Origin of the sequence: Sphingomonas psychrolutea (genome assembly GCF_014636175.1) — a bacterium.
Lineage (GTDB): Bacteria > Pseudomonadota > Alphaproteobacteria > Sphingomonadales > Sphingomonadaceae > Sphingomonas > Sphingomonas psychrolutea.
The window spans coordinates 225455-324835 of sequence record NZ_BMDW01000001.1 but is presented as its reverse complement, the minus strand read 5'-3'; the positions used below and the strand labels follow the sequence as shown (position 1 = coordinate 324835).

Annotated in this window: 92 protein-coding genes and 1 tRNA gene (1 of these 93 running past the window's edge); 37 read left to right on the top strand and 56 right to left on the bottom strand. The window is 64.6% G+C overall.

Translation table 11 applies throughout. From position 1 onward, the window contains the following. Window positions 1–140 precede the first annotated feature (140 nt). Window positions 141–1883 (bottom strand): ABC transporter ATP-binding protein, encoded by a 1743-nt coding sequence (locus IEV62_RS01545; RefSeq protein ID WP_188445001.1) that lies wholly within the window; start codon window positions 1881–1883, stop codon window positions 141–143. A 274-nt stretch (window positions 1884–2157) separates the two neighbouring features. Here IEV62_RS01545 and IEV62_RS01540 point away from each other — a divergent pair, with 274 nt between their 5' ends. From IEV62_RS01540 to IEV62_RS01520, 5 genes are all read left to right on the top strand, one after another. After that, window positions 2158–3360 (top strand): efflux RND transporter periplasmic adaptor subunit, encoded by a 1203-nt coding sequence (locus IEV62_RS01540; protein WP_188445000.1) that lies wholly within the window; start codon window positions 2158–2160, stop codon window positions 3358–3360. Between the two features lie 13 nt (window positions 3361–3373). After that, complete coding sequence (locus IEV62_RS01535) at window positions 3374–6583, top strand: efflux RND transporter permease subunit (protein WP_188444999.1); 3210 nt, start codon at window positions 3374–3376, stop codon at window positions 6581–6583. After that, window positions 6580–8052, top strand: coding sequence for an efflux transporter outer membrane subunit (locus tag IEV62_RS01530; RefSeq protein ID WP_188444998.1), 1473 nt, complete (start codon window positions 6580–6582; stop codon window positions 8050–8052). Before IEV62_RS01535 ends, IEV62_RS01530 begins: the two co-directional genes overlap by 4 nt. Next, window positions 8049–8876 (top strand): HpcH/HpaI aldolase/citrate lyase family protein, encoded by an 828-nt coding sequence (locus tag IEV62_RS01525; RefSeq protein ID WP_188444997.1) that lies wholly within the window; start codon window positions 8049–8051, stop codon window positions 8874–8876. The genes IEV62_RS01530 and IEV62_RS01525 overlap by 4 nt, the downstream gene beginning before the upstream one ends. Window positions 8877–9041: 165 nt before the next feature. Further along, window positions 9042–9299 carry a DUF6894 family protein gene (locus IEV62_RS01520; RefSeq protein ID WP_188444996.1) on the top strand — a complete coding sequence of 86 codons (258 nt, stop codon included), beginning with the start codon at window positions 9042–9044 and terminating at the stop codon, window positions 9297–9299. Here the strand turns inward: IEV62_RS01520 and IEV62_RS01515 are convergent. From IEV62_RS01515 to IEV62_RS01505, 3 genes are read right to left on the bottom strand one after another with little or no spacing between them, the layout of a single operon-like run. Further along, the gene (locus IEV62_RS01515; protein WP_188444995.1) at window positions 9296–10165 is read right to left on the bottom strand and encodes an S-methyl-5'-thioadenosine phosphorylase; all 870 of its coding nucleotides are present in this window, start codon (window positions 10163–10165) and stop codon (window positions 9296–9298) included. The two genes, IEV62_RS01520 and IEV62_RS01515, sit on opposite strands and share 4 nt — an antisense overlap. Further along, window positions 10162–10512, bottom strand: a complete 351-nt coding sequence (locus IEV62_RS01510; protein ID WP_188444994.1) for a hypothetical protein — start codon at window positions 10510–10512, stop codon at window positions 10162–10164. Before IEV62_RS01510 ends, IEV62_RS01515 begins: the two co-directional genes overlap by 4 nt. A 3-nt stretch (window positions 10513–10515) precedes the next feature. Continuing rightward, complete coding sequence (locus tag IEV62_RS01505) at window positions 10516–11139, bottom strand: DNA-3-methyladenine glycosylase family protein (RefSeq protein WP_188445023.1); 624 nt, start codon at window positions 11137–11139, stop codon at window positions 10516–10518. A gap of 72 nt (window positions 11140–11211) precedes the next feature. Here IEV62_RS01505 and IEV62_RS01500 point away from each other — a divergent pair, with 72 nt between their 5' ends. Further along, window positions 11212–11529 (top strand): 2Fe-2S iron-sulfur cluster-binding protein, encoded by a 318-nt coding sequence (locus IEV62_RS01500; protein ID WP_188444993.1) that lies wholly within the window; start codon window positions 11212–11214, stop codon window positions 11527–11529. 84 nt (window positions 11530–11613) lie between these two features. Here IEV62_RS01500 and IEV62_RS01495 read toward each other — a convergent pair whose 3' ends face one another. The 4 genes from IEV62_RS01495 to IEV62_RS01480 are packed head-to-tail and all read right to left on the bottom strand — an operon-like array spanning window position 11614 to window position 15345. Next, window positions 11614–12186: a YkgJ family cysteine cluster protein gene (locus IEV62_RS01495; protein WP_188445022.1), complete on the bottom strand. Its 573-nt coding sequence runs from the start codon at window positions 12184–12186 to the stop codon at window positions 11614–11616. Beyond that, window positions 12186–12953, bottom strand: coding sequence for a hypothetical protein (locus tag IEV62_RS01490; RefSeq protein WP_188444992.1), 768 nt, complete (start codon window positions 12951–12953; stop codon window positions 12186–12188). Before IEV62_RS01490 ends, IEV62_RS01495 begins: the two co-directional genes overlap by 1 nt. A gap of 32 nt (window positions 12954–12985) precedes the next feature. Further along, on the bottom strand, window positions 12986–13729 hold the full coding sequence (gene rlmB, locus IEV62_RS01485; protein ID WP_188444991.1) for a 23S rRNA (guanosine(2251)-2'-O)-methyltransferase RlmB: 744 nt from the start codon (window positions 13727–13729) through the stop codon (window positions 12986–12988). Continuing rightward, window positions 13729–15345 carry a M20/M25/M40 family metallo-hydrolase gene (locus tag IEV62_RS01480; RefSeq protein ID WP_188444990.1) on the bottom strand — a complete coding sequence of 539 codons (1617 nt, stop codon included), beginning with the start codon at window positions 15343–15345 and terminating at the stop codon, window positions 13729–13731. The genes rlmB and IEV62_RS01480 overlap by 1 nt, the downstream gene beginning before the upstream one ends. Window positions 15346–15513: 168 nt before the next feature. On the opposite strand from IEV62_RS01480, the gene IEV62_RS01475 reads away from it, so the two are divergent. Then, a tRNA-Tyr gene (locus IEV62_RS01475) sits at window positions 15514–15600 on the top strand. A 26-nt stretch (window positions 15601–15626) separates the two neighbouring features. Here IEV62_RS01475 and IEV62_RS01470 read toward each other — a convergent pair. The 6 genes from IEV62_RS01470 to IEV62_RS01445 form a co-directional block, all read right to left on the bottom strand. Next, complete coding sequence (locus IEV62_RS01470) at window positions 15627–16664, bottom strand: DUF2332 domain-containing protein (protein ID WP_188444989.1); 1038 nt, start codon at window positions 16662–16664, stop codon at window positions 15627–15629. 75 nt (window positions 16665–16739) lie between these two features. Further along, window positions 16740–18593, bottom strand: a complete 1854-nt coding sequence (locus IEV62_RS01465) for a methyl-accepting chemotaxis protein (RefSeq protein ID WP_308510388.1) — start codon at window positions 18591–18593, stop codon at window positions 16740–16742. A gap of 60 nt (window positions 18594–18653) precedes the next feature. Then, window positions 18654–21152, bottom strand: coding sequence for a TonB-dependent receptor domain-containing protein (locus IEV62_RS01460; RefSeq protein ID WP_229732745.1), 2499 nt, complete (start codon window positions 21150–21152; stop codon window positions 18654–18656). Window positions 21153–21483: 331 nt separating this feature from the next. Next, complete coding sequence (locus tag IEV62_RS01455) at window positions 21484–23997, bottom strand: TonB-dependent receptor domain-containing protein (protein ID WP_188444988.1); 2514 nt, start codon at window positions 23995–23997, stop codon at window positions 21484–21486. Between the two features lie 357 nt (window positions 23998–24354). Continuing rightward, the gene (locus IEV62_RS01450) at window positions 24355–24738 is read right to left on the bottom strand and encodes a VOC family protein (RefSeq protein ID WP_188444987.1); all 384 of its coding nucleotides are present in this window, start codon (window positions 24736–24738) and stop codon (window positions 24355–24357) included. 12 nt (window positions 24739–24750) lie between these two features. Further along, on the bottom strand, window positions 24751–27495 hold the full coding sequence (locus IEV62_RS01445; RefSeq protein WP_188444986.1) for a [protein-PII] uridylyltransferase: 2745 nt from the start codon (window positions 27493–27495) through the stop codon (window positions 24751–24753). Between the two features lie 75 nt (window positions 27496–27570). Here IEV62_RS01445 and IEV62_RS01440 point away from each other — a divergent pair, with 75 nt between their 5' ends. Together IEV62_RS01440 and IEV62_RS01435 are read left to right on the top strand one after the other, a co-directional pair. Beyond that, window positions 27571–28494: an ion channel gene (locus IEV62_RS01440; protein ID WP_188444985.1), complete on the top strand. Its 924-nt coding sequence runs from the start codon at window positions 27571–27573 to the stop codon at window positions 28492–28494. 31 nt (window positions 28495–28525) lie between these two features. Beyond that, complete coding sequence (locus IEV62_RS01435; RefSeq protein ID WP_188444984.1) at window positions 28526–29233, top strand: GNAT family N-acetyltransferase; 708 nt, start codon at window positions 28526–28528, stop codon at window positions 29231–29233. Here IEV62_RS01435 and mutS read toward each other — a convergent pair. Continuing rightward, window positions 29194–31776 carry a DNA mismatch repair protein MutS gene (mutS, locus tag IEV62_RS01430; RefSeq protein WP_188445019.1) on the bottom strand — a complete coding sequence of 861 codons (2583 nt, stop codon included), beginning with the start codon at window positions 31774–31776 and terminating at the stop codon, window positions 29194–29196. The genes IEV62_RS01435 and mutS overlap by 40 nt on opposite strands. A 174-nt stretch (window positions 31777–31950) precedes the next feature. Between mutS and IEV62_RS01425 the strand changes: the two genes are divergently transcribed. The 6 genes from IEV62_RS01425 to IEV62_RS01400 all read left to right on the top strand — a co-directional run bounded on the left by IEV62_RS01425 (window position 31951) and on the right by IEV62_RS01400 (window position 38736). Continuing rightward, complete coding sequence (locus tag IEV62_RS01425; RefSeq protein WP_188444983.1) at window positions 31951–32325, top strand: winged helix-turn-helix transcriptional regulator; 375 nt, start codon at window positions 31951–31953, stop codon at window positions 32323–32325. 54 nt (window positions 32326–32379) lie between these two features. Next, entirely contained in the window at window positions 32380–34638 is a 2259-nt protein-coding gene (locus IEV62_RS01420; protein WP_188444982.1) for an NADP-dependent malic enzyme, read from the top strand. 68 nt (window positions 34639–34706) lie between these two features. Further along, on the top strand, window positions 34707–36287 hold the full coding sequence (locus IEV62_RS01415) for a PAS domain-containing sensor histidine kinase (RefSeq protein ID WP_188444981.1): 1581 nt from the start codon (window positions 34707–34709) through the stop codon (window positions 36285–36287). Window positions 36288–36298: 11 nt separating this feature from the next. Continuing rightward, entirely contained in the window at window positions 36299–36646 is a 348-nt protein-coding gene (locus IEV62_RS01410; protein WP_188444980.1) for a response regulator, read from the top strand. Window positions 36647–36775: 129 nt separating this feature from the next. Next, window positions 36776–38071, top strand: a complete 1296-nt coding sequence (locus IEV62_RS01405) for a glycoside hydrolase family 130 protein (RefSeq protein ID WP_188444979.1) — start codon at window positions 36776–36778, stop codon at window positions 38069–38071. Between the two features lie 44 nt (window positions 38072–38115). Then, a complete protein-coding gene (locus IEV62_RS01400) occupies window positions 38116–38736 on the top strand; it encodes a retropepsin-like aspartic protease family protein (protein WP_188444978.1) in 621 nt (206 codons plus the stop codon). 148 nt (window positions 38737–38884) lie between these two features. Here IEV62_RS01400 and IEV62_RS01395 read toward each other — a convergent pair whose 3' ends face one another. Continuing rightward, window positions 38885–39673: an SDR family oxidoreductase gene (locus IEV62_RS01395; RefSeq protein WP_188444977.1), complete on the bottom strand. Its 789-nt coding sequence runs from the start codon at window positions 39671–39673 to the stop codon at window positions 38885–38887. A 163-nt stretch (window positions 39674–39836) separates the two neighbouring features. Then, on the bottom strand, window positions 39837–40982 hold the full coding sequence (locus IEV62_RS01390; RefSeq protein WP_188444976.1) for an acyl-CoA dehydrogenase family protein: 1146 nt from the start codon (window positions 40980–40982) through the stop codon (window positions 39837–39839). Between the two features lie 148 nt (window positions 40983–41130). On the opposite strand from IEV62_RS01390, the gene IEV62_RS01385 reads away from it, so the two are divergent. After that, complete coding sequence (locus tag IEV62_RS01385; protein WP_188444975.1) at window positions 41131–41964, top strand: SDR family NAD(P)-dependent oxidoreductase; 834 nt, start codon at window positions 41131–41133, stop codon at window positions 41962–41964. Continuing rightward, a complete protein-coding gene (locus tag IEV62_RS01380) occupies window positions 41961–43403 on the top strand; it encodes an MFS transporter (RefSeq protein ID WP_188444974.1) in 1443 nt (480 codons plus the stop codon). The genes IEV62_RS01385 and IEV62_RS01380 overlap by 4 nt, the downstream gene beginning before the upstream one ends. Here the strand turns inward: IEV62_RS01380 and IEV62_RS01375 are convergent. Continuing rightward, window positions 43387–43836, bottom strand: coding sequence for a hypothetical protein (locus IEV62_RS01375; RefSeq protein ID WP_188444973.1), 450 nt, complete (start codon window positions 43834–43836; stop codon window positions 43387–43389). The two genes, IEV62_RS01380 and IEV62_RS01375, sit on opposite strands and share 17 nt — an antisense overlap. Window positions 43837–44040: 204 nt before the next feature. On the opposite strand from IEV62_RS01375, the gene IEV62_RS01370 reads away from it, so the two are divergent. Beyond that, entirely contained in the window at window positions 44041–44589 is a 549-nt protein-coding gene (locus IEV62_RS01370; protein ID WP_188444972.1) for a CHAP domain-containing protein, read from the top strand. Between the two features lie 99 nt (window positions 44590–44688). Here IEV62_RS01370 and msrB read toward each other — a convergent pair whose 3' ends face one another. Then, window positions 44689–45180, bottom strand: coding sequence for a peptide-methionine (R)-S-oxide reductase MsrB (gene msrB, locus IEV62_RS01365; protein ID WP_188444971.1), 492 nt, complete (start codon window positions 45178–45180; stop codon window positions 44689–44691). A 120-nt stretch (window positions 45181–45300) separates the two neighbouring features. Between msrB and IEV62_RS01360 the strand changes: the two genes are divergently transcribed. Both IEV62_RS01360 and IEV62_RS01355 read left to right on the top strand, forming a co-directional pair. Beyond that, on the top strand, window positions 45301–45585 hold the full coding sequence (locus IEV62_RS01360) for a hypothetical protein (RefSeq protein WP_188444970.1): 285 nt from the start codon (window positions 45301–45303) through the stop codon (window positions 45583–45585). Between the two features lie 85 nt (window positions 45586–45670). Continuing rightward, complete coding sequence (locus IEV62_RS01355) at window positions 45671–46489, top strand: hypothetical protein (protein ID WP_188444969.1); 819 nt, start codon at window positions 45671–45673, stop codon at window positions 46487–46489. Here the strand turns inward: IEV62_RS01355 and IEV62_RS01350 are convergent. From IEV62_RS01350 to IEV62_RS01340, 3 genes are read right to left on the bottom strand one after another with little or no spacing between them, the layout of a single operon-like run. Further along, window positions 46476–47717 (bottom strand): cytochrome P450, encoded by a 1242-nt coding sequence (locus IEV62_RS01350; RefSeq protein WP_188444968.1) that lies wholly within the window; start codon window positions 47715–47717, stop codon window positions 46476–46478. The genes IEV62_RS01355 and IEV62_RS01350 overlap by 14 nt on opposite strands. Window positions 47718–47753: 36 nt before the next feature. Beyond that, window positions 47754–49010 (bottom strand): ABC transporter permease, encoded by a 1257-nt coding sequence (locus tag IEV62_RS01345; RefSeq protein ID WP_188444967.1) that lies wholly within the window; start codon window positions 49008–49010, stop codon window positions 47754–47756. Beyond that, window positions 49007–49939 (bottom strand): ABC transporter ATP-binding protein, encoded by a 933-nt coding sequence (locus IEV62_RS01340; RefSeq protein ID WP_188444966.1) that lies wholly within the window; start codon window positions 49937–49939, stop codon window positions 49007–49009. Before IEV62_RS01340 ends, IEV62_RS01345 begins: the two co-directional genes overlap by 4 nt. Before the next feature lie 21 nt (window positions 49940–49960). Between IEV62_RS01340 and queG the strand changes: the two genes are divergently transcribed. Beyond that, window positions 49961–51142, top strand: coding sequence for a tRNA epoxyqueuosine(34) reductase QueG (gene queG, locus IEV62_RS01335; protein WP_188444965.1), 1182 nt, complete (start codon window positions 49961–49963; stop codon window positions 51140–51142). 150 nt (window positions 51143–51292) lie between these two features. On the opposite strand, the gene IEV62_RS01330 is transcribed toward queG, so the two are convergent. Continuing rightward, window positions 51293–51673 carry a hypothetical protein gene (locus IEV62_RS01330; RefSeq protein WP_188444964.1) on the bottom strand — a complete coding sequence of 127 codons (381 nt, stop codon included), beginning with the start codon at window positions 51671–51673 and terminating at the stop codon, window positions 51293–51295. Next, complete coding sequence (locus IEV62_RS01325) at window positions 51670–52350, bottom strand: EI24 domain-containing protein (protein WP_188444963.1); 681 nt, start codon at window positions 52348–52350, stop codon at window positions 51670–51672. The genes IEV62_RS01330 and IEV62_RS01325 overlap by 4 nt, the downstream gene beginning before the upstream one ends. Before the next feature lie 256 nt (window positions 52351–52606). On the opposite strand from IEV62_RS01325, the gene IEV62_RS01320 reads away from it, so the two are divergent. Continuing rightward, window positions 52607–53605: an adenosine kinase gene (locus IEV62_RS01320; protein ID WP_188444962.1), complete on the top strand. Its 999-nt coding sequence runs from the start codon at window positions 52607–52609 to the stop codon at window positions 53603–53605. Between the two features lie 124 nt (window positions 53606–53729). Here IEV62_RS01320 and IEV62_RS01315 read toward each other — a convergent pair whose 3' ends face one another. From IEV62_RS01315 to hisB, 8 genes are all read right to left on the bottom strand, one after another. Beyond that, window positions 53730–55289: an amino acid permease gene (locus IEV62_RS01315; protein WP_229732744.1), complete on the bottom strand. Its 1560-nt coding sequence runs from the start codon at window positions 55287–55289 to the stop codon at window positions 53730–53732. 89 nt (window positions 55290–55378) lie between these two features. Next, the gene (locus tag IEV62_RS01310; protein ID WP_188444961.1) at window positions 55379–55756 is read right to left on the bottom strand and encodes a histidine triad nucleotide-binding protein; all 378 of its coding nucleotides are present in this window, start codon (window positions 55754–55756) and stop codon (window positions 55379–55381) included. A gap of 10 nt (window positions 55757–55766) precedes the next feature. Continuing rightward, window positions 55767–56087: a phosphoribosyl-ATP diphosphatase gene (locus tag IEV62_RS01305; protein ID WP_188444960.1), complete on the bottom strand. Its 321-nt coding sequence runs from the start codon at window positions 56085–56087 to the stop codon at window positions 55767–55769. A 31-nt stretch (window positions 56088–56118) separates the two neighbouring features. Further along, window positions 56119–56304: a hypothetical protein gene (locus IEV62_RS01300; protein WP_188444959.1), complete on the bottom strand. Its 186-nt coding sequence runs from the start codon at window positions 56302–56304 to the stop codon at window positions 56119–56121. A gap of 171 nt (window positions 56305–56475) precedes the next feature. Continuing rightward, on the bottom strand, window positions 56476–57246 hold the full coding sequence (gene hisF / locus IEV62_RS01295; RefSeq protein WP_188444958.1) for an imidazole glycerol phosphate synthase subunit HisF: 771 nt from the start codon (window positions 57244–57246) through the stop codon (window positions 56476–56478). Between the two features lie 199 nt (window positions 57247–57445). Further along, window positions 57446–58180: a 1-(5-phosphoribosyl)-5-[(5-phosphoribosylamino)methylideneamino]imidazole-4-carboxamide isomerase gene (hisA, locus tag IEV62_RS01290; RefSeq protein ID WP_188444957.1), complete on the bottom strand. Its 735-nt coding sequence runs from the start codon at window positions 58178–58180 to the stop codon at window positions 57446–57448. A gap of 151 nt (window positions 58181–58331) precedes the next feature. Then, the gene (gene hisH / locus IEV62_RS01285; protein ID WP_188444956.1) at window positions 58332–58937 is read right to left on the bottom strand and encodes an imidazole glycerol phosphate synthase subunit HisH; all 606 of its coding nucleotides are present in this window, start codon (window positions 58935–58937) and stop codon (window positions 58332–58334) included. Window positions 58938–59055: 118 nt separating this feature from the next. Continuing rightward, window positions 59056–59655, bottom strand: coding sequence for an imidazoleglycerol-phosphate dehydratase HisB (gene hisB / locus IEV62_RS01280; RefSeq protein WP_188444955.1), 600 nt, complete (start codon window positions 59653–59655; stop codon window positions 59056–59058). Between the two features lie 71 nt (window positions 59656–59726). Here hisB and IEV62_RS01275 point away from each other — a divergent pair, with 71 nt between their 5' ends. The 5 genes from IEV62_RS01275 (at window position 59727) to gmk (ending at window position 63394) form a co-directional block, all read left to right on the top strand. Next, entirely contained in the window at window positions 59727–60209 is a 483-nt protein-coding gene (locus IEV62_RS01275; protein WP_188444954.1) for an SspB family protein, read from the top strand. Between the two features lie 248 nt (window positions 60210–60457). Then, complete coding sequence (locus IEV62_RS01270) at window positions 60458–60775, top strand: YciI family protein (protein ID WP_188444953.1); 318 nt, start codon at window positions 60458–60460, stop codon at window positions 60773–60775. A 245-nt stretch (window positions 60776–61020) separates the two neighbouring features. Further along, complete coding sequence (gene fumC / locus IEV62_RS01265) at window positions 61021–62406, top strand: class II fumarate hydratase (protein ID WP_188444952.1); 1386 nt, start codon at window positions 61021–61023, stop codon at window positions 62404–62406. Window positions 62407–62467: 61 nt separating this feature from the next. Next, entirely contained in the window at window positions 62468–62689 is a 222-nt protein-coding gene (locus tag IEV62_RS01260) for a hypothetical protein (protein ID WP_188444951.1), read from the top strand. 48 nt (window positions 62690–62737) lie between these two features. Continuing rightward, on the top strand, window positions 62738–63394 hold the full coding sequence (gene gmk / locus IEV62_RS01255) for a guanylate kinase (protein WP_188444950.1): 657 nt from the start codon (window positions 62738–62740) through the stop codon (window positions 63392–63394). On the opposite strand, the gene IEV62_RS01250 is transcribed toward gmk, so the two are convergent. From IEV62_RS01250 to IEV62_RS01220, 7 genes are read right to left on the bottom strand one after another with little or no spacing between them, the layout of a single operon-like run. Then, entirely contained in the window at window positions 63369–64076 is a 708-nt protein-coding gene (locus IEV62_RS01250; protein ID WP_188444949.1) for an ATP12 family chaperone protein, read from the bottom strand. The genes gmk and IEV62_RS01250 overlap by 26 nt on opposite strands. Next, entirely contained in the window at window positions 64073–64297 is a 225-nt protein-coding gene (locus IEV62_RS01245; RefSeq protein ID WP_188444948.1) for a hypothetical protein, read from the bottom strand. The genes IEV62_RS01250 and IEV62_RS01245 overlap by 4 nt, the downstream gene beginning before the upstream one ends. 12 nt (window positions 64298–64309) lie before the next feature. After that, window positions 64310–64966: an HAD-IA family hydrolase gene (locus IEV62_RS01240; protein ID WP_188444947.1), complete on the bottom strand. Its 657-nt coding sequence runs from the start codon at window positions 64964–64966 to the stop codon at window positions 64310–64312. Continuing rightward, window positions 64963–65562 carry an FMN-binding negative transcriptional regulator gene (locus IEV62_RS01235; protein WP_188444946.1) on the bottom strand — a complete coding sequence of 200 codons (600 nt, stop codon included), beginning with the start codon at window positions 65560–65562 and terminating at the stop codon, window positions 64963–64965. Before IEV62_RS01235 ends, IEV62_RS01240 begins: the two co-directional genes overlap by 4 nt. Window positions 65563–65568: 6 nt before the next feature. After that, window positions 65569–66678: an RluA family pseudouridine synthase gene (locus IEV62_RS01230; RefSeq protein ID WP_188444945.1), complete on the bottom strand. Its 1110-nt coding sequence runs from the start codon at window positions 66676–66678 to the stop codon at window positions 65569–65571. Further along, window positions 66675–67049: a fluoride efflux transporter CrcB gene (gene crcB / locus IEV62_RS01225; RefSeq protein WP_188444944.1), complete on the bottom strand. Its 375-nt coding sequence runs from the start codon at window positions 67047–67049 to the stop codon at window positions 66675–66677. Before crcB ends, IEV62_RS01230 begins: the two co-directional genes overlap by 4 nt. A gap of 56 nt (window positions 67050–67105) precedes the next feature. Beyond that, window positions 67106–67882 (bottom strand): hypothetical protein, encoded by a 777-nt coding sequence (locus IEV62_RS01220; protein ID WP_188444943.1) that lies wholly within the window; start codon window positions 67880–67882, stop codon window positions 67106–67108. A gap of 120 nt (window positions 67883–68002) precedes the next feature. Here IEV62_RS01220 and IEV62_RS01215 point away from each other — a divergent pair, with 120 nt between their 5' ends. Continuing rightward, on the top strand, window positions 68003–68233 hold the full coding sequence (locus IEV62_RS01215) for a hypothetical protein (protein ID WP_188444942.1): 231 nt from the start codon (window positions 68003–68005) through the stop codon (window positions 68231–68233). Between the two features lie 45 nt (window positions 68234–68278). On the opposite strand, the gene IEV62_RS01210 is transcribed toward IEV62_RS01215, so the two are convergent. The 7 genes from IEV62_RS01210 to IEV62_RS01180 form a co-directional block, all read right to left on the bottom strand. Next, a complete protein-coding gene (locus IEV62_RS01210) occupies window positions 68279–68818 on the bottom strand; it encodes a glycine zipper 2TM domain-containing protein (protein WP_188444941.1) in 540 nt (179 codons plus the stop codon). A 115-nt stretch (window positions 68819–68933) separates the two neighbouring features. Further along, window positions 68934–69362 (bottom strand): OsmC family protein, encoded by a 429-nt coding sequence (locus IEV62_RS01205; RefSeq protein ID WP_188444940.1) that lies wholly within the window; start codon window positions 69360–69362, stop codon window positions 68934–68936. Between the two features lie 78 nt (window positions 69363–69440). Beyond that, on the bottom strand, window positions 69441–69761 hold the full coding sequence (locus IEV62_RS01200) for a glycine zipper 2TM domain-containing protein (RefSeq protein ID WP_188444939.1): 321 nt from the start codon (window positions 69759–69761) through the stop codon (window positions 69441–69443). 726 nt (window positions 69762–70487) lie between these two features. Beyond that, a complete protein-coding gene (locus IEV62_RS01195; protein ID WP_188444938.1) occupies window positions 70488–71417 on the bottom strand; it encodes a bifunctional riboflavin kinase/FAD synthetase in 930 nt (309 codons plus the stop codon). An 8-nt stretch (window positions 71418–71425) separates the two neighbouring features. After that, window positions 71426–72625 (bottom strand): dipeptidase, encoded by a 1200-nt coding sequence (locus IEV62_RS01190; protein ID WP_188444937.1) that lies wholly within the window; start codon window positions 72623–72625, stop codon window positions 71426–71428. Between the two features lie 107 nt (window positions 72626–72732). Next, a complete protein-coding gene (locus tag IEV62_RS01185; protein ID WP_188444936.1) occupies window positions 72733–73224 on the bottom strand; it encodes a dihydrofolate reductase in 492 nt (163 codons plus the stop codon). Then, the gene (locus IEV62_RS01180) at window positions 73221–74015 is read right to left on the bottom strand and encodes a thymidylate synthase (protein ID WP_188444935.1); all 795 of its coding nucleotides are present in this window, start codon (window positions 74013–74015) and stop codon (window positions 73221–73223) included. The genes IEV62_RS01185 and IEV62_RS01180 overlap by 4 nt, the downstream gene beginning before the upstream one ends. Before the next feature lie 120 nt (window positions 74016–74135). Here IEV62_RS01180 and IEV62_RS01175 point away from each other — a divergent pair, with 120 nt between their 5' ends. Beyond that, window positions 74136–74552: a JAB domain-containing protein gene (locus tag IEV62_RS01175; RefSeq protein WP_188444934.1), complete on the top strand. Its 417-nt coding sequence runs from the start codon at window positions 74136–74138 to the stop codon at window positions 74550–74552. Here IEV62_RS01175 and IEV62_RS01170 read toward each other — a convergent pair. From IEV62_RS01170 to IEV62_RS01155, 4 genes are all read right to left on the bottom strand, one after another. Continuing rightward, a complete protein-coding gene (locus IEV62_RS01170) occupies window positions 74549–75232 on the bottom strand; it encodes a class I SAM-dependent methyltransferase (protein WP_188445017.1) in 684 nt (227 codons plus the stop codon). The two genes, IEV62_RS01175 and IEV62_RS01170, sit on opposite strands and share 4 nt — an antisense overlap. A gap of 29 nt (window positions 75233–75261) precedes the next feature. Next, window positions 75262–76389: a peptide chain release factor 2 gene (gene prfB / locus IEV62_RS01165; protein WP_188444933.1), complete on the bottom strand. Its 1128-nt coding sequence runs from the start codon at window positions 76387–76389 to the stop codon at window positions 75262–75264. A gap of 120 nt (window positions 76390–76509) precedes the next feature. Then, window positions 76510–79056 carry a penicillin-binding protein 1A gene (locus tag IEV62_RS01160; RefSeq protein ID WP_188444932.1) on the bottom strand — a complete coding sequence of 849 codons (2547 nt, stop codon included), beginning with the start codon at window positions 79054–79056 and terminating at the stop codon, window positions 76510–76512. Between the two features lie 93 nt (window positions 79057–79149). Further along, a complete protein-coding gene (locus tag IEV62_RS01155) occupies window positions 79150–80358 on the bottom strand; it encodes an N-acetylmuramoyl-L-alanine amidase (protein ID WP_188444931.1) in 1209 nt (402 codons plus the stop codon). Between the two features lie 543 nt (window positions 80359–80901). Between IEV62_RS01155 and IEV62_RS01150 the strand changes: the two genes are divergently transcribed. The 6 genes from IEV62_RS01150 (at window position 80902) to IEV62_RS01125 (ending at window position 88926) form a co-directional block, all read left to right on the top strand. Beyond that, window positions 80902–83691, top strand: a complete 2790-nt coding sequence (locus IEV62_RS01150) for an Rne/Rng family ribonuclease (protein ID WP_229732743.1) — start codon at window positions 80902–80904, stop codon at window positions 83689–83691. A gap of 120 nt (window positions 83692–83811) precedes the next feature. Continuing rightward, window positions 83812–85167 carry a M48 family metalloprotease gene (locus IEV62_RS01145; RefSeq protein ID WP_188444930.1) on the top strand — a complete coding sequence of 452 codons (1356 nt, stop codon included), beginning with the start codon at window positions 83812–83814 and terminating at the stop codon, window positions 85165–85167. After that, entirely contained in the window at window positions 85164–85913 is a 750-nt protein-coding gene (locus IEV62_RS01140) for a DsbA family protein (protein ID WP_188444929.1), read from the top strand. Before IEV62_RS01145 ends, IEV62_RS01140 begins: the two co-directional genes overlap by 4 nt. A 164-nt stretch (window positions 85914–86077) precedes the next feature. Then, on the top strand, window positions 86078–86998 hold the full coding sequence (locus tag IEV62_RS01135; RefSeq protein ID WP_188444928.1) for an ABC transporter ATP-binding protein: 921 nt from the start codon (window positions 86078–86080) through the stop codon (window positions 86996–86998). Further along, a complete protein-coding gene (locus IEV62_RS01130; RefSeq protein WP_188444927.1) occupies window positions 86995–87786 on the top strand; it encodes an ABC transporter permease in 792 nt (263 codons plus the stop codon). Before IEV62_RS01135 ends, IEV62_RS01130 begins: the two co-directional genes overlap by 4 nt. A gap of 78 nt (window positions 87787–87864) precedes the next feature. After that, window positions 87865–88926, top strand: coding sequence for an SDR family oxidoreductase (locus IEV62_RS01125; RefSeq protein WP_188444926.1), 1062 nt, complete (start codon window positions 87865–87867; stop codon window positions 88924–88926). A gap of 26 nt (window positions 88927–88952) precedes the next feature. Here IEV62_RS01125 and IEV62_RS01120 read toward each other — a convergent pair whose 3' ends face one another. From IEV62_RS01120 to IEV62_RS01105, 4 genes are all read right to left on the bottom strand, one after another. Next, window positions 88953–90815 (bottom strand): CocE/NonD family hydrolase, encoded by a 1863-nt coding sequence (locus tag IEV62_RS01120; RefSeq protein ID WP_188444925.1) that lies wholly within the window; start codon window positions 90813–90815, stop codon window positions 88953–88955. A 185-nt stretch (window positions 90816–91000) separates the two neighbouring features. After that, entirely contained in the window at window positions 91001–91972 is a 972-nt protein-coding gene (glpX, locus tag IEV62_RS01115; RefSeq protein ID WP_188444924.1) for a class II fructose-bisphosphatase, read from the bottom strand. 170 nt (window positions 91973–92142) lie between these two features. After that, complete coding sequence (gene dapD, locus IEV62_RS01110) at window positions 92143–92964, bottom strand: 2,3,4,5-tetrahydropyridine-2,6-dicarboxylate N-succinyltransferase (RefSeq protein ID WP_188444923.1); 822 nt, start codon at window positions 92962–92964, stop codon at window positions 92143–92145. After that, window positions 92961–93626, bottom strand: a complete 666-nt coding sequence (locus tag IEV62_RS01105) for a pyrimidine 5'-nucleotidase (RefSeq protein WP_188444922.1) — start codon at window positions 93624–93626, stop codon at window positions 92961–92963. Before IEV62_RS01105 ends, dapD begins: the two co-directional genes overlap by 4 nt. A gap of 145 nt (window positions 93627–93771) precedes the next feature. Between IEV62_RS01105 and IEV62_RS01100 the strand changes: the two genes are divergently transcribed. Together IEV62_RS01100 and IEV62_RS01095 are read left to right on the top strand one after the other, a co-directional pair. Then, complete coding sequence (locus IEV62_RS01100) at window positions 93772–96144, top strand: S8 family peptidase (protein ID WP_188444921.1); 2373 nt, start codon at window positions 93772–93774, stop codon at window positions 96142–96144. A gap of 42 nt (window positions 96145–96186) precedes the next feature. Beyond that, window positions 96187–97185, top strand: a complete 999-nt coding sequence (locus IEV62_RS01095; RefSeq protein WP_188444920.1) for an LLM class flavin-dependent oxidoreductase — start codon at window positions 96187–96189, stop codon at window positions 97183–97185. Between the two features lie 383 nt (window positions 97186–97568). On the opposite strand, the gene IEV62_RS01090 is transcribed toward IEV62_RS01095, so the two are convergent. Together IEV62_RS01090 and IEV62_RS01085 are read right to left on the bottom strand one after the other, a co-directional pair. Then, window positions 97569–98963 carry a sensor histidine kinase gene (locus tag IEV62_RS01090; protein WP_229732750.1) on the bottom strand — a complete coding sequence of 465 codons (1395 nt, stop codon included), beginning with the start codon at window positions 98961–98963 and terminating at the stop codon, window positions 97569–97571. Between the two features lie 182 nt (window positions 98964–99145). Next, window positions 99146–99381 carry the end of a response regulator transcription factor gene (locus tag IEV62_RS01085; RefSeq protein WP_188444918.1) on the bottom strand. Its footprint extends 430 nt past the window's final position, so 236 of the gene's 666 nt are visible here — the last part of the coding sequence; its start codon lies off the right edge, out of view — the gene reads right to left on this strand; the stop codon is at window positions 99146–99148.

The window sequence follows — 99381 nt, the reverse complement described above, 5'->3', positions numbered from 1 at the left end:
CTCGAGCTTGAACTCTCGGCTGAACTTCCGTCGTTGCATTTACACCCTCCGGTTCCGAAAACACCTTATCTTGGTGTCCACGAAACCGGCAGCAGCTCACTTCGCCGGGGAAGCGCGAACGTGGTGAGCAGGAGCAACCACTACCCAGCCACCACACCCCCCTCGACCCGGATGACCTGATCGCACGTCGCCATACTCTCGGCGCGGTGCGAGATCATCAGGATCGTCGGGCGCGGCTCCAGCGCCGCGATCCTCCCGAGCAGCAGCGTCTCGCTCCCCGCATCGATCGCGTTCATCGCTTCGTCGAGCACGAGCAGCCGTGGGCGCCGCAGGATCGCGCGCGCGAGCGCCAGCCGCTGCCGCTCGCCGCCTGACAGCAACGCGCCGCGCTCCCCAACGATCGTGTCGATCCCGTCGGGCATGCGCCGCACCAGCGCGTCCGCGCCGACGAATTCGAGTGCGTCCCACATCGCCGCCTCGTCGGGCGCGCGGTTGCCCCAGGCGAGGTTGCGCCGGACCGTGTCGTGGAACAGGAACCCCTCTTGCGGCACGTACGCCACGCCCTCGCGCCAGCCCGCGCGACCCGCCGCATCGAGCACCATCCCGCCGACCGACAGCGTGCCCGATTGCGGCTCGGTCAAGCCGATCAGCACATCGATCAGCGTCGTCTTGCCCGCGCCCGATGGCCCGACAATGCCGACGAAGCTGCCCGATTCGATCGTCAGGCTCGCGTCGCCGATGCCGCCGCCGGTCGCATAGCGATAGACCAGATCGCGCGCCGCGATTGCACCGGGCGGCGGCAGCACCGGGGCCGGGGTGGTGGCGCGTTCGGCGGCGAGTTCGCTCTGGAACGCCTGCAGCGCCTCGAAGCTCGGGAGCGCGAAGAAGAAGTTCTGCGCGGCTTGCTGGATCAGGATCGCGGGGCCGCTCATCCGCGCAAACACCAGCACCAAAGTGATCAGCACGGCGGGCGGCACGTTCGTGGCAAAGCCGATCAGCACGACCGATGCGGCGGCAAAGCCCGATCCGATCGCAAAGACGCGGCGGCTATTGGCCTGACGGCGTTGAAACGACAGGCCGGTTTCGCGCAGACTCGCCTGAATCGATTCGAATTCAGCGATGAATTCGTTTTGCGTGTTCTGTGCCGCCGCCGCTTTCAGCCCGCTCAAGAAGCCGTTTGCGCTGCCCATCAGCGCGGCGTTGCCGTGCACCATCCCGGCGCCGATATCGCGGATCTTGCCTTGTGCCAGGAACACCGCGCCGCCGCCGATCAGTACCAGCGCGGTCGTCGCCAGCGCCAGCACCGGTGCGAGCGTCAGTGCGAGTGCTGCCTGCACCACCAGCATCGCGGCGGCGACCGAGGCCTGGATCAGAAATTGCGCGCTGCCCGCGACGCGGCTGACTTCGGTGGTGAGGAGATTGGTGATGCGGGCATGGCGCAGGCCGACGATCCGGCTCCACGAAGCAGCGGCGACGGCGCGCATCACCTGGTTGCGTTGATATTCGACAAACGTCGATTGCAGTTTGGCGAGTGCGATATCGCGCGCGAATTGCACCAGCGCGCGCACCACCGCGAGCAGGACGAACGCGCCCAGTAATGCGATCAGCCGTGAAAAGGCGGTGTGCAGCCCGATCGCATCGAGCGTCGTGCTGATCCGGGATGCGCCGCCAGCGCGCGTCACCACCGAATCGAGAATCGGAATCAACAGCAGCAATCCGACTCCGTCGAGCACTGCCCCCGCCGCGACCAGCCCGGTCGCGATCCAGCCTTGCCGCCCGGCAAAGCCGACGAAGACCCGTACGAACGCCGCGGCGGGCTGCCACACCGAGCCGAGCCCTGCGGGCGTGGTCTTGTCCATATCGAAGCGGGTCGCGGTGGCCATCGTTGCGCTTTGTCACGCCGCTATCGGCACGTCGAGGGGGCGTCCGCCAGCGAGGTTTTTTCGCTAATCGTTTCAAAGCGTTGCTGTTTGGAACTGATAAACATCAACTTGGCCTCTTGCAATGCACCATGCCCGCCCGCACCTTTTGGCGAGAAAAATGACGCCGCCGAAACGAGTGGACCGTCTTTCTGCTCTTGATGTGTTCGTTCGAACGAATTATGCTGCGACTGCGAGACGATCTGAGCCAATACCGTGCGTGGGGACCTTGATGCCGATGACGATCCTATCAGGCCACTTGCGCAGCGTCCTCGCAATGACGGCGGTGCTCGCGCTTGCCGCTTGTTCGAAGGGTGGCCCGCCACCGCGGCCCACGCCGCAAGTTACCGTGGCGGTGCCGCTGCAACGCGACGTCATCGATTGGGACGAATATGTCGGCCGGTTCGAGGCGATCCAGGATGTCGAACTACGCCCGCGCGTGTCGGGCACGATCGACCGGATCCTGTTCGCCAACGGCCAACGCGTTCGGGCGGGCGACGTGTTGTTCACGATCGATCCGCGTCCCTATCTCGCCACCTTGGCGCAGGCGCGCGCGCAAGTCGCCAAGGCGCAGGCGGCGGTCGGCAATGCCCAGTCCGAATTGGCGCGCGCCGACAAATTGCTGGCGGCCGAGGCGATCAGCAAGGAAGAATATGAAACCAAGCTGGCAAACATGCGCAGCGCGCAAGCCGATCTCGGCGCGGCGCGCGCCAACGTGTCGACCGCGCAGCTCAATTTGGGCTTCACCTCGGTGCGCTCGCCGATCACGGGCGTCGTGTCCGATCGGCGCGTCAGCAAGGGCAATTACGCGACCGAAGCGACCACGGTCCTGACACGGGTGGTTTCGACCGATCCGATCTGGTTCTCGTTCGAAGGCGCCGAGAGTTTTTACCTGAAATATCTGCGGCAGGACAAAGCGGGGGAGCGCGGATCGTCGCGCACCACGCACAATCCGGTCGAAGTGCAACTGGCCGACGAAAGCGGCTATAAGTGGCACGGCCAGATGGAGTTCGTCGACAATGCGATCGACCCCAATTCGGGCACGATCCGCGCACATGCGGTAATCGCCAATCCCGATGGTTTCCTTACCCCCGGCCTGTTCGGGCGCGCGCGGTTGCTGGGTTCGGGGACTTATCATGCGATGCTGGTCCCCGATGAAGCGATCATCACCGATCAAACCCGTAAGCTGGTCTATGTCGTCGGCAAGGATGGCAAGGTCGTCCCCCGCCCGATCGAGACCGGGCCGCAAGTGGAGGGGCTGCGCGTCGTCAAGTCAGGCCTTGCGCCGACCGAGCATGTCGTGATCGAGGGGATCACGACGCTGCAGCCCGGGGCCGAGGTAAAGGCGAATCTGGTGAAGATGCGCCCCAAGGCCGCCGACACTTCACCGCAATCGACCCCGGAAAGTGCCCCGCCCGCCTCCGACGCCACCGCGAAATAAGGCCGAGCGCGCTGTGAAATTTCCCCATTTCTTCATCGACCGGCCGATCTTTGCGGCGGTTCTGTCGATCCTGATCGTCGTGTTCGGTGTGGTGGCGTATCCGTCGCTGCCGGTCGCGCAATATCCCAGCATTGCGCCGCCGACGGTGGTCGTCAACGCCACCTTCCCCGGCGCAAATGCCGAGACTTTGGCCGAAACCGTCGCCGCCCCGCTCGAGGAATCGATCAACGGCGTCGAAAACATGATCTACATGTCGTCGTCGAACACGGGCGATGGCGCGCTGGCGATCACGGTGACGTTCAAGCAGGGCACCAATGTCGATCAGGCACAGGTGCTGGTGCAGAACCGTGTCTCGACCGCCGAACCGCGCTTGCCCGAGGAAGTCCGCCAGATCGGCGTCACAGTGCGCAAGAATTCGCCCAACATCCTGCTGGTGATCGCGCTGACCTCGCCCGACGGGTCGCTCAACGAATCCTATGTGTCGAATTATGCGACGACGCAGATCATCGATCGGCTCGCGCGCATTCCGGGCGTCGGGGGCACGCGTACGTTTGGCGGGCGCGATTACAATATGCGCGTGTGGGTCGATCCTGATCGCGCCGCCTCGCGCAATCTGACGGTCGACGAAATCGTCGCGGCGGTGCGCGCGCAAAATGCGCAAGTCGCGGTCGGATCGGTCGGCGCCCCGCCATTTAATCAGGGCGGCACCGCCTTCCAGCTTGGTATCCAGGCGACCGGACGGCTGACCACGACCGAGCAGTTCGGCGACATCATCGTCAAGCGCGACGACCAGGGCCGGTTAACCCGGCTGCGCGATGTCGCGCGGATCGAACTCGGCGCGCAGGATTATACGATCAACGCGCGGCTGAACGGCAAGCCGATGACCGCGATCGGCATTACGCAGCTGCCCGGATCGAATGCGCTCAGCACCGCGCAGGCGGTGAAGGACGAAGTCGAGCGTGCCTCGAAAAGCTTTCCGCCCGGGCTGAAATATTCGATTCCCTACAACCCGACCGAATATATCTCGGCCTCAATCGAGGCGGTCGAACATACGCTGGTCGAGGCGCTGGTGTTGGTCGCGCTCGTCGTGTTGCTGTTCCTGCAAAGCTGGCGTGCGGCGCTGATCCCGATCATTGCCATTCCGGTGTCGCTGGTCGGCAGCCTTGCGGTGCTCGCCGGGTTCGGTTTCAGCCTCAACAATCTCTCGCTGTTCGGCATGGTGCTGGCGATCGGCATCGTCGTCGATGACGCGATCGTCGTGGTCGAGAATATCGAGCGGCTGATGGACGAAGAGGGGCTTTCCCCGCGCGAGGCCGCGCACAAGACGATGGACGAGGTGTCGGGCGCGTTGATCGCGATTGCGCTGGTGCTCTGCGGCGTCTTCATCCCGACCAGTTTCATCCCCGGCATTTCGGGCCAATTCTATCAGCAATTCGCGCTGACGATCGTCTCGGCAACCGCGATTTCGGCGTTCGTGTCGCTGACGCTGTCGCCCGCGCTTGCGGCGATCATCCTTAAGCCGAAGACCGATGCCGAACCGGCGGCAGGCTGGCGCGGGGCGGGGACACGCTTCGCCCGCGGCTTCAATCGCGGGTTCGATTGGCTTGGCGAGAAATTCGGCAAGTTCACCGCCCGCGCAATCCGCAGCTTGGCGGTCATCGCAATTGCCTATGTCGTGCTGATCGGGTTGGCCGGATGGCGCTTCACCGCGACGCCGACTGGCTTCATCCCGGCGCAGGATCAGGGGTATTTGATCGTGGCGGCGCAATTGCCACCGGGCGCATCGCTACAACGGACAACCGAGCTGCTGAACAAGGCCGGGGCGATCGCGCGGCAAAATCCAGCGGTGCGCGATACCGTTGCTTTCGCCGGCCTCGACGGCGCGACGTTTTCGACCGCGTCGAATGGCGGGGCCATGTTTGTCGCGTTGAAGGGCAAGGCCGATCGTATCAACTCCACTGCGATCGCCAACCAATTGCGCCAGGCGTTCGGGCCGCTCGCGGGCGGCTTGCTGCTTGTGATCCCGCCCCCGCCGGTCGCTGGCATCGGCACGGGCGGTGGTTGGAAGATGCTGATCGAGGATCGCACCAATCTCGGTTTCAAGGCGCTTGAGGGCGCGGCGTTCGGGATGATGATGAAGGCGAACCAGACGCCCGGTATCACCTCGGCCTTCACCACCTTCAATACGCGGACGCCGCGCCTGTTCGCCGATATCGATCGCGAACGCGCCGAACAGCTCGGCGTGCCGGTGGCGAACGTGTTCTCGACGCTCGGCACCTATCTCGGCTCGTCCTACATCAACGATTTCAATTATCTCGGGCGCACCTACCGCGTGACCGCGCAAGCCGATGCGCCATATCGCGACCAGATTTCCGATGTCGGGCATCTGCGCACGCGATCGGCGGCGGGCAATATGGTGCCGCTCGACGCGGTGATGACGCTCAGGAACGATAGCGGGCCGTACCGCGTCGTGCGCTACAATCTCTACCCATCCGCCGAGCTGCAGGGCGATACGGTGCCCGGCTATTCCTCGGGCCAGAGCCTCGACACGATGGCCAAGCTGGCGGGCGAGATCCTGCCCAAGGGCATGAGCTATGAATGGACCGAAATCGCCTTCCAGCAAACGCAAGCGGGCAATACCGGAAGCCTGGTGTTCGGGCTTGCGGTGCTGTTCGTCTTCCTGCTGCTCGCGGCAAATTACGAGAGTCTGGTGCTGCCGTTCGCGGTGATCCTGATCGTGCCGATGTGCTTGCTGGCGGTGATCGTCGGGGTCAACGTCATGGGGATGGATAATAATATCCTGACGCAGATCGGCTTGGTCGTGCTGATCGGTCTCGCCGCCAAGAATGCGATCCTGATCGTCGAATTCGCGCGCCAGAACGAAGTCGACGGCATGGAACTGCGCGCCGCCGCCGAACATGCCGCCGAACAGCGTTTGCGCCCTATCCTGATGACGTCGCTCGCCTTCATTCTCGGTGTGTTGCCGCTGGTGATCGGCAACGGGCCGGGGTCCGAAATGCGCAAGGCGCTTGGCGTTGCGGTGTTCTTCGGGATGATCGGAGTGACGACCTTCGGTCTGCTGTTCACGCCGAGTTTCTACGTGATCAGCCGCAAGGGCGGCGACTGGGTCGCGGCCAAGCTGCGCCGCGGCCGCCGCGATCCGGAGCCCGGCCCTCCGACGTCGGAGCCGCTGCCCGCGCATCCCGAAGGAAATCCGGCATGAAGCGCTTGCTGAGCCTGATCCCAGCGCTGGCCCCGGCGCTCGTCCTGTCCGCCTGCGTCGTCGGTCCGAATTACGTTAAACCCAGCACGCCGTTGACCGCCAGCGGCGCTGGTTTCGCCGAGACGGCGCGCGGAAGCACGGTCGCGGTGACAGCGCTGCCCGATCATTGGTGGCGGCTGTATGACGATCCGGTGGTCGATCGCCTGGTCACCGAAGCGCTGGCACACAATACCGACATTCGCGTCGCCGCCGCCAATCTCGAACGGGCACGCGCGGTGGTTTCCGAACAGAACGGCGCGCGGCTGCCATCGACCAGCCCCAGCGCGCAATATGCGCGGCAGCAGGGCAATAGCGCCAATGCCGCGGCGTTCGGCGGGAGCAGCGCGAAGCCACAGACCTTCCAGTTCGATTCGTTCAAGCTCGGTTTCGACGCATCCTACGAGGTCGATCTGTTTGGCGGGGTGACCCGCGCGGTCGAGGCGGCGCGCGGCGATGCGCAAGCCGCGCAAGCGCAGCTCGACGCCGCCCGCGTCGCGGTCGCGGCGGAAACCGCCCGCGCCTATGCAAATGCGTGCAGCAACGCCGCGCAAACCGCCGTTGCACAGGAGACGGTCGCGCTCCAGCAAAAGACGCTCGGCCTGACCAACACGCTGTTCACCGCTGGTCGGGGTACGCGCCGCGACGTGCAGCGCGCCGACGTCCTGCTGGCGCAGACCCAAGCGACGATCCCGGGCTTCGAGGCCGAACGTCGCGCATCGCTCTACGCGCTCGCGGTGCTAACCGGCCTCCCGCCCGAACAGATCGACAAGGATGCGGCCGCCTGCACCACGCCGCCGCGCGTGAGAGACGTGCTGCCAGTCGGCGATGGCACCGCACTGATCGCGCGTCGCCCCGATGTGCGCGCAGCGGAGCGGACGCTGGCGGCGGATACCGCGCGGGTCGGGGTGGCGGTGGCCGATCTCTATCCCAAGATCCAATTGCTCGGCAGCATCGGCCTCAATTCGACCAAGGGCAGCCAATTGTTCAAAGGCACGTCGGTCAATTATTCGGTCGGCCCGCTGATTTCGTGGAGCTTCCCAAATCAGACGGTCGGTCGCGCGCGCGTGCGCCAAGCGCGCGCCGGGGCCAATGCGAGTCTTGCGACCTTCGATGGCAAGGTGCTGACCGCGCTCCAGGAAACCGAACAGGCGCTCGCACGCTATGCGGGGGCCCTCGATCGCAATGCTGCACTGCGCCGGGCCGAGGCTTCGAGCAGTGGCGCCGCCAAGCTGTCGCAATTGCGCTTCGATTACGGTGCCGACAGCTTCCTGTTGCTGATCCAGGCCGAGCGCGACCGTGCCGATGCCCGCGCTGCGCTGGCGCAATCCGACGCTGCGGTGGCGGACGCGCAGATCAGCCTGTTCAAGGCACTCGGCGGCGGATGGGAAGATGCGCCCGCGCCGACACGACGCGCGCCGAGCGCACAGTGAGGCAAATCCGCAGCGCCTTGTTCATGCCGGCCTCGAATGCGCGCGCGATCAACAAGGCGCGCGGGCTCGATTGCGATGCGGTGATCCTCGATCTGGAGGATGCGGTCGCGCCCGAAGCCAAAGGCGCGGCGCGTGCGCAAGCATTGGCGGCGGCGCAGGACGGCGGCTTCGGATCGCGTTTGCTCGTGCTGCGCGTCAACGCGCTCGACACCGAATGGGGTCAGGACGATTGCGCGGCTGCGGTTGGGGCCGGGTTCGATGCCGTGCTGCTGCCCAAGGTGTCGCACCCCGATGATCTGTGCGCGGCGCGCATGATCCTCGGCGAGATGCCGTTATGGGCGATGATCGAGACGTGCGCCGCAATGCTCGCGCTCCCGGCAATCGCAGCAACGCCAGGCCTCGCCTGCATCGTTGCGGGCACCAACGATCTTGCCAAAGACATGCGTTGTACGCCGGGCCCCGACCGGCTGCCCATGCTCCCGCACTTGATCGCCATCGTCACAGTGGCCCGCGCGCACCGCTTGATCGCGCTCGACGGCGTGTCCAACGTCCTTGCCGATACCCCCGCGCTAGCGGCGGAGTGCGGGCAAGGCGCGGCGTTCGGGTTCGACGGCAAGACTCTGATCCATCCCGCGCAAATTGCCCCCGCCAACCGCGCCTTCGCGCCATCGGCGGAGCAGCACGAGTGGGCGAAAGCGGTGGTCGCGGCCTTCGCGCTTCCCGATCATGCCGCCAAGGGCGCGATCCGGGTTGGCGGTGAAATGGTCGAGCGGCTGCACCTTGGTGAAGCCGAACGTATTCTCGCCCGCGTGGCGCACCTGTAACGAATTCCGGCTGGCGTTCGTACAGCGGGCTATCGCGGCCTAGGTATTTTCCGAACCCGCACCTTCACGTCGTCCTCACATAGCTCGCACTATGACGGGTGCGTCTCAGGCAAAGCCGACACGCTGAGGGCGCGGATCATTCCTGCCCGAACAGGAGAATTTTAAATGCCGCGCTACTTTTTCGACATTTCGGACGGTTCGGACTTCCGCGATCTGGATGGTTCCGAATGTCCCGATCTGGCGGCGGCGCAGATCGAAGCGGTTCGCTATTCGGCGGAGGTTCTGCGGGAAATGCCGGAGCGGTTCTGGAACGCGGAATCTTGGACGATGACGGTGTCCGATCATAATCGTGAACATCTTTTCACGCTCAAATTCGCGGTGGATCCGGTTCCCGCAGAGTCGCTGGTTTGCTCCGCCGGTTAGCGTCGGAGCACGCGTCCAGCCACCGCATCGAGCATCGCCAGCACCGCCGGATCACGCGCGTCAGGTGCCGTGATCAAGGCGTGATCGAGCACGGTGTCGAGCGGTGAGGGCGGGCGTTCCGCCGGCAGCGCCGCGACCAAGGCCGCGACCGCCTTGCGCGCAATTTCGCCATTCGCGCCCATCTGGCGGATGACCTCGGCCACTTCGACGAATGCGGCTTCCTCGCGCCAACAATCATAGTCGGTCACCATCCCGATCAGCGCATAGGGCAGCTCCGCTTCGCGCGCGAGCTTCGCCTCGGGCATCGCGGTCATGCCGATGACGTCGGCACTCCATTGGCGGTAGAGCAGGCTTTCCGCGCGGCTGGAAAATTGCGGGCCCTCCATCGCGAGATAGGTCGCGCCGTTCGTAACAGTGCCGCCCGCCGCCGCCACGGCGTCCGCCGCATAGCCCGACAGACGCGAGCAGACTGGCTCGGCCATCGAGACATGCGCAACCATGCCCGTTCCGAAGAAGCTTGAGGTGCGCGCGACGGTCCGGTCGATGAACTGGTCGACCACGACGAAATGCCCCGGCGGCAGTTCCTCGCGTAAGGATCCGATCGAGGAAATCGCGATCAGATCGGTGCAGCCCGACCGCTTCAACGCATCGATGTTCGCCCGGAAGTTGAGTTCGGACGGGCTGATCCGGTGCCCGCGCCCGTGGCGGGGCAGGAACACCAATTCGACCTCGCCGATCGACCCGAACAGCAATTCGTCCGACGGCGCCCCCCACGGCGTGTCGACCCGTCGCCACTCCGGACTCTGCAGCGCATCGATCGCATACAGGCCGGACCCGCCGATGATGCCGAGCTTCCATTTGGTCATGCGGGATCCTTTGCAGCGTCCAGTCGGTCGAGCCACGCCTGCGCCTGCTTTGATTCGCCAACCGCGTGTGCACTGACGGGTCCGCGCGATGCGAGAAATTCCTGATGCAACGCAAATGGTGCGATCGCAAGCTGGTCCCGCAGGCCGTCGATCGCATCCCCCAATGTGGTGATTTCGGCGACGATCGGTGCTGCTTTCGCCATCGCCGTCCGTTCCTGCTGGTGCCCGAACAGCATCAGCCGCTTCGCCGCAGTCTGTTGGAGCGCCCCCACCAAGAGCGTCTCATAGTCGGCTTCCAGCTCGACGCGACGTTCGTCGCTGCGCGCCAGGCGATCCGCTTTAGCCATGGCTCAAATTACCTTCATGTCGCTTTGATAATGGTGCCACGCGAAAATCGCGGCAGCACCGCGGTGCGGGCGCCACGCTTCGGCCAGTTCGCGGGTCACTTTCTCGCTCGGGCGGGCTTCGTGGCCCAGGATACGCCCGACTTCGATCTGCACCGCCAGATCGCCCGCCGGCCAGATGTCGGTGCGCCCTTCGGCGAACAGCAGGTAGATTTCGGCCGACCAGCGTCCGATGCCCTTGACCGCGACCAGCTTGGCGATCGCTTCCTCGTCATCGGCGGGCAGATTCGCCAAATCGAGCGCGCCGCTCGTCACCAGCGCCGACAGGCTGCGCGCATAGCCCGCCTTCTGACGCGACAGGCCCGCTTCGCGCAACTGCGCGTCGCTCGCGCGGGTGATGTTGCCGGGGTCGGTCAGATCGCCGACAATGCCCTCCAGCTTGTGCCACACGCTTTGCGCCGCCTTGGTGCTGACTTGTTGCCCGATGATCGTGCGCAGCAGTGTGGCATAGCCGCGCGCACTGATCCGGGGCGGGGGATAACCGACGCGACCGAGCGCTTGCGCGATGGCGGGTTCGCGCGCGGCAAGCGCGTCGAGTGCGGTCTTCAACTGTTCGGCGCTCAATCCCATACGCTGTCTCTTGATCGGCGCCGCATCTGGCGGCATGGCAGGTGCGTTACCGCTACCCGAAAAGGAACGTCCATGCCCAAGCTTATCGTCGTGACCCGCGAAGGGGAAGAACGCGAGATCAATGGCGAGGCCGGGCTTTCGGTGATGGAAGTGATTCGGGACGCTGGAATCGACGAGATTCTGGCGCTGTGCGGTGGCTGCTGCTCGTGCGCGACGTGCCACGTCCATGTCGACCCGGAATTTGCGGCCAAACTGCCGAAGATGAGCGAAGACGAGAATGATCTGCTCGATTCGTCGGCGGATCGCAACGCGACCTCGCGCCTGTCGTGCCAGATCGAGCTGACCGATGCGCTGGATGGGTTGAAGGTGACGATCGCCGCTGAGGACTGACGGCGCAGCCGCACCGCGCCGGTGTGCAAAGCGCAGCGCCCGGCACGGTCGACGGCTCGCGTCCGCGAACCGGGCGACGACGTCCTAGCCGTCGGACGCGAACACCCCGTATTGCTCCCGCCACGCAGCAACCTCGTCCCGCAGATCGTCAGGCGCGGCCTCTCCCGATAGGACAAGCCGCGCCACTGCATCCTCGGGGTGCATCAACATCTTGTCCGATCCGTCGCTAAACCAGACGGGGACGAGTTGGTCGCATACGCTGTCGAGGACGGTGGCGGCCATGCCGCTGGCAACCGTGTCGCGCCCGTCGAGCGCCCGCACCGTGATCGCCACGCCTTCGAAGCAATTCTGCGGCTCGGGCACAAAAGTGAGCGATACCAGCAGGCCTGACCGGTCGGGCCGGGCTTCTTCGGGCATACTCGCGACCCTGCGCCACGCGCAGAACCAGGTCCGGCAAATGTGCGGTCGGGTCGCATGAATGCTGCACCCGCCGGTCGTCAAATAGACGCATGGGACTCCGGCAGGTTTCGCGAAATCGGGCGTGTTCACGGTCAGCACGGTGCAGCAGATTGTGCAATCGCCGCAGTCCCGCTCTGGCAGGACCGGACCCAGCAGCAACGTCTCCAGGTCGGCCTCGCGCTGCGTTCCCGCCGGAATCACGGGAACCGAAGCACCGCGCTTGGCGCATCCTTGCTGGTCGGCGTCGCTTTCCACGTCACCGATTTGCGTGCGCCCGTGGTTACGGCACCATCCTCATTGTTCTGGCTGACGATCTCGGCATCGGTATCGAGCGTGAAGCTGCCGTCGAGCTGGCTCGGCGTCTTGCCCGCTCCGTCCAGTCCGGCCATACCCTTTGCGGCATTGTTCTGGTTGGCATAAGCGGGGGCCTTGATCCGCACCGTATTGTTGGCGCGCACTTCGAGCACGACGAACGGGAACACGATCTCTGCATCGAGATTGTACGGCCACACGAAGCCGCGATCGAGCGTGCCCGACATCGCATAGTCGATGCTGAACTTGCCATCGCCGAGATAGATGACCTTGCGATAGCCGACTTCCTTGGCCAGCGCCGCGGCAATCGCGCGGTTCTTGGCCTCGCTTGCGGCCTGGGCGTCGGAATTCGGAGCGGATTTACGCTGCTCAGGTGCCGGACGTTTTTGCGCGGCGATCTTCTGCAGCACTGGCTCGTCGCTGTCCGCAGCGGTCGGATCGGCCCCCTGCTCGGGCGTGGGCGCGTCCTTCATGCCCTTGGTGAATTCGCTGCCAAGGTCGACAGCGATTACCTCGCCGACATAGGTGAAGGTAAAGCGCCGGTCGGCATCGATGCGGAGCGTCGAGACGAATTTGCCCGGCGTCAGCACGCAACTCGCCAGCACGAACGGCAGCAGCAGCGCGAGCAATGCTTTTGCGAGACGTGCCGCCATGTCCAATCCCCCGTTCAGCGCCCGGTTCTTCTCTAACGAGACGCCACCGCATAAAGCGCAATCGCTGCGGCGTTCGACACGTTCAGGCTCTCGATCCGGTGCGAGATCGGCAGCTTCGCCAATTCGTCGCAATGCGATGCGGTGTTCTGCCGCATGCCTTCGCCCTCGGCACCGAGCACGAGCGCGATGCGCTGCGTCCCCATTGCCTTGACCAGCGTCTGGTTCGCCTCGCCGGTCAGCCCGACGCGCCAGAATCCGGCCTCGGCGATTTCTTCCAGCGCGCGCGCCAGATTGACGACGCGCACCCACGGCACCAGTTCCAGCGCGCCCGATGCGGCGCGCGCGATAACGCCCGATTCGGGCGGCGCGTTGCGGTCGGGCGTGACGATGCCGAGCGCATCGAACGCCGCTGCCGAGCGCAGGATCGCGCCGACATTGTGCGGATCGGTCACGCCGTCGAGGATCAGCAACGGACGCTGATCGCCTTCCCCCTGTTGCAACAGGTCGGCGAGCCAGATGTCCTCAAGCGGATCGACCTCGGCCACCAGCCCCTGATGCGGCGCATCCCCCGGCACCAGCCGCGCGAGATCCTGCACCTCGGCATAGACGATCGGGATCAGCGGCGGGATGTCGAGGCTCGCCGCCGCTTCCCGCGTGACCCACATCTTGCGCACCACGCGCTCCGGATTGGCAAGCGCGGCGGTAACCGCATGCCGTCCCCAAAAGCGGGGGCGACCGGCTGGTGCCTGTGACGGGCGATGTCCGCGACGTGCCATTATTCTTCCTCATCCGAATACGCGAAGGGGTCGGTGGTAACCGGCTTGGTAGGCAAAGGTGGGCGGGGCAGGGCCTTGTCGGCATTGGCCGCATTGACCAGAAACGATGCGAGAATGATCGACGCCTGGCGCATGTCATTGCCCTTCAAATGATCGAACGTGTCGATTCCCGAATGGTGGACCCGGCTGTCATAATCGAGTGGGTCCTGAATGAACTGGAACCCTGGCACGCCGACCGCTTGCAGGAAGACATGATCGGTGCCGCCGGTTTTGCGGATCGCCACGTCCTTCGCCCCCATCGATGCGAAGGGGCTGAGCCATTCGCGGAAGATCGGCACGACGGCTGAATTGTTCTCGACATAGATGCCGCGCACCTTGCCCGATCCATTGTCGAGGTTGAAATAGGCCGCGAGATCCCCCCAACCGGGCTTGGGCGTGATCGGCCAGCGGTTCGACCAGCCCTGGTACAAAGCGAGCCCAGTCAGCTTGGGGTCGCTCGGGCTGCCGCGCGTCGCGAGGTGGCTTTCGACATAGGAGAGCGAACCGAGCAGCCCCTGTTCCTCGCCCGCCCACAAAGCGAAGCGAATCGTCCGCTTGGGGCGGATGCCGGTCTTGGCGATGATCCGTGCGGCTTCCATCACCATCGCCGAGCCTGCGCCATTGTCGGCGGCACCGTCGCCTGCCACCCACGAATCGAGATGCGCGCCGGCCATGACGTATCCGGCCTTGGGGTCGCTACCGGGGATTTCGGCGATGATGTTGTACGCGTTGCGGTCGCTATCGTCGAAGCGCACATCGCTGCTGATCTCGACCGTTGGGGCCGGACCGATCTTGGCGAGTCGCGCCAGACGGCGGTAATCCTCCGCTGCGATCTGCACGCCGGGCAAAGCGGGCGTATCGCCGACGCCGAAAGTATAGCCCTCGCCGCTGACCAATTTGCCGTCGCGATACGCCATCGTCGCCATCGCCACCGCGCCCTCGGCTTTCAGGAAGGCGTCGAGCTTCTTGGCGAAATCGAGCCGCTTCATCCGCCGGTCGGCGGCGTCGGGGTCGTAGGTCGGCTGCTGATATTGATCGAGCTTGGCGAGCTCCTCGCCGCTATAGCGTTTAAACGCGGCCTCGCTCGGTTCTGAACCGGTGTCGGGCAGCGTGACCATCACGATCTTGCCCGACAGCTTGCCGCGCCATGTGTCGAAATCGCGCGCACGCTTGATCGGCGCGACGATGACGGGTGCCGAGATCGTGCCGTTGGTACCCGGCGTCCAGGCAATCGGGATCGCGGTCAGCTGCACCGGGCGTGGCGATACCATCCGCACGTTCGAGGAGACGATGGACCAGCCACGTCCGAAATCGAACGCCTCTTTGTGCACCGCGCGCAGGTCCCATTCGGCGAACTTGGCCTGCGTCCATGCCTCGGCCAGCCGCATCGCGGGCGAATTGGTCATGCGCGGGCCGATCGTGTCGGCGAGATGCTGCGCGGTCAGCATCACTTCGCTGTGCGTCGTGCCTTCGTCGATGATCCGCGCGGTCTGCGTACGGTCGACCGACTGTGCGGCAAGCGGCGTTGCCCCGAGCGTGACGGCAGCAGCGGTGGCGAGAAGCAGGAAACGACGCATGGCGGAACCCCCGGATGAAAAAGCGATCATGGGTCCGTCGGTATGCGCCGCGCGGCGTGCGTGCAAGGCCGGGGTTAAGGAGCGCGGTGCGGAGGTTGGCGTTATCCGTTGACACGGGCGCACGTGGTCGGCATTGGCACGCCTCGCTTTTCGGGAAGCGGCCCTGATGGACAGGTGGCCGAGTGGTTAAAGGCAGCAGACTGTAAATCTGCCGGAGTTTCTCCTACGTAGGTTCGAACCCTACCCTGTCCACCAACATCAAATGCAGCGCAGCGGTGCCCTCAGCGCCAGTTGATCCAATTGCCATAAGGATGGCAGGTGGCGAGCAGACGCGCGGCGCCGCCCGGCCAGCATGTCACCGTCAATTCTACCTGTGCGTGCGCGCGCTCGCGTTCGAAACTGATCCGCGCGATCGGTCGATCGGGCGTGGCGCGGTGCCCGGCCGCGACGATCATCGCGTCGATCGCGTCGCGGTCGCCAAGGGTCATATATTGCAGCACCATCGAATGAAACACGACGCGGCACGTGTCCGGGTCCTGCGGCGTGGCGAGCTGCTGCGCCAGCCACGGCACCGCGCTGCCGCGGTCGATCCGCGGCGGATGCACGACTGCCAGCGCCAGCGCTTGCTCCAGGCGTTGCGCACGCTCGGGCTCGTCTGCCCAGACAAAAGAGAGCAAGCGCTCGCGCGTTTTTGCATCGGTGGCGGACAGCGGGTTCAAATCGATCCCGCGCGCCGCGACGACGGAAAAGGACCGCGCAATCGGCGGCGGACCGGTCCAGATCGGCGCGACGTGTACCGGGGATTCGGCCACCCCTGCGCGGACGCCGGCAAGATCATAGCCATAATGCGCCAGATTGAGGTTGAGGCCGCAACTGGCGCCGATTTCGAGCAGTTCGACCGGCAGCGCGAAGCTCTCCTGCACCACCATCAACGCCGCCGCGATTGCCGCCGCGCGGCCGACTTCGTTGGTTTGCGGTGTGTGGCGCATCCATGCGGCAATGAAGGCGTCTTCGGCGACCAGCGCTTCGCCGATCGCGCCGTCGAAATCATCATGGTGGCGCCGATACAGCGCACTCAGCCCGGGCCGCGCGTTGCGCCGCGCCAGCGCGTGGAGCGCCGCGTTGAAGCGCATCGCAAGCGCCGCATCGATCGGGTCGCCGGGCCAGGTCTCGATCAGCGTCTGGGTCAGCGGTGCCCGGCTGAGCTGCCGCTGCCCCGCCTCCAGCACCGCCGCGACGAACGGCGAACCGAGCCCGCGCACGATCCCCGCCTGATGGCGAAGCTCCCCGCGCGGGACGACACGCGTAATCATATTCATGCCCGGATCCTCACGCGGTGTTGTGGCAGCGGCATCGGCCTGTCGTCCTGCCGGGGCGGGCAGGGTCGATGCGCGTTAGAAGGCTTGCCAGTCATCGCTTGCCGCTGCGGTCTTGCGGACGAGGGCGGGGATTGCGGCGGCGGGCAGGCGTCGTACCGGCCGGTCCATGGCCGCACTCCGCCGGTTCGCCGCCGGGGCCGCGCCGTCGCCGACGTTGAAGCGGCTCGCACGTTCGGAAAGCCCGGTCACCTCGTGCGCGAGGTTACGCGCAGCGGCTGATGTTTCCTCGACCATCGCTGCGTTCTGCTGCGTGGCCTGGTCCATCGATCCAAGTGCGGCGCTGATTTCGGTGATCGCTTCGGACTGGGTCTGGTTGTCGGTGGCGATATCGCCGAGCAATTGATTGACGTCGGCAAAGCCGGTCGAAATCTCGGCCAGCGCGACATCGACCTTCTCGACTGCGCCAACCGCCGTCACGATGTCGGTCTGTGTCGCGCTTAACTGATCGCGCGCGCGTCCGGCCTCTTCCTCGGCGCGCATGGCAAGCGCCGAGACGAGATCGGCGACGACCGCAAAGCCACGACCGGCCTCCCCAGCTCGACCGGCCTCGACCGCGGCATTCATTGCCAGCACGCGCGTCTGGAACGCGATTTTGTCGAATCCTTCGATCACGCTGTCGATGCCCTTGGCGCTGTCGGCGACCCGGCTCATCGCCTGGACGGCTTCCTCGGCGGTGGCGCGGCCATCGGTGACGGTCCCCATTGTCCCTTCCGCGCGCTTGGCGGTGCGGGTGGCGGCGGTCGCCGTCGCTTTGAGTCGACCATCCATCTGGGTGACGGCGGCGGAGGTTTCCTCAAGGCTCGCCGCATTCGATTCGGTGCGACGGGCGAGATCTTCGGAGGCTTGCGCGATTTCGCTCGATCCGCTGCGGATCGTGGCGGCGGAATCCATGACCGAGGCGATCAGTTCGCGCAGCGCCACCACGGCGGCGTTGAAGTTGGTCTTGACCGCGGCATAGTCGGACGGGAAGGTCGCGTTGATTTCGGCGGTGAGATTGCCGTCGGCGAGCGCGGCGAGCTGATCGGAAACGGTCGCCACGACCATTTTCTGATCGGCCTCGGCCCGCGCGGCGGCTTCATCCGCCTTGCCCTTGGCAACGGCTGCGTCGCGGAACACTAGCACCGCGCGCGCCATGTCGCCGAGTTCGTCGCCACGATCGGCATCGGGCACGGTCACGGCATTGTTGCCCGCAACCAGATCGCCCATGGTCTTGGTCAGCCGGCTGATCGGGCTGGCGATCAGCTGGCTGAGCAGGAAAGCGAGCGCAATCGCGATCGCGATCAGCGCGATGCCGCCGATCACCAGCACCGAGACCGCGGAACTGATCGCACTTTTTTGGCTCGCGGAATTCTTTTCGATCAACGCCTCTTCGGCGTCGCGAATGTCGCGCAGCGGCAGGACGGCGGCGCTGGTCAGCACGGCCTTGCCAGCCGCGCGCACGTCGGCTTGGGCCGCTTCGCGCTGGCCGTTCTTGACGCGGGCGATCAGGCGATCGCCCCATGCCTTGCGCCAATCGACTGTCGCGGCACGCGACTTGAGCAACGCCGCCTTCTGGGCAGGTTCCGATATAAGCGTTTCGAGTTCGCGCGACGCGCCGTCGTAATCGTTGCGCGCTTCGTCATAGGATTTGAGATAGGTCGGGTCGGCGGTGACCAGAAAGCCGCGCATCTGGCTGTTCTGGCGCAGCAGCGAGGTTTCGAGGATCTGCGCCTTGGCATACACCAACTGGCTGTGGTTGTTGCTGTCGGTCGCGGCCCGAATCGCGCTGATGTTCATAAAGAACACCGTCATCATCACCGCTGCTGAAATGCAGATGACAAGGAAAGAAAGCGCAAGCTTTCGCGGGATCTTCATGGATTTCAACATCATCAAACTTTCAATGGAGCGTGCCAAAATAACCGGGCCATCGCGCGCGATGGCCCGACCACATCAGAAGTCGAGGCGAACCGAGGCCAGGATGGTGCGACCATTGGCCGCGCGTGCCTGACCAACGCCGTTGGCGGGGACCGTCGTCTGTGTCACTTCGAACAAGGCGAGCGAGTTGAACACGTTGTTGGCGTTCAACATCAGTTCGATCCGGTCCATCGGGCGGTACTGGATGAACGGGTTGACCAGCGTATAGCCGGGCATCTTGAGTTTGTTGATGTCCTGCGAATAGCTGCTGGTGTTGCCGATCACGTTGGCGCCAATCGAGAAGGTGCGCGTTTCATATTGTGGGGTCGCTTCGAAGATCAACGTCGGCTGGTGACGCGGGATCTGGCCGGCAACCGCCGCATTCAGCGTGTCGTTGACGATCTCGGCATGGGTGTACGTCAATCCGCCCGTGATGTTGAACGGCCCGCTGCGGAAGCCCGCCTCGAACTCGGCACCATAAGCGCGGTAATTGCGGTGCGTCTGGGTGCCGGTGCCTGCCTGAAGGTTGGTGTCCTGGGTATTGGCGAGGAAACCCGTCGCGTTGAAGGTAAATCCGGCCTTACGGAACTTGAGGCCACCTTCGCTCTGCGTGACGATGTCATAGCCATTTGCCGGGTTCGCCATACTGCCGTCGAGCGTGCTCACCGATGTCGCGAAGAGAATCTTGTCGGCGTTGGCGCGGGCCCCCCGACTGTATCGAGCGAATACCGCGAGGGGTTCGGCGACGCGATAATTTACGCCGACCGAATAGCTGACATAATGGTAGCCATAGTGCACCGGTGCCGGCGTTGTGATTGGGATAAAAGCGGTCTTCGCCTCAGGAACCGAGATCATCCCGTTGCCGTCAAAGTCGTACGAGGTAATGCCGGTACGGCCACCGCCAAGGTCCGAGCCATAGAGCAGGCCGCGCACCTTGCCGATATCGTAGCGGATGCTGCCGCCGAGGGCGATCTTGCCGAGATGATAGTTGAGCGAGCCATACGGCGCAGTCACGTCATACTGGACGTCATACGTCCGCCGATACGTTCCGGCACCGCCCAGCGAGTAACTCAGAACGCCATTCTGGGTCTGCGCCACGCCGGCACTGTTGGTGAAATTGATCAGCGACGCATTGCCGCCGCCAACAACGTCCTGCACGATGCTCGTGTAAAGCCAGTGATTGTCGATCTTTTGCAGTGCCTTGTAGACGCCGCCGGTCACGGTCAATTCGCCCTTGCCCAGCTTGAAGGCGCGATTGACGCGGAGGTCATTGGTAAAATTGTCGAGCGAATTGGCGTTGACCCGCATCAAATACATGTTGCCGATCAGGCCGTTGCCGTTGATCGCGTTGGGGTTGGTGATGATCTGGCCGGTATTGGGGCCGCTGGCATAGCTCAACGTTCCCGTGCCCGCGCCGAGCGCGGCAGGAAGCGCATTGCCCTGATACATTGCGGCGAACAAGTTGCGCGTGACGCTGCCTGAAATCTTCGAGTAGCGCGCTTTCTCGGTGATGCTCCAGCCGACGACGTCGAATTGCGTCTCCAGGCCGACCGACTTGACGACAGCATGCATGCCATCGCTGACCGGGGTATGAATCGGCTGATTGTTGCCGTCGAGTGTCACCACGCTGGGGACGTTCCGCGACAATACCGAGTCCTTCTTAATGTCGAAATTGGCGACATTTTGATAGACCGGGTTGTCATCGGTGCCGCTGATCGCAATCGGACCCGGCATGTATTGCGGCGAGCGATCGTCGAGATATTTGCCTGACAGTCGGATATAGCCATTATCCAACGTCTTGGTGACATTGAACTTCAACTGGCCGCCCTGAAAAGCGTTGAAGCCGACATGGCGTGGGCCTTCGCCCGAGCGATAGAAACCGCCGAAGTGGAACCGCAGCGAGTCGCTGATCTTGCCGCCATAATCGAAATCCAGGCGCTTCATGTCATAGTCGAGTCCGCCGGACAGCTGGATCGATCCGCCCTCTACGTCGCCGGTCTTGGAGATCAGGTTGATCACGCCGCCGGGCGAATTCGAGGCGAAGGTCGAGGCCGAACCGCCGCGAATGGCTTCGATGGCCGACAGGTTGAAATCGGCGCGGATGAAGATGTCCGACGACACGTTGAAAAAATCGCCAAATTCGAGGACGGGCAGGCCGTCTTCCTCGATCTGCATGAACTTGGAGCCGCCGGCGGCCAGCGGAAGGCCGCGGATGGTGTAGTTGGAGTTCCCGTCACCGGTCGAGGACTCGGTCCGAATGCCGGGAATGTTGCGCAGGATGTCGCCAAGCGACCGCGCGCCGGTCTTCTCGATCTCGCTCGCCTTGATCGCACTCGTCGATGTCGCGCTGTCCAGCCGGTCGCGGCCCTTGGCGACGCCGGTGGTGAAGGCCTCCTCGACGGGCGCCGTCTTGGTGCGGGCGGCCGGCGTCTTCTCGACCGAGCCAGCTTTTGCGGGCTCAGGCGAAGCACAAGCCAGACCGGGGAGCATCAAAGCCAGCGGCGCGACGGTGAACAAGAGCTGCTTACTTTTCAAGACAATATCCATTCAATTAGAAATTAAATTACCAAGATTAGAAAGCCAAAACCTCGACAACCTCGTCATCCAATGACTGTATTGTCTGAATATTATTTGTTTTAAGATATATTTTAGGGCACTTAAGGAAATTATATCTGTCACGTTACGATAATCAATTATGCGCATCAAATGCGGAAGTCCGATCGTTCATCGCCATCTATGTCTTCTTCATTAAAGACGAGGCTAGATTGGCAGGGTACGGACCGGGGCATTTGGTTTGGCCGGCCGAGGTCCGACGGTCGGGGTGGCAGCGGCAACCGTGGCGCGACGCCACGGTTGCCGCAGGACATCAGAAGTCGAGGCGAACCGAGGCCGAGATGGTGCGACCATTGGCTGCGCGCGCCCAGCCCACGCCGTTTGCCGGGACCGTCGCCTGGCTCACTTCGAACAACGCCAGCGTGTCGAACGCGTTGTTGATGTTCAGCATGACCTGAACCCGATCAGCCGGACGAAACTGCACGAACGGATTGACCATGACATAGCCAGGCATCGTGAGCAGGTTGGTGTCCTGCGCGTAGCTGCTCGTATTGCCGATCATGTTGACGCCAACCGTTAGCAGCTTGCTCTCATATTGCGGCGTGGCTTCGAAGATCAAATCAGGCTGATGCTTCGGCACCTTATTTGCCACGGCGGCGTTGATCGTGTCGTTGATGATCCTGGCATGCGTGTAGGTGGCGCCAGCGGTGAGGCTGAACGGCCCGCGCTGAAAGCCTGCTTCCAGTTCGAGGCCGTAGGCGCGGTAGTTGCGTAAGGTCTGAATGGCGCCGGACTGGAGATTGGTATCCTGCGTATCGGCAAGAAAGGCCGTGGCGTTGACCGTCAGGCCGGCCTGGCGAAACTTGAACCCGCCTTCGGTCTGCGTAACCACGTCATAACCGCTCGATGGTTTGTCGAGGCTGCCGTCGGTGGTGCTGACGGTCGTTGTGTACAGGATCTTATCGGCATTCGCCCGGGCGCCGCGGCTGTAGCGGGCAAAGACCGACAACGGTTCGGCGATGCGATAGTTCACGCCGACCGAATAGCTGAGATAGCCATAGTCGTAATTGACCGGGGCCGGCCGCGTGATCGGCAGGAAGGCGGTCTTGGCCTCGGCGACCGAGATGACGCCGTTGCCGTTGAAGTCGGTCGGCATCAACCCGATCCGTCCACCGCCTAGATCGGACCCGTAAAGCTGGCCACGAACCTTGCCGATATCGTAGCGCACGCTGCCGCCGATCGCGATCTTGCCGATATGATAGTTCATCGAGCCATAAGGCGCGGTGACGTCATATTGCAGGTCGTAATTACGTCGATAAAGTCCCGACGCGCCGGTCAGTGCGTACGCCAGATACCCATCCTGCGTCTGCGCGACACCGGCGGCATTGGTATAGTTGATCAGCGCCGAATTGCCGCCCCCAACGATGTCCTGGACGGTGTTGGCGTAGAACCAGTCGGTATTGAGCGTCTGCAGCGCCTTGTAGACACCACCGGTCAGCGTCAGCTCGCCCTTGCCGAGCTTGAAGGCACGGTTGGCACGAATATCGTTAGTGAAATTGTCGAGCGCATGCGCCTGAACATCGCCGAGCAGCATGGTGGCGATCAGGCCGTTGCCGTTGACGGTGCCGGGGCTGGCGATTACCTGACCGGCTTTCGCGCCATTGGCATAGCTGAGCGTACCGGTGCCACTCCCGAGCGTCGCGGGCAGGGCACTGCCAAGCGAAACCGAAGAGATCAGATCGCGCCCAACGCTGCCCGAAATCTTAGAATAGCGTGCGCGCTCGGTGATCGTCCAGCCCGCGACATCGAACTGCGCTTCGAGGCCGATCGACTTTACGACCGCATGCATGCCGTCGGAGATCGAGTCATGGGTCGGCGCGTTGCCGACACCAAGCGTGGTGATCTGCGTGATGTTGCGGGACAGGACCGAATCGTGCTTGATGTCGAAATTCGGAAAGTTGGTGAAAATCGGCGCGTCGTTGGTGCCCGTGATCTGGATCGGCGCGGTCAGATATTGCGGTGAGCGATCGTCGAGATACTTACCCGACAGGCGGACATAGCCATTGTCGAAGGTCTTGGTGATGTTGAACTTCAGCTGGCCGCCCTGATAGGCGTTGAAGCCGACATTGCGCTGGCCTTCGCCGCTGCGATAGAAGCCGCCGAAATGGAAGCGCAGCGAGTCGCTTATCTTGCCGCCATAATCGAAATCGAGCCGCTTCATGTCATAACCGACGCCGCTGCTCAGCTGGATCGAACCGCCTTCGGTTTCACCCGTCTTCGAGATCAGATTGATCACGCCGCCCGGCGAATTCGATGCGAAGGTGGATGCCGAGCCGCCACGGATTGCCTCGACCGCCGAAAGATTGAAGTCGGCGCGGATGAAGATGTCCGATGCGACGTTGAAGAAGTCACCGATTTCAAGGACGGGGAGGCCGTCTTCCTCGATCTGCATGTACTTCGACCCGCCCGAGGTGAGCGGCAGGCCACGAATGGTATAGTTGGAATTGCCGTCGCCGGTCGAGGATTCGGTGCGGATGCCGGGGATGTTGCGCAGGATATCCGCCAGCGTGCGAGCGCCAAGCTTCTGGATCTCGCTTTGCTTCAGCGCACTCGTCGATGTCGCGCTGTCCAGCCGGTCGCGGCCCTTGGCGACGCCGGTGGTGAAGGCTTCCTCGACGGGCGCATTTTTGGCGGGTGCTTCGGCCTGCGGTTCGGCGGCACTGCGCTTCGCGTCTGCGGGCGTTGGTGCCGCAGCAGCGGCGTTGGCAAGGCCCGGGAGCATCAACGCCAGCGGGGCAACCGTGAACATCAGTAAGCTCGTTTTCATTCTTAGAACCTCTTGCAGGATGTCTGATCGACGCGACGCACCGACGGAAAGAGCAGTGTTCGCCCAAGGATTGCCTTGAACTTCCCAATTTATAGGATGGCTTGCGGATGAATTCGGTCGCAGGCGCGCGGTTCCACCAAAAGGATTAGGCGCATCGTGGGCGCGAGCGGGGGCGTGTGGGCGGTCCGATTATCCACCGCTGCGCGGCGTAAAGCCGCCTTTTTGGAACGATGCTCGCGCGATTTCGCGGCCCCGACGGGCAGGCGGAAGGCGGGCAACACGGGCCACTCCGCACAGCTGGACCAGCGCGGATTAAACGATTAAGTTATAGGAATAACAGGGAAAGCCGCGCGTGCTTCAGGCGGCGGGCGGCTGCCACAATTCGATGGCATTGCCCTCGGGATCGTGGGTGCGCGCGAATGTGCCGATGCTCGGGTCGTCCCATTCCGGCTTGGTCTCGACGGCAATCCCCGCCGCCCGCAGCGCCGCGATCAGCGCGTCGATATCCGACACGCGCAGATTGAGCATGAACTGCTTGTCGGCGGGGAAATAGTCGGTGTCGGCCTTGAACGGCGCGAACACGACCGGCCCGCCTTGCGTCTCCCACGACCATTGGTCGGGCGTCGCGCCGGGGGTCGAAACGCAGCCCGCGCCGATGCCGAGATGGGTCTTGTACCACGCCGATAGCGCGTCGGGATCATTACTGCGAAAAAACAGTCCGCCAATTCCGAGTACCGGCATGTCGCGTCCCCCTCATGCTGCCTCGGCCATTCTCTCACCTGCCGCCGCGCCAAGCAAGCGCCGTTCGATCGTCTTCAAGCGCGTTGCTGCCGCAATCTTGTCGCCGGTCAGATCGGTCAGATAGAAGGTATCCACCGCGCGCTCGCCATACGTCGCGACATGCGCCGAATGGATCGTGACCTTCGACTGGAACAAGGCATGTGCCAATTGGTGTAGCAACGCCGGGCGGTCGCGCGCGTTGATTTCGATCACCGTAAAGCGGTTCGAAGCCTTGTTGTCGATCAGCACGTTGGGCGCGATCGCGAACGCCTCCGCACGGGGCCGGGGGAGGGGTTTGGCCATCAGGCGGTCGATCATCTTCCCGCGATTGGCAAGCGCATCCTCGATCGCCTGCTTCAACCGCGCGAGTTGCGCTGCCTCCGCGAACGGGCGCCCGTATGGATCCTGCACCAGGAAATTGTCGAGCGCCATGCCGTCGCGCGTGGTGTGGATGCGCGCATCGATGATGTTGCCGCCCGCCACGCTGATCGCACCGGCGATCCGGTAGAACAGACCCGGATGATCGGCGGCATAGATCGTGACCAGCGTCGCGCCGCGTTCGGGATAGACTTGCGCGGCGATCGAGAGCTGCGCGTCCCCGGCGTCCGCGATCAACTGCGCATTGCGCGCGATCACGTCCTCGGGCTCGGCCACCCAATAGGGCTCGGGCAAGCGCCGCACGAGCTGCTCGAACGCCGCCGCATCCCAGCCGAGCATCGCTTGCAGCGCCTCCTGCTTGGCGGCGATGCGCTCGCCGCGCCCGCGCTGCTTGTGCCCCAGCCGCAGCACTTCCTCGGCGGCTTCGTAGAGGTCGGACAGCAATTGCCGCTTCCATCCGTTCCACACGCCGGGCCCGACCGCGCGAATGTCGACGACGGTCAGCGCCAGCAGCAAGCGCAGCCGCTCGGGGCTTTGCACGATCTCGGCGAAATCGAGGATGGTCTTGAAATCCGACAGGTCGCGCTTGAACGCGGTGGCCGACATCAACAAATGCGCGCGGACCAGCCACGCGACCGTTTCGGTCTCGGCGGGCGACAGGCCAAAGCGCGGGGCGAGTCGGTGCGCCACCTCCGCGCCGAGCACCGAATGGTCGCCGCCGCGCCCCTTGGCGATGTCGTGCAGCAGCACCGCGACGTACAGCGCGCGGCGCGACACGATTTGCTTGAGCACCGCCGAGCACAGCGGATGATCGGCATCGAGGTCGCCGCGTTCGATCTGGCTGAGCAGGCCGATCGCGCGGATTGTGTGTTCGTCGACGGTATAGTGATGATACATGTCGAACTGCATCTGCGCGACGACGCGACCGAAATCGGGCACGAAGCGGCCGAACACCCCCGCTTCGTTCATCCAGCGCAGCACCGTTTCGGGGTCGCGTGGAGACGTCAGGACATCGAGGAACAGTGCGTTGGCGGTCGGGTCCTGCCGGATGTCATCGGCCAGCTTCGCGTCGCGCGCCGCCGCACGCATCGTCAGCGGATGGATTTCGAGACCGTGCTTGTCGGCCAGCGCGAACAGTTCGAGCAAGCGCACTGGTTTGACGCGGAAGAAATCGTCGCTCGGGATCGCCAGGCGACCGCGTTCGACCACGAAACCGTTGAGCTTGCGCGGCGCGCGTCGCAACATCGGCAGCCCGAACCGCCGCCCGCGCGCCGCAAATTTCTGGTCGAGATGCGCCAGAAAAACCCCCGTCAAATCCCCCGCAGTGCGCGCCTGCAGGAAATAATAGTGCATGAAGCGCTCGACCTTAGATTTACCGGGGCGGTCGGCGAAGCGCATGCGCTCGGCGATTTCGCGCTGCAAATCGAAGGTCAGTCGGTCCTCGGCGCGCCCGGAAATGGCGTGGAGGTGGCAGCGCACCGCCCACAGGAAATTCTCGGCGCGGTGGAATTGGCGATATTCGTCGCGGCTGAGCAATCCCGCCTCGACCAACTGCGCCGGCTCACTCACATTATAAGCATATTTGCCGATCCAGAAGAGCGTGTGCAGATCGCGCAAGCCGCCTTTGGCTTCCTTGACGTTGGGCTCGACGACGTAGCGCGTGTCGCCCATCTTCTTGTGGCGCACATCGCGCTCGGCGAGTTTATCGGCAATAAATTGGCGCGCGGTGTCGGCTTGCACCTCGACCTTAAAGCGGCGGGCGGCCTCCTCATACAGCGCGGTGTCGCCCCACACATAGCGCGCCTCCAATAGGGCGGTACGGATCGTCACGTCGCTCTTCGCCTGGCGCACCATCTCGTCGAGCGAGCGGCTGCTATGGCCGACCTTCAGCCCCAGATCCCACAGCGCATAGAGCATCGTCTCGATCACTTGCTCGGTCCAGCCGGTCTGCTTCCATGGCGTGAGAAACCCGATATCGAGATCCGAATACGCCGCCATCTCGCCGCGGCCATAGCCACCGACGGCGATGATCGTCAGCCGTTCCGCCGCGGTCGGGTTGCCGTTGGGATACAGTCGCTGGACGGTGAAATCGTAGATCAGCCGCAGCAATTGATCGGTCAGGAACGCCTGCGCTGCGGCGATCTCCAGCCCGCGCGAGGGATGTTCGATCAAGCGCCGCGCGATTTCCGTACGGCCGGCATCAAGCGCTGCCTTGAGCACGGCAGTGGCACCCGCGCGTAACGCGGCCTTGTCGCCCGCGAGCGCGGCAAGCGCGTCGGCAAGACCGCGCCGGTCGATGATGGCACGGCGTTGCGGAACGGAGTCGAAGCGGGAGGACATGGGTGGCAGATAGGGGGTGTGGTGCGATCCGTCACCCCGCTTGACGCGTCCGGTCGGATCGACAAGGTTCGCGCAATGGCCAGACCACCCCGCCGCCAGATCATCCAGATGGGTGGCTTTCCTGCGGTGAAGACGGGCGCGCCGTCGCCTTATGCCGATCTCTATTATTGGGTGATGGAGATGAGCTGGCCGTGGTTCGTCGCGCTCGTCTCGGCGAGCTTCATCGCGATCAATCTGATTTTCGGAATCCTCTACGCGCTGCTTCCCGGCGCGATCGGGACGATGGAGCGTGGCTCGGTGATCGACGGTTTTTTCTTCTCCGTCGATACGCTCGGCACGGTTGGGTACGGCGTGATGGCACCCGTCACGCGACTCGGCCATGCGATCGCCGCGGTCGAGATTTTGATCGGGCTGTTTTTCTCGGCGACGATCACGGGCCTGATCTTCGCGCGGTTTGCGCGGCCACGCGACAGCCTGATCTTCAGCGACGTCGCCGTCATCGGTCGCTATCTCGGGCACCGCGCGCTGATGGTCCGTGTCGCCTCGAAACGCTCGCGCCCGCTTGCTGAGGTTACCGCGCAATTGAGCTGGCTTGAAACGATCCATCAGGGTGACGGTCGCACCTTCCGCCGCTTGACCGAGCTGCCGCTGGTGCGCAGCCAGAACCCGATGCTCGGGCTTGCCTGGACGTTGGTTCATATCCTCGACGACGATAGCCCGGTGCTTGCCGCGCTCGACACGCCAGCGGACCGTTTCATGTTGACGCTGTCGGTTGGCGGGATTGACACGCTGCTCGCCAGCCAGTCCTTGGGCGGGAAACGCTATGGGCGCGATGATGTGCGCGTCGATCATGAATTCGTCGATGTGATCAGCGACGAGAATGGCGTGACGCATCTCGATTTGCGACGGCTGCACGACACGGTGGCGAGCGTTCCGGCTGGTGCGGTGATCGCGGCAGTCGACGAAGTACCGAAGGTTCGGGCGCAGGAATCGGGATGACGGGTCCGCGCGGGCATGGTTGGAGCGGGGCATGACAGATCGCCATCCTTCGCTCGACCGTCCGGTGTGGCATGCGCTTACCAGCCGGCAGGCGGATTTGGCGTTGTGCCGACCCCACGCGGTGCGGTTTCGCCCGGCGGTCAATCTGTTCGCGGCGGGTGCGGATCAATCGCCTGAGAGTCTTGCGGCGCTTGGTGAATTTGCCGCTGGCTTGCCCGACAACGCGACGATGGGTCTGGTCGAGGCCGCGCCGCATGCCCTGGTGCCGGGGACAAAAATCGTCTCCGCCACGCCGATCGACCAGATGGTGCTGACCCGACTCGATGCACAGGATCGGTCAATCGGCCATATTCGGTTGGGCGCGGCGGATGTTCCTGCGATGCTCGCGCTCACCGCGCTGACCGTGCCGGGGCCGTTCTTTGCGGAGACCTATCGCCAGGGCGGCTATATCGGCATGTATGAGGCGGGCCAGCTGATCGCGATGGCGGGGCAGCGGATGCGGCTACCCGGTTTCACCGAAGTCAGTGCGGTCTGCACGCATCCCGATTATCAGGGCCGGGGCCTCGGGCGCGCGCTGATGGAGGCGGTGATCGCGCCGATCCTTGCGCAGGGCGAAGCGGCATTCCTGCATTGCTATCCCGACAATCCGGCTGTGCGGCTGTATGAAGCGCTCGGCTTTCGCTACCGCACGACGATGACCTACACCGTACTGTCGCGCGACAACGCCTTTAGCCGGTAAAGCGTTTCGAGCGCCTCGCGCGGGGTGAGGGCGTCGACGTCGAGCGCTTCCACCTCGGCCCGGATCGCATCGCATTCGGCTTCCGCCGTCTCCATCGCGGCAGCGAACAGCGGGAGGTCGTCCAGCCCCGCCGCCAAGCCCCCGGTCCTGGCGCGCCCCGCCTCCAGCTTCGCGAGAACCGCCTTCGCGCGCGCAATCGTGGCAGGCGGCAATCCGGCGAGCCGCGCCACCGCCAGGCCGTAACTGCGATCGGCCGGGCCTTCGGACACCTCGTGCAGCAACACCAGCTCGCCCTTCCATTCGCGCGCGCGGACGTGGTGGAGCGTCAGCGCGTCACAGCGTTCGGCAAGTCGGGTCAGCTCGTGATAATGCGTTGCGAACAGGCAGCGGCAGCGATTGTCGTCATGGATCGCCTCGACCACCGCCCACGCGATCGCGAGCCCGTCATAGGTCGATGTGCCGCGCCCGACCTCGTCGAGGATGACAAAGCTGCGCGGGGTCGCTTGCGCCAGGATCGCGGCGGTCTCGACCATCTCGACCATGAAGGTGGAGCGCCCGCGCGCGAGATTATCGGAAGCACCGACGCGGCTGAACAACCGGTCGACCAACCCCAATTTGGCGGCGGTCGCGGGGACATAGCTGCCTGCCTGCGCCAGCACCGCGATCGCCGCATTCTGCCGCAGAAAGGTCGATTTACCGCCCATGTTCGGGCCGGTGACGAGCCACAGCCGGGAGTCCTCCGACAGGCGGCAGTCGTTGGCGACGAAGCGTTCACCGCGTTTCGCCAGCGCATCCTCGACCACGGGATGCCGCCCACCGCTGATCTCGAAACAGGCGTGATCGACCAAGGCCGGACGCGCCCAGCCGCCTTCGGTTGCGCGCTCCGCCAGCCCCGCCGCAACATCGAGCCGAGCCAGCGCATCGGCGGTTGCGGCAACGCTCTCGCGCCGGTCGAGTGCCGCTTCGATCAAATCCTCGAGATGCGCGGCCTCTGCCGCCAGCGCATGCGCGCCCGCCTGGGTTACTCTGGCCGCGACCTCGTGCAGGTCGGGCGCGTTAAAGCGGACCGCGCCCGCCATCGTCTGACGGTGCGTGAAGCCGCTTTCGGGCTTCATCAGCCCGTCGGCAAAGCGCGCCGCGACTTCGATATGATAGCCGAGCACGCCATTATGCCGGATTTTGAGCGCGGCAACGCCGGTACGAGTACGATACTCGGCTTCCAGCGCGGCGATCGCGCGCCTGCCACCAGCACCCGCATCGCGCAGATCGTCGAGCGCGGCGTCATAACCCGGCGCGATATAGCCGCCATCCGACGCGTCGATCGGCGGCGAGGCGACCAGCGCGCGCGTCAGCAGATCGATCAGCGCGCCATGCCCGCGCAGTGCCGGCGCAAGCTCGACGAGCAGGGCAGGGGGCTGGCCGATCTTGCCGAGCCGTTCGCCAAGCCGCCACGCGCCGTCGAGCCCATCGCGGAGTTGCCCGAGATCGCGCGGGCTTCCGCGCCCCGCCGCGAGCCGCCCGAGCGCGCGGCCAATGTCCGCGAGGCTGCGCAGCGTTCCCCGCAGCGATTCGCGTAAAGCGGAATCCTCGACGAGCAACGTCACCAGATCGAGCCGCGCTTCGATTCGGGCGCGATCCATTAGCGGCGCTCCGATATCGGCAGCGAGCAACCGTGCGCCCGCCGCGGTCACGGTGCGATCGACCGCGTCGAGCAAGCTCCCTTTACGCGCGCCGGTCGTGGTTTGCGTCAGTTCAAGGCTTTCGCGCGTCGCGGCATCGATCGCCATTTGCTGCGCAGCATTTTGCAATCGCGGTGGGCGCAGGAACGGGATTGCACCCTTGGCGGTATGGTCGAGATAGGCGACCAGCCCACCCGCCGCCGCCAGCGCCGCGCGGCCGAACTGCCCGAACCCGTCGAGCGTCGCCACGCCGTACAGATCGCGCAGCCGCACCTCGGCCCGCGCACTGTCGAACTCGGTCTTTGGACGCAGCGTCGTCGCCGCCTCGCCAAAGGCGGTCGCCTCCGACGCAATCGTCTCGGCGGGTGCAAGGCGCGCCAGCTCCGCGCCGAGCCCCGCTGCATCGCATTCGATCAGCTCGAAACGTCCGGTCGAGATATCCGCCGCCGCCACGGCCACGCCGCCGCCTGCCTCGCCGACCGCGACGCACCAATTTGCGGTACGGGCATCGAGCAGAGCCTCCTCGGTCAGCGTGCCGGCCGTCACCACACGGACGATGGCGCGGGAGACCAAAGTCTTGCCGGCGCGCTTCTTGGCTTCGGCCGGGCTTTCGGTTTGTTCGGCGATGGCGACGCGGTGCCCGGCCTTGATCAGTCGTGCGAGGTAGGCGTCGGCGGCATGGACCGGCACGCCGCACATCGGGATCGGCGCACCGTCATGCTCGCCGCGCGCGGTCAGCGCGATGTCGAGCACGGCGGCGGCAACCTTTGCATCGTCGAAGAACAGTTCGAAGAAGTCGCCCATTCGGTAGAAGAGCAGGCAATCGCGTGCGTCGGCCTTCAGCGCCAGATATTGCGCCATCATCGGGGTGGGGGCGGGGGCGAGCGTCATCTCAGCCGGATACCGCTCACGCGCGCGAAAGGAAACTGCGTGATTGGGGCGTCTCCCGTCAGGCAAGGATGGACAGCAGGGGGAATTGCCGGTTACCGTTGGGAAGTAGGCACCAAAATGTACGGTACTTACCACAAGGAAACCACCATGGCTGTCTTGCGCAACTATCCCGCCGATCTCGACCCGCGCGTCATCGATGTGATCGGGCGTGTGGCGGACAAATGGACGATGATCGTGCTCGACGTATTGTCCGAGCATGGCGAGCTACGCTTCTCGAAACTGGCGCAATTGGCGAGCGGGATTAGCCAGAAAATGCTGACCCAGACGGTGCGCCAGCTCGAGCGAGACGGGCTTGTCATCCGCACGATCCACCCGGTGATCCCGCCCAAGGTCGAATATCGCCTGACCGATCTTGGCGTCAGCTTGGCCGAAGCGCTTTGCGGCGTTTGGGTGTGGGCGGCGCACAATGTCGACCGCATCGCGGCATCGCGGCGGAATTACGATAACCGCAGCGGCGATTAGGGACGTTCCCATCGCCGCCATCTCTGCTTAAGGCAGCTCGCTACAGGAGGCCCCATGTCCGAAGACTCCAACGTCCAATTTTCTGAGCGCGAGGCGCTGCTGTTCCATTCGGAGGGGCGGCCCGGCAAGATCGAGATCATCGCCTCCAAGCCGATGGCGACGCAGCGCGATCTCGCGCTGGCTTATTCGCCCGGTGTCGCGGTGCCCGTGCTCGCTATCGCCGCCGATCCGAGCCTTGCTTATGATTACACCGCCAAGGGCAACCTCGTCGCGGTCATTTCCAACGGCACCGCGATCCTCGGCCTCGGCAATCTCGGCGCGCTCGCGGCCAAGCCGGTGATGGAGGGCAAGGCCGTCCTGTTCAAACGCTTCGCCGATGTCGATGCGATCGATATCGAGCTGAAGACCGAAGATGCCGACCGGCTGATCGACGCGATTGAGCTGATGGAGCCGAGCTTTGGCGGCATCAATCTTGAGGATATCAAGTCCCCCGAATGCTTCATCATCGAACAGGCGCTGCGCGCGCGGATGAACATTCCGGTGTTCCATGACGATCAGCACGGCACCGCGATCATTTGCGCGGCGGGCCTGATCAATGCGCTGTTCCTGACCGGACGCGACATCAAGGACACGAAGGTCGTGATGAACGGCGCGGGTGCGGCAGCGATTGCTTGCGCCGAGCTGATCAAGGCGATGGGCCTGCCAAGCGACCAACTGACGATGATCGACCGGACCGGCATCATCTATCAGGGCCGCGCAAATGTGAATCAGTGGCAGTCGGCGCATGCGGTGAACACCACCAAGCGCACGCTGACCGAGGCGCTCGATGGCGCGGACGTGTTCATCGGCCTGTCGGCAGCGGGCGCGCTTCCTGCGTCGGATTTGCTGAAGATGGCGCCCAAGCCGATCATCTTCGCGATGGCCAATCCCGACCCCGAAATCACCCCGCCCGAGGCACGCGCCGCGCGCCCCGACGCGATTATCGCGACCGGGCGGTCGGACTATCCCAATCAGGTCAACAACGTCCTCGGCTTCCCGTTCATCTTCCGCGGCGCGCTCGACGTGCGCGCGACGACGATCAACGACGAGATGAAGATCGCCGCCGCCAAGGCGCTCGCCGCGCTCGCGCGCCAGCAAGTGCCCGAGGAAGTCGCGGTCGCTTACGGCGTCCGCCACACCTTCGGCCCGGAATACATCATCCCCGCGCCGTTCGATCCGCGGCTGATGGAAATCGTGCCGGTCGCGGTGGCCAAGGCAGCCATGGATTCGGGTGTCGCGACCAAACCGATCCTCGACCTCGAAGCCTATCGCCAGCAATTGAAGGCGCGGCTCAACCCGACCACGTCGGTGCTGACGCTCGCTTATGAAGGCGCGCGCGCGCATCCCAAGCGCGTGCTGTTTGCCGAAGGCGAGGAGGAAGTCGTGCTGCGCGCGGCGATCGCCTTCAAGGATGGCGGTTACGGCACGCCCGTGCTGGTCGGACGCGACGACGTGCCCGATCGCTTGCGCGCGCTCGGTGTCACCGATCCCGAAAGCTACGAACTGCACAACAGCCGCAACTCGCCGCTGGTGCCGCGGATGGTCGATTTCCTGTACGGTCGGCTGCAACGACGCGGCTATTTGCGGCGCGATTGCGAGCGGATGATCAACCAGGATCGCAACATCTTCGGCGCTGTCATGCTGCAGCTCGGCGAAGCCGACACGATGATCACCGGCATCACGCGCACCTATGCGCACACGATGCGTGAGATCCGCAAAGTGATCGATCCCGAGGCCGGTCGCACCCCGTTTGGTATTCATTTGATGGTCGGGCAAACGCACACCGTGTTCATGGCCGACACCACGATCAACGAACGCCCCAATGCCGAGGAGCTCGCCGACATCGCCGAGGGGACCGCGCTGGTCGCCAAGCGCATGGGCCACGAACCGCGCGTCGCTTTCTTGAGTTATTCGACCTTCGGCAATCCCGAGGGCAATTGGCTCGACGATATCCGCGCGGCGGTGAAGGTGCTCGATGCGCGCAAGGTGAGCTTCGAATATGAAGGCGAAATGGCGCCCGACGTCGCGCTCAACCCGAAGCAGCTCGCCAATTATCCGTTCGCGCGGCTGTCGGGGCCGGCGAACGTGCTGGTAATGCCGGGGCTGCAATCGGCCAATATCTCGGCCAAATTGCTGCGTGAGCTGGGCGGCGATGCGGTGATCGGGCCGATGTTGATCGGCATGGAAAAAAGCGTCCAGATCGCGCCGATGACGAGTACCGCAAGCGAGCTGGTCACGCTCGCCGTGCTGGCGGCAGGGGGGATTGCGCGATGAGTCTTGATTTAAATTAAGATTCCTCGTTTACCGGCCAATTGACAGGTCGGTAGTCAGGTAAACGTGAAATGAGCTGGTTCGACCAATTGCAGACATTTATGCCGCACGGTATGTGCCTGCTTTGGCGGCCGGAGCTGATGTTCCTGCACATTGCCTCGGACGCGTTGATCGCGGCGGCATATTTCGTCATCCCGTTCGGGATTGCGCATTTCGTCCGACATCGGATTGATCTTGAACCGGGGCAGCGTTCGGCCGCGCTGTTGTTCGCGGCGTTCATCGGCTTGTGCGGCTTCACGCACGTCGCCAGTATCTTGACATTGTGGTATCCGTTCTATGTCACCGAAGGTTGGCTGAAGGCGGCGACGGCAGCGGTCTCGGTCGCGACGGCGGGGCTGGTTCTGACCATCGTCCCGCAACTCCTGCGCTTGCCCTCGCCGAAGACGCTGCAAAAGGAGATCGACCAACACCGCCTCACGTTGGCCGAACTGAGCGCGGCCCGCGCCGAGCTCGCGCTGCGGGTGCGCGCCACCGAAGTCGAATTGCACCAGGCCGAGGAAAACTTCGCGCAGGCCGACAGCTTGCTCGAGGCGGTAATCGACACTGTTCCAGGACTTATCTATGCTAAGGATCTGTTAGGCAGGATGACGATGGCCAATAAGACCACGCTCGAAGTCATCGGGAAACCTTGGGCGATGGTGCAGGGGCGTACCGATCTGGAGTTTCAGGATGACAAGCGCCAGGCTGCGGCGGTTATGGAAAACGATCGGTTGGTTTTGGAAAATGACGACGCGCACGAGGTCGAGGAACTCATGGATCATCCCACCAGAGGGAGTCGTATCTTCCTTTCGACCAAGCGACCGTTGCACGATATGTCGGGCGCCATAAGCGGCATCGTTGGTATGTCGCTCGATATTACCGACCGCAAGCGCATGGAGGCGCAGCTAAATCAGACGTCGCGCGTGTCGGCGATGGGCGATATGGCAAGCGCATTGGCGCATGAACTCAATCAACCGCTCGGCGCGATCTCGATGTATCTGGAGGGCGTCAAGATCGTGCTTCAGCGCGACACGCCTGTCCATCCTGCGCTCAAGCCGGTCGAACTCGCGCGCGAACAATCGATGCGCGCTGGCGACATCATCCGCCGCTTGCGCGCGTTCGTTTCGGGTGGTGACGAGATCCGGCGATCCGAAAGCGTGGCGGATGTGGTGGACGATGCGTGCCGGCTTGCGTTGCTCGGTTCGGGCGACGCAAATATCCAGACTGTGATCGAACATGAATCGCGCGACATCTCTGCAGTGATGGACAAGATCGAAATTCAGCAGGTCGTCGTCAATCTCGTGCGCAATGCGATTGAATCGACTCCGGCGCAGGGCAGCAACACGATCACCATTCGCACCGGCCGGGATGATCAGTCGCGCGCTTGCATATCGGTCGAGGATACCGGATCCGGCTTTACCGAGGCGACCCGCGCCATTCTGTTCGAACCCTTTAAGAGCACCAAGGGGACCAAGGGGATGGGGGTGGGTCTGTCTCTGTCCCGAACGATCGTGGAATCGCATGGCGGCACGATCCGGGGCGATACCAACCCGCACATTGGCTCGACCTTTTCCTTCTCCCTGCCGCTCACGCCGCAGGCTGCCGTCGTATAATGTCCGATCCCTTGATTTATGTCGTCGATGATGATGAACCGACGCGCCAGTCCTTATGCTATGTCCTCGAAATCTTGGGCTACAATGTCACCGGCTTCGGGTCCGCCACCGCCTTCCTGGAACAATGGTCCGAAGCTGCTGGCGGGATTCTGATATCCGACATCCGCATGCCGGACCTGGACGGGATTTCTCTGGCCCGCCGCTTGCGCGATCGCGGCGCGTCGTTGCAGATCATTCTCGTCTCCGGCCACACCGATGCGATGATCCGGCGCGAGGCGATCGAGGCAGGTGCTGCGGTGGTCCTGGAAAAGCCGTTCGAACTCGATGTGCTCGTCGCCGAGCTTGGGTGCCTGGCTTAGCGATCACCGGGCACGCGGGCCGCAAGGCCGGTACGATACGAGGGCAGCGCACCAAACCGACGAACCTTTCGGCGGCATGGCTCGTTCAGACACGGCAGGCATGTTTGTCATGCGGGGGGTGATTCCACGATGCCAGACGCAACTTCGGTGCTCGACCATTACGATGTCATCCTGCGGCCCGACCCGTCGCGCACGGTGGTGCGCCCGTTCGAGCTTGAATACCCAGAGAAATTCCGCGTCGCCGGGCATAGCCGCGTCCAGGCGATCGTCGATCGCATCCTGTCGCTCGACGACGCCGCGCTGGCCGTCGCGCAGGCGCGGATCGTCGACTCGCTTGATGCACGGCACCGCGATGTCGATGCGATGCTGCTGCGGCGTTATGACGAGGTTGCCGCCGCTCTGCCCGCGCCGCCGACCGCGCGAGACGACCAGAGGTGCTTGATCGGCGCCTATTTCAGCGAGGAATTTTCGTACGAAGCCGCCGCTTTGTTCAACCCGAGCGCGGTGCTCGCGCCCGACCAGGCAAACGCACCCGACGGCGGCGTGCGCTTCGTGCTGTCGCTGCGCGGGATCGGGGAGGGGCATGTCTCCTCGGTCGCGTTTCGCACTGGCAGTTGGACCCCGGGGTCCACGCTGACGATTGATCCGCCGAGCGTCGTCGCGGTCCCGCCGATCATCGAAGGGTCGAGCGTCGATGCCGGGGCGGTCGTCCACCTGCACTGCGGCGGGGCGCACGAGATTTCGGAGACGGTGCTGTTCCCGGTGTTGCCGAGCCAGCGCCAGGGAATCGAGGATCTGCGGCTCGTTTTGTTCACCGATGACGACGGCTCGACAATGTATCACGGCACCTACACCGCGTTCAGCGGTGCCGATGCGCGGCCGGAATTGCTGTCGGGCAAGGATTTCCACAGCTTCGAAATGCGCGCGCTGACGGGCGATGCGGCGGGGGCCAAGGGCATGGCGCTGTTCCCGCGCCGCGTCGGCGGGCAGTTCGTCATGCTCGGGCGGCAGGATAGCGAAAGCATCTGGCTGCACCGCTCCGACGACATTTTGCACTGGGCGGGGGGCGGTAAGATCGTATCCCCGCGCTACCCATGGGAGTTTGTGCAGATGGGCAATTGCGGCTCGCCGATCGAGGTTGACGAAGGCTGGCTGGTCTTCACGCACGGCGTTGGCACGGTGCGCAATTACTGCGTCGGCGCGTGCCTGCTCGACAAGGCCGATCCGTCGAAACTGCTGGCGCGCACGCCCGAACCGATCCTGATGCCGAGCCCGGCCGAGCGTGACGGCTATGTCCCCAACGTCGTCTATAGCTGCGGCGCACTCGCGGTCGGGCGCGATATCCTGCTGCCATATGGGGTGGCGGACAATTTCACGGGATTTGCGTCGACGACGGTCGATCGGTTGCTGGCGGCGATGGAATAGCCGGTCAGCCTTCATAAAGGTGCAGGCGCGCCTATATTTGAAACATGGACTTGCTCCCCGATCTCGGCCCCCAAGGCCCGCTCTATCTGCTGATTGCGGGGGTCGTTGCGATCATGCTCCTCGCGCGGCGCATCCCGCTGTTTGGTCGCCTGCTATCCTTCGTGGTGACGGCAAGTGCGATCGTGATCGTCACCTTGCTCGTTGCGGAGCGCGCACAGTTCGACCCGACGTTCGCGCGGATGGCGCAGCGTTTCTCGCTTGGCGGGCAGCAGGTGGTCGGCAGGGAAATGCGCGTGCCGATCGCGTCCGACGGGCATTTCTGGGTGCGCGTGAAGCTTGGCAACGTCGAGCGGCGGATGCTGGTCGACAGCGGGGCGACGGTCACCGCGATTTCTTCCGATACCGCAGCGCAAGCCGGGATCGAGCCCAACGCCAGCCTGATGCCGGTGGTGATGCAGACCGCCAACGGATCGGTGTCCGCGCAGGTGGCGGTCGCGCCGGAACTGCGCATCGGTAACGTCGTCGCGCGCGACCTGCCCGTCGTGGTATCGCCCGCGTTTGGCGACATGAACGTGCTGGGGATGAATTTCCTGTCGCGCCTGAAATCATGGCGCGTCGAGGATGGCGTGCTCATCCTCCAGCCGCATCACCCGCAGGAAACCTAAATCCTCCCCGGCACGGGGAGGGGGACCGCCCGCTTCTTCAGCGGGTGGTGGAGGGGGGCCTCCGCAGGAGCGGTGCCCGTGGCACGCCCCCTCCACCATTCGCTGAATGCTCATGGTCCTCCTCCCCGTACCGGGGAGGATCACCCGCTCAGGCGTCGATGCTCGTCCCCAGTGCGGCATGCACCAGCCCGCCATCGACCGTGATCGTATCGCCGATCACATAATCCCCCGCCCGCGACGCCAGATAGATCGCGGCACCCGCCATATCCTCGTCCACGCCGATCCGCTTGGCCGGGATGCTCTGCGCGATCGCCGAGCCATGGTCGCGCGCGGCCTTGTTCATTTCGCTGGCAAAGGCGCCCGGCGCGATCGAGGTGACGTTGATATGGTCGGTCACCAGCCGCGCCGCCATGCGCTTGGTCAGGTAGATCAACGCCGCCTTTGACGCCTGATAGCTGTACGTTTCCCACGGGTTGAGCCGCTGCCCGTCGATCGAGGTGATGTTGATCACCTTGGCAGGCTGGCCCGCGCTTGCGGCGGCCTTGAGCGGTGCGTGGAGCGCTTGCGTCAGAAAGAAGGGCGACTTGACGTTGAGGTCCATCACCTTGTCCCAGCCCTTTTCCGGGAAATCCTCGAACGGCTCGCCCCAGGCGGCGCCGGCATTGTTGACGAGGATGTCGAGCCGGTCGGTATGTTCGGCGAGTTGCGCGGCGAGCGCCTTGCAGCCCGCGACGGTCGACACGTCCTGCGGCAGCGCGATGCACTTCTCGCCCAATTCCTTGGCGGTTTCGAAGCACGCGTCGGCCTTGCGCGCCGAGATATAGACCGTCGCGCCCTGCGCGATAAAGCCCGCCGCGATCATCTTCCCGATCCCGCGCGAGCCGCCGGTGACCAAAGCGATGCGGTCGTCGAGACGGAATAGTGTGGTTGTGTCCATAAATTCTCTCCTTCTTCTTTTTGCTCCCCTCCCGCTCGCGGGAGGGGCTGGGGGAGGGCCTGTTGATCGGGTTTGGGACGCTGCATCCCCTCCCCCAACCCCTCCCGTAAACGGGAGGGGAGCTTAGGTCCCTCTCCCTGCCAGCGGGGAGAGGGAGAAACTCTCATCCCCCGCGCTTGATCGTCTCGCGCGCGATGATGATTTGCTGGATTTGGCTGGTACCTTCATAAATCCGGAACAACCGCACATCGCGGTACAGCCGCTCGATCCCGTAATCGGCGATATAGCCCGCGCCACCGAAGATTTGCACCGCGCGATCGGCCACGCGGCCGACCATTTCCGACGCATAATATTTCGCCGCTGCCGATTCCATCACGACGTCCTTGCCCGCATCCTTCGCGGCGGCGGTTTCGAGTACGAGCGCGCGCGCGACCAGCGATTCGGTCTTCGAATCGGCGATCATCGCCTGGATCAATTGATGCTCGGCGATCGGTTTGCCGAACTGCTTTCGCTCGGTCGCGTAGGCCACGCAATCGGCGATCAGTCGTTCCGCCACCCCGACGCACACCGCTGAAATATGCAACCGCCCGCGATCGAGCACACGCATCGCGATCTTGAAGCCTTCACCCTCGGCGCCGAGCCGGTTCTCGGCGGGCACGACGACATCGTCGAAATTGACGTCGGCGACCTTGGCACCCTTTTGCCCCATCTTCTTTTCGGGCTCGCCGATGCTGACCCCGGCGAGATCGCGCGGCACGAGGAAGGCGGAGACGCCGCGCGCGCCGGGGTCGTCGCCGGTCCGCGCCATCACGGTGAAAAGATCGGCCTTGTCGGCATTGGTGATGTAGCGCTTGGTGCCGCTCAGTCGGTACGATTGCCCGTCGAACACCGCGCGCGTCTTCACCGCACCCGAATCCGATCCGACGTCAGGCTCGGTGAGCGCAAAGCTGGTGATGATCTCGCCGCTCGCGATCTTCGGCAGCCACGCGGCCTTCTGCGCATCGTTGCCCGCCATGACGAGCCCCTGCGAGCCGATCCCGACGTTGGTGCCGAAGGTCGAACGGAACGCTGGCGTTGTCCGCCCGAGTTCGATCGCGACCTTGGCTTCCTCGAGCATGGTCAGGCCAAGCCCGCCATATTCCTCGGCGATCGACAGCCCGAACAGCCCGAGCTCGCGCATCTCCTGCACCACATCGGCGGGAATCGCATCGGCTTCCTCGACCGCGCCTTCGAGCGGGCGGAGGCGTTCGGTGACGAAGCGGCGCACGGTGTCGATCAGTGCGTCGAAAGTTTCCGGGTCTAGGGCCATGCGTATAAATCCGTCCAATCGGGTCTTGCGCTGCGATGCCCGATCTGTGCTGCGCTCGCAAACCCGAAATTCCAAAAATGCTCCCATCCCTCGCATTGACCGCGCGTTCTGCCGTACTAAGGTGCCAAAAAAGTATCAGGAGAGTATCATGCGGTTTGCGGGCAAGCGTGCCGTCGTCACGGGCGGCGCATCGGGTATTGGGCGCGCGACCGCGTTGCGATTGGAGCATGAAGGCGCCGAAGTTTGGATTGGCGACATTGATGTTCCAAACGGGCAGGCGCTTGCCGATGCCTCGAATGGCCGCATCCACTTCGTGCGCACCGATGTGATGCAGGTCGCCGACATCGCCGCGTTGATGCAGGCGGTCGATGCGGCGGGCGGGATCGACGTGGTGTTCAACAATGCCGGCGCCGGCGGCGCGCGCGAGAAAATCGACGCGATCAGCGCCGAGGATTGGGACCGCACACAAAACCTGCTGCTGCGCTCGGTCGCGATGGGCATCCGCTATGCCGCGCCACTGATGATCGCACGCGGGAAAGGCGGGGCGATCATCAACACCGCCTCGATCGCTGCGCTCCAAACCGGCGCCGCGCCGACCGCCTATTCGGTCGCCAAGGCGGGTGTCCTGCACCTCACCACGATGGCGGCGGCCGATTTGTCGCAGCACAATATCCGCGTCAATGCGGTGTGCCCGGGCTTCATCACCACCAACATCTTCACTTCGGCGCTCGGGATTTCGGGCGACAAGCGCGATGCCGCCAATGGCATGATCGGCCAGGTCGCGGCGCAAGCGCAGCCGCTGCAACGCGCCGGCGCGCCCGACGATATCGCCGCCGCGGTTGCCTATCTGGCGAGCGCGGATGCGAGCTTCGTCACCGGAACGCATATCGTGGTCGACGGCGGCATGACGATCGGCCCGCGCCACAGCTGGGATCCGAACGCCCCCACGATGTTCTCGGCGTTGGAGGTGTTTGCGCAATGAGCGCGAGCGGCACGCTCGCCATCCCGGCACCGCGCAAACTGGGCGCGCGCAGCCGCTTTTCGTTCGGGCTCGGTTCGATCGCGTACGGCGTCAAGGACAGCGGTTTCGCGACGTTCCTGTTGCTCTTCTACAATCAGGTGATCGGCTTGCCGGCGAGCCAGGTCGGGCTCGCGATCATGGCGGCGCTGATGGTGGAGGCGTTCGTCGATCCGCTGGTCGGCTATCTGTCGGATCACACGCGCGGGCGCTGGGGGCGGCGGCATCCGTGGATGTATGCCTCGGCGATTCCCGTCGCGATCGGCTGGATCCTGCTGTGGAACCCGCCGCATTGGTCGCATGCCGCGACCTTGGTCTATGTCTTTGCCACGGCCTTGCTGGTGCGCGTCGCGCTGTCGGCATTCGAGATTCCGTCCTCGGCGCTGGGGCCCGAACTCAGTTCGGATTATGATGAGCGCACCAAGCTGTTTTCCTACCGCTATCTGTTCGGCTGGGGTGGGGGCCTCGCGATGCTGGCCCTGGCGTATGGCGTGTTCCTGGTGCCCGATGCGACGCATCCGGTCGGCACGCTCAATGCCGATGGCTATTCGCACATGGCGTTCCTTGCGGCGTTGGTGATGGCGACGGCAATCCTCGTCTCCTCGCTCGGGCTGCACCACGAGATCGAGCATTTGCCCAAGGTCGCCAAATCGACCGAGACCTTTACCGAGCATTTCCGCGATTTCCGCCGGACCGTGGCGAACCGCGGCTTTTTGATCCTGATGGCGGCCGGGGTCTTCGCCTATACCGCGCAAGGCGTCTCGTTCGCGCTGTCGGTTTATATGTATCAATTCGTCTGGCAGTTCGGTCAGGGCGATTATAACTGGCTGTCGCTCGCGCTGATGATCGGTGCGATCGGCGCGTTTTTCCTCGCGCCCGCGCTCACCAAGGGTGGGGACAAGCCGCGGATCGGCATGATCGCCTCGTTTGCCAGCGCGTCGCTGCTGGTCCTCCCCTATGTCTTGCGGCTGCTCGGCTGGTTTCCGGAGATCGGGTCGCCCTATCTGCTGCCGCTGCTGCTGACGATCTTTTCGGCAAATACGGCGTGCGGGGTCTCGGCCTTCATTCTCGGCGCGGCGATGCTGTCCGATGTGGTGGAGGATTCGGAAGTCCGCACCGGCAAACGCTCCGAGGGGGTGTTTTTCGCGGGCGGCTTTTTCGTGCAGAAACTGGTCGGCGGGCTCGGCATCTTCATGGCGAGCGCGATCCTGGCGTTCGCCGCTTTCCCGCAAGGCGCAAAGCCCGGGCTGGTGCCGGTCGACACAATCGATCGGCTGACGCTGGTCTTCATCGTGCTGGAACTCGGCCTATATGGCCTGGCCGGGCTGTTCTATGCGCGCTTTCCGTTCGGCCGCGCCGAGCATGAGGCACGCCTTGCCCGCGGCCTTACCCCGCCGGCCTGACGAAGCCGCTCAAGACCCAGCCCGACCGGCACGGTCCGTCATACGCGCGCGGCCCGGCGACCGACGCGGTGACGCCGCAATCGCTGGTCGGGGCATCGGCGGGGGGCACGACCACGCCCTGCCAGCGCTGATCGAGCGAGCGCGTGCACAGGAACAGCGTCGATCCCTCGTTCAACTGCGCGACTTCATCGGCTTCGGCAAAGGGCGCGGCGCGTAACGGGAGATAGCGTTCTCCGGTTGGGGAGAGGTTTACCACTTCGCCGATGCTGGCGCACGCGCGGAACGCGGGGCCGCCTTCGCCAATGCGCACCGGTCGCACCCCCGGGGTCAGCGCAATCGCGTTGGTTTGATACAATTCGGCGTTGTTGGCGGGCATCCCCTCCCGCGAACACGCGGAGAGCAATAGCAGGAACGCCAGGGCGGGATGTTTCATGGATCGATTCTTAGCGCCGGACATCGCGGTTGGCGAGGCGGCACCGTCCGAAAGGACGAGCGCAGCGCGGCGCCAAGGTTACCCATCGTACGTTCAACTCACTTCATCGGAAAAGGTTCCGCCAAGCGCGTCGCGGGGTTTTCAAGCCTGCTATGAGATGCTTTGACACACTTAACGAGTTCAAAAAGACCTCTGGGGGGTCCCATGACAATCCGTACTTTGGCAGCGCGATTCGCGCTGGTCGGTTCCTGCGCGCTGCTGACAGCGACCCCGGCCATGGCGCAATTCTGGCAATGCGCGCCCTATGCGCGGACGATTTCGGGGATCGAGATCCGCGGCAACGCCAACACCTGGTGGGGCCAGGCCGCCGGTCGCTACGCCCGCGGCCATGCGCCGAAGGTCGGCGCGGTGCTCGCTTTCGCATCGACCAGCCGGATGCGCCTTGGCCATGTCGCCATGGTGAGCGAAGTGGTGAGCGACCGGGAAGTTCTGTTGACCCACGCCAATTGGTCGCGCCGCGGCGCGGTCGAGCGCGATGTCCGCGCGATCGACATCTCCGAAAATGGCGACTGGAGCCTCGTCAAGGTCTGGTACGGTCCGCAAGGCGACCTCGGAACCTCGGCCTATCCGACCAAGGGCTTTATCTATGCCGACCGCGCCCCGGCGCATGAGACGGGCGACGACCTGATCGAACGCGGCGCGATCGCACCGGTGGTAATGGCCGCGCTTGATCTGGGTGACGTGCGCTTCTGACGCGCGCTACCCGGACAGAATTTTAATTGCGTACCCATGTCCTCCCCGCTTTCGCGGGGATGACAAAAATTTACAGCGGGGAATGACAAAGAGGGGGCTTTACGCCTTCCCGGCGCCGAACGTCATCGCCACGCCGTTCATGCAATAGCGCTGCCCGGTCGGCTTCGGCCCGTCATCGAAGACATGGCCGAGATGCCCGCCGCAGCGGCGGCAATGCACTTCGGTGCGCGAAAAGCCGAGCGTCGAATCGGTGCGGGTGCGCACCGCGGTGGCGAGCGGCGCCCAGAAACTCGGCCAGCCAGTGCCGCTGTCGAACTTGGTCTTCGACGAGAAGAGCGGCAGCGCGCACCCCGCGCACGCGAACGTGCCCGCGCGATGTTCGTTGTTGAGCGGGCTGGTGAACGGCGTTTCGGTGTTTTCGTGGCGCAGCACGCCGTACGCGGCGGGTGACAGCTTCTTTTTCCACGCGGCATCGCTCAGCACGAGTTCGAACGTTTCGGGCGCGGCGGCGGTCGCGCCCTTGCAGCCGAACAGGACGACGGCGGCCGCGCCGAGTCCGGAAAGCGTCAGAAAAGCGCGGCGGTCTTGCATCGAGTCGGTCCTTGTTGGTTGTAAACACTATACGCGGTAACCTCGGCAATAGTTACGCGGTTGCCTGCACAAGAGATGCACGGCGCGGGAACCGGTCGCGGTTTCAAGCGATTACGCCTCATGACGATGCAGCAACTCGATCCGCCCTTGCCTGTTCACGTGCTCGACAAGGGTGCCGGTTTCGCCTTTGCCGTGATCGATTACGGTCAGGAGCACAACCTGATCTGGGTGACGGCGATCAACGAAACCGGCGAAATCTGGTGCGCGCCTAACCCGCGCGTGCGGATGCAGGCAAACTGGACGATGGGGCGAAAGCCTCCTCCGGCCATCACGGGGCGCGAGCAGGGTGAATGTTCGGGCGCGAGCGACGCAAGCGAGGCGGAGTCGGCGTCCAAGCCCAACTGACGGAATCGTTACCGACCCGAATTGACTCTCTTTCCTACGCACCGCAAATTTCCCGACGTGTCGGGGCCGGAGCGGGGGACGAGTCGTGCCATATCGTACTGCGCCATATTGGATCGTCGCGTTATTGGTGCTGACCGCAGTCGGCTTCTGGCCTAGCTATTTCGCGGTGCTCGGCAGCGCGCCGTGGGGCTTTCATCTGCACGGCATCACCGCGACGGCGTGGATCGTGCTGCTCGGGGTGCAGAGCTGGTCGATCCATCATCGGCACAATGCGTTGCACCGCGCGCTCGGGATAGCGAGTCTGGCGCTGTACCCCCTCTTTCTCGCGGGCGGCATTGCGGTGGTGTTGAGCATGGCGGCGGCAACGGCGGCGGACGATGTGTTCTATCGGATTTACGGTTCGCGGCTGGCGACGATGGACATCACGTCGGTCATCTTGCTCGGCTATCTCTATTACAAGGCGTTGGCCGACCGCAAACGCGTGCAGCTGCATGCGCGCTGGCTGCTGTCGACGCCGCTGCCGCTGCTCGTGCCGATCGTGGGTCGCGTGATCAGCCACTGGACGCCGGGGCTGATGATGCACGGTCCGCAGGATTTTCCCCTGTTCGCCTGGGCGGTGCGGATTGCGGGCGTGATCGCCCTTGCTTTCACGGCTTGGCTCTATTGCACTGCGCCACGCCACGGCCGCCCGTTTTTGATCACCGGCCTTGCGATCGCAGGTCAGGCGGTGTTGTTCGACACGCTCGGCTTCCTGCCGGGATGGGATGCCGCGTATCGCGCGATCGCAGGGATGCCGATCCTGCCCCTGTTGCTTGCCGCGTTGATCGTGGGTGCGGCGATCGACTGGTTCGGCTGGCAAGCCGGCATGAGGCGGAACCGTCGGTCTGCCTTCAATACCGGCTGATCTCGACTGGCAGCTTGCGATAGCCATGGACGAAGCAGGCCGAGACGCGCTCGGGCTCGCCGAGCACGTTGACGCGCATCCGGCGCTTGGCCATTTCCTCGAGCAGGATCGCGATCTGCAACTCCGCCAGCCGTGCTCCCACGCAGCGGTGGATGCCGTGGCCAAAGGCGAGATGCCGCCGGGCATTGGGCCGATCGACGATGATGCGGTCGGCATCGGGAAAGACGCTCTCGTCGCGATTGGCCGAGAGATACCACAAAGCGAGCTTGTCACCGGCCTTGATCTGCTGGCCTTCGAGCACGGTATCGGCGGTGGCGGTGCGGCGCATGTGCGCGAGCGGGGTTTGCCAGCGAATCACTTCCTGCACGGTGTTGGCGATCAGCGCCGGGTCGGCCTCGAGCTTGGCGCGCTCATCGGGGAACAGGTCGAGCCCGTAAGCGATCGCGCTCATCGTGTTGCGCGTCGTGTCGTTGCCGCCGACGATCAGCAGGATCAGATTGCCCAGAAATTCCATCTGGTCCATCTCGGCCATCGCGTCGGAATGGATCATCATGCTGATCAGATCGGGGGTCGGCGCCTTGCCGACCTTGCCGTTCCACAGATTCTGGAAATAGGCGCCGCATTCATACATGTGCTTGAGGCGTTCGAGCCGCAATTCGGGGCTCTTGACCAATTCGATATCGCCCGCCCAATCCGACCAGAAGGTCAGCTTGCGCCGGTCCTCCCACGGAAAATCGAACAGGATCGCGAGCATTTGCGTGGTCAGTTCGACCGACACGGTATCGACCCAGTCGAACGGTGTGTTCCATTCGAGCGTGTCGAGAATCTCGGCGGTACGCATGCGGATATTGTCGGTCATTCGGACCATTTCGGAGGGCGTGAAGGCGGGGGCGACGGTGCGGCGCTGGCCGGTGTGCTTGGGCCGGTCCATCGCGATGAACATTGGCATGCGCACATCGGTCGGGTCTTGTTCGATGAAATCGGCGAGCGTGATGCCACCGGCTTGCGACGAAAACAGCTCGGGCATCGATTCGACATGGACGATCGGCTTGTAGGTCGAGACCGACCAATAGGGGCCGAAGCCGGAGTGTTCGACGCGGTGGACCGGCGAGGTCGCGCGCAGCTCGCGGAACGGCGCTTGCCAGACATCGTCGCGGTAGAGTTCGGGGCGGCTCACGTCCAAGGGGTCTACCGCAAGCGCGGGTGCTTCGGGTGCCAGTGTCGCCATATCCGCTCTCCGTCTTTTTATGACGCGAGAAGACCCTTAACTGACACTGATGTCAATAGCCTTTCGTCGCCCGAAAAGGCCCTTCCAGCCGATCTTGCCGCTGCCCGATTGCAACACCCCGCGTCGGAATGCGCGCGCGCCGACGGTGATCGCGATCACCACCCACAAGGCTTGCCAGCCAAGCGCGGCGGCGTGCGGCCACAGATCGGGCTTGTTCGCGGCATGCGCCGCCATCGCGTAGGGTGAGCTGAGCGGGAACAGCTCGACGAGCCTCGTACGCGCCGAATCGGGCGATCCGCTCGCCGACAAGGCCAGGCCGAACATCGCGACCTGCACGATCGTAATCGGCAGCGACAGCATCTGCAATTCGCGCGGGGTCGAGGCTTGCGCGCCCGCGCCCAGGAACACCGCGCCGAGCAGCAGATACGCCATCGCGAAATAGGCAAAGAACAGCAGGTAGAACATCGGCACGCCGACCGCCGGACCGATCTCGCCGATCGCATTGGCGTAATTGGCGGGCAGGATGCCGCCGATCTGGCTGACCAAGGTCGCCCAAAAGGCGACGAACAGGATCGCCGAGCCGAACATGCCGAGCAACTTGCCGAAGAACACCGCCTCCAGCGGTACGGCAGCAGCGAGGACTTCGACGACCTTGTTGCTGCGTTCCTCCATCATCGTGCCGACCGCTTGGCCCGCGAGCAGCAGCGTCAGGAAAAAGATGCCGAACACCGCGATGAAGGCGGCTTGCTTATGCCCGCTATCGGTCGGTGTCGCGCGCGCGATCGAGGTAAGCGTCGGCGTGCTCAGTTTCGCAGCCTTGGCCGGATCGGTCCGCAGCGTCGCCTCGGCGAGCGAGCCGAGATAGCGTGCATCGGCGCGGCCCTGCCCGCCATAGAGGATCGTCGGTTTGGTCAGGTCGCCATACAGCGCCGCGGTCGTATCGTCCGCCTTGCCGCCCTTGAAGGTGGCGCGGGCCTGCGCTTGCGGGTCGGCGGTCGGGGTCGTGATCAGCAGGATTGGCGGCTGATCGGCGCGTGAAAAGACCGTGCGCAACCGCGCGTCGGCGCTGCGCATCGCGGCTTGCTGCGCAGGCGCGACAATCGCGACGATGCGGGTCTTGGCGTTCGATCCTTCGGTGACCGACCGCGCGCCCATCCCGCCGATTAGCCCGAAGCCGATCGTGAACACCGGCGACAGCAGGAATAGCAGGAAAGTTGGCGTGAACACCGTCGCGACGAAATCGCGGCGCGCGATGGTCAGCGTCTGGCGGACGATACGGGGGAGTCTGCTCATTGCGCTTGCTCCAAAGCGGCCTTGCCGACGATCCGCACGAACGCGTCGTGCAAGCCGGGGCGTTCGATCGACAGCCCCGCAATGCCGTGGCCCGCGCCGATCAACCGACTCAGCGCTTGTTCGACCCCGCCGTCGGGAACTTCGAAATTCCAGCCATGCTCGTCATGCCGCGCATCGGCGGGGAGGTGATCAGCGATCCCGGCATCGTCGCGCACCGGCACATAATGTGCGCGCATCGGCAGCATCCCGCGCGCATCGGCGACGGTCCCTTCGAACCGGCGCTTGCCGCCCGCGATGATCGCGAGCCGGTCGCAGAGGCGTTCCGCGTGCGCCATGACGTGAGTCGAGAACAACACCGTCGCGCCACGGTCGCGCTCGGCCAGAATCAGCGCTTCCAGCCGTTCCTGATTGACCGGGTCGAGCCCCGAAAACGGCTCGTCGAGCACGAGCAGATCGGGCTGGTGCACGACCGAGCCGAGCAATTGCACCAATTGCGCCATGCCCTTGGACAGCTTGCGGATCTTGGTGTCGACCGCATGGCCGAGGCCCGCCGCCTCGAGCAAGGTCACCGCGCGCTTGCGCCCGGTCTTGAGATCGAGCCCGCGGAGTGCGCCCATGAACGCGATCGCCTCCTTGGCGCGCATTGCGGGGTAGAGGCCGCGTTCCTCCGGCAGATACCCGACCTGATCGCTCGCATCGCGCGGGCGGTCGTGGCCGAGCAACGTGCGTGTCCCGCCATCGGGTTCGATAATGCCGAGCAGCATCCGCAGCGTCGTCGTCTTGCCCGCACCATTCGGCCCGAGCACGCCGTAAATCGCGCCCTTCGGTACCGCGATATCGACGCCGTCGACAACGCGCTTGCCGCCGAAATTCTTGATCAGCCCCGTGGCGGACACCGCCAGATCCTTGCGCAACACGAATTCCCCCATCGGATACTCTCGTGGTAGCGGGTGGTGGTGCAGTTCGACAAGTCACTCCAGACGCGCCTTGTGGCAAAAGCGACCGAATTGGGTTTCGTCGCGTGCGGCATCGCGCGCGCCGATGCCGCGCCGCGCTCGGCCGAGCGCTTGCACCAATGGCTCGCCGAGGGGCTGCACGGCGACATGATCTGGATGGCGGAGCGTGCCGGTCAGCGTGAATCCCCCACCGCTTTATGGCCGGAGGTGAAGAGCGTGATCGCGTTGGGGATGAGCTACGCCCCCGCGATCGACCCGCTCGCGCTGGCGGGGGAGGGCGGGGTCGGGCGCATCTCGGTTTATGCCCAGGGCGGCGATTATCACGATGTGGTCAAGCGCGCATTGAAGGCGCTCGCGCGCTGGCTGGTGGTGGAAGTGCCGGGGACCGATCTCAAGGTGTTCGTCGATACCGCGCCGGTGATGGAAAAGCCGCTCGCCGAGGCGGCGGGGTTAGGGTGGCAGGGCAAGCACACCAATTTGGTGAGCCGTGAGCATGGGAGCTGGCTGTTCCTGGGGGCGATTTACACGACCCTGGAGGTTGCCGGCCCACAGGCAAGCTCCACCCCGGCGAAGGCCGGGGCCCAGTTGGAAAACGCCGATAATGGCGGGAAGCGCGAAGTTTCATCGGCCATCGCAACTGGGCCCCGGCCTTCTCCGGGGTGGAAGACAGAGCAAGGACCGCCCCCCCACGACCATTGCGGCACTTGCACCGCGTGCCAGACCGCGTGCCCGACCGACGCCTTCCCGACCCCGTATCGCCTCGATGCGCGGCGCTGCATCTCCTATCTGACGATCGAACATGCCGGCCCCATCCCGCTCGAATTCCGCGAGGCCATCGGCAATCGCATCTATGGCTGCGACGATTGCCTGGCGGTGTGCCCGTGGAACAAGTTCGCCGCGACGGCGCACGCCAACCGCGCTTTCCTGCCGCGCGCGGAACTGGCCGTCCCGGCGCTTGCCGATCTGCTTGCGCTCGACGATGCGAGCTTTCGTCAGGTGTTCGCCGGTTCGCCGATCAAGCGCATCGGGCGCAACCGGATGATCCGCAACTGCCTGATCGCGGCGGGGAATAGCGGGGATGCGGGGTTGCGCGCAGCCGTGACGCTTCTGCTCGACGATCCCGATCCGGTCGTGGCGGAGGCGGCCCAATGGGCGCTGGGGCGGTTGAGCGGGTAGGAGGTTGGTTCGCGCAGAGGCGCGGAGGACGCAGAGAAGAAAAAAGAATGAGCGCGGTAGCGTTCCGTCATCGTTCGATGATGTCTCCCGAACGATAGTTCCGGGCGACCTCTGCGTCCTCCGCGCCTCTGCGCGAACCACCCTTTTGTCTTACCTTCGCCGCCCCGCCTGCAGCGCCCCCACGCAACTCGCGCGGTCGATTGGCGATCCGTCGGTCTGCCGCGCATCGAGATAGGTGACGACCGGCTCGGCCCCCGCCTTCGGGTCGCGCCCCTTGGGATAGAGATACGCATCGAGCACGCACGTCGCATTGCCGAACTGGAGTTTGCGCGCGCTGCCCTCGCGCACGTCCGCGACCGGCGCGCCGAACATGGCGGTGAGATTGGCGGCACTCGCACCGATCACTTGCCCCAGCCCCGCCGTCCCGGTCGGAATCGGGATGAGCGGCGGGCGCTCTGAGGTCGGGCGTGCCGTGTCCGTCGCGCACCCCGCCAGCGCTAGCCCTACCAGCATCGCACCGAAAATTCTCATGCCGTGCGCCCCTTGTGAAACAGATGCGTTGCCATCGCCGCGCCGATGATCGGCGCGAACAGATTGAGGATCGGAACCATGAACAGCGCCGTCCCCGCAACCCCCAGCGCGAAGCGATCGACCGCGCCGGTCTTGCGCCAGTCTCGCATCATCGCATCGTCCATGTGGCGCGCCGCGACCATCGCCCCGAAATCATTGCCGAGCAGCCAGCCATTGACCAGGAAGAACAGCAAGGCGGTGCCGACCCCCGTCACCAGCAGCATGATGTAGACGGGCGCCAAAGCGAGATTGACGAGGATCGCGCGACCCGCCGAGCGCAAGCCCAGCGCGATGCCGCGCGCCAGCGACACGTCGCGCGCCGAAGCCAGCGCCGCCGGGTAATGTTTCCGCTCGACCGCGATCACGACCTCGTCGGCAAACACCCCCATCACCGCCACCGCCACCGCGCGGAACAACAGCCATGCCAAAGCGAACGCGATCAGCAAGGCGATCGTGCCCACCAGCCCGGCGAGACTGGGGCTCCAGCCGAGGGCTGCCACGGCTTGCTGCGCACCATACCACAGCCCCGCGCCGAACAGCGCGATCAGCAGCACCGTAACCGCGAGCGATTTCAGGAACACCCCAATGATCTTGCGATCGCCGAGCTGGCCGAGCGAGAGGAGGAAGGCGCTGAGCATAAGGGGGCTGTAGAGTATTTTCGGAAACGCCGGAAATCCTCAAGCGCCCACCCCGGCGAAGGCCGGGGCCCAGTTGCGGATGTTTTACCAACGGGGCGCTGCGCTCAACGATCTCAGGTGTCGCGACCGGGCCCCGGCCTTCGCCGGGGTGGTAATCGGGGGGATGCGCGGTGAAGGCCCCAACCGCCTCGCCGGTTGCACGCGACCCACCACCTCGGTACGGCCCCGGCAACACTTCCCTGCCGGAGATCCACCCTTGACCCAAGCCACCTATGACGTCGTTGCGATCGGCAATGCGATCGTCGATGTCCTGTCGCAATCCGACGATGCGTTTCTTGCCGAAACCGGCATGACCAAGGGCTCGATGCAGCTCATGTTCTCGCCCGAGGAAGCCGATGCGCTCTACGCCAAGATGGGCCCGGGGATCGAGGCGAGCGGCGGTTCGGCCGCCAACACCGTCGCTGGCATCGCCGCGCTCGGCGGCAAATGCGGTTTCATCGGTCAAGTCGCATCGGACGAATTGGGCGACATCTTCGCGCACGACATTCGCGCGGTCGGGATCGATTTCACCACGGCGGCGCGCGATGGCGCGCCGACCACCGCGCGCTGCCTGATCTTCGTCACCCCCGATGGGCAGCGCACGATGAACACCTTCCTCGGCGCGTCGCAATTCCTGCCCGAGGCAGCACTCGACCGCGATCTGATCGCCAATGCAGCGATCCTGTATCTCGAAGGCTATCTGTGGGATCCCGAAGAACCGCGCCAGGCGATGCGTGCCGCGATCGATGTCGCGCGGGCGGCCGGGCGGAAAGTCGCCTTCACGCTCAGCGACGTGTTCTGCATTTCGCGCCACGGCGGCGATTTCCGCAAGCTGATGGCCGACGGGTTGCTCGACATCATGTTCGCCAACGAAGCCGAAATCACCGCGTTGATGGGCACCGACGATTTCGATGCCGCGGTCGCCGAAGCCGCCACCCAGGTGCCGATGCTGGTGGTCACGCGCAGCGAACAGGGCGCGATCGCGGTCTCGGGCGGCGAAACCGTCGCCTGCACGGCCGAGCCGATCGAGCGCGTGGTCGACACCACCGGTGCGGGCGATCTGTTCGCGGCCGGCTTCCTGCACGGCCAGGCGCAGGGCAAGAGCATCGCCGATTCGCTCAAGATGGGTGCGGTCTGCGCGGCGGAGATCATCTCGCACTACGGCGCGCGCGCGCAGGTCGATTTGAAGGCGCTGGTGGCGAGCAAGCTCGGCTGAGGCCGTGGTCTATCCTCCCCTCCGTGGAAGGGAGGGGAGCCGCGACGGTCAGTTCGCGACACGCACACATAAAAAAGGCCGGGGAGTGATCCCCGGCCTTTTTTGTGGTTCAGATCAGGCGTCCTTAATGGACCGGCCCCGGAAACTCGCCGAGCTCCGGCCCGGGCATTTCGTCCTGATCCTGCTGCAGCCGGCTGAAGTGGATGCCATAGGCGAAATACACGACGATCGCGCCGATGGTGTAATAGGCGAAGAACCACAGCACGCGCGCCTCGATCGCCGTGATCAAATAGATGCACGAGGCGATGCCGAGCAGCGGGATGACCGGCCCGAACGGCACGCGGAAGCCGCGCGGCAGATCGGGCGCGGTGACGCGCAGCCAGGTGACCGTCAGACACACGATCGCGAACGCCGCGAGGGTGCCGACCGAGGTCATGTCGCCGAGCGTGTTGATATCGAAGAAGCCAGCCGCAACCGCAACGAGCAGCCCGACGAACAGCGTGTTGATCCACGGCGTCTTGAACTTCGGGTGGATCGCCGCAAAGATGCGCGGCAGCAAGCCGTCGCGCGCCATGGTGTAGAAAATCCGCGTCTGGCCGTACATCAGCACCAGCACCACCGACGTCAGGCCGATGATCGCACCGCCCTTGATGATCCCGGCGAACCACTTCCACTGCGGGCCCATGCTGTCGACCGCGACCGCTACCGGATCGGGCACGTTGAGCGACTTGTAATTGACCATCAGCGTCAGCACCGCGGCGACGAGCATGTACAACACGGTGCACACGATCAGCGAGCCGATGATGCCGAACGGCATGTCCTTTTTGGGGTTCTTGGCTTCTTGGCCGGCAGTCGAAACCGCCTCGAAGCCGATGTAAGCGAAGAACACGATCGAGGCGGCGCGCATGATGCCGCCGACGCCGAAATGGCCCTCGCCGGCTTCGGCGGGCGGGATGAACGGCGTCCAGTTGGCGGCGATCCGCGCCGGCAAATCGGCGAGCACGGTGTAGCCGCAAATGATGATGAAGGCGAGAATCACGGTCACCTTGATCGCGACGATCGCGTTGTTGACCTTGGCGCTTTCCGACACGCCGACGACGAGCAGCACCGACAGCACGGCGCAGATCAGAAAGGCGGGCAGATTGAACACGGTGAAGACCGGGGCACCGTCGAGCACCACTTGCACGCCGTCTTTCAGCAGCGGATAGCCGCTCGGCCCAGTCAGCTGCGGCGGAATGACGAGCCCGAAATCCTTGAGCAAGCTGACGACATAGCCCGCCCAGCCGACCGCGACGACCGACGCGGCGAGGCCATATTCGAGCATCAACAACGCGCCCATGATCCACGCGGCGAACTCGCCCAGCGTGGTGTAGCTATACGTATAGGCCGAGCCCGAGACGGGGAGTGTTGAGGACAATTCGGCATAGCACAGCCCGGCAAAGGCACAGACGATCCCGGCGACGACGAACGACAGCAGCACCGCTGGCCCGGCGTGCAGCGCAGCGGCGTTTCCGGTCCGCACGAAGATGCCCGCGCCGATGATGCAGCCAACGCCGAGCAGCAGCAGATTCCACGATCCTAGCGTGCGCTTGAGTTCACTGGTCTGTGTTTCGCGCTGGACTTGAGCAAGCGTCTTGCGGCCCCACATGCGCGAAAAAAGGTCCGGTTTCGGACGGGTTGCCATTCACTAATCCCCTTATCGCCGCACCGTGTCGGGCAGCGGCTGCGTTTCGATGCTCAAGCCTAACCGCAAACGCGCGAGGCGCAATCCCCTTAGCGCGCCAGCAGCGGCCCGAGCGTGCGCCCGGCGAAGATATGCACGTGCAAATGCGGCACTTCCTGGTGCGAATCTAGACCCGCATTGGCGAGCAACCGATATCCGCTCGCGACCAAGCCGGCATCGCGCGCGACCGTGCCGACCGCGCGGACAAAGCCGGTAATCTCGGCATCCGAGGCGTGCGCGCTGAAATCGTCCCACGACACATACGCGCCCTTGGGGATCACCAGGATATGCGTCGGGCTTTGCGGGTTGATATCGGGGAAGGCGAGCGCATAGTCGTCCTCATACAGCCGCGTCGCCGGAATCTCCCCGCGCAGAATCTTGGCGAAGATGTTCTGGTCGTCATAGGGTAGCGTGGCGTCGACGGGCATGGGTGCTCCTTCAGCTTTTGCGCGCGGCTTTCTCGTCGATTCCCGACACGCCTTCGCGGTGGCGAATCTCTGCGCGGATATCGTCGAGGCTGACGTCGCAGTCCGCCAGCAGCACGAGCAGATGGAAGATCAGGTCGGTCGCCTCGCCGATCAGCGCGGTCTTGTCCTCGGTCAGCGCGGCTATGACGGTTTCGACCGCTTCCTCGCCGACCTTCTGCGCGATCTTGCCGCGCCCGCGCGCGAACAGTTTGGCGGTATAGGAAGTCGCCGGATCGGCTCCGCGCCGCGTCCGGATCGTCGCTTCGAGCGTGTCTAGCGTATCGTCTGCCATGCAATGGGGCTGGCCCAAGCCGCCGTCCGCGTCAATCCTTCGGCGTGTCGCGCTTGGTAAAGCGCGCCCGCAGCGCACGCCGCACGAACCACACGCCGAGCGCCGCCAGTACGAACAGCGCGATATCGGACAGCTCCGGCCCGGTGCGGATTTTCGGCATGCCGGTGTGCGCGGCGAAGGCGGGGGTGGCGAGGAAGAGGGCTATTAGGAAGCGCATGGCGAGGGCTTAGCGCTTTCCTCTTAAATTTCCTCTGTTTTTGTTGCGCTTCCCCGGCGGAGGCCGGGGCCCAGTTGCGAGCGCCGAGTTACTCGAACGCTGCGCGCAGTTTCCGTCTACGCCACGGCTGGGCCCCGGCCTTCGCCGGGGAAGCGAAAGAGTGGAAAGGGATCAACTTTTGACCGGCCGCCGCACCGGAATCCCGGCCGCCGCCAGTGCGGCATGCGCGTCGGCAATGCTCGCCTCGCCGAAATGGAAGATCGACGCCGCCAGCACTGCGCTCGCATGCCCCTCGGCAATCCCCGCGACCAGATCGGCGAGCCCGCCGACGCCGCCCGATGCCACCACCGGGACGCGCACCTGATCGGCGATCGTGCGGATCAAATCGAGGTCGTAGCCGGACTTGGTCCCGTCGCGGTCCATCGAGGTCACCAGCAACTCGCCCGCGCCCAGTTCGGCGAGGCGCAACGCATGCGCCACCGCATCGATGCCCGTCGCGCGCCGGCCGCCGTGCGTGAACACTTCCCAGCCGTCCGCGACGCGCCGCGCATCGACCGAGGCCACCACGCACTGGCTGCCAAACTTGTCGGCGATCTCGCTCACCACTTCGGGCCGCTCGACCGCAGCGGAGTTGACCGCGACCTTGTCCGCCCCCGCCAGCAACAGCGCGCGTGCGTCCGCGACCGAGCGCACCCCGCCGCCGACCGTCAGCGGCATGAAACACACCTCGGCGGTGCGCCGCACCACGTCGAGGATCGTCCCGCGCGCCTCATGACTGGCGGTGATGTCGAGGAAGCAGAGTTCGTCCGCCCCTGCCGCATCGTAGGCACGTGCTTGCTCGACCGGATCACCCGCATCGCGCAGTTCGACGAAATTGACGCCCTTGACGACGCGGCCATTGGCGACGTCGAGACAGGGGATGACGCGGGCTCGGACGGTCATTGGTGGGGGACTTCGAAGAAAAAGATGGGTTCGCGCGGAGGCGCGGAGACGCGGAGAAGAAGAAAGAGTGGCTCACACAAAGACGCAAAGGCGCGAAGAAGAACGTCTCTTACCTTCTTCGTGTCTTTCCGGTTTTGTGTGAAAATCATTCTGCCTGCGGCGCTGGCACCTCCGCGTCTCCGCGTCTCCGCGAGAACCCTCACGCCGCCGCCGCCACGGCCAGCGCCGCCGCCAGATCGAGCCGTCCATCATATAACGCCCGGCCCGTAATCACTCCTTCGACCCCGTCGCGCGCATGCAGCGCCAGCACGTGAATCTCGGCAATCCCCTTCACGCCGCCGCTCGCGATCACCGGAATCCGCACCGCGCGCGCAAGGTCGACCGTCGCCTCGACATTCGCGCCCTTCAGCATCCCGTCGCGCCCGACATCGGTGAAGAGCAGCGCCGCCACCCCCGCATCCTCGAAGCGCCGCGCCATATCGACCACTTCGACGGTCGACACATCGGCCCACCCCTTGGTCGCGACGAAGCCGTCCTTGGCATCGACTGCGACGACGATGCCGCCGGGAAAATCGCGTGCCGCTGCGCGCACCAGATCGGGGTTTTCCAGCGCCGCCGTCCCGATCACGACGCGCGACACCCCGAGATCGAACCAGCGCTCGATTCCGGCGCGATCGCGAATGCCGCCGCCCAATTGCACATGCCCGGGGAAGCGCGCGACGATCTCCGCCACCGCATCGCCATTGACCGACGCGCCCGCGAACGCGCCGTCGAGATCGACGACATGCAGATATTCCGCGCCCTGCTCGGCGAAGAGCATCGCTTGGTGCGCGGGATCGTCGCCGTACACGGTCGCGCGGTTCATATCGCCCTCGGCAAGGCGGACGACCTGTCCGCCCTTGAGGTCGATCGCGGGGAAGATGATGAGAGTCATTGCGCTCCTCCCCGGAACGGGGAGGGGGACCGTGAGCATTCAGCGAACGGTGGAGGGGCAGTTACGGAGTGCAACGGTTGCGGCTGCCCCTCCACCACCAGCCTGAAGGAGGCTGGCGGTCCCCCTCCCCGTTCCGGGGAGGATTTGAAGTTCAGGGCTTCCACGACAAAAACCTTTCCAGCAGCGCCAGACCATAACGCTGGCTCTTCTCGGGATGGAACTGCACCCCGAGCATATTGTGGCGCCCGATCGCGGCGGTGACTGGCCCGGCATGGTCGGTCCCGGCGATCACGTCATCGCCCTCGAACGCATAGGAGTGCAGGAAATACGCCTCGCCCGGCGCGATCAGCGGGTGCGGGGTTGCGGGGACGACATCGTTCCACCCCATATGCGGGACCTTGGCGTGGGCGTCGCTCGGGGTGAGCAGCCGCACTGTCCCGCGTACCCAGCCGAGCCCAGCGTGAACCCCGTGCTCCTCGCCCGCATCAGCCATCAATTGCATCCCGACGCAAATGCCGAGGAACGGCACGCCGCCCGCCCGCACGCGCTCCTCTAGCGCCTCGACCATCCCCGGCACGCCGCGCAAAGCAGCGGCACACGCTCCAAACGCGCCGACGCCGGGCAGGACGATGCGGTCGGCCTTGGCAACCGCCGCGGCATCGGCGGTGATCAGCACGTCGGTCGCGCCCGCCGCTTTCAGCGCATTGGCGACCGAATGCAGGTTGCCCGCGCCATAATCGATGAGGGCGAGGGTCACGCCGCCAACGTCGCCCCAGCGAAGGCTGGGGTCTTTGTGGGGCTGTGGGATCGCGCATTACAGGGAGACCCCAGCCTTCGCTGGGGTGACGGAGTGGGGGAAGGGCGCAGCAGCGACATCACAACGTCCCCTTGGTGCTCGGAATTACCCCCGCCTTGCGCGGGTCGATCTCGACCGCTTCGCGCAACGCCCGCGCGACGCCCTTGAACGCCGCCTCGGCGATATGATGGTTGTTCGCGCCGTACAGCGTCTCGATGTGCAGCGTAAGGCCCGCTTCCTGCGCGAAGGAATGGAAGAAATGCTCGAACATTTCGGTATCCATTTCGCCCAGGCGCTTCTGCGAAAATTCGGTCTTCCACACTAGGAACGGCCGCCCGGAGATATCGATCGCAACGCGCGTCAGCGTCTCGTCCATTGGCGACAGCGCATCGGCATAGCGCCGGATCCCGCGCTTCTCGCCCAGCGCCTTCAGGATCGCCGCGCCGATCGCCAGGCCGGTATCCTCGACCGTGTGATGCTGGTCGATATGCAGGTCGCCGACGGTTTTCACATCGAGGTCGATCAGCGAGTGGCGGCTGAGCTGTTCGAGCATGTGATCAAAAAAGCCGATTCCGGTCGAAATCGTGTACGCGCCGGTCCCGTCGAGATTGACGGTCACGTCGATCGACGTTTCGCTGGTGCGGCGGCTGATGGTGGCGGTGCGCGCGGGCGTGGTCATGCGCCCCCAATAGCGGCTGCGCCCGACCATGCAATCTTGACCCGCCTGCAAACCGCGCTACCCAAGGGCACATGAGCGATGGCCTTCCCGATAGCCTGATTCCCTACGATGACATCGTCCAGGAGGCGCTGCGCGCGGTGGTCGGGCGCGTGCTCGGCTCGGTCGCGGCGAATGGCGGGTTGCCGGGCGATCATCATTTCTACGTGACGTTCAAGACGCAGGCGCCGGGGGTCGACATCCCCAAGCGCCTGATGGAACGCTTTCCCGATGAAATGACGATCGTCATGCAGAACAAATATTGGGATCTGGTCGTCGATGACGAACGCTTCTCGGTCGGGCTGAGCTTCAACCAGATTCCGTCGAAACTGATCATCCCCTATTCGGCGATCACCGGGTTTCACGATCCCGCGGTCAATTTCGAACTGCGCTTTCAGGCGCAGGAAGGCCCTGATGGCCCCGAACCGCATGACGAAGCCGAGAATGACGGCCCGACGCATGTGCCGGTCGAGGATGGCTCGAACGTCGTCGCGGTGGATTTCAAGCGGAAGAAATAGGAGCGAGGTGATTAGCGAACGCTAATCGCCGGTCGCGCAAGCGACGCGAACGCCCGGTCGGCGCGGCGGCACCTCCGCTCCCGTCCGATGCCGTTCCGGGAGACGGTGCCCCGCATCGTTCAGGCCATGACCGAACTGAAACGGGATTTCCTCTCGTAACTAGGCAACAGGATTGAACGTCGTTTCTGGTGGACGTTATCCTTCGCGCAGCGCGACAGCTGTGCACCATCGGGAAAGAGATTTTGCCCATGCCACTATTTACCGTCACCTATGACCACCCGAACGAAGCGGGCTGGATCCAGCACGTGATGCCTCACGTCGTTTGGTTACAGGAACGGCTGAAAGATGGGTCTCTGCTCGCCTCGGGGCCAATAACAACGGCGCTTTGCAAATCGGCCTTGCTCATAATGACGGCACCCGACCGTTCGACGGTGGAAGGCTTAATCGCAAGCGATCCTTTTGCCGAACACGGCCTGATCGAGAACATGACGATCAAAGAGTGGGACCCGATTTTCGGCGCGTTCAACGATCGATCGAGTATGCCGGGACAGATGCAAGGCGGTTAGCGCCGCTGCTTTGGTCCGCTTTCGGGGCGATTCCGACATCCAAATCCAAACGACACAGGCAACCCCTGTCCTACACACGCCACTCTGCGCTACACGAGTCGCCATGCGCCGCGTCCTGAACCAGCCCCTTCATCCATTCCTCCAATCACGCCTTCAGCCGGTCACGCCGAGCGTCCCTTCGATGGCTTTCGCAAAGGCATTTCGCCTAACCTAGCGACTTTAGCGCCCGGCACCCGGAGGTAAAAATGCCCGAAACCCGCACCGAAACCGATTCGCTCGGGGGCATCGAAGTCCCGGCCAGCGCCTATTGGGGCGCGCAGACGCAGCGTTCGATCGAGAATTTCCCCTTTCCGGCAAGCGAGCGGATGCCGCTTGCGATCATCCACGCGCTCGCTTTGGTGAAGCAAGCCGCGGCGCGCGTGAGTCGCTCCCACGGCCTGCCTGCCGAAATCGCCGATGCGATCGAGACGGCGGTGGCGGAGGTCGTCGCGGGAACCCATGACGACCAATTCCCGCTTGTCATCTGGCAGACCGGCAGCGGCACGCAATCGAACATGAACGTCAATGAAGTGATCGCGGGCCGCGCCAACGAACTGCTCACCGGCACGCGCGGCGGCAAGGCGCCGGTCCACCCCAACGATCACGTCAATATGAGCCAGTCGTCGAACGACAGCTTCCCGACCGCGCTCCACGTCGCGGCGGTGCTGGCGACCGAGGTTGCGCTGCTGCCCGCGCTCGACCAGCTCACCGCTGCGCTGGCTGCCAAGGCCGACGCCTGGGCCGACATCGTCAAGATCGGCCGGACCCACACGCAGGATGCGACGCCGCTCACGCTGGGGCAGGAGTTCGGTGGCTATGCCGCCCAGCTCGCGAGCTGCCGCCAGCGCATTCTGGGCGCGATCGATGGCGATCTGCGCAAGCTTGCGATCGGCGGCACGGCAGTCGGCACTGGCTTGAACGCGCCCGCGCGCTGGGCGGAGGACATGACCGCCGCAATCAGCGAGATCGCCGGTACGCAGTTCGAAAGCGCACCCAACAAATTCGAGCAACTCGCCGCCAAGGATAGCCTCGTTTTCTTCCATGGCGCGCTCAACACGCTGGCGGTGGCGCTGACCAAGATCGCCAATGACATCCGCTTGCTCGGCTCCGGCCCGCGCTCCGGCTTGGGCGAATTGTCGCTTCCCGCGAACGAACCGGGCAGCTCGATCATGCCGGGCAAGGTCAATCCTACGCAATGTGAAAGCCTGACGATGGTCGCCGCGCAGGTTATCGGCAATAATGGCGCTGTCACGGTCGGCGGGATGCAAGGACATTTCGAGTTAAACGTGTTCATGCCGCTGATCGGCGCGAACGTAATCCGCTCGATCGCTTTGCTCAGCGTCGGCATGGCGAGTTTTGCCGAGCGCTGCATCGAAGGGATCGAGCCGAATCGCGCGCGCATCGCCGAACTGGTTGATCGCTCGCTGATGCTCGTCACTGCGCTCGCGCCCGAGATCGGCTATGACAATGCCGCCAAGATCGCCAAACATGCGCTGGCCGAGGGGCTGACGCTCAAGGAAGCGGGGCTTGCGCTCGGGTTGGTCGATGCCGCGACCTTCGATCGGCTCGTGCGCCCCGAAACGATGGTGTGAAGCCGTTTCGGAACCATATCGTCCGTCGCGCTTTCAGCGGGGCACGAAGCGGAGAAAAAGCATGAGTTTCACGACGATTATCGGTGCAGCCATCGGCAGCGCGATCGACGGGTCGAGCGGCGACGACAGCAGCGTCGACGGCGCGTTCACGGGCGCGATCGCCGCCAATGTCGTCAAAGCGGCAATCCCGCTCGCGCTGACCTTCGCCACCGGCTGGCTGGTGCTGCGCGGGCTTGGCAAGCTGAAGGATCAGGTGTTGGGCGCGGATTTGCCTGGCCGGTAAGCAGGCCGCGCTCTTGACGGGTATGGCGCGTCCGCGCCAAGGGCGGTCATGGCCGACCACCGATCTTCCCAGCCCAAGAGCTTCAAGCGCCGCGGGCTGATGTTCGTTCTGTCCTCGCCGTCGGGCGCGGGCAAATCGACGATCGCCAACCGGCTGCTCAAGGAAGAGCGCAACAAGCTCAAAATGTCGGTGTCCTATACCACCCGCTCGCCGCGCCCGGGCGAGGTCGAGGGCAAGGATTATCACTTCGTCGATAAGGAAACCTTCCGCGGCATGGCGGAGGATGACCAGTTCCTCGAATGGGCGCGCGTGTTCGATCAACGCTACGGCACGCCGCGCGATACGGTGTTCAAGGATCTCGAGACCGGCCAGGACATCTTGTTCGACATCGATTGGCAGGGCGCGCAGCAGCTCTTCCAGCTGGCGGGCGGCGATGTCGTCCGCGTCTTCATCCTGCCGCCCGGCCTCAAGACGCTGCGCCAGCGGCTCGAGGATCGCGCGACTGATACGCAGGAGGTGATCGACCGGCGCATGGACCGTGCGCTGTCCGAGGTGAGCCATTGGGATGGCTATGATTATGTGCTGGTCAACGACGATCTCGACGATTGCTACGACTGCGTCCAGACGATCCTCACCGCCGAGCGGCTCAAGCGCTCACGCCAGCGCGGGATGATCGGCTTCATCCGCCGGCTCCCTGAGAAATAGGCTGCCCGAGAAATAGGAAGCGCACCCCGGCAGCGAAATCGCGCTGCCGCGCTTCGATCCCGGCGGCGGCGAGCGGGTCGCGGCCCCAGCGTTCGGCCTGATAATCCTCATCGAGCATCATCGTGTCCCACACCTGTTCGGGCGTCGCCGCGCCTTCCGCCAGCGCGAGCGCGGCGATCAGCGAGCCCCCGATCGTGACGATCGGCGACAGCGCGGCGAGCGCAAAGGCATCGCGCGCCGCGATCGCCTCGCCGAGACGCGCAAGCGTGGCCGCGGGCTGCGCGCGGTGGAGAATTCCGGTCGCGGTTTCGATACGCACGTCGTAGCGCGCCCGCGCCCAATCGAGCAGCGGGTCCCACGCAGCCAATTGTCGCGCGACGAGGTCGTCGGGCGCATCGGCGCGATAGCAGAGCAAGTCGCTTTCGGCATAGGCCGCCAGGCCGCGCGCGAACAGCGCCGGGTCCGCGCCGACCCGGTCGATCGCTGCATTGGCGAGGCCGGTCAGCGGCATCGCGCGCGGATCGATCTCGCCGGTGACCGCGCGCCATTCCGCCGCGACCGCCTCGGCCAGCGCGTCGGTCGGCAGCGCCAGCGGCACGCGCCCCGGCGTGCGTACCGGCTTGCCGTCGAGATAGACCGCACGGTCTGGGTCGAGGGTAACGGTGGTCCAGAAACGTTTCATTCGTCCCCCGGCGGCGTCCGCCAGCGCCGCGCGAGCGCGCGCGGCAGGATCGCGATCATCAGCAACGCCGACAGTACCAACGCGGTGCCGATCACCTTGGGCACCGTCGCATCGGCGCGCGCGATCAGCACGAGGCCGAGCAGCGCCCCCGCCGACCCGCCGATCCGCGCCGCGACGATCGCGAAATAGCGGTTGCGCACGTGTACATCGGGGTCAGTCACGGTCTCGCTCTCCTAACCGCGGACAAGCCGGGGCAGCGCAGCCACCGCATCGGCGATGGCATGCGCGCCCGCAGCCGTCAGCTCGTCCACAGGGTGATAGCCCCAGGCGACGCCAAGCGCGCGTGCCCCCGCCGCGCGTGCCATCAGCATGTCATAACTCGTATCGCCGATCATCACCGTTGTGGCGGGCGTTGCGCCCGATTCGGCCATCGCTGTCTCGATCATGGACGGATGCGGCTTGGAGGGATGCCGGTCGGCGGTTTGCAGCGTCACGAAGCGCGTGGCGATCTTGTGATGCGCGAGGATGTGCGCGAGCCCGCGATCGGATTTGCCAGTGGCCACGCCGAGCACCCAGCCATCGGCTTGCAGCGCGTCGAGCACCTCGATCATGCCCTCGTACAACGGCTCCTCTGCCATCGCGCCGGACGAGCGCATGCGAAAGAACGCCGCCTTATAATCCTCGGCAAGGCTGCGGTGCAGGCCATCCTCGCCCTCCGGAAGCAGCGTGCGCATCGCCTCGACCAGGCTCAACCCGACGATCCGCCGGATCGCTGCGCGCGGCGGCACGGTAATCGCTGCAAGCACAAAGGCTTCCTCGACCGAGCGACAGATATTGTCCTGGCTGTCGACGAGCGTCCCGTCACAATCGAACAGCGCGAGCTTGTTCATCGCGCCATCGCCTCGGCAAGGGCAGGGTTGCCGCTGCGGTGCAAGCCCGCAATCACACCGACATTGTCCTCGTGCGGCCGGTGCTGGCTGAGTTTGGTCGTACCGCGCACTGCCTCGACCGTTACTTCGAACCCGACGATCGCCTTCAGCAATTTGTCGAAATAGGCCGGATCGGTCTTCGCCCGCGTCCACGGCAATTCGGGCGAAACACGCGGTTCGTGCAGTGTGGCGAGCGTGTCGAGCTGCGCGGTCAGTTCCGCATCGTCAAGCAGCCGCGCCGTACCGACGATTTCGATCGCGACGTAATTCCAGGTCGGCACTTGGGTCGAACCCATCGGATCGGCATACCAGCTCGGGCTGACATAGCCGTCGGTATCGCTGACGCTCAGCAGCAAAGTCGCGCCGGCCAGATGCCGCGCAATCGGATTGCCCCGCGCGACGTGGAAGCGGAAGGCGCCGTCGAAGGGCGTGATCGGCGCATGCGCGACCATCGGACCTTCGGGCGTGCCCGCAAAGATGTGCGCAAATCCCCGCTTCGCGGCAAAGGCAAGCATCGACGCATCGTCAGCGAAGCGGAAAGCGCGGTTCGGGTGCATCTCAGCTCAATCCGACGAGCCGCGCCGCCGCCGTTCGCCCTTGCGGTCCTTGCGGACGGTCTTGGCGTGCTGGCGCGCCTGCTGCTTCTTCACCGCGCGCGTCGGCGGCGGGGGCGATTCGAGCGGCATCGTGTTGCCGAGCATTTCGTCGAACCCCAATTGCTTGAGGCTCTCGGCAAAGTGCGTCGGCAATTCGGCCTGCACGTTGATCGCGCCGCCATCGGGATGGTCGATCCGGATGCGCCGCGAATGGAGGTGCATTTTCCGCGAGATATTGCCGGTCAGGAACGCCGCCTGTCCGCCGTACTTGCCATCGCCGACAATCGGGTGGCCGATCGCCGCGAGATGGACGCGTAGCTGATGCGTGCGCCCGGTGTACGGGATCAGTTCGAGCCAGGCGGTCGTCGTGCCGGCCATTTCGATCACGCGGTAGCGCGTCCGCGCCGGGCTGCCTTCCTTCTCGTCGACATGCATCTTCTCGCCGCCCGATCCCGGCTGCTTGCCGATCGGCAATTCGATCATGCCATCCTCGATCGAGGGCACGCCGACGACCAACGCCCAATAGGTCTTCCGCGCGGTGCGCGAGGAGAAGGATTTGGAGAAATAGGCCGCTGCCCGCGCGGTGCGCGCGATCAGCAGCGCGCCGCTGGTATCCTTGTCGAGTCGGTGGACCAGCTTGGGGCGACCGTCCATGTCATCCTGCAGCGCGTCGAGCAGACCATCGACATGCTCGATCGTCTTGGTGCCGCCTTGCGTGGCGAGGCCGGGCGGCTTGTTGAGCACGATCGCTTGCGCATCGCGGTGGATGACCATTTCGCGCGCAAAGGCGATTTCGTCGTCGGAGAGCGCCGGGCGCTCGCGCTTGACCGGGGCATCGACGCGGACCGGTTCAGCCGGCGGCACGCGAATCGACTGGCCGGTGACGACATGGTCGCCGGGTTTCGCGCGCGCGCCGTCGATGCGGAGCTGCCCGGTGCGCGCCCATTTGGCGACGGTGGTGTAGCTGGTGTCGGGCAAATGCCGCTTGAACCAGCGGTCGAGCCGGATACCGTCATCATCGACGCCGACGTTGAACTGGCGGACGTCGGAGGTCGCTTTGGACGGTGCGACGCTCATGCCGCCACCCGCACGAGCGTGAGGCCGGCAAATAGCGCGATGACCGATCCGATCACCGACAGCAACGCATAGCCGAGCGCCACGCCGAGGCTGCCGCGCTCGATCATCGTCACGACATCGAGCGAGAAGGCCGAAAAGGTCGTAAACCCACCGAGCACGCCGACGCCGAGCAGCAGCCGCCAATTCTCCGAGGCGCTATGCCGCGCGAGGAATGCGGCGAGCACGCCCATCGCAAAACCACCGACGAGGTTCACCGTCAGCGTGCCATAGGGGAAATCCGGGCCGAACCCGCGAAGCGTTGCGCGCCCGACGAGAAAGCGCGCGGCAGAGCCGAGCGCGCCGCCCGTCATAACAAAAAGAAGCTGGTACATCGGGCGCTGTTAGCGCGAATTGCCGCCTTTGAGAACCTAGGGCAGATTTTGCGCGTTCAGCCGCCGTTATTGGCCACCAGGTCGACGTCGGTCCCGCCATCGCGACGACCGGTCAGGGACAGCACATACGCCCCGCCATCGCGGTCGCGGGTGCCGCCAAGCGTATGTTCGGTCCCGTCGGACTGATGCTCGGCCGAATAGCCGCTGGTGGTGACGCGCGTGTAATACCAGTCGAGCACGATCTGCAGCTTGGCCGAGGTCGAAAAAGTGACCGCGCGCAAATGGCACACATCGGTATCGGCACCCGCCGCTTCGACCACGCGTGCGCCGGGATAAAGCGGCACATCGACGGGGAGCCGCTCGGCCCAGCGTGCCGAATAGCGCAGCGCACCGGCACAGCCGCTGGTGCGCTTGTCCCTCTGCCGCGACGCGAGCGCGCCGAGCGTGAGTGAATCGCGCGCCGCCTGACATTCGGGGCAATCCCTGGACGCGGGCGCAGGGGCTGGCTTGATCGTCTCGCTGGTCGCGGTGCCGGTGGTTGCGCCACCCGGCGTTTGCGCGATGCTGACTGGGGGCACGCCACCCGAATACGGCTGCGCTGGCGGGCGGACGCTGTCGGCATTGGATTGCTGCGCGAGGGCGGGATCGACCATGATTTGATCGTGCAAGGCGCTGGTCATGGCGGGATCGCTGACATTGGTGCCGCCCGATCCGGCCTCCACCAATTCGTTATCGAGCGAATCAAGATTACGATCTTCCTCGCGCTTGGCGCAGGCCAGCAAGGCAAGCGGCAGCAGGAGCACGCCCAAAGTGCGGAAACGCGTGAGACCCATCGACCCAAAAGCTCCATTAAGACGCATCTCTTGCACGGGTTTGGGTTAAAAAAGCGTTTGGGATCGGATCACTGTGTGTGTTGCCTTGCTAAAACGCTCTCGGTTAGGCATGTTGAGGGCATGGGCATGATCGTCAACATCGTTTCGATTCTGGTGGGCCTCGTCGCGCTGCCGGTGGCACTCGTCGGGCTGGTACCGTTTTTCGGGATCGCCAATTATCTGGCCATCCCGATCGCGGTGGTGGGGGCGGCGATCGGTATGCTGTCGGGCCATCGGACGGGTCGCAACTTCAACCTCTTCGTCATCATCGTTGCGGTGGTCCGCCTGTTTCTGGGCGGCGGCCTCCTTTAAGGCGAAAGGCCCGACGCTTTCGCGCCGGGCCTTCCCGTTTCGACGTCAGCGGCACTGCACCTGGCCGCGATCGATCGATCGACCGAGCAGGGCGCCTGCCCCGCCGCCGAGCAATGTGCCGAGTGTGCGCGATCCGCCGCCGGCCAGCGAATTGCCGAGCAGGCCGCCCGCCAGCCCGCCGATGATCAGCCCGGTCGTCCCGTCGCTGCGGCGGCAATAATAGCGGTTGTCGCCACCGCGATAAATACGGTCGTTGCGACCCAGGCGGCGGGTCTGATATTTGCCGTCGGCGCGATAGTAGCGGTCGGCATAATAGGTCCGCTGGCCATTTTCGAAGCGGTTGTAATCATAATTGCGATACTGCCGCCAATCGCGCTGGCGATCATTTCGGTCATCGCGGCGGTCATCGCGACGGTCGGTTCGCACATCGCGGCGGTCGTCACGTCGATCGTCCTTGCGGTCGTCCTTGCGATCGCCTCTGCGATCATCTTTGCGATCGTCGCGACGCTCATTGGGTTGCGCCGAGGCAGGGATTGCCGACAGCGAGGTTACCGCGATCGCAGCGGCGAGGATGAACTTGCGCATGTGAAATGCTCCATGGGTAATCCGTGGTGGATTACCCATGAGAACCGTCCGCGTGGCGCGAAGTTGCGTGAACCGAAAACTACGCCGCGTTCACCCGCCCGCAACCCCGATCACATCACGGGTTGAGCGTGTGCGTCAACGTGATTTCAGCGTTGAACAGCTTCGATACCGGGCAATTCGCCTTGGCCTCGGCGGCGATCGCTGCGAACTGTTCCGGCGGAATGCCGTCAATCACCGCCTTCAGATCGAGCGCGGACTTGGTGATGGTAAAGCCGTCGCCATCCTTTTCGAGCGTCACCTTGGCGGTCGTGTCGAGCCGACCGGCCGTGAAGCCAGCGCCAGCCAGCGCAAAACTCAACGCCATCGTGAAGCAGCTCGCATGCGCGGCCGCGATCAATTCCTCCGGGTTGGTGCCGATCCCGTCTTCAAACCGACTGCCAAAGCCATATTGCGCGTGCGACAGCACGCCCGACTGCGTGCAGACATGGCCTTTGCCGTCCTTGCCAAAGCCATCATAGCTGGCCGATCCACTGCGTGTCGTCATCGTGTCGCTCCCTCAAGATCCAAAAAAGGCGCGCACCCTGGGGTGCGCGCCTGATATAGTGACTGCATATGACGGTTCTTAGCGGCAGCGACGATCCGCCGTCAGCGTGCGATCGATCGCGCGACCGCCGAACGCACCGGCGACGCCGCCGAGCACGGTACCAAGCGTCTTGTCACCGCGACCCGCGATCGAATTGCCGAGGAGGGCGCCGCCGACGCCACCGGCGATCAGGCCGGTCGTTCCGTCCGAATGGCGGCAATAGCGACGACCGTCGCTGCCGGTATAGGCGCGCGGCTCATAGTGGCGATGCTTGCGCGCTTCGGCTTGAGTCGTGGGAAATGCCATCGTTGCGGGGATGGCGAGTGAGACGGCGCTGAGCGCCATGATGATGTTACGCATAAAATGCTCCCGTGTGCTTGTTACTTGTTTTGGATCAATTCCAGAACTGTAACGATTGCGATTTTAGTTCGGTTTCATGAACCTGAAACAACGTCGTGTTCATACGCATCCGACCCCATGGCTGCACGAATCACGCGACGCGAAACTGTCCCCGATATCCACGTTATTCACAGGCAGGTGACCGCCATTTAGGGGTTGGTGCGACTCGCAAGTTGTGACAGCATCATGACTGTAAGCAAGCGATGACGAAGCGAGAAATCGAAGAGACATCAATTGCTTATGCCGCGGAAAGCGCCATGGTGCCGCAAGGAAACCGGGCGTCGGTCGTGGCGGGAGATCGAGGATGGCGGCAGGACGGCAGTCGCGCGAGCGACGGCAAGGTCGGTGACCGGAGGCGGACTTCCAAAGGTGTCCGGGCTGGGCTGTCGCTTGCGACGAAAAGCACGGGCACTGGTGTCGGAAGGGTCAAAGAGCGCATTTCTTCACGGGGAAGGGCGGCTTTGCCGGAACGATGCCGAGGCAAAGTGGGCGGGGCAACCCGGACGCTACGCTGGCCACCAGGGTCGCGGGTGCTGAGACTTGCAAGAGGATCGCACCCGACCCTGGCGACCGAAACGCGAAAGCTACGTCGTCCGCGGCGCGGGTGGAGCGGTAGAGGTCGAGGCAATGGGGGTCGGCAGCAATGTCGGCCCCTTTTTGCGTGCCGATGTGCGTCGCCGGTGGCGATCAGCCTTCCGCCAGCACCACCCGCGCGCGGGCGCAATCAGCCTCCATTTGCTCCGTCAGCGCCTCGAGCGAACCGAATTTCGCCTCCGGCCGGAGATAGTCGATCAATTCGACCTCGATCGCCTGACCGTACAGATCCTCGTTGAAATCGAAAAAATACGGCTCAAGCAGCTCCTTTGGCGGATCGAAGGTCGGTCGAATGCCGAGATTCGCCGCACCATCGAGCACACGTCCGTCGGGCAGCCGCCCGCGCACGGCGTAAATACCGTAGGCCGGGCGCAGATACGTCCCCATATCGAGATTTGCGGTCGGATAGCCGATCGTCCGCCCGACCTTGTCGCCATGCTGCACGACGCCTGCCACCGCGAACGGCCGGGTGAGCAAGGCCGCGGCACCGCGCGGGTCGCCCGCTTTGAGCAAATCGCGAATCCGGCTCGAGGATACCGGCGCGCCGTCGAGCGCGACCGGCCCCACTGTCTCGACCGAAAATCCGTTCTTCAGGCCGAGCTCGGCCAGGACGTCGACGTTGCCACCCTTATCCTTGCCGAAAGTAAAGTCGGCTCCGGTCACCACGCCGCCTGTCCCGAGCTTGTCGAGCAGTCGGTCGTCGACGAAGTCCACCGCGCTCTGCGCGGCGAGCGCGGCATCGAAATGAAACACGACCATCGCATCGGCCCCGGCTTCGGCGAACAGCCGCTCGCGCTGATCGAGCGTCGTCAAGCGGAAGGGCGGGGTTTTGGGGCGGAAATGGCGCACCGGGTGCGGATCGAAGGTCGCAACGAGCGCGGGTCGCCCCGCAGCGCGCGCAAGTGCGATCGCGCGGCCAACCACCGCCTGGTGCCCGAGGTGAAATCCATCGAAATTACCGAGCGCCACGATCCCGCCGCGAAAGCGTTCCGGAACCACCGCGCCGCCGTCGAGCCGCGTCATGGCGGTGGCTATACGGGGCGCTTGCCGGGTGCGCCAGCGTCGATTCCGGGGGCGATCCCTGCGCGCAAGACCCGCAGAACATTGCCGCCCATCACCTTGGCAATGTCGGCATCGCTGAAGCCGCGATCGATCAAGGCTTGGGTGACAGCGGCGATCTGGCTCGAATCGAACCCGGTCGTCACCGCGCCGTCGAAATCGGAGCCGAGCCCGACATGATCGATTCCGACCAGATCGCGGACGTGGGCGATCGCAGCAGCAGCAGCTTCGGGCTTGGTCGAACAGATCGCCGCATCCCAATAGCCGATGCCGATCACACCGCCGGTGCGTGCAATCCCGCGGATCTCGTCGTCGGTGAGGTTACGATTGACCTTGCACGTCGCCTGCACGCCGCCATGGCTCGCGACGATTGGGCGGCGCGCCATCGCCAGCACTTCGGCAATCGTCGCGTGGCTCGAATGCGCGATATCGACGACCATCCCGATCGCCTCCATCCGCCGTACGATTTGGCGGCCGAGCGGGGTGAGTCCGCCCTTCGCCTGGCCGTGCATCGATCCGGCGACATCATTGTCGAAGAAATGCGCGAGGCCCGCCATGCGGAACCCGGCGCGGTAGAGGATTTCGAGATTGGCGAACTTGCCCTCCAGATCCTGTAACCCCTCGATCGACAGCATGCCGCCGACAACCTTCTTGCCGCGTGCCCGGTCGGCGAGCAGCCGGTCGAGGTCGCTGGCGGTGCGGATCACGCGCAGCTGCCCATTCGACGCGGCGGCGTAGCGATCAAGCTTCTGTGCGTGCCAGAGCGAGCGCTGGAGCAGCGAACCCCAGGTCCGCGGCGGCTGCAGATCGGCGATGGTCAGCGCGGTGATATTGTCGGTGTCGCCCGAATTAGCGTCGTAATTCTGGCCCTTGGGTGTCTTTGTGACCGAGGAGAAGACCTGCAGCGCGTAATTGCCTGCGAGCAAGCGCGGCAGGTCGACCTGGCCGCGGTCCGCGTGAGTCAGCAAGCTGCGCTGCCACAGCAAAGTGTCGGCATGCATGTCGGCGATCTGCAGTTTGCCGTTGAGAGCTTGGGCGCGTGGGGTAATTTTGAGCGGGATCGCGACGACCTTGTTCATCCCGCGCTCGACGATGCCGGGCGCGAGCGTGAAGAACAGGATGGCGGCGAGGAGGATGACGGCGAGACCGCCCAGCAGGATTTTGCGCATCATTCCATCACCCTCCGTCATGCCGGACTTGTTCCGGCATCCACGGTGCCGCAATCCTTGTGCGTGATGTGTGCGGCACGGTGGACCCCGGCACAAGGCCGGGGTGACGGTTAAGCGGTCCAGCCAACTGGACGTTGCAGCGTGAAAAAGGTGAAAGCCGGCGCGTCGCCGCTAGCGGATATGTCCTCGCGGCTTTCTTCGACCCAATCATCCGCTTGGTCGAGGTTAAAAAACGCGTCCCCTTCGTACGCTCGCCAAATGACCGTCACTTCCGCGCGATCGGTGATGTTGCGGAAAAGTTCGAACACCTCCGCACCCCCGATCACCGCGATATCGCCGTCCCCCGCCAGCGCCAGCGCCGCTTCCACCGAATGCGCCACCTCGGCCCCCGCCGCCGCCCAGCCCGTATCGCGCGTCAGCACGATATGCCGCCGCCCCGGCAGGGGTGCCGGAAAGCTCTCGAAGGTCTTGCGCCCCATGATCATCGGTTTGCCCATCGTCAGCGCCTTGAAGCGCTTGAGGTCGGCGGGCAAATGCCACGGCAAAGTGCCGTCCTGACCGATTACGCCATTTTCGGCGCGTGCGAGCACCAGCGTGATCATACCGCCACCGCTGCTTTAATATGCGGCTGCGCGATATAATCGACGATCCGGAAATCCTCATATTCATACCCGTCGATCGCGCCCGGGTTCCGCAGGATTTCCAGCCGCGGCAGCGGGCCCGGCGTCCGCGTCAATTGCGCGCGCGCCTGGTCGAGGTGGTTGGAGTAGAGGTGGCAATCGCCACCGGTCCAGATGAACTCGCCCGGCTCCAGCCCGCATTGCTGCGCCAGCAACAGCGTCAGCAGCGCATAGCTCGCAATGTTGAACGGCACGCCGAGAAAGATGTCGGCCGATCGCTGGTACAATTGCAGCGAGAGTTTGCCGTTCGCGACATAGGTCTGGAACAGGCAGTGACACGGGGCGAGCGCCATGGCGTGCAGATCGCCCGGATTCCACGCGCTGACGATCTGGCGGCGCGAAGCGGGGTTGGTTTTGATCTGGTCGATCAGCTCGGCGATCTGGTCGATATGGCGGCCATCCGCCGTCTCCCAATCGCGCCATTGCTTGCCGTAAACCGGGCCGAGATCGCCCGCCTCATCGGCCCACTCGTCCCAGATGCTGACCTTGCGATCGCGGAGCCAGCCGACATTGGTGTCGCCGCGCAGGAACCACAGCAATTCGATGATGATCGAACGCACGTGCAGTTTTTTGGTGGTGAGCAACGGAAAACCGTCGGCGAGATCGAATCGCATCTGGTGGCCGAACACCGACAGCGTGCCGGTGCCGGTGCGGTCCATCTGAGGGGTACCATGGTCGAGCGCGCGGCGCATCAGGTCGAGATATTCTTGCATGGCCACCCGTGTAGCGATCCGTCATCGCCGCGCCAACTGCCACCGTGTTTGCGCAGGTTCGCGTCATTTCGGATGATGTTTGCGTATCGCTGCCCCCAACTTTGCGGAATTCGCAAGGGCATGGAGCCACCCTATTTTCGCTTGCCGTTGGCGCGCCTCGCCGCGCTTGAAAGTGGCCCGCTGGGTGCTACGATCGCCTTGTTCGAGCCGATCGCCATGGTGCGCGAGGAGGTCGCGGTGTTTGCCTATCTTGATCCGAAATGGAGGCTCCTCGGGATGCGCCATGTGCCCTCTGGCCTGGCCGATGCGGTGATGATTCCCATCCGCGACATCGTTGCCGATGCGCTTGCGTTCGATTGCACTACGGTGGTGATGGCGCACAACCATCCCAGCGGCGATCCCACGCCGAGCGATGCCGACTATGCCTTTACCCGTCGCCTTGCGCATGCGCTCGATCCGGTCGGGGTGCGGCTGTTCGACCATCTCGTGCTGGCGCGCGACGGGTGCGAAAGCTTTCGTCGACGCGGGCTGCTTTAATTCAGCCGGCAGGCCTTGATCGTGCCGGGTTCGGGCCGGGCGCCGGTCGGGCGAAACGCGGCGAGATACCCGCCGGCGGATGGCATGTCATAGCGCGCGACCTCGGCATAGCCGACGGCGGCGAATTCGCAGCGCAGCAGCGCAGGTGGTGTGCCGTGATTGCGCGTCGGGCGGTTGGCATCGACCACGATGACAAGGCCGTCGGGTTTCAACGAAGGGCGCATCCGCCACAGAAATTCGTAAGGCTGGTCGATCTCATGGTACATGTGGATCATCAGCACGCGATCGAAACTGTTGGCGGGCAAACGTGGGTCGGCGGGCGCGCCGAGCCGGACGCTGACATTCTCGAGCCGTTCGCGCGTGACGCGCAAAGCCAATGTATCGCGAACGTCGGCGACGATGTCCTCGGCGAGCACGCGTCCGTTTTTGCCGACGCGGCTGGCAAGGCGGATGGTGTAATAGCCCTCACCCGCGCCGATATCGGCGACGGTCATGCCGGGCTTGATCCCGGCCTTGTTCATCACCTCGCCCGCTTCGTTGACGCGGTCGCGTGCTTCCTCTGTCGACCAGCGTGACGAGATGATCGCGGCGACCGGGCGGTCGGCGGCAGGGAAGGGGCCGACCTGCTGCGTCGTGTCGGGCACGCGCGGCTGCCCGCCGTCGCATGCGGCGAGGAGCATGAAGGCAAGGAGGGCGGCTCGAGCCTTGCTCACTCGACGTCCTCAACCTCGACCGTCTCGCCGGTCACGCGCTGCGACAGTGCCGCCGCCATGAACGCATCGAGATCGCCGTCGAGCACATCCGACGGGCTCGACGAGGTGACGCCGGTACGCAAATCCTTGACCATCTGATACGGCTGGAGGACGTAGCTGCGAATCTGATGCCCCCAGCCAATGTCGGTCTTGCCGGCATTCTCGGCATTGGCCGCGGTCTCGCGGATCGCCAGTTCGCGTTCGTACAGTCGCGCGCGGAGCTGGTTGTACGCTTCGGCCTTGTTCTTGTGCTGGCTGCGCTGGTTCTGGCACTGGACGACGATCCCGGTCGGAATGTGCGTGATGCGCACCGCCGAATCGGTCGTGTTGATGTGCTGGCCACCCGCTCCGCTTGCGCGGTACGTGTCGATACGCAAGTCGCTCTCATTATATTCGACGTTGATGTCGTCATCGACGACCGGATAAACCCAGACGCTCGCAAACGACGTATGACGGCGCGCGGCGCTGTCATACGGGCTGATTCGCACCAGACGGTGGACGCCGCTTTCGGTCTTGGCATAGCCATAAGCGTTCTCGCCTTTGAGCAGCAGCGTCGCCGATTTGATTCCGGCTTGCTCGCCCGAATGCTGGTCGATCAGCTCGACTTTCAGCCCGTGGCGTTCGCCCCAGCGCGAATACATCCGGCTGAGCATTCCGGCCCAATCTTGGCTCTCGGTGCCGCCCGCGCCAGCATTCACCTCGATATAGGTGTCGTTGCCATCTGCCTCGCCGGCGAGCAGCGCCTTGACCTTGTCGGTGTCGGCGCGGCGCGCGAGATCTGCGAGCGCGGCGACGCCCTCGGCTTCCATCTCGGTATCGCCCTCCGCCTCGGCCATCTCGATCAGTTCGGCGGTATCGTTCAGCTCGCTTTCGATCGCGCGCGTCGCGGAAATCGCCTCATCAAGCCGCCGCCGTTCGCGCATCACCACTTGCGCGGCCTTGGGGTCGTTCCACAAGGCCTGATCCTCGACGCGCGCGTTGAGTTCGTCGAGCCGCCGCAGCGCACGGTCCCAGTCGAGGAACCGGCGGAGCAAGGCGAGCGCGTCCTTGATCGAATCGATATGGGCCTGCGCTTCGGCGCGCATCGTCTACTCCAAACTTAAATTCCGGTGTCATCCCCGCGGAAGCGGGGACCCTTCACCCATCGCTGCGAGATGGGTCCCCGCTTTCGCGGGGATGACAACCATAGGTGTTGAAAGCCACCGCTAGTAGATGCCGCCCTGCCTTTGCAAGAAATCGCTGTCGCGGCGCGCTTCCTTCTGCTGCCGCGCTTGCTCCGCGGCACGCGTTTTCGCCGCGGCGGCGGCTGCCGCAACGGCCGCCGGATCGGGTAGGATCAGGTCGCGGCGCACGGCGCGGCGCGGCTCGCTCTCGGGCTTGAACGCTTCCCAGATGACCGCCGCCTTGGGATCGTCGCTCGGCCATGCGCCGAACACGGGCTTGCCACTGGCGCGATCGATGCGGACCATGCGGATGCCCGCCGGCGCGCGGAACGGCAGCTTGTCCAAGCCTTCATACGCCTTCGTGGCGAACGCCTTGAAGATCGGCGCGGCGATCGTCCCGCCTTGCGCAGCGCCACCGAGCGAGTGCGGCGTGTCATAGCCGATATACAGCCCGCCGATCATTTGCGGGGTTCCGCCAATGAACCACACATCGGTCGGCCCGGTGTTGGTGCCGGTCTTGCCGAACATCGGCCGATCGAGATCGCGCAGCACGGTCGCGGTGCCGCGCTGGATCACGCCCTCGGCGATGTGGACCATTTGATAGGCGCTCATCGCGTCGACGATCTGCTTGCCGCCCGACACCGGCCGCGGCATCGGCTTGCCGTTCCAGTCGGGCGCGTTGCAGCGGTCGCACGCGCGCCAATTCGTCGGGAACACGACCTTGCCGTGCCGGTCCTGCACGAAATCGATCAGGGTTGAGGGGTGCGACCGCCCCTGATTGGCGAGGATCGCATAGGCGTTGACCATGCGCGACACCGTCGTCTCACCCGCACCGAGCGCGAAAGACAGATAGGGCGGATATTTGCCGATGCCGATCCGGTCCATGAGCGCCACCACCCGCGGCATGCCCGTGGTCGCGGCGGCACGGACCGTCATCAGGTTGCGTGACTGTTCGACGCCCCAGCGCATCGTGTGCGAGCCGGAGCCGCCGACATTGCCGAAGTTGCGGAAGCATTTCTGGCCGAGCCGCGCGCCCTGGAACACGCAAAACGGCCCATCGACGATGATCGACGCCGGCGTCATCCCGCCTTCCAGCGCGGCGGCATAGACGATCGGCTTGATCGTTGATCCCGGCTGGCGCAGCGCTTGCGTCGCGCGGTTGAAGGCCTGGATGCGAAAATCGAACCCGCCTTGCATCGCCAGCACGCGCCCGGTCTGCGGCTCCTCGACCACGAACGCGCCCGAGACTTTCGGGACCGAGCGCAGCGCGAACGCCCCGCCCTCGGGTGCGACCGCGATGATGTCGCCGGGCTTGAGCGCCGCAAACGCCGTTCCGCCCTCGCCGCGCACGGGCATCTGGGCACCCCAACGTGGCAGCGCGCCCGTGCTGCCATCGGCAAAGCCGATTTCGGCACTCTCGCTGCCCAGCGCCGTGACGATCGCAGCGCGCCAATTGTCGTAATCGAGCCCGATATTGGTGTTGAGCAAGGCGCTCTGCCATGCTGCCCCGTCAATTCCGACATGGCCAAGCGGCCCCGACCAGCCACGCCCGCTTTCGAAGCGCAGCAACCCCTGGCGCAGCGCGGTCTGCGCATAGTCCTGCAGTTTATTGTCGAGCGAGGTGCGCACCCACAGCCCGCCCGAATAGACGCTGTATGGCCCGGCGCGTTGATCTTCGCCGAATTTGTCGAGCAACTGACGTCGCACTTCCTCGACGAAATAGCCGCTGCCGGCGGTTTCGGTCTTGGGCGTCTGGCGCGGCACGGTGCCGAGCGGTTCGGCCATCGCCGAATCATGCTGCGCTTGCGTGATGAAGCGGTTCTTGAGCATCTCGCGCAACACATAAGCGCGACGGTCGAGCGCACGTTGCGTGTGGCGGACCGGGTCGTAATTGGACGGCCCCTTGGGCAGGATCGCGAGATACGCCATTTGCGCCAGATCGAGCTGGTTCAGATCCTTGCCGAAATAGGCATAGCTCGCCGCTTCGACTCCGAAGGCGTTGCGGCCAAGCGCGATCTGGTTGAGGTACAGTTCCAGGATTTGCTGCTTGGTCAGCGTATCCTCGATCCGGTAAGCGAGAATCGCTTCCTTGATCTTGCGGGTATAGCTTTGCGCATTGCCGATCAGCAGGTTCTTCGCGACCTGCTGCGTAATGGTCGAGGCACCGGCGGCGCGGCGCTTGGTCGTCAGATTGGTGAAGGCGGCATTGGCGATGCCGAGATAGTCGACCCCGTGATGCTCGAAAAAGGTCTTGTCCTCCGCCGCCAGAAAGGCGCGGACCAGCAGCGGCGGATATTCTTCATAGCTGAGTTCGACGCGCCGCTCGCGCGCGTAGCTGTGGATCGGCGTGCCATCGACCCCGCGGACGTTGGTCGGCAGCGGGGGTTCATAGGTACGCAACGTATCGACCGAGGGCAGGCCGGCCGCGAAGACAAACCAGAAGATCGCATAGCCAATGAGCGCCAGCACCCCGAGCACCGCCAGCGTCTTGACCCACCAGCGCGCCCACCAGCGCGCGACGACTCCGCGGAAGCCGTCCATCTCACGGCGAATGCGGAATTTTACGGTTGTATCGTCGGACGCGGTCATAGGGTGTGAGGCTCTAGCAACTTTCGCGCGCGTTGCCAGCGTGTGTTCGTCCTGCGCGACGATGTGCCGCTCCGCCTTCGGGTAAGGGGAGCGTCAGTTGTTCGACGCCATCCGCCGCGCGAAGTGGACCTCGACCGCGCGTTCGATGCTTTGCGCGATCTTGCGGCGCCCGTCGGCGCTGTCGATGAAATCGGCGTCGCGCGGATTGGAAATATAGCCGGTTTCGAACAGGATCGAGGGCATGTCGGGGGCTTTGAGCACCATCAGCGATGCCATGCGGTGGAAGTTCGGTTTGACCGGCATCAGCGGCTGCGCCTCGCGCCCGAGCAGCCGCGCGAAGCTCGCGGAATTGTTCATCGTTTCGCGCTGCGTCAGGTCGATCAGGATTGAGGAAATGTCGGCCGAAGTTGCGCCGAGATTGACGCCGGCGATGATGTCGGCCTTGTTTTCGCGCGCTGCCAGCTTCGCCGATTCCTTGTCGGAGGCGACCTCAGAGAGCGTATAGACCGACGCACCCGAGGCATTTCCTGACCCGACGCTGTCGCAATGGATCGAGATGAACAAATCGGCGCGCAGCTTCCGTGCGATGCCATAGCGCTCCTGCAACACCAGAAAGCGATCGTCGTCGCGAGTCAGCGCCACGCGCACGCGGCCCGACTTCATCAGTTCGTCGCGGATCGCCTTGGCGATTTTCAGAGTCACGTCCTTTTCGCGCCGCCCGTCGAGCGGCGAGATCGCGCCGGGATCAACGCCGCCATGCCCGGCATCGATCACCACCAGCGGACGGCTGTCATCGTCGCCGTAAATGCGCGGCAGCCGTGCATCGCGCGGGGCAGCCGGGATCGGCACCGACACGGCGTAGCGTTCGGTTGCCTGGACCAGACCCATGTTGAACGGCGGCAGGAAGCGCAGGCGGCGTTCGCCGGCAGCGCGCGCGAAGGTCGCATCGTCGACGGTCTGCAATTCCAGCGTAAGTTCACGCCCGTCGGGGCCGAACACGCCCTCGGTGATCAAAGTCGGGCGCGCCAGATCGAACACCACGCGGGTCCCACCGCTGCCACGCGCGGCCTGGCGCACTTGGGTCACCGCACCGCCAGCCTCGATCGCCCCGCCGGGCTGCGCACCAATGATGTCGATCGCGATCCGGCGCGGTGCCGCGAGCACGAAGCTCGACGCGTCGCCCACCGCCGAATCGAAGCGGATCACGATGCGGTCGCTGTGGACGTCGATCCGTTCGACCGACGCCGCCCAAGCGGGGGCACCGCCAAACCAGCAGGCCAATAAAGCGAGGATGAACGACACGCCCCTGTAATGCCGCCGGGATGGCGGAGCGGTAAAGCGAAAAGGGTGGGCGCGGGAGGAAGAGGTCGTGCTCATCCTTTCGACCTAAGTAGTCTCCCCCCAAGGGCGCGTTGCCGGGTGCGGTTAATTTGCCGGTAGGCATGGTATTGCCGGTCGGCGGCAAAAACGTGCCGGTTGCTGCGTCGGCCATGCGGTGCTACGTGGGAAAGGGTATCCGTTCACCGCCTTGTATCGGCGACGTTTCGGTCTCTCTCGGCCGCCCCAGAGTTTCTCGGGCACGGCTTATCCAGGTTGACGTTCGCATGATGCATGTATCCCGCCTTTCGCTCCGACCGGTTTCGACCGGCGGGTGTGCGAGCGTGGCGGTCTCCCCAAGCCGGAAGGCTGGGCGTGCAAAGCGAGCAGAGGCAATTTTCGTGAAACCCCGCGTGTCCGGCCCCGGCGACTCTTTCGTCGTAGCGGACGCGCTCATCAATCACGCGCGGCCGGCGTCTTCACGCCCAGTGCAAGCAGGCTCTGTGCCGCGCGACCGGAGAACAGTACATGACAATGCGTATGCTGATCGACGCACGGCACCGGGAGGAAACCCGGGTCGCGGTCGTCAAGGGAAACAGAATCGAAGAGTTTGATTTCGAATCTGCCGAGCGGAAACAGCTCAAGGGGAATATCTATCTGGCCAAAGTGACGCGCGTCGAGCCGTCGCTGCAGGCCGCGTTCATCGATTATGGCGGCAATCGTCACGGGTTTCTCGCGTTCAGCGAAATCCACCCCGATTATTATCAGATCCCCAAGGAAGACCGCGACGCGTTGCTGCGTGAAGAGGCCGAGCATGCCGCCGAAGAGGCTGCTTTGCGCGCCCAGCAGGATGCCGAAGACGATCTGCACGACGACGAGGAGGATGACGACTTCGAAGGCGATTCGGATGGCGACGATCGCACGATCGAGCATGACGATGGCGATGGCGATGCTGAATCGGACACCGAAGTCGTTGCCGAGGGCGAAAGCCGCGGCGGGCGCGGTCGTGGTCGCCGCAAGCGCACCGCATCGGACGATGCCGCCGACGATCTGCGCGAACGCCGCACCAATTTGCGCCACCGCTACAAGATTCAGGACGTCATCCGCCGCCGTCAGGTGCTGCTCGTCCAGGTCGTGAAGGAAGAGCGCGGCAATAAGGGCGCGGCGCTCACCACCTATCTGTCGCTCGCCGGGCGTTATTGCGTGTTGATGCCCAACACGTCGCATGGCGGCGGGATCAGCCGGAAGATTTCGAACGCGGGCGACCGCAAGCGGTTGAAGTCGATCATGGCCGACATGAAGTTGCCCCCGTCGATGGGCTGCATCGTGCGGACCGCTGGCCTTCAGCGCACGCGCGTCGAGATCAAGCGCGATTTCGATTATCTCGCGCGGCTGTGGGACGGAATCCGCGAGACGACTCTGTCGTCCTCGGCACCGGCGCTCGTCTATGGCGACAGCGACTTGATGAAGCGCGCGATCCGCGACATCTATAACAAGGACATCGACGAAGTGATCGTCGAGGGCGAGGAGGGATACCGCCACGCCAAGGAGTTCATGAAGCTCCTGATGCCGAGCCATGCGCGCAAGGTGAAGCATTATAGCGACCCGGTGCCGCTGTTTCAGCGCGCCGGAGTCGAAGAACAATTGTCCGCGATGTACCACCCGTTGGTGCAGTTGAAGTCGGGCGGCTATCTGGTCATCAACCCGACCGAGGCTTTGGTGTCGATCGACATCAACTCGGGTCGCTCGACGCGCGAACATTCGATCGAGCAGACCGCGACCGCGACCAATCTTGAGGCCGCCGCCGAGATCGCGCGCCAGTTGCGCTTGCGCGACATGGCCGGGCTCGTCGTGATCGACTTCATCGACATGGATAACAGCTCGAACAACCGGAAGGTTGAGAAGGCGATGAAGGAGGCGCTCAAGAACGATCGTGCGCGCATCCAGATCGGCCGGATCTCGTCCTTCGGGCTGATGGAAATGAGCCGTCAGCGGCTGCGCACCGGCGTGCTCGAAGCTTCGACCCGGCCGTGCCCGCATTGCGAAGGTTCGGGCTTTGTGCGCACTGCCTCGTCTTCGGGGCTGTCGGCGCTGCGCTTGCTCGAAGACGAAGCCGCGCAAGGTCGTGGATCGCAACTGTTGCTGCGTGCGAGCCAGGAAGCGGCTTTCTATCTGCTCAACCGCAAGCGTGCGGAATTGGCCGAGATCGAGGAACGCTATGGCGTGATGATCGAAGTCGCGCCCGACGGCGAGCAGGAAGGCGCGCGCATGTCGGTCGAAGTTGGCGGCCCGCCGCCGGCCTATCGTCCGCGCTTCGAGGCACCGATCGAGGAAATCGAGGAAGATTTCGTCGAGGACGAGATTGAAGACGAGATCGAGGAAGAAGAAGTCGAGCAGCCACGTGGCCCCCGCGAACCGCGCGAGCCGCGCGGCGACCGGCCCGAGCGGGCAGCGGCGGGTGACGATGAGGGCGGCTCGCGCCGCCGTCGCCGTCGTCGCGGACGCCGTGGCCGCGCGCGGCCCGAAGGCGAGGGTGCCGAGGGCGAGGGTGCCGAGGGCGAGCAGAGCGCAGTCGAGGGCGAAGAGCTTGAAACCGTCGATTCGGCCGAACTGGAAGAGGGTGCAGAAGCACCGGTCATGTCCGAGGAGGCCGAAGGCGCCGAGGGCAGCGGTGAAGGTGGTCGTCGCCGTCGTGGTCGGCGCGGTCGCCGTGGCGGTCGTCGCACTGAAGGCGAGCAGACTGCTGGCGAGACCGCTGAAGCCGCGGCCGACGCCCCGGTCGACGAAACCGTAGTCGCGGTCAGCGAAGCGGTCGTCGAACCCGAGGTCGAAGTCGAGGCACCCAAAAAGGGCCGTCGTCGTCCGCGTGCGCGTGATGCCGAGCCGATGGCTGCCCCCGCAAAGAAAGCGGCTCCGGTCGCCGAACCGGTAGCGGAGGCTCAGGCTGACGCTGATGCCGACGCCAAGCCGAAGCGCAGCCGTCGCGCCAAAGCCAAGCCAGTTGCGGATGTGGTCGTTGACGCTGCGCCACGAGAGGCCGAGGCCGAAGCCAGCAGCGCGATGTTGGACGTGCCGGTTTCGGAAGAACCGGCCTCCAAGCCCAAGCGCACGCGCAAGCCGAAAGCTGCCGCGGCCGGTGCGGCAGCCCCGGTTGAAGCCGAAGCGGAGGTCCCGGCGGTTGCGCCGGTCGCCGAAACCGCCGCGGCGGCTCCGGCCGAAGCAACGGTAGCTGCAGCACCGAATGGTGCGATCGACCCCGATCCGGGCGAAGCCGGCAGCCCGCGGCGCGGGTGGTGGCAGCGGACCTTCGGGGCCTGATACGAAACATCCCCTCCCTTTCGAGGGAGGGGATGTTTGGCTGCTTCATGTGCCGTTCAGCCGCTTCACCGCACCGCACGCATGATTGCTCCAACGGGAAAATTCGGCGATATGTCGGCGATGAAGCGCCTCTTCGCGGGACTCGCGGCCTCTCTCCTCCTCTGGGCGCAACCCGTTGCGGCACAGTCGATTTTGCGCGATGCCGAGACCGAGGCGATGTTCGACGATATGTCGCGCCCGCTTATTCTCGCGGCGGGGCTATCGCCCAACAATGTTCGAATCGTCTTGATCAACGACGATTCGATCAACGCCTTCACCGCTGGCGGGCAGACCGTCTATGTCCATTCGGGCCTGATCCAGGCGGCGGACAATGCCAATCAAGTGCAGGGCGTCATCGCGCACGAACTCGGCCACGTCGCCGATGGGCATGTCGTGCTGCAGGATGTCGGCGCGAGACCTGCGCTCGCCATTCAGATTCTCAGCATGGTGCTAGGCGTTGCAGCGATCGCGGCGGGGTCGCCCGAGGCGGGCGCGGGGATTTTCTCGGCCGGCACGACGGCGGCACAGGGCAAATTCCTCGCCTACAGCCGGGTCCAGGAATCGACGGCGGATGCGACTGGCCTCAAATTCCTGCGCGAAGCCGGGATCAGCGGCAAGGGCATGCTGACCTTCTTCAAGAAGCTGCAGAGTCAGGAATATGCCTATGGGTTGAAGAACATCGACCCCTTCGCGCAAAGCCACCCGCTATCGGGGGAACGTATCGTCACCCTCGCCGCCGACGTGATCGCCTCGCCTTCGTATAATGCCAAGCCAGACCTTGGTCTGGAGGAGCGCTTCAAGCGCGTGAAGGCCAAACTGCTCGGTTACGTTGCTGACCCAAAGACCACGCTCAACGTCTATCCCGAAGAGGATCAGAGCGTTTACGCGCATTATGCGCGCGCCTATGCATGGCATAAATCGGGCTATCCCGAGAAGGCCGATGCCGAATCCGCGGCGTTGCTCAAGGCGGCTCCGCACGACCCGTATTTTCTCGAAATTCACGGGCAAATCCTGCTCGAGGCCGGAAAGCCGCGCCAAGCGCTCGGCCCGCTGCGCGAGGCGACGGAGCTGTCGCGCAATTCCCCGCTGATCGCGACGACCTTTGGTCACGCGCTGATCGCGACCGAGGATAAGGCGCACTACCCCGAGGCGATCACGGTGCTGCGTCAGGCGGTCGCGCGCGACGACGATAATCCGTTTGCCTGGTACCAGCTCGGCACCGTCTATGAGGCATCGGGCGATCAGCCGCGCGCCTTGCTCGCCTCAGCCGAGCAAGCGAGCCTGACCGGCGATCTCCGCAATGCCGCCTATCGTGCGCGCGGTGCCTTGCAAGGCCTGCCCGCCAACAGCGTCGACTGGATCCGCGCGCAGGACATTGCGCTCGCCGCGCAGAACCAGATGGACGACGATCCCAAGACCTATAAGAGGCGTCGATGAGCCGCTTGGTGCTTCTGCTGGTCGTGGCGCTTGGCGTTGCTTTGGGTGCAGTCGGGATGCTTTCGGTGCAGGCCTACGCGCCCGCGCGGGTGGATACTGCCGACCGCAGCCGGATCGAACGTGTGGTCCATGATTACCTGCTCGCCCATCCCGAGATCCTGCCCGAGGCGATGCAGACGCTGCAGGACCGCGAAACCGCCGCGCGCGGCAGCCGCGCGGCGATGGTGGCGAGTGCCAACCGCACGGCGATCGAAGCGCCGTTCGGCAGCGCCTGGGCCGGCAACCCCGCCGCCGACGTCACGCTGGTCGAATATTTCGACTATAATTGCGGCTATTGCCGCGCCAGCATGCCTGCGGTGGCGGCGTTGCTGAAAAGCGATTCCAAGGTGCGGATCGTCTACCGCGAATTCCCGATCCTCGCGCAATCGAGCGTCGATGCCGCGAAGATGAGCCTTGCTGCCGCCGAACAGGGGAAATTCCAGGGTTTTCACGACGCCTTATACGCTGGTGGCCCGGTGACCGCGCAAAGCATCGCCACGGCGGCGCAGCGAGCCGGGTTGGACCTGCGCCGGGCCGCCGCCTTCGCGCCGCGCGCGCAGGCGGAGATCGCTGCCAATGAAGCGATGGCGCAGAAGCTCGGCCTGACCGGTACGCCGAGCTGGGTGATCGGGCGCAAGGTCGTCTCCTCCGCGCTGCCGCTGGAGGAATTGCAAAAGGCCGTCGCGGCGGCGCGCGCGGGGCGCTGAGCCGATCATCGTTCTCGTGTTATCCCCGCGAAAGCGGGGATCCATCACGTCCCGCCTGAGATGGGTCCCCGCTTTCGCGGGGATGACAATCGGGAAGGAGCGCGGGGTCCACGCTTGTGCCGCTCAGTATGCGTCCCTACCTGCCGCAAAGAAACGGGGACTTAATGGATACCATTCTTTCGGTTGCGGGCGTGTCGAAGACCTACGCCTCAGGCCAGCGCGCGCTGCATCCGGTCGATCTCGACATTCGTCGCGGCGAGATCTTTGCGCTGCTCGGGCCGAATGGCGCGGGCAAGACCACGCTGATCAGCATCATTTGTGGCATCGTTACGCCCTCGACCGGCACGATCACCGTTATGGGGCACGACGCGCTGACCGATTTCAAGAGCGCACGTCGCGTGATCGGCCTCGTCCCGCAGGAATTGTCGGTCGACATGTTCGAGACGGTGCTTGCGACGGTCAAGTTCAGTCGCCGCCTGTTCGGCCGGTCGGCGCATGATGCGCATATCGAGCAAGTGCTGCGCGACCTGTCGCTTTGGGACAAGCGCCATGCCAAGATCATGGAGCTGTCGGGCGGGATGAAGCGCCGTGTGCTCATCGCCAAGGCGCTCAGCCACGAACCCGATATTCTGTTCCTCGACGAGCCGACCGCCGGTGTCGATGTCGCGCTGCGGCGCGACATGTGGAAGCTCGTCCACCGGCTGCGTGCGAACGGCACGACGATCATCCTGACGACGCATTATATCGAAGAAGCCGAGGAAATGGCCGACCGCGTCGGCGTGATCGACAAGGGCAAGCTCATCCTCGTCGAGGACAAAGCGGCGTTGATGAAGAAGCTCGGCAAGCGCCAGATGCGGATTACGCTGTCTGACCCGATCGCGGCGGTCCCGCCCGAACTCGCCGACTGGGATGTTAAGCTCAAGGAGGGGCAATTGGTCTACAGCTTCAATGCCGAGGACGAGCATATCCCCGAACTGCTCGCCAAGCTTGGCGCGCTCGGCGTCGGGTATAAGGACCTCGAAACCTCCAAATCGAGCCTTGAGGATATTTTCGTTGGCCTGGTCGAGCGGGATGCGGCGGCATGAACAGCGCATCCACCAAGGCCCCCGCGATCAACACCCACGGCATTTGGGCGATCTATCGCTTCGAAATGGCGCGTGCGCTGCGTACGCTGTGGCAGAGCCTCGTCACGCCGGTGATCACCACCTCACTCTATTTCGTCGTGTTCGGCGGCGCGCTCGGCTCGCAGATCAAGCAAGTCGATGGCGTGCCGTACGGGGCCTTCATCGTGCCGGGGCTGATAATGTTGTCGCTGCTGACGCAAAGCATCTCCAATGCCTCGATCGGGATCTATTTCCCCAAATTTACCGGCACGATGTTCGAACTGCTCTCGGCGCCCGTCGCACCGATGGAACTGGTGGTCGGCTTCGTTGGTGCGGCGGCGACCAAGTCGATCGTGCTCGGGCTGATCATCCTCGGCACGGCATCGCTGTTCGTGCCGCTGCACATCGTCCATCCGTTCGCGATGCTGACGTTCCTGTTGCTCACCAGCGTGACGTTCAGCCTGTTCGGCTTCATTATCGGGGTGTGGGCCAAGGGGTTCGAGCAACTGAACTTCGTGCCAGCCTTGCTGGTCACCCCGCTGACCTTCCTCGGCGGGTCCTTTTACCCGATCAGCGTCCTGCCCGAGCCGTGGCACACGATCAGCCTGTTCAACCCGGTGGTTTATCTCATCAGCGGCTTTCGCTGGGCGTTTTTCGGGCGGGGCGATGTGCCGGTGGCGATCAGCCTCGGCGTGACCGCGCTGTTCCTGGTCGCGTGCCTCGGCGTGATTTCGTGGATTTTCCGCACCGGATGGCGCCTGAAGAACTGAGCGCACGGAACAAGCAGCCGCGCGGTTCGCTGAGCGACAACGACGCCGACCGCGTCGCATGTCCCCAGGAGCAGAACGATGACCAAGACCGCATTGGTAGTGGGTGCGAGTGGCATCGTCGGAAGCGCGACCGCGCGTCTGCTCGTCGATCAGGGATGGCGCGTCCACGGCCTTGCGCGCCGCGCCACGCAGCAGGACGGCATCTCGCCCGTCGTTGCCGATTTGCAGGACGCCGCCGCGACCAAGACGGCGCTCGCCGCCATCAACGTCGATGCGGTCTTCATCACGACGTGGCTGCGACAGGATAGCGAGGCCGAGAACATCCGCGTCAACGCGGCGATGGTGCGTAACCTGCTCGATGGCTTGCGCGATGCCCAATGGCCGCGGCACGTCGCGCTCGTTACCGGGCTCAAACATTATCTCGGGCCGTTCGAAGCCTACGGGCAGGGCGTGCTGCCGCAAACGCCGTTCCGCGAGGAGCAGGGCAGGCTCGACGTCGAGAATTTCTATTATGCGCAAGAAGACGAAGTGTTCGCCGCCGCCGCGCGCGATGGCTTCAGCTGGAGCGTCCACCGCCCGCATACCGTGATCGGCAAGGCGGTCGGTAATGCGATGAACATGGGGACGACGCTGGCGGTTTACGCGACGTTGTGCCGCGAACTCGACCGACCGTTCCGGTTTCCGGGTTCGGCTGCGCAATGGCACGGCCTGACCGATATGACTGACGCGCGGCAGCTCGCGCGGCATTTGCTGTGGGCCGCCGAGACACAAGCAGCGGCGAATCAGGCGTTCAACATCGTCGATGGTGATGTGTTCCGCTGGAGCTGGATGTGGGCGCGGATCGCCGAATGGTTCGGGCTGGAGCCAGCGCCGTTCGATGGCACTGTCCTGACGCTCGCCGAGCAGATGGCAGACGATGCTGGCGTGTGGCGCGAGATCGCCGCGCGCGACGGGCTCGCCGAGGCCGATTTGGCGCGGCTCGCCTCGCCGTGGCATACCGATGCCGATCTCGGGCGCCCGGTCGAGGTCGTCACCGACATGTCGAAGAGCCGGCGGATGGGGTTCCTGGCGTATCAGCCGACCGACGACGCGTTCTTCGACCTGTTCGGCGAATTGCGCGCCGAGCGGCTGATTCCCTGAACTCCCCCTCCCAAAGGGAGAGGGATTTAGCGCATTACCGGCAGCGCGATCTTCGACCCTGCGCAAACCTTCTGCGTCGCCTTCACGAAATCGCCCGGTTTGGCGCGACCGATGTTGGGGACGAAGCTCTGCGGGTTGCGGTCGATCACCGGGAACCAGCTCGACTGGACTTGCACCATGATCCGGTGACCCTTTTGGAAAACATGGTCGTGATCGCGCAGCGGCACGTCCCATTGCATTACCTTGCCCGGCACCAAGGCTTGCGGCTTGGTGTCCGACGCCAGGAAGCGCCCGCGGCGCACCTCCATCGCGATCGGCCATTGATAGCCGTTGAGCTGCCGCGGATAGCCGCCGAGCGAGGCATTCTCGTCGAACTTGGCATCGTCCTCGGGCAGCACATCGATCAGCTTCACCACGAAGTCGCTGTCGGTCCCGCTGGTCGAGGCTTGCAGTTGTGCCGCGAGCGCCCCCGTCACCGTCAAATCGGCGGTGAGGGGAGCCGAGACATAGCTCAGCACGTCGGGTCGGTGATCGACGAAGCGCTGATCGGCCGATTCCCACCAGCGCCATTCGGGGCGCGGATAGGTCGGCGAGATGGGGCGTTCGCGGAAGGGCACCGGGTTGGCCGGGTCCGACACATAATCGCGGCACGCTTCGGTCGGCGGCGGCGCATCGAAGCTTAGGCTCCCATCGGCGCGCAAATACAGGCTGGTCGCGGTGGTGCCCTTGGGCGGCCAATTGGCATAGCTTTTCCACACATTCGATCCCGATTGCAGGATGCGCGCATGGTAATCGGGCTTGGTGCCAATTCCGTGCAGCCAGTAGCGGAAGAACGGCGTCTGGATCTGCTCGCGGAACTCGACGCCCGTGTCGCGGCCGAGCGGAATATTGCCGAGCTTGTCCATCTTGCCCTGCCACGTGCCATGCGCCCACGGGCCAGCGACCATTACGCTCAAATGGTCAGGGTCGTTCTGCTGTTGCTTGGCGTAGATCTGCCACGAGCCCCACGGGTCCTCCTGATCCCAGAAGCCCGCGACGTTGAGCGTCGGCACGGTCGTCTTGCCCAGCGCCTTTTGCCAATTCTGGTCGGTGTAGAAACTGTCGTGATCGGGATGGTCGAGCAGCGCCGTCGCCATCGGGATTTTGCCCTTGAAATAGCCTTGGTCGAGGCCTTCGAGCGTGCCGATCTTCAGCAGCGATTCGTAGGTGTCGACGCTATCGTACGGGAAGTCTTCGAGCGATTCCTTGGTCTGTTGCAGCGAATAGACCCAGTCGGCGACATAGCTTAGCCGCAGCGCGCCGTTCCGGTGGAGATCGTCATTCTGCCAATAATCGATCCACGCCGCTTGTGGGCTGACCGCCTTCAACGCCGGGTGCGGATGGACCAAGGCGACGGCGGCGGCGAAGCCGGGGTAGGACACGCCCCACATGCCGACCTTGCCGTTGGTGTCGGGCACATGCTTCACCAGCCAATCGATCGAATCATAGGCATCGGTGGCTTCATCCACCGCTTTGGGATCGTTTGGATGGACGGCGGTCGACAGCGTGAAGGCGCCGTCCGACCCAAAGCGCCCGCGCATCGACTGGAACACGAAGATATAGCCGTCGTCGACCAAGCTCTTCCAGCCGCCGGGGACGGTCGGCGGGGTCGCTTGCGGTACGCCATAGGGCGTGCGCTGGAACAGGATCGGTAGCGGCCCGGTCTGCCCGCGCGGACGCAGGATCACCGTCTCCATCTTCGCGCCGTCGCGCATCGGGACCATCACCTTTTCGAAGGTGAAGGGCGATTGCTGGGCGGGCGCGGGGAGCGGCGTTTGCGGGCGGGCGGCGGTTAGGGAGAGCGGCAGGAGGGCGGTGCTTGCTGCCAGAAGTATAGCGAGTTTGCGCATGATCCCCCCATTTGTCACCCCGGCCCTGTGCCGGGGTCCACCGTGCCGCATATCGCGGGCGTCGAGTGTGCGGCACGGTGGACGCCGGAACAAGTCCGGCATGACGAAATTTGAGGACTCGCGCTCTACTTCTGAGCGTGGTGCGACTGGGCCCCGGCCTCCGCCGGGGAAGCGTGGGGGGGGAATTACCCGATCCGGTGTTCGCCCTTCACCCAGCGGACCGTGCCCGACGATGCGCGCATCACCACGCTCTCGGTCGTCATGATCTTGCCCTTGCGCTTGACGCCGGCCAGCAGCGATCCGTCGGTGACGCCGGTTGCCGCGAAGATACAGTCGCCGCGCGCCAATTCGGTCAGGTCATATTGCTTGTCGAGATCGGTGACGCCCCATTTCGCGGCGCGCGCGCGTTCGTCATCGTTGCGGAACAGCAAGCGGCCCTTGAACTGCCCGCCGACGCAGCGCAGCGCGGCGCAGGCCAGCACGCCTTCGGGTGCGCCGCCCTGGCCCATATAGATGTCGATCGTGGTGTCGGGATTGGTCGTGGCGATTACGCCCGCGACATCGCCGTCACCGATCAGCATGATGCCGCAGCCGAGCGCGCGGAGTTCGGCGATGATCTTGCTGTGGCGCGGGCGATCGAGCACGCAGGCGATGATTTCCGACGGCTTTACGCCCTTGGCAGCGGCGAGCGCGGTGACGTTTTCGGTCGGCGACTTGTCGAGATCGATGATGCCCTCAGGATAGCCCGGGCCGCACGCGATCTTGTCCATATAGACGTCGGGGGCGTTGAGCAGCCCGCCTTCCTCGGCGATGGCGAGCACGGCGAGCGCGTTCGGCCCGGCGGTCGCGCAGATCGTCGTGCCTTCGAGCGGATCGAGCGCGATGTCGATCTTGGGGCCCTTGCCGATCGCCGAGCCGACCTTCTCGCCGATGAACAGCATCGGGGCTTCGTCGCGCTCGCCCTCGCCGATCACCACGGTGCCGTCCATGTAGAGCGAGTTGAGCGCGGTGCGCATCGCATCGACGGCGGCGGCATCGGCCGCCTTCTCGTCACCGCGACCGGTTAGCGTGGAGGCGGCGATCGCCGCCGCCTCGGTTACGCGGACCATTTCGAGCACGAGGACGCGGTCGAGCGTTTGCGAGCGGGTGGTGGTCATGGGCAATCCTCTATTGTTTGCTCGGGCGTTAGGCGGGCCGTGTGACGCTGTCGAGACGTTGCTACTCCCCTCCCCTTCAGGGGAGGGGCTGGGGGTGGGGCCTCTCCGCGAGCGCGCGCCCGGACGCACTGCCCCACCCCAACCCCTCCCCTGAAGGGGAGGGGCTTAAGTCAGTCCCGCAGTAATTCGTTGATGCTGGTCTTACTCCGCGTCTGCGCATCGACGCGCTTGACGATCACCGCGCAGTACAGCGCAGGCTTGCCATCGCCGCCGCCGATGCTGCCGGGCACGACCACAGCAAAAGGCGGGACTTCGCCGCGAAACACTTCGCCCGTTGCGCGGTCGATGATCTTGGTCGAGGCACCGAGATAAACCCCCATCGACAGCACCGCCCCTTCGCCGACACGGACGCCCTCGGCCACTTCGCTGCGCGCACCGATAAACGCGCCGTCGCCGATGATCACCGGATCGGCCTGCAGCGGTTCGAGCACGCCGCCGATTCCCGCGCCGCCGGAAATGTGGACATTGGCGCCGATCTGCGCACAACTGCCGACCGTTGCCCAGGCGTCGATCATCGAATTCTCACCGACATAGCCGCCGATATTGACGAAGCTCGGCATCAGCACCGCGCCCTTGGCGATGAACGCGCCACGCCGGACGATGCTGCCAGGCACGCTGCGGAAGCCCGCTTCGCGGTAGCGATTCTCGCCCCAGCCTTCGAACTTCGACGGGACCTTGTCGAACCAGTTCGATCCGCCGGGGCCGGGGATGATGGCATTGTCGTTAAGCCGGAACGACAGCAACACGGCTTTCTTCAGCCATTGATTGACGCGCCATCCGCCGGTGCCGTCAGGCTCGGCGACGCGCGCCGTGCCCGCATCGAGCATATCGAGCGCGGTATCGACCGCGTCGCGCACTGCGCCCGTCGTCGCGAAACCAAGCTCGGCGCGCGCGTCCCACGCCGCATCGATCGTGCTTTGCAAATCGCTCATGCTTCCCCCGTATTTTCCTGCAGCCACGCGGTAATGTCGTGCGTGACGAAATCGACATAGCTGCGATCCGCGTCGGTGGTCTGTTCGGAGCCGTTATCGACCCACACCGTCGTCATGCCGATCGCCTTGGCGGGCGCGAGGTTGCGCGCCATATCCTCGACGAACAGCGATTCGTGCGGGTTCAGATCGAACGCCGCGCACAGCCCAGCATAGGCCGACGCCTGCGGCTTGGGGCGCAGCTCCATTGCGTGAATGTCGTGCACCGCCTCGAAGCTGTCGCCCAGGCCCAGCCGGTCGAGCACGCGGCTTGCATACGGCGTATCGGCATTGGTGAAGACGATCTTGCGCCCCGGCAGCTTCGCGATCGCGGCGGCGAGCGGGGCGTTGTGCTCCAGCACGTCCATTTCCACATCGTGGACGTAATCGAGAAAGGCGTGCGGGTCGACGTCATGTTCGGCCATCAACCCGGCGAGCGTCGTGCCATGGTCGTGGAAATAGCCCTTCTGGATGCGTCGCGCCTCTTGCCGGTCGACCGCGAACTTCTCGGCGATATAGGTGCCCATCTTGACGTCGATCTGGTCGAACAACCGCGCGCTCGCCGGGTAAAGCGTATTGTCGAGGTCGAATATCCAGTTGCGGATCGGGGTGAGACGCGCGAGCATATGCCGGCGGCCTTACGCCGGGCATCGACCCGGGGCAAGGCGGGGACTTTCCGGGATCGAACAGGGTGGCTTCGGAATGCGATGACGGCTCGGGAATGGGCAAGATCGTCGCGACGAAACGCGCGCAGGAAACAGGCAGACGGATATGAACGCGACTCTGAAAATCCGGCTGTTCCAGACGGTGGCGCTTGTCGCGCTTATCGGCGTTGGCGGCTGTAGTGGTGGATCGGGCGTCGGCGGCACCCCGACGCCGCCGCCGGTCGCCACGACCCCGACGCCCAGTCCGACGCCGACCCCCACGCCGGTGCCCACCCCAACGCCGACGCCCTCACCGACGGGGGGCTATGACACCGCCGAATATCGCGCGACGGCGGGGGCGGTGTCGGCCAATGCCCTGGTGCTGTACCAGGCGGGTGCCACCGGCGCGAATGTCACGGTCGGCGTGGTCGATAGCGGGATCGATCTGCAGAGCGCCGAATTCGGGGCGCGCATCTCCTCGGCCTCGGCCAATGTCGCATCGGGCACGACCGTGGATGACGAGGGCGGCCATGGCACTGCGGTCGCCTTTACCATTGCCGGGCGACGCAATGATGCGGGCACGCACGGCATCGCGTTCGATGCGACGCTGATCGTCGCGCGGGCCGATACGCCGGGAAGCTGTGCCACCACCACGGGCACGACCAGCGAAAGCGGCTGCAGCTTTTCGGACAGCGCGATCGGGCGCGGGATCGACTTGGCGGTGGCCAATGGCGCGCGCGTGATCAATATCTCGCTGGGCGGATCAACCGCCGGGACGCCGGTCGTCAACGCGATCAATCGCGCGACAGCGGCGGGGATCATCATCGTCATCGCGGCCGGCAACGAGTTCGATACGACTCCGGCGACCGCGATCAATCCCGATCCCTTCGCGCAAGTTGCCAACACGCCGCAAGCGCGCGGTCTGGTGATCATCGCCGGGTCGGTCGGCGCCAACGACAATCGCACACCGGGCGCGGACGTGATCTCCAGCTTCAGCAATCGCGCGGGCAATTCGCAGGCGCATTATCTGACTGCGGTAGGGGAACGGGTCCGCGCGCCCGATGCGGCGAACGTACCTTTCCTGTGGACCGGCACCAGTTTTTCGGCACCACAGATTTCGGGCGCGGTCGCGTTGCTCGCACAAGCCTTTCCCAATCTGACCGGCGCGCAGATCGTCAGCATCTTATTCGCCTCGGCGCGCGACGCCGGGGCGGCGGGCGTTGATGATGTCTTTGGCCAAGGGGTGCTCGACTTGACGCGCGCGTTCCAGCCGCTCGGTACAAGTAGCGTGGCGGGCACGCATTCGGTCGTTTCGTTCGGGTCGAACGCGATGCTCTCGGCGCCGATGGGCGATGCACGGCAAGGCGCACTCGGCGCGGTGATCCTCGATGGCTTCGACCGCGCCTTTGCGATCGATCTGGCGCAGACGATCAACCGCAGCGGTGCCGCACGGACGCTCGCCGCGGCGCTGCAAAGCCAAACGCGCAACTATTCGGCGGGGTTCGCGGGCGGGATGAGCGTCGCGCTGACGGTCGCGCCGGTGCGCGGCGGCGGCTCCACTGTATCGCGCACGCTGCTCAGCTCGGATCAGGCGCTCACCGCGCGCGCGATTGCGGGGACGGTGACGAGCCGACTCGGCTCCAAGGCCAGCTTCGCGTTGGGGTTTGCCGAGGGCGGCGCGACGCTGACCGCGCAATTGGTCGGGCAGCGTGAGCCCGCCTTCCTCGTCGCGCACGATCCGTTGCGCGGTTCCGGGTTCGACAGCGCGGCGCGCGGATCGACCGCGCTGCGGCGGCAGATCGGGGCGTTCGGGCTGACCGCCGCGATCGAAAGCGGCGACGTGCTGACGCGCGACCCGGAGGCGCTGCTGCCGCTGCGCGGAACGTACCGCCGTTACGGCTATGGCCGCGCTTCGCTTGCGCTCGACCGGCGTTTTGGCGGGTTGAACCTTGCGGTGACCGGCACGCAACTCACTGAGCAGGCGACCGTGCTGGGTGCGCGTTTCGGCGATGCGCTGGGCGCGACGCGCGCGACGAGCTGGTTTGTCGATGGCGCGGCGCGCTTCGATTTCGGGCGCGGCTGGACGCTCGGCGGCGCGATGCGGCAGGGCTGGACCAACGCGAACGTCCGTGGCGGCATCACCGGCGGCGGGCTGATCCGCACCAACGCGTTTGCCGCCGATGTCGGCAAGGACGGCGTGTTCGCGCGCGGCGACAGTTTCGGCCTGCGCATCGCGCAGCCGTTACGGGTGGCGAGCGGGGCGATCGCGCTCAGGCTGCCGAGCAATTACGATTACGCGACGCTCGCCGTCAGCGAATGGACCACGCACTCTCTCAACCTCGCCCCGACCGGGCGCGAGATCGATATGGAGGCGCGCTATTCCCGGCCGTTATGGGGCGGGGCGTTGCAGACCAATCTGTTCGCGCGGCGCGATCCGGGGAATTTCGCGAGCCTTGGCGACGACGTCGGGGCGGCGCTGCGCTGGTCGGTGGTGTTCTGATATGGGTAGCAAAACGCCACTGGCATGCCCACATGGTATGATATGACACGCTATTCTCTGCTCGATCTCGTCCCTGTCGTCGAAGGCGGCACCGTGGGCCAAGCGCTCGCCAATGCGGCCGATCTCGCGCGGCATGCCGAAAGCCTTGGCTTCGAGCGCTACTGGACCGCCGAACATCACGGCATGGCGGGCATTGCCAGCGCCGCCACCTCGGTGGTGATCGGCCATGTCGCCGCCGCGACGTCGACGATCCGCGTCGGCGCGGGCGGGATCATGCTCCCCAACCACGCCCCGCTCGCGATTGCCGAGCAGTTCGGCACGCTCGACGCGCTGTTTCCGGGCCGGATCGATCTCGGGCTGGGGCGTGCACCGGGATCGGATCAGATCGTCGCGCGGGCGATGCGGCGCAATCTCGACAGCGACGCCAACGCCTTTCCGCAGGACGTGCTGGAGTTGCAAAGCTATTTCGCCGACGATGGCCAGACCGGCATTCGCGCGACCCCCGGCGCAGGGGCAAACGTTTCGCTGTGGATCCTCGGCTCGAGCACCTTCGGTGCGCAATTGGCGGCTATGCTTGGTCTGCCCTATGCCTTTGCCTCGCATTTCGCGCCCGATGCGCTGATGGCGGCGATCGAGATGTACCGCCGCACCTTCCGCCCATCGGCGGCACTCGCCCGCCCGCATGTGATGGCGGGGTTCAACGTGTTCGCCGCCGATAATGATGCCGAGGCCGAATTGCTCGCCAGTTCGCAGCAACAGGCGTTTGTCGCTTTGCGCACCGGCAATCCGCGACAATTGCCGCCACCGGTCGCGGGCTATCGCGAGAGCCTTGGCGCGCAGGGTGCTGCGATCCTCGACCATGTCCTGTCATGCTCGGCAGTGGGCGGCCCTGCGAAGGTGGCGCGCGACATCGCCGCGTTCGTCGCGCGTACCGGCGTCGACGAGCTAATGATCGCCAGCTCGATCTACGATCACGCTGCGCGCAAGCACAGCCTTACGCTCACGGCGAACGCTTTGCGCGAGCCCGCCCTTGCGGCGTGACCAGCCGCACGCGTAAGGCGGGCATCGCGCGGTGGACGCCCTGTCCCCTTTGGTGCATTACACTTGCGTAACAAAGCTTGCGACAGCGTCCGGTCGCAGTACAAAAAATTGAGGGTGAGGCGTGCCGTTCCGTGTTTTGGGCCTAGTTTGCGCAGTCTTCGGTCATCGCCGGAACGCCGAATCACGGCGCAGCGAAAATGGCAGCATCTTCGCCACGTGCGCGCGCTGTTCGGCTGATTTGTATCGTGAACCGGTAAAGGGCAAATGGCGTGCGGCAACCGATGTCGATCGTCAGCGACGCGGTTTCGATTTGACCGAGGAGCGGACGCCGGTCGTCCCACCGAAGAAGCGATCGCGGCGCCGCTGAGCAGGGTCGCCAGCGCTCAGTTGGCGGATGGAAGCCGTAACCGAACCAGCAACCCGCCGAGATCCTCGCTTTCCTCGAGGCTGACCGTGCCTTCGTAGATTTCGGCGACATCGCGCACGATCGCGAGGCCGAGACCCGTGCCGGGCTTGCCCGAATCGAGCCGCACGCCGCGATCGAAAATCCGCAGCCGCTCTTCCGCGGGGATGCCGACGCCGTCATCCTCGATCAGGAATTCGACGAAGCCCGAATGATTCGAGACGGTCACGAACACGCTGCCGCCACCGTATTTCGCGGCATTCTCGATCAAATTGCCGAGCATTTCGTCCAAATCCTGCCGTTCGACATGGACTTGCAAATCCTTCGGCCCATCGGTGTCGATGCGGACGTGGCGGTAGAGCACGCCGACCGCGCGTTCGACCGATTCGAGGCTCGGCCAGACATCGGCGCGGCTGTGCGCCGAGCCACGCCTGCCAACCGCGCGCGCGCGCGCAAGGTGGTGGTCGACTTGCCGCCGCATCGTGCGGGCTTCGCGCACAACCGTCTCACTCAGATCGTCGGCCTGCGCCGTCGCGGCATTCATGATCACGGTCAGCGGGGTCTTCAGCGCGTGCGCGAGATTTCCGGCGTGGCGCCGTGCTTCCTCGGCCTGGCGTTCATTATGTGCGATCAGGCCGTTCAATTCCTCGACCATCGGCGCGACTTCGATTGGCATCGGCCGTTCGATCTGGCGCGCCTTGCCCGCGCGCATCCGGGCAATCTCCTCGCGCACCTTGCGTAGCGGCCACAGCCCGTAGAACGTCTGCAACGCCGCCATCACGATCAGGCCGAAGCCGAGCAGAGCGAAGCTACGGACCAGCGTTTTGCGCAAGACCTTGATTTGCGCGTCGAGCCCGCTGCGGCTCTGCGCCACTTGAAAGCGCCACCACACCGGCGACCCCGGCAGTTTCACGTCGCGCTCGACGATCCGCAGCATCCCGTCATGTTCAGTATCGTCGGCGACCGCGCCAGCGGCAGCCTTGCGCGCCGCGTTCTTGTCGACGAACTGATCGCTATCATAGGCATGGATGTCGCGGTCGCGATGCGCCCCGCCATAAGCGAGCTGCCGGTCCCAGAGCGAGCGGGAGGGATATGGCTCCTGGCCGGGTGCGCTGACCTGATAGTAAAGCCCCGAGCCGGGCTCGAGAAAGCGCTGATCGGCGAGCTCGCGATTGTTGATCACCTCGCCCATCGGCCCGACCTCGGCCGAGGTGATCAGTGAATTCAGCACATATTCGATCTGATCGTCGAAATTGCGCGTGACCGCGGTGGTCAGCACGCGATCGAGCGCGAAGCCGCCGCCGGTCAGCAGCAGCAGGATCCAGCCCGCTGCAATCAGGATCATCCGCCGGCTGAGCGAGCCCGTCGTGCGCATCGGAATTGCCGCGCGTGGCTCGATGTCGAGCGCGGGGAGGGGCTGGGCGAGCCGTTCGGAAGGGTCTGCCTCAGCCACGTTACCCTCCGTTTGTCATCCCCGCGAAAGCGGGGACCCATCTCGTGCCGCCGGAGATGGGTCCTCGCTTTCGCGGGGATGACAATAGCGTCGTGATCGGCAGATCAGGCATTCGTGTCCTCAAGGCTATAGCCGAGCCCCCGAATCGTGGTGATGACCTCCTGCCCGAGCTTCTTGCGGATGCGAGTTACGAACACTTCGATCGTGTTCGAATCGCGATCGAAATCCTGATCGTAAATATGCTCGATCAGCTCGGTCCGGCTGACCACCTTGCCCTTGTGGTGGAGCAGATAGCTGAGCAGTTTATATTCCTGCGCGGTCATCTTGACGGGTTCGCCCG

Coding starts and splice junctions, on each gene's coding strand:
- IEV62_RS01545 (WP_188445001.1), bottom strand. CDS start 1,883: ATGGCCACCGCGACCCGCTTCGATATGGACAAGACCACGCCCGCAGGG.
- IEV62_RS01540 (WP_188445000.1), top strand. CDS start 2,158: ATGACGATCCTATCAGGCCACTTGCGCAGCGTCCTCGCAATGACGGCG.
- IEV62_RS01530 (WP_188444998.1), top strand. CDS start 6,580: ATGAAGCGCTTGCTGAGCCTGATCCCAGCGCTGGCCCCGGCGCTCGTC.
- IEV62_RS01520 (WP_188444996.1), top strand. CDS start 9,042: ATGCCGCGCTACTTTTTCGACATTTCGGACGGTTCGGACTTCCGCGAT.
- IEV62_RS01515 (WP_188444995.1), bottom strand. CDS start 10,165: ATGACCAAATGGAAGCTCGGCATCATCGGCGGGTCCGGCCTGTATGCG.
- IEV62_RS01510 (WP_188444994.1), bottom strand. CDS start 10,512: ATGGCTAAAGCGGATCGCCTGGCGCGCAGCGACGAACGTCGCGTCGAG.
- IEV62_RS01505 (WP_188445023.1), bottom strand. CDS start 11,139: ATGGGATTGAGCGCCGAACAGTTGAAGACCGCACTCGACGCGCTTGCC.
- IEV62_RS01500 (WP_188444993.1), top strand. CDS start 11,212: ATGCCCAAGCTTATCGTCGTGACCCGCGAAGGGGAAGAACGCGAGATC.
- IEV62_RS01490 (WP_188444992.1), bottom strand. CDS start 12,953: ATGGCGGCACGTCTCGCAAAAGCATTGCTCGCGCTGCTGCTGCCGTTC.
- rlmB (WP_188444991.1), bottom strand. CDS start 13,729: ATGGCACGTCGCGGACATCGCCCGTCACAGGCACCAGCCGGTCGCCCC.
- IEV62_RS01480 (WP_188444990.1), bottom strand. CDS start 15,345: ATGCGTCGTTTCCTGCTTCTCGCCACCGCTGCTGCCGTCACGCTCGGG.
- IEV62_RS01470 (WP_188444989.1), bottom strand. CDS start 16,664: ATGAATATGATTACGCGTGTCGTCCCGCGCGGGGAGCTTCGCCATCAG.
- IEV62_RS01465 (WP_308510388.1), bottom strand. CDS start 18,593: ATGATGTTGAAATCCATGAAGATCCCGCGAAAGCTTGCGCTTTCTTTC.
- IEV62_RS01455 (WP_188444988.1), bottom strand. CDS start 23,997: ATGAAAACGAGCTTACTGATGTTCACGGTTGCCCCGCTGGCGTTGATG.
- IEV62_RS01450 (WP_188444987.1), bottom strand. CDS start 24,738: ATGCCGGTACTCGGAATTGGCGGACTGTTTTTTCGCAGTAATGATCCC.
- IEV62_RS01445 (WP_188444986.1), bottom strand. CDS start 27,495: ATGTCCTCCCGCTTCGACTCCGTTCCGCAACGCCGTGCCATCATCGAC.
- IEV62_RS01440 (WP_188444985.1), top strand. CDS start 27,571: ATGGCCAGACCACCCCGCCGCCAGATCATCCAGATGGGTGGCTTTCCT.
- IEV62_RS01435 (WP_188444984.1), top strand. CDS start 28,526: ATGACAGATCGCCATCCTTCGCTCGACCGTCCGGTGTGGCATGCGCTT.
- mutS (WP_188445019.1), bottom strand. CDS start 31,776: ATGATGGCGCAATATCTGGCGCTGAAGGCCGACGCACGCGATTGCCTG.
- IEV62_RS01425 (WP_188444983.1), top strand. CDS start 31,951: ATGGCTGTCTTGCGCAACTATCCCGCCGATCTCGACCCGCGCGTCATC.
- IEV62_RS01420 (WP_188444982.1), top strand. CDS start 32,380: ATGTCCGAAGACTCCAACGTCCAATTTTCTGAGCGCGAGGCGCTGCTG.
- IEV62_RS01415 (WP_188444981.1), top strand. CDS start 34,707: ATGAGCTGGTTCGACCAATTGCAGACATTTATGCCGCACGGTATGTGC.
- IEV62_RS01405 (WP_188444979.1), top strand. CDS start 36,776: ATGCCAGACGCAACTTCGGTGCTCGACCATTACGATGTCATCCTGCGG.
- IEV62_RS01400 (WP_188444978.1), top strand. CDS start 38,116: ATGGACTTGCTCCCCGATCTCGGCCCCCAAGGCCCGCTCTATCTGCTG.
- IEV62_RS01395 (WP_188444977.1), bottom strand. CDS start 39,673: ATGGACACAACCACACTATTCCGTCTCGACGACCGCATCGCTTTGGTC.
- IEV62_RS01390 (WP_188444976.1), bottom strand. CDS start 40,982: ATGGCCCTAGACCCGGAAACTTTCGACGCACTGATCGACACCGTGCGC.
- IEV62_RS01385 (WP_188444975.1), top strand. CDS start 41,131: ATGCGGTTTGCGGGCAAGCGTGCCGTCGTCACGGGCGGCGCATCGGGT.
- IEV62_RS01380 (WP_188444974.1), top strand. CDS start 41,961: ATGAGCGCGAGCGGCACGCTCGCCATCCCGGCACCGCGCAAACTGGGC.
- IEV62_RS01375 (WP_188444973.1), bottom strand. CDS start 43,836: ATGAAACATCCCGCCCTGGCGTTCCTGCTATTGCTCTCCGCGTGTTCG.
- IEV62_RS01370 (WP_188444972.1), top strand. CDS start 44,041: ATGACAATCCGTACTTTGGCAGCGCGATTCGCGCTGGTCGGTTCCTGC.
- msrB (WP_188444971.1), bottom strand. CDS start 45,180: ATGCAAGACCGCCGCGCTTTTCTGACGCTTTCCGGACTCGGCGCGGCC.
- IEV62_RS01360 (WP_188444970.1), top strand. CDS start 45,301: ATGACGATGCAGCAACTCGATCCGCCCTTGCCTGTTCACGTGCTCGAC.
- IEV62_RS01350 (WP_188444968.1), bottom strand. CDS start 47,717: ATGGCGACACTGGCACCCGAAGCACCCGCGCTTGCGGTAGACCCCTTG.
- IEV62_RS01345 (WP_188444967.1), bottom strand. CDS start 49,010: ATGAGCAGACTCCCCCGTATCGTCCGCCAGACGCTGACCATCGCGCGC.
- IEV62_RS01340 (WP_188444966.1), bottom strand. CDS start 49,939: ATGGGGGAATTCGTGTTGCGCAAGGATCTGGCGGTGTCCGCCACGGGG.
- IEV62_RS01330 (WP_188444964.1), bottom strand. CDS start 51,673: ATGAGAATTTTCGGTGCGATGCTGGTAGGGCTAGCGCTGGCGGGGTGC.
- IEV62_RS01325 (WP_188444963.1), bottom strand. CDS start 52,350: ATGCTCAGCGCCTTCCTCCTCTCGCTCGGCCAGCTCGGCGATCGCAAG.
- IEV62_RS01315 (WP_229732744.1), bottom strand. CDS start 55,289: ATGGCAACCCGTCCGAAACCGGACCTTTTTTCGCGCATGTGGGGCCGC.
- IEV62_RS01310 (WP_188444961.1), bottom strand. CDS start 55,756: ATGCCCGTCGACGCCACGCTACCCTATGACGACCAGAACATCTTCGCC.
- IEV62_RS01305 (WP_188444960.1), bottom strand. CDS start 56,087: ATGGCAGACGATACGCTAGACACGCTCGAAGCGACGATCCGGACGCGG.
- IEV62_RS01300 (WP_188444959.1), bottom strand. CDS start 56,304: ATGCGCTTCCTAATAGCCCTCTTCCTCGCCACCCCCGCCTTCGCCGCG.
- hisF (WP_188444958.1), bottom strand. CDS start 57,246: ATGACCGTCCGAGCCCGCGTCATCCCCTGTCTCGACGTCGCCAATGGC.
- hisA (WP_188444957.1), bottom strand. CDS start 58,180: ATGACTCTCATCATCTTCCCCGCGATCGACCTCAAGGGCGGACAGGTC.
- hisB (WP_188444955.1), bottom strand. CDS start 59,655: ATGACCACGCCCGCGCGCACCGCCACCATCAGCCGCCGCACCAGCGAA.
- IEV62_RS01275 (WP_188444954.1), top strand. CDS start 59,727: ATGAGCGATGGCCTTCCCGATAGCCTGATTCCCTACGATGACATCGTC.
- IEV62_RS01270 (WP_188444953.1), top strand. CDS start 60,458: ATGCCACTATTTACCGTCACCTATGACCACCCGAACGAAGCGGGCTGG.
- fumC (WP_188444952.1), top strand. CDS start 61,021: ATGCCCGAAACCCGCACCGAAACCGATTCGCTCGGGGGCATCGAAGTC.
- IEV62_RS01260 (WP_188444951.1), top strand. CDS start 62,468: ATGAGTTTCACGACGATTATCGGTGCAGCCATCGGCAGCGCGATCGAC.
- gmk (WP_188444950.1), top strand. CDS start 62,738: ATGGCCGACCACCGATCTTCCCAGCCCAAGAGCTTCAAGCGCCGCGGG.
- IEV62_RS01250 (WP_188444949.1), bottom strand. CDS start 64,076: ATGAAACGTTTCTGGACCACCGTTACCCTCGACCCAGACCGTGCGGTC.
- IEV62_RS01240 (WP_188444947.1), bottom strand. CDS start 64,966: ATGAACAAGCTCGCGCTGTTCGATTGTGACGGGACGCTCGTCGACAGC.
- IEV62_RS01235 (WP_188444946.1), bottom strand. CDS start 65,562: ATGCACCCGAACCGCGCTTTCCGCTTCGCTGACGATGCGTCGATGCTT.
- IEV62_RS01230 (WP_188444945.1), bottom strand. CDS start 66,678: ATGAGCGTCGCACCGTCCAAAGCGACCTCCGACGTCCGCCAGTTCAAC.
- crcB (WP_188444944.1), bottom strand. CDS start 67,049: ATGTACCAGCTTCTTTTTGTTATGACGGGCGGCGCGCTCGGCTCTGCC.
- IEV62_RS01220 (WP_188444943.1), bottom strand. CDS start 67,882: ATGGGTCTCACGCGTTTCCGCACTTTGGGCGTGCTCCTGCTGCCGCTT.
- IEV62_RS01215 (WP_188444942.1), top strand. CDS start 68,003: ATGGGCATGATCGTCAACATCGTTTCGATTCTGGTGGGCCTCGTCGCG.
- IEV62_RS01210 (WP_188444941.1), bottom strand. CDS start 68,818: ATGCGCAAGTTCATCCTCGCCGCTGCGATCGCGGTAACCTCGCTGTCG.
- IEV62_RS01205 (WP_188444940.1), bottom strand. CDS start 69,362: ATGACGACACGCAGTGGATCGGCCAGCTATGATGGCTTTGGCAAGGAC.
- IEV62_RS01200 (WP_188444939.1), bottom strand. CDS start 69,761: ATGCGTAACATCATCATGGCGCTCAGCGCCGTCTCACTCGCCATCCCC.
- IEV62_RS01195 (WP_188444938.1), bottom strand. CDS start 71,417: ATGACGCGGCTCGACGGCGGCGCGGTGGTTCCGGAACGCTTTCGCGGC.
- IEV62_RS01190 (WP_188444937.1), bottom strand. CDS start 72,625: ATGATGCGCAAAATCCTGCTGGGCGGTCTCGCCGTCATCCTCCTCGCC.
- IEV62_RS01185 (WP_188444936.1), bottom strand. CDS start 73,224: ATGATCACGCTGGTGCTCGCACGCGCCGAAAATGGCGTAATCGGTCAG.
- IEV62_RS01180 (WP_188444935.1), bottom strand. CDS start 74,015: ATGCAAGAATATCTCGACCTGATGCGCCGCGCGCTCGACCATGGTACC.
- IEV62_RS01175 (WP_188444934.1), top strand. CDS start 74,136: ATGGAGCCACCCTATTTTCGCTTGCCGTTGGCGCGCCTCGCCGCGCTT.
- IEV62_RS01170 (WP_188445017.1), bottom strand. CDS start 75,232: ATGCTCCTCGCCGCATGCGACGGCGGGCAGCCGCGCGTGCCCGACACG.
- prfB (WP_188444933.1), bottom strand. CDS start 76,389: ATGCGCGCCGAAGCGCAGGCCCATATCGATTCGATCAAGGACGCGCTC.
- IEV62_RS01160 (WP_188444932.1), bottom strand. CDS start 79,056: ATGACCGCGTCCGACGATACAACCGTAAAATTCCGCATTCGCCGTGAG.
- IEV62_RS01150 (WP_229732743.1), top strand. CDS start 80,902: ATGACAATGCGTATGCTGATCGACGCACGGCACCGGGAGGAAACCCGG.
- IEV62_RS01145 (WP_188444930.1), top strand. CDS start 83,812: ATGAAGCGCCTCTTCGCGGGACTCGCGGCCTCTCTCCTCCTCTGGGCG.
- IEV62_RS01140 (WP_188444929.1), top strand. CDS start 85,164: ATGAGCCGCTTGGTGCTTCTGCTGGTCGTGGCGCTTGGCGTTGCTTTG.
- IEV62_RS01135 (WP_188444928.1), top strand. CDS start 86,078: ATGGATACCATTCTTTCGGTTGCGGGCGTGTCGAAGACCTACGCCTCA.
- IEV62_RS01130 (WP_188444927.1), top strand. CDS start 86,995: ATGAACAGCGCATCCACCAAGGCCCCCGCGATCAACACCCACGGCATT.
- IEV62_RS01125 (WP_188444926.1), top strand. CDS start 87,865: ATGACCAAGACCGCATTGGTAGTGGGTGCGAGTGGCATCGTCGGAAGC.
- IEV62_RS01120 (WP_188444925.1), bottom strand. CDS start 90,815: ATGCGCAAACTCGCTATACTTCTGGCAGCAAGCACCGCCCTCCTGCCG.
- glpX (WP_188444924.1), bottom strand. CDS start 91,972: ATGACCACCACCCGCTCGCAAACGCTCGACCGCGTCCTCGTGCTCGAA.
- dapD (WP_188444923.1), bottom strand. CDS start 92,964: ATGAGCGATTTGCAAAGCACGATCGATGCGGCGTGGGACGCGCGCGCC.
- IEV62_RS01105 (WP_188444922.1), bottom strand. CDS start 93,626: ATGCTCGCGCGTCTCACCCCGATCCGCAACTGGATATTCGACCTCGAC.
- IEV62_RS01100 (WP_188444921.1), top strand. CDS start 93,772: ATGAACGCGACTCTGAAAATCCGGCTGTTCCAGACGGTGGCGCTTGTC.
- IEV62_RS01095 (WP_188444920.1), top strand. CDS start 96,187: ATGACACGCTATTCTCTGCTCGATCTCGTCCCTGTCGTCGAAGGCGGC.
- IEV62_RS01090 (WP_229732750.1), bottom strand. CDS start 98,963: ATGCGCACGACGGGCTCGCTCAGCCGGCGGATGATCCTGATTGCAGCG.